Origin of the sequence: Maribacter sp. 2-571 (assembly GCF_050589625.1) — a bacterium.
GTDB lineage: Bacteria > Bacteroidota > Bacteroidia > Flavobacteriales > Flavobacteriaceae > Pelagihabitans.
The window spans coordinates 1-115,343 of record NZ_JBNGOP010000006.1 but is presented as its reverse complement, the minus strand read 5'-3'; the positions used below and the strand labels follow the sequence as shown (position 1 = coordinate 115,343).

Below are 115,343 nucleotides of genomic sequence, written 5' to 3'. Positions count from 1 at the left end.
TCGTTGTCTCCAATGGTGAATAAAATGGAGCCGGCGTCTTTTTGGCACGAGTCCAAATAAGCCTTGGCAGAGGAGTTTGCCGTGTAACGGTTGGAGCGGTCATGATCGTCCCAGTTTTGATAGGCCATTACCGACGGTACGGCCAACAAACAGATAGCAGTTATGGCAGGGGCCAATAGTTTTGGGGTCAAATAAGGTTTGAGCCCATCGAACAGGCCGTAAACGCCCAATCCGATCCACAGCGCAAAAACATAGAAAGAGCCCACTAGGGAATAATCCCTTTCCCGAGGCTGAAAAATATAGGGATTGGTGTAAAACTGTATGGCAAGCCCCGTAAACAGAAAGAACACAAAAAGCACCCAAAACTGTTTCGGATTTTTAGTGATCTGAAAAACAAGACCGATCAAGCCCAGTAAAAAGGGTAAAAAGTAATAGGTGTTCCTGGCCTTGTTCAACCGTACTTCATCCGGAAGGTTGTCCTGGTTGCCCAAACGAATGCTATCGATAAAACCGATGCCGCTCAACCAGTTGCCATCGCCATTATACCGACCTTGCACATCGTTCTGTTTTCCGGTAAAGTTCCACATAAAATACCGCCAGTACATATACCCAAATTGAAACTCGAGCATGTATTGGATGTTGTCCCAAACGGAAGGAGGTTCTACCTCCAAGTATTCTCCGAAGCGCCGTACAAAGCTGATGTACTGTTCCGCGTCGATCTCTCCATTGTCAAAACCACTCTTTACCTGGTTTACGGCTTTTCGGAGTTCTTCGTTATTCTGGGTCATTTTAAAATCAAGTCGCCCAAAATATTTCATGTAGTTCTCTGCATGCTGACCGCTCCACATTCGGGGCAATAAACCCACATGTTTTTCGCTAGGTCCGGGAAGGGCATCCTTGTAATAATTTACAATAACATATTTACCCGCTTTTTCGTCTTTTTCGTATTTGGGTTTTTCATCCCTGTCCTCTCCGGATCCTGCGAACATATCGGAGTAATAGGTGCCATATACCGGACTGTCTACCCCGGGGTATTGCTCCCTATTATAGTAGGCCAACAAGGCTCTGGCATCCTCCGGATTGTTCTCATTGATTACCACCTGTGCGTTTGCCCGTATCGGTAGCATGAGCCATGATGAAAAGCCCAGGAAAAGGAACATTAAACAGAGAATAATGGTGTTTGCCGTTCTGAACTCGTTTTTTCTTGTGTACCGTAATCCAAAATAGAAAGCGCCGATAAAAATTAGGCCCATAATTATGGTACCCGAGTTGAACGGCAGCCCTATGTTGTTGATGAAAAATACCTCGCTCCAACCAAATAGTTTTAGTACATAGGTCAACGAGAACTTATATACGAGCATCAAAATACCGATTACGGCAATATTGGCAATCAGAAAATTGGGTACGGTCGTGTGCTTGTAGCGTTTGAAATAATACAACAGCCCAATGGAAGGTATGGCCAAAAAGCCCATAAATTGGATACCGAAAGTAAGACCGACGACAAAGGAGATCAAAATGATCCATCGGTTTCCTCGTGGGTCGTCCAAAGTGTCCGTCCATTTAAGGCCCAGCCATAACAAGAGGGCCATAATAAAACTTGCCATGGAATAGACTTCGGTCTCTACGGCATTGAACCAAAAACTATCGGAAAAGGTAAAGGCCATACTGCCTACCAATGCGCTGCCCAATATGGCGATAGCCTTACTGTTGGTAATGGCTTCCGATTTTGCGATCAATTTTCGGGTAAGGTTGGTAATCGTCCAGAACATGAACAAAATGGTAAATGCACTGGAAACTCCGGAAACGTAATTGACCATTCGTGCGACCAATTGCTCATCGCCAAAAGCGAACATGGCAAAAAAGGCGCCTATCATTTGCAAAAGGGGTGCCCCTGGTGGGTGACCTACCTGCAACTTGGCCGAGGTGGCGATGTACTCCCCCGCATCCCAAAAACTATTGGTGGGCTCTACCGTAATCATATAAACGATAAGTGCCAAAAGAAAGGCGGACCAGCCGAGAATACGGTCCCATTTTTCGAAGTCTTTTGCAAACATGAAGTATCTTATTTTACCAATAGGGCGAATTTACTAATTATATAAGATACCCGACATGATTTTTGATAAAGCTTTAACAGCTTTTATTCTATACTTTTTCAAGGAATCTATCATAAAATATTTGTCCAAACCAAACTTTGTTTTAAATTTGCACGCTCTTAGGCTGACTTGCAGTTTAGGATAATCATGGTGGCCCATGGTGTAATTGGCAACACAGCTGGTTTTGGTCCAGTCGTTCTAGGTTCGAGTCCTAGTGGGCCAACGAAAAGTTTTGGAAAGTCCCGATGTTGGTAAAACATCGGGACTTTTGTTTTGAATCCCTTATGGGGCGAGTCCCGAAGCGTCGGGGTATCCTGAGCTCAGCCGAAGAGAGTCCTGGTAGCACGGCACAGTGGCCTTGAAAAGGTGCTGTTGTCATGGAGGGCGATGAAACAAGCCGTATTGGCCCGTTTAGCATAAAAAAACCACCGATTAAAAGTATCCGTAGGGGAGCGGCTCAATTATATCCTGGGCATAGCGGAACTTCAAAATTGCCATTGATCCGTAAGTCGTCTCCGGAAACCGCTACTATTTTTCCGTACATGATTTGTTTTTCCCGGTCCATTTCGATCAGTACCTTGCCCTCGGTGATGGTGTTGAGGCTTACCTCCGCCGTTCCTGCTTTCTGTTTCGGCCGAATGGTGAGGATGCAATCCGAAAAGGCCAAATCAAAAGCTCCGGGTTTTTTGATTTGTAATTGAAAAAAAGCGGCTTCGGTACCGGTTATTTCGCAAGTGTCTTCAGTGTCGAACGCCATGTCGGTCAATTGGATCAAGTACGAATAGTCTTCTACAAACGTTCCTGTATAGGCTACGCCGTCGACCAATCTCCAGTCCCTGCCCTCTAAACGTCCTTCCGCCGTATTGTTTGCATATTCCAAGGAGGTAGGTTTTACGGTATCGATGTACAACTGTCGCAACGCCTTTTTTTGTTCGGTAGTGTCCAATATTTTGGTGATGCCGGGCAGTCCCTTGATAATTTGGGCAGTGTAAAGGAGTGATCGGTCCTTTGGTATGCCCACGGGCCAAAAACGCCACCCTTCCTCGGATTCCTTGAATTCCAGTTCAAAAGGTGCCACGGAAAGACCGTTGTCCTGCTCCGGATAGCTAAAGCGCATGACGTGCTCCTCTTTCATATACGTTCCCGAGGTGGCGAAATCGGCAAAAGACGGTAAGGAGAAGAGGCTGAACAGAATGCCGTTGCTTTTGGTGGGGAACTCTAGTTGTAGCCTTTTCCAGAGCGGCTCATGGGCTTCCATGAAGGCCGTATATGCTCCTGACTTTATTTTGACAAGGAGTGCTGCCAAGGCAGACGCCATTTCGGGCGTGGTTTCCCTGTCCACATGCAGAAGTCTTGTCAATTTTTGAACATCACCGCTTATAATTGCTGCATTTGCAGCGGTTACCGCAGCTTTTGGGGATTCCTGTTTCGGCGTACTGTTTTGGTTGAAATTACAGGCCGTTGCTAGCCAAAGCAAGCAGAGCAATGGTAAACAGTTTCCAAATCTTGATGGTTGCGCCATGAGGTCCGTATTGTTGTTATGGGGGCCGATACCGCAGGTTTAGGAGGGTTTGGGAAAGGTTTCGTCCAAAGTAGTGTCGTCTTCCCCGTTTTCTTCTGGACCTTCTTTCGTTTCCGCGCCCTTTTCCGTTATGTCCGCCCTACTTTCAAGACTGGTTTCTTCTGCGGCATCTTCCTCCGACCGGTCCGCTTCATTGTTTTCGCGCAATGCATCCTCAGCCTGGTTTCGGGCCACGAGTTCCTCATCGATTTCGTCCAGCATCGTACCCATTTTTCGTTTATCCTTAATCATTGCCCAGGTCATTACCAAACTGGTGGCGATGATTACGAACAATAGGATCCCCGATTCGAAACCGGCAACTTGAGCTTCTTTTGGTATCGCATAGAACAATAGCACGGTGATCAATCCCCTTGGCGCTATAAAAAGTTGGGGTAGGATATCCTTCCCGATAAAAAGGCGGAGTACCACCCAGCGAATAAGATAGATCGATGCAATGATCAATAAGCTGATCAGGGCCACACTCGTACTAAAGAGCGACGAGATTACGATGGTCATCCCAAAAATGACGAAGAAAAAGGTCCGGACGATAAAGGCGGTTTCCAATGTAATGATATGCAGTTCGTGATAGATTTGCTTGATTTTGTCGTTTTCCAGAAAAATGGCCGTCTTCCCCGGGAAAAATAGTTTTACATTGGCGATTACCAATCCGAATATCAGTATGATGATGAGGGAAGAGAGGTGCATTTTCTTTCCTATCGCGTAGAGCAAGAGCAATACGGCAATCAGTAAAAATTGTTTTGCCTGGCTCTTTATCCGCTGAAAAATAAGGATGATGGCGTAGCTCGCAACCAGGGCTATGACCACGGTCAATACCAGGTTGCCGGCAAATCCCGCCACTCCCGCATCTTCTACGGGGTTGAGCCTTCCCACCAGAAAGTAGAACATCATAATTCCCATAATGTCGGAAAAAGTACTTTCGTAAATGTGAAATTCCTTTTTGTGCGCTGCGAGCGAACTAACACTGGGAATAATAATGGCCGACGACAATATGGATAAGGGCGTTGCGTACAGCAAGGCCGATTGCATGTCCATACCAGGAACGAACTGGTTTAGGATGAGGGCCGCCACCCATGCCGATGCTACCAGACCGATCAGGGCAATGGCCGTCGCCTTGAGGATGGGGACGAGCTTTTCCCGTTTAAGCTCCAGTTCCAGGGCGGCTTCGAGTACTATCATGATCAATCCTACGATACCGAGAATTTCCAATCCTCCCGAAAGGTCCAGTTTTTCGGGAACGAAATAGCCCAGAACGAACTGTAAAATGATTCCCAATGCGATGAGCATCAGTACCGATGGGATATTGGTCTTTTTTGAAAGCCCGTTGAACCAAAAGGATAGAATGACGATGACCGAGGCCTCGATGATCAAATTATAAGATGAAAGGATTTCCATAGAAGTAGTTAGCGATTGGTTGTAGGACTAAATTACCACTAAATAATGTTAGTTCGACTTAAAATATCCATGTTTTACGTTAACGGAAGTTTTTATTTTTCCAAAAGATAGTCACTATAAAGCTCCGCAATTCAGGCCGGGGGCTGTGGAGTTTGCAACTCGGTTTTCGGCCGAAGACTGAAAAACCCCTCCGAAAAAGTGTTTTTTTTCTTCCGTTCATTTCTTTTGGACAGGCAAAAGAAATGAACGGAATACCAAATGAAAAGATAGAGGGCTGATCAACCACCGTCTTTTTATGATGGAGACCCTTTTTTAGGTCGAACTCACATTAAAAACTGAATTGAAAGCGAAGCGGTACCGTTAATAATCCAGAAGGTGTTAGCCTACCGCCCTATGCCGGCCGATAAGGGATATCGACACTGTACTTTCTATGGGGTTAAAATCCGAGTGGCAAATACGGTTGAAATCCAAAAAATATGTATATTTGCACCACCGAAAAGGATATCTAAAGTATTCAAGAGGGGACATTAAGTCCTCTTTTTTATTTTAAGGTTTCCTTGGAGAACCATCGATCTGTTGTGATGGGAGTCGATTTTTCTCGACAAAAAAATGGGCTGAAGTCGTTTCCATAATGCGAATACCCAATACCGAATGACAATGTTCAAGAAGAAGGTTACGGAACTTTTAGAAGCGGCCTTACAAGAGGATCCCTCATTGTTTTTGGTCGATTTTACCATCGGCCTCGACAACAAGATCAATGTGGTTTTGGATGGGGATCAGGGTGTTACCCTGCAAGATTGTATAAAGGTAAGTAGGGCCATTGAGCACAATTTAGATCGCGAGGAAGAAGATTTTTCCTTGGAAGTGGCCTCTGCAGGGGCTACTACGCCTATGGTGTTGCCAAGGCAATATGCCAAAAACGTGGGGCGTAAACTTGCGGTGCGTACCACGGCCGGGGAAAGTGTAGAGGGAAACCTTACCGCCGTTACTGATGCCGGCATTGTGTTGGAGTGGAAAGCAAGGGAGCCAAAACCCATCGGTAAGGGAAAAGTGACCGTAAAGAAAAAGAAGGAAATTGATTTTTCCGATATTAAAGAAGCAAAAGTAATATTGAAATTTTAATAGAAGTACCATGGAAAATATTGCGTTGATCGAGTCTTTCTCGGAATTTAAAGACGACAAGTTTATTGATAGGGTAACCTTAATGGCCATTTTGGAGGACGTTTTTAGAAGCGCTCTTAAAAAGAAATTTGGTTCCGACGATAACTTCGATATCATTATCAATCCCGACAAAGGAGATTTGGAAATTTGGCGTAATCGTATCGTGGTGGAAAATGGGGAGGTAGAAGATCCCAATGAGGAAATTTCGTTATCGGAGGCCCGGAAAATAGAACCCGATTTTGAAGTTGGTGAAGATGTTTCTGAAGAAGTGAAATTGATCGATTTGGGGAGACGGGCCATTTTGGCCTTGCGCCAAAACCTGATTTCGAAAATACACGAGCACGACAATACTACCATTTACAAGCAGTTTAAAGACCTTGAAGGGGAAATTTATACGGCTGAAGTGCATCATATAAGACACAAGGCCATTATTTTGCTGGACGATGAGGGTAATGAAATTATCTTGCCCAAAGATCGCCAGATTCCGTCGGACTTTTTCAGAAAGGGCGATAACGTAAGAGGTATTATCGAAAGTGTAGAGTTGAAGGGCAGCAAGCCGGCGATCATTATGTCGCGTAGCTCGCCCAAATTCTTGGAGCAATTGTTTTTTCAGGAAATCCCCGAGGTTTTTGATGGCTTGATTACTGTCAAAAAAGTGGTACGCATACCGGGGGAAAAAGCCAAAGTTGCGGTAGATTCCTATGACGATCGTATCGATCCCGTGGGCGCCTGTGTGGGAATGAAAGGTTCCCGTATCCATGGTATCGTAAGGGAGTTGGGCAATGAGAACATCGATGTGATCAATTGGACTGGAAATCCCCAATTGATGGTCACTAGGGCGTTGAGCCCGGCGCGCGTGTCGTCGGTGAAGCTGAACGACGAAAAAATGACGGCGCAAGTATATTTGAAACCGGAGGAGGTTTCCAAGGCCATCGGTCGTGGCGGTCATAATATCCGTTTGGCCGGTCAACTTACCGGTTACGAGATCGATGTGTTCCGTGAAGGTGTTGAAGAAGATGTGGAGCTGACCGAATTTTCAGATGAAATCGATGCATGGATCATTGAGGAATTCAAGAAAATCGGTATGGATACCGCAAGAAGTATTCTAGAGCAAGATGTCAATGAATTGGTCAAACGTACCGATTTGGAAGAGGAAACCATCATTGAAGTTGTGCGCATACTTAAGGAAGAATTGGAAGATTAGCTATATTAGCGGCAATAAAAGAATTTTAGGGATTACAGTTTATGGCAGAAAATGCAAAAATAAGGCTTAACAAGGTCCTCAGGGAACTGAATATTTCGTTGGATCGGGCTGTGGATTACCTTGCCTCCAAAGGTCATACGATCGAGGCCAGGCCGACCACCAAGATATCCGATGAGGTATATCAGGTACTCCAAGACGAGTTCCAGACCGACATGAGCAAAAAAGTTGCATCGAAAGAGGTGGGCGAGGAAAAACGTAAGGAGAAGGAGGCCATACGTATTCGATTGGAGCAAGAGCAAGAGGACAAGCGCATACTGCGTGAAAAGAGAGCTGCCGCTTCCGAGAAGGTCATCAAGGCAAAAGCCGAGCTTGCGGGGCCCAAAACGGTCGGTAAGATCGATCTTGACAATACCCAAAAGCCAAAAGAGGAAACGGTTGCCGAAACCGAACCTGTGACAGAAGAGGAAACGCCGAAAGCGGAAGTTCCGGTAACGGAGCAGAAAGAAGCGCCGACCGAGGAGAAAAAGCCGGAGGCCGAAGCGGAAGCCAAGACAGAAGCCGAAGCCGAGACGGAAACACCTGCGACTACAGGGGCTCCCGAAAAGTTGACGACACAATATCAAAAGCTTTCTGGGCCAAAAATAATGGGTGCCAAAATCGATTTGGCAAAGTTCGAGCGTCCCAAAAAGAAAAAAGAAGACGCCAAATCGGATGGTAAAACCGGTCCGGACAGGAAAAAGAGAAGAAAACGTATCGTTAGCAATACCGGAAGTTCCGGAAACGATAGGGCCCGTGGAGGTAACCGAAAGGGAGGGCAGCGTTTTGGTGCTCCCAAGGTAGAGCCTACGGAGGAAGACGTACAAAAACAAGTACGCGAAACCTTGGAGAAACTCCAAGGGAAATCCAAAAAAGGAAAAGGGGCCAAGTACCGGCGCGATAAGCGGGACCAACACCGTCAGCAGACCGAGAAAGACCTTGAGAAACAAGAACTTGAAAACAAAATATTAAAGGTTACCGAGTTCGTTACGGCAAGTGAAGTAGCGACGATGATGAACGTTTCCACAACCGAAATCATATCGGCATGTATGTCCTTGGGGATGATGGTAACCATGAACCAGCGATTGGACGCGGAGACCCTTTCCATTGTAGCCGACGAATTTGGATACGAAGTGGAATTCGTAACGGCGGAAATCGATGAGTCTATCGTGGAAGTGGAAGACGCTCCCGAAGATTTGAAGGCAAGAGCGCCCATTGTAACGGTAATGGGACACGTCGATCATGGTAAAACCTCCTTCTTGGATTATGTAAGGGAGGCAAACGTTATTGCCGGAGAGAGCGGGGGAATTACCCAGCACATCGGCGCGTATGGCGTTACCTTGGATGATGGTCAGAAGATTACCTTTTTGGATACACCCGGTCACGAAGCGTTTACCGCAATGCGGGCCAGGGGTGCACAGGTGACCGATATTGCGGTCATCGTAATCGCTGCCGATGACGATATCATGCCACAGACCAAGGAGGCCATCAGCCATGCCCAAGCGGCAGGGGTGCCCATGGTATTTGCGATCAATAAGATCGATAGACCTACGGCAAACCCGGATAAAATTAAGGAAGGCCTTGCGCAAATGAACCTTTTGGTAGAGGATTGGGGCGGTAAGATACAGTCGCACGATATTTCTGCAAAAACTGGTGAAGGGATCAAGGAATTGCTCGAGAAGGTGCTTTTGGAGGCGGAATTGTTGGAGTTGAAATCGAATCCGGACAAATTGGCCCTCGGTACCGTTGTAGAAGCATTTTTAGATAAAGGTAGGGGGTATGTATCCACTATTCTGGTGCAGGGCGGAACCCTTGAAATTGGGGACTACGTACTTGCGGGTACCCATAGTGGAAAGGTAAAGGCCATGCAGGACGAGCGTGGAAAAGATATTAAAAAAGCAGGTCCGGCCACTCCGGTGTCCATTTTAGGTTTGGACGGCGCGCCACAAGCAGGTGATAAATTCAACGTATTGGCCGATGAACGCGAAGCGAAACAGATTGCCTCCAAACGGGCGCAGTTGTTCCGGGAGCAGTCCGTGCGTACACAGCGACATATTACGCTTGATGAAATTGGCAGACGTATCGCCCTGGGCGACTTTAAAGAGCTCAATATTATCTTGAAAGGGGATGTGGATGGTTCCGTGGAGGCATTGACCGACTCGTTCCAAAAACTTTCTACCGAAGAGATACAAGTGAACATCATCCACAAAGGAGTGGGTGCTATTACCGAATCGGACGTGTTGTTGGCTTCGGCCTCCGATGCGATTATTATCGGGTTTAACGTACGTCCTATGGGCAATGCCAGGGATATTGCCGATAAAGAGGAAATCGATATCCGTATGTACTCGATCATCTATGATGCCATCAACGACCTGAAAGATGCAATGGAAGGAATGCTCTCCCCAGAGATCAAGGAAGAGATTACCGGAAATGCCGAAATCAGGGAAACGTTCAAGATATCGAAGATCGGTACCATTGCGGGATGTATGGTCACCAGTGGTAAAATATTCCGGAACTCCAGCATTCGCTTAATTCGCGATGGCGTAGTGGTCTATACGGGAACATTAACCTCCCTGAAGCGATTTAAGGACGATGTGAAGGAAGTTTCGAAAGGATATGACTGTGGTCTGCAGATCAAGAATTACAACGACATACACGAGGGGGATATCGTAGAGGCCTTCCAGGAAGTCGCTGTGAAGAAGACCTTGTAAGTTTTACGGATAACGTCGCTTTTAAAATCCGACGGAAGAACAGATATAATAAAAAAAATCGACCTTAACGGGTCGATTTTTTTGGTTTCAATAACATGGCGTCCGGATACTTTTGGCGCACTTCCTTAAACTTCCGTTCCGCTTCCAAACGTGTTTTGAACCGTCCCAGCCGCACCCTGTAGGTGGGGGAGTCAAAATCGATTTTGGAGGGCATAAGGGGGAAGTCCGTCTCCACCTTTGTTTTAAGCCGGCTTGCCTTGGCGTACGAGCCAAATCCCACCTGTATTCGATAATACTCCGCGTTCGAATTAAAGGATTTGTATACTTTGAGCAACGCTTCTATCTTTTGGTCCTGTTGAATGTTTACCTGGCCCTTCTGTGCGGACAAGGTGAGGGTGGCAAATGCTGCAATGCTAAGGGATATCAGGCTTTTCATGGGATTGCTATGAAGATGTAAAACTAGTGGTAACAAAAGTAAATTTTTAAAGATCAAACAGAAACAAAAACACTTATTTAGAACAGTTATAAATTATGGATTATAGAACCGTTAACATTTTCCAAATAAAGTCTATGTCGTATTTTTGCAAGCAATTTGGGTGTTGATAAAACCAAGTTACAAGAACAACGTAATTACTGGGAAAATCGTGCCAAAAGTAGGTTGAAATATGCAATTTATGAGAAAGGTTCAGTACCTCCACAAAGTAGTAAAGCCATTCGGTCTTAGTGTTATCGTTTCTTTGTTTTTCTCTTTGGCCGTCAACGGTCAGGAAGAGGGTGCGGAGACTGCGGAAGCGGTTGTAGAAGAAGCTGCAGCGGCGCCGGAAGCCTATGCTGGTGGTGGCGATGCCGCAAAAGGCAAAACGTTGTTTAATCAAAATTGTGCCGCCTGTCACGCCCTCAACCGGAAAATGACCGGTCCTGCATTGGCGAACGTGGAAGCGCGATTGGCGGAAAATGAAGGCTTGGATCGAGAGTGGCTGTATGCGTGGATCAAGAACAGTCCGGGCATGATCAAGTCCGGCGACGCCTATGCCGTAAAAATTTACAACGAATACAACCAAGCGGCAATGACCGCTTTTCCAACCCTTTCCAACGCGGATATCGACAATATTTTGGCGTATACCGCCGAGGGGGATAAGAAGCCAGAAGGTGGCGGCGAGGTCGCTAATGTAGGGCCTGTGGTTTCTGCGGATCAAGGTGGGGGCGTTTCCAACAACTTGATTCTTGGTGCGCTTGCGTTAGTGTTCGCCATGTTGATCGTAATGTTGTACTCCGTTAACAAAACCCTTCGGAGGGTGATGGAGGCCAATGGCGTGGAGGTTGCCAAGGAGGAGACCAAGAAGCGTACTCCTATTTGGAAGGCCTTCGCGCAAAATCAGTTTTTGGTTTTGGTGTCGGTCATCTTTTTGTTGTTAGGTAGTGCGTATTTTGCCTACGGATGGATGATGCAGGTGGGTGTGGATCAAGGGTATGCCCCAATTCAACCAATACATTATTCCCATAAAATACATGCGGGTACCAATAAGATAGAGTGTAAATACTGTCACTCTTCCGCGCGGGTATCCAAACATTCCGGAATACCTTCCTTGAACGTTTGTATGAACTGTCACAAGTCCATCTACGAATACAAGGGTACCGCAGAGGGGCCGAGCCAGGAAGATTTGGCCAACGGGTATACCAACGAGTTTTACACCGGCGAGATCAAAAAATTGTACAAGGCCGTTGGTTGGGACGAGGAAAATCAAAAATATACCGGTAAGAGCCAGCCGGTAGAGTGGGTGCGTATCCATAACCTTCCCGACTTTGCCTATTTCAATCACTCGCAGCACGTGTCCGTTGCCGGTATCGAATGTCAGACCTGTCATGGTCCGGTGGAGGAAATGGAAATCATGTACCAATATTCCCCTTTGACCATGGGATGGTGTATCAATTGTCACCGCGAGACCAATGTTAAGGTCGAGGGCAATGAGTACTACACGAAAATACACGCGGAGCTCTCCAAGAAATATGGTGTGGAGAATTTGACGGCGGCCCAAATGGGTGGTCTGGAATGTGGAAAGTGTCACTATTAATCAGAACAAGTAGCTAAATACAGAACTAAACGTATGGCATCAAACAAAGTATATTGGAAAAACGAAGCGGAGCTCAATCCGAACGATTCCATTGTTGAGACGCTAAAGCAGAACGAATTTGTGGAGGAGATTCCCGTGGATGAATTCTTGGGTGATAAAGAAAATTTATCGGCTACGAATACCAATCGGAGGGATTTTTTGAAGTATGTAGGCTTTAGTACCGCGGCGGCTACGCTTGCGGCCTGTGAGGGACCTGTGGTAAAGTCCATTCCCTACGTGGTGCAACCGGATCGTATCGTTCCCGGTGTTGCGGATTATTACGCCACAACGATCGCCAATGGTTTCGACTTTGCCAGTATTCTGATAAAGACCAGGGAAGGTCGTCCGATCAAAGTAGAGAACAATGCCGATGCCAAGATCGGCGGAGGTGCCAATGCACGTGTTCAGGCGTCCGTTCTAGGCTTGTACGATAGTACGCGATTGCAAGGGCCGTTGGCCAATGGTGAGCCGGTGGAATGGGATGTGTTGGATGCTTCCGTACGTTCCAAACTAGGGTCGTTACAGGGCGGTGGAAAACAGATCGTGTTGTTGACACAGACCTATGCCAGTCCCTCAACGGAACGTTTGGTTGCCGAGTTTCGTGCCAAATATGGAAACGTAAGGCATGTTGTTTATGATGCAATATCCGAGGATGCGGCACTTACCGCATTTGAATCACGATATGGGGAACGCGCTTTGGCCGATTACGATTTTGAAAAAGCGGAATTGATCGTTTCTTTTAGTGCCGATTTTCTCAGTGATTGGCAAGGGGGCGGTTATGATAGTAGCTATGCCAAGGGAAGGGTTCCAAAAAATGGAAAAATGTCGCGCCACGTGCAGTTCGAGGCGAATATGTCATTGACCGGTGCCAACGCCGATAAGCGTGTGCCATTGTCCCCATCCATGCAGAAAATCGCCTTGGCAAAATTGTATGCCAAGCTGAACGGAACAAATGTAGGGGGCGAATTGAGTGCCGATGTAGAAAAAGCGTTGGACTCCGTAGTCGCTCAAATACGAAAAAATAAAAGCGGCGCCGTTGTCGTCAGTGGTATTGACGATGATAATGTGCAAGCCGTGGTTTTGGCCATTAACGAAATGTTGGGCAGTAAGGCATTTGATGCCGCCGCACCACGTTATGTGCGCCAGGGAAATGTCAAGCAGGTAAATACGCTTGTCGCCGATATGAAGGCGGGCAAAGTAGGAGCTTTGATTATGGACGGGGTCAACCCGATGTTCACCCTTCCGAACAGTGCCGATTTTGCCGAGGGCATTAAAAATGTTGGGCTATCCGTACTGTGTACGACCAATTATAACGAAACGGCCGAAGTAGTGCAATATGCCGCCGCTGGAAACCATTTCTTGGAATCATGGGGCGATGTCCAGATTAAAAAAGGACATTATAGCTTAGTACAGCCTACCATTCGGGAGCTTTTCGATACCCGTCAATTTCAAGGTTGCCTATTAAAATGGATGGGTAGTGAAGCTACTTATTACGACTACGTAAAACAGACCTGGACGACCTTTTTATTGAACGGTACCGATTGGAACGTAGCGTTGCACGATGGTGTGTTTGTTCCCGGGGAACAAGTGAATATAGTGGAGCAAAACATTGTAATCGTTCCTATTGAGGAAACGGAGATCGATGCTGCGGAAGTGTCCGATATCGAAACGGAATCAGTGGTCGAGGAAGTTGTTGCGGCTCCTAGGGTAAGTGCCGATAGTGCCGCAAGGGCATTGGCGAACACCAGTCCGGCGGATATGGAGCTTACTTTGTATTCCAAGGTGGGCATGGGAGATGGTCAACAGGCCGGTAATCCCTGGTTGCAAGAATTCCCTGATCCTATTACAAGGGTTTCTTGGGACAACTATATTACCGTTTCAAAAGCGGATGCCGTTGCAAAAGGTTTTGAGAACGAGAATGTGGCCAATGGCGGTTTGGACGGTAGTTATGCCAACGTTACCGTTAATGGTGTTACCGTAAACAATGTACCGGTAATCATACAGCCGGGTCAGGCAAAGGGAACCGTGGGGCTCTCTTTGGGATATGGCCGAAAAGTAGGGATGAAAACGGAAATGCAGACCGGTGTGAATGCATACCCTTTGTATCAGGATTTCAAATCCGTTCAGTCGGTAAGTATCGAAAAGGCTGCAGGAATGCATGAGTTTGCGTGCATCCAATTGCATAAAACGCTTATGGGGCGTGGCGATATCATCAAGGAAACGACCTTGGAGATATTCAATACCAAAGACCATGCAGAATGGAACGTTCAACCAGTGGTTTCACTGGATCATCAAGAAGTACCCGCTACGTCGGTAGACCTTTGGGACAGCTTCGACCGTTCCATAGGGCATCATTTTAACATGTCCATCGATTTAAATGCCTGTACAGGTTGTGGGGCATGCGTCATTGCCTGTCATGCAGAAAACAACGTACCCGTTGTCGGAAAGGCGGAAGTCCGTAAGTCGAGGGATATGCACTGGTTGCGCATCGATAGGTATTATTCGTCCGAGGAAAGTTTTGAGGCGGATAATATCAAAAAGGACGAGTTTAGCGGTCTGTCCGGAGATAACGGTTCCTTAGGCGGTTTTGGAGAGTTGGAGAATCCTTCCGCGAATCCTCAAGTGGCCTTTCAGCCGGTTATGTGCCAGCACTGTAACCACGCGCCTTGCGAAACCGTATGTCCCGTAGCGGCAACATCGCATAGCCGACAGGGACAGAACCATATGGCGTACAACCGTTGTGTCGGTACCCGATACTGCGCGAATAACTGCCCATACAAAGTGCGACGTTTTAACTGGTTCCTTTACAATAACAATGAGGAATTCGATTATCATATGAACAACGACCTTGGAAAGATGGTCGTCAATCCCGATGTCAACGTACGATCCAGAGGGGTCATCGAAAAATGTTCGATGTGTATCCAAAAAACACAGAAAACCATTTTGGATGCTAAAAGGGACGGGCGTGTTATTGAAGATGGGGAGTTCCAAACGGCCTGTTCATCGGCTTGTAGTACCGGGGCGATCATCTTTGGTGATGTGAACGATAAGGAAAGCAAGGTGTCCGAACTGGCCCAAAGCGACCGGATGTACCATTTGTTGGAGCATGTCGGTACGCAGCCGAACATATTCTATCATGTAAAGGTGAGGAATACCAACGAAGCTTAAAAGACAACCAATACAATAAAGTAAGTAACGTAATTATAATATACATCTATGGCGTCGCATTACGAAGCACCTATTAGAAGACCCTTAGTAGTCGGAGACAAAGGCTATCACGACGTAACGGTCGATATTGCCGCTCCGGTAGAAGGGAAGGCCAATAAGCACTGGTGGATAGTTTTTTCCATTGCCTTGGTGGCATTTCTTTGGGGTGTAGGCTGTATTATCTATACCATTTCAACAGGTATCGGTACCTGGGGACTGAATAAAACGGTCAACTGGGCTTGGGATATTACCAACTTTGTTTGGTGGGTAGGAATCGGGCACGCCGGTACGTTGATATCCGCGGTACTATTATTGTTCCGTCAGAAATGGAGAATGGCCATCAACAGATCGGCCGAGGCAATGACCATATTTTCGGTCGTACAGGCAGGACTGTTCCCTATCATCCACATGGGTCGGCCATGGTTGGCCTACTGGGTACTTCCGATACCCAACCAGTTCGGATCGTTATGGGTGAACTTTAACTCTCCCTTGTTATGGGACGTATTTGCGATATCGACCTATCTATCCGTATCCTTGGTGTTTTGGTGGACCGGTTTGCTCCCCGATTTTGCCATGATCCGGGATCGAGCGGTATTGCCTTTTCAGAAAAAAATCTACAGTCTTTTGAGCTTTGGATGGAGTGGGCGAGCCAAAGATTGGCAACGTTTTGAGGAAGTGTCCTTGGTATTGGCCGGTTTGGCGACACCCTTGGTGCTTTCGGTACATACCATCGTATCTTTTGACTTTGCTACCTCGGTAATACCGGGTTGGCATACGACCATTTTCCCACCGTACTTTGTTGCGGGTGCAATTTTCTCCGGATTTGCCATGGTGAACACGCTTTTGATCATCATGCGTAAAGTGTGCAGCTTGGAAGCCTATATTACGGTTCAGCATATAGAGTTGATGAATATCGTAATCATGATTACGGGATCTATAGTCGGTTGTGCCTACATTACGGAATTGTTCGTGGCTTGGTACTCCGGTGTCGAATACGAACAGTATGCGTTCCTAAACCGGGCTACCGGGCCTTACTGGTGGGCGTATTGGGCGATGATGACCTGTAACGTGTTCTCGCCACAGTTCATGTGGTTCAAAAAACTGCGTACGAGCATTATGTTCTCCTTCTTTATTTCGATTGTGGTAAACATTGGAATGTGGTTCGAACGTTTTGTGATCATCGTTACCTCGTTACACCGCGATTACTTGCCGTCTTCTTGGACAATGTTCTCGCCGACATTTGTGGATATCGGTATTTTCATCGGTACCATTGGTTTCTTCTTCGTATTGTTCCTCTTATATTCCAGAACGTTCCCTGTGATCGCTCAGGCGGAGGTGAAATCGATATTGAAATCATCCGGTGAACGTTATAAGAAATTAAGGGATTCCGGGAAACCGTTGTATACCATAGAAAAACAAAAACCGATCGCCAAAGAGGATTTGATTACCGATGATGTGCTGATGGGAGAGGTCGTGCCTACCGTAGGTGATAAGGTAGGGGTAAACGAACTGCTCGGAACGCTCGGTACCTTTGATGCGACCAAAGAGACGCCGGACGATTTGAAAAAAATCAAAGGGGTAGGTCCAAAGATGGAGGAAACCCTGAACGAAATTGGGATATATACCTATGTGCAAGTGGGCCGAATGACTTCAAAGGAGTACGATTTGTTGGATTCCTTGACCGGAGCTTTCCCCGGGCGCGCACAAAGGGACGATTGGGCCGGTCAGGCGAAACTATTAAATGCTAAAAAATAAGTATGTCAGCGAATAAAGTATTACACGCTTATTATACCGACGATGATGTATTGATGTTGGCCGTTAAAAAGGTCAAGGCGGCGAAACATCATATTGAGGAGGTATACTGTCCATTTCCGGTTCACGGACTCGACAAGGCAATGGGATTGGCCCCGACGCGGATAGCCATAACTGCTTTTCTATATGGTTGTGTAGGGTTAACGGTGGCCATCGTAATGATGAATTACATCATGATCCAGGATTGGCCACAGGATATCGGTGGAAAACCAAGCTTCAGTTATTTGGAGAACATGCCTGCCTTTGTACCGATCATGTTCGAGCTTACCGTGTTTTTTGCAGCGCATTTAATGGTAATCACATTTTACCTAAGAAGTAGGTTATGGCCATTTAAGGAAGCCGAAAACCCGGATGTAAGAACTACGGACGACCATTTTGTAATGGAAATAGAAGTTCACGATAATGAGCAAGAGCTACAGGATTTGTTGGCCGACACGGGAGCGGTAGAAATCAATATATCAGAAAAAAACAGTCATTGATTATGAACAGTTTTAAAAAAATAGGGGTCGTGACCATTTTGGTTGCCTTGTTCGCGTCTTGTAACGACAAAAGCAAGCCCAACTACCAATACATGCCGAATATGTATGAGGCGGTAGGCTATGAAACCTATCAAGAGGTTGATTTCCTTCCAAACGGACAGGAGGCAATGTTACCGGTCGAAGGAACGATTTCCAGGGGCTGGATGCCCTATGGTTTTGAGAATACCCCTGAAGGTAAGGAATTGGCACGGTTGAATGTCAGTCCGTTGGATTCGTTGCAGAGTGACGGGAATTTGGCCGCCGGAGGACAGCTATATACCATTTATTGTGCCATCTGTCACGGCGACAAAGGAAACGGTCAAGGTTGGTTGGTTAAACAAGAGAAGATTTTGGGAGTTCCCAGTTACGACGATGTTGCACGGAACATAACGGTAGGAACTACTTATCATACACTTCAGTATGGATTGAACTCCATGGGCTCTTACGCTTCCCAAATGAACAACCACGAAATGTGGCAGGTTTCGGAGTATGTGATGAAATTGAAACAAGACCTAACAAAATAAGATCTAGAACAACGATATGTACACGATTTCAAATAGATTAAAAATTGGTTCCTTTATTCTAATGGCCGTAGGGGCATTATGTATGGGAATAGGATTTATCGGTGCACCTAGTACGGAAGCCGAGGCCTTGGAGATGGTCGCCTCACATCATGACGGTCATGGAGATGGTCACGGAGCAGCTGCGGACCATGCTGCTGCTGCAGACCATGAAGCGGTAGGCCATGGTGAGGAACATGCGGCCGGCGGACATCAAATGTCGCACGGTGAACACGTATTGCACCAATTGCAAAATCGTCCTTGGGCCGCGTTGTATGTGGCCGCCTTCTTTTTCTTTATGATCGCGCTCGGGGTACTGGCCTTTTATGCCATACAGCGGGCCGCTCAGGCAGGATGGTCACCATTGCTCTTTAGGGTAATGGAGGGCATTACTTCCTATTTGGTTCCCGGAGGGATTATCATGTTCGTGATACTGGTAATGTCCGTATTGCACTGGAATCACCTGTTCGTATGGATGGATCCAGAGGTGGTGGAGCACGATGCGTTGATAAAAGGAAAATCCGGATATTTGAACGGATGGTTCTTTTTGCTTCGGGCCGCCATATTTTTAGGTGGTTGGATCTTGTACCGGGAGTACTCCAGAAAGTTATCGTTACGACAGGATGAAGCTTCCGATAATGCCAACTTTAAATTGAACTTTAGGATTTCCGCAGCCTTTTTGGTCTTTTATCTGATATCCGAATCCATGATGTCGTGGGATTGGATTATGAGTGTCGACCCACACTGGTTCAGTACGTTGTTCGGCTGGTATATTTTTGCCAGTATGTTCGTGTCCGGAATAACGGTAATCGCTATGGTGACTATCTATCTAAAGTCCAAAGGGCATTTGGAACACGTTAACGATAGTCATATCCACGATTTGGCAAAGTTCATGTTCGGGATCAGTATCTTTTGGACCTACCTATGGTTTTCCCAATTTATGTTGATATGGTATTCCAATATTCCGGAAGAGGTTACCTATTATGTAACCCGTATCGCGGATTATAAACTACCGTTCTTCGGAATGATCGCTATGAATTTCCTCTTCCCGATATTATTGCTGATGAACAGCGATTACAAACGTATCAACTGGTTCGTAATCATGGCCGGTATCGTAATTTTGGCCGGACATTATTTGGATATATTCAATGCCATCATGCCCGCTACGGTAGGTGACCAATGGTTTATTGGAATACCGGAAATCGGAGGGATATTGTTTTTTGCCGGGTTGTTCATTTTTTGGATTTTCAGGGCATTGGCAACGCAACCGTTGGAACCGAAACGGAATCCGTTTATTGAGGAAAGTAAGCATTTTCATTACTAATAAGATTAACGTACAATAGTTTAACATACGATGACGACATTAATGATATTTATTGTTCTGGTATTAGTGGGCATCGCCATTTGGCAAATGACCAAGATATTTGAGTTGACACAACTCAAAACAGAGAGCGGGGAGATTGCGAACGATACCGATAACAAGAACAACGGTTACATGTTGTTTGCCTTTTTGATATTCATTTACGGTATCACCATTTTTAGTTTTTGGAAGTATTCTAAGTTTTTACTTCCCGAAGCATCATCGGAGCACGGTGGGGAATATGATTACCTCATGTTGGTATCCTTTGTGATTATTTTTATCGTACAGACCATAACACAGGCACTACTGCATTATTTTGGATATAAATATCGTGGTAAGGAAGGGAACAAAGCGCTTTTTTATGCCGATAATGATCGTTTGGAATTTATCTGGACAATCATTCCCGTAATCGTTTTGGCGGGCTTGATCCTTTGGGGATTATACACCTGGACCAACATTATGGACGTGAACGATGAGGACGATCCGTTAATGGTGGAACTCTACGCACAACAGTTTAATTGGACCGCCCGTTACGGAGGTGAGGACAATGTACTGGGTAAGGCCAATGTTCGGATGATCGATATCGATCGGGCAAACGTAATGGGACTTGATGAGGGCGATAGCTACGCTACGGACGATGTCATTGTAAAAGAGCTGCACTTGCCCGTAGGCAGAAAGGTGAACTTTAAAATGCGATCGCAAGACGTTTTGCATTCTGCGTACATGCCGCATTTTAGGGCGCAGATGAACTGTGTGCCCGGAATGACAACCGAGTTTTCATTTACACCCATAAAAACAACAGAGGAAATCCGTAGGGATTCCGATGTTATTGAAAAGGTAAAGCGTACAAATGCCATTAGGGCGCAGCGAGCAGCCAAAGGGGAAGACAATTCGGACCCTTGGGAGTATGATTATATTTTGCTTTGCAATAAAATATGTGGTAAATCACATTACAACATGCAAATGCGCATTATTGTGGAAACGCAAGAGGAGTACGATGCCTGGATGGCATCACAAAAAACCTTCGGGGAAACCATGGCGGGAACCGCCCCTTCCTCCGAAGAAGAGACCGTGGCGGTGGCAGACTGAGTTCGCCAACCTACGGTATCAATTAAATAAGGCTATAAAGAGAAAATTATAAATTAAAAATCAAAGTTATGTCGGTAACAGCACATGCCCATGTAGACGATCACGCCCATGATGAACACCATCATCATAAGGAAACTTTTGTAACCAAGTACATCTTCAGCCAAGATCATAAGATGATCGCGAAGCAGTATTTGATTACAGGGTTGATTATGGGCTTTATCGGTATCGCAATGTCGTTATTGTTCCGAATGCAATTGGCTTGGCCTGGAGAGTCCTTTCCATTGTTCGAGGCGGTACTCGGCAAATGGGCACCCGAAGGTGTCATGGATGCCGATATTTATTTGGCACTGGTAACCATTCATGGTACCATAATGGTATTCTTTGTATTGACGGCTGGGTTGAGCGGTACGTTCAGTAACCTTTTGATTCCGTTACAAATCGGGGCACGGGATATGGCGTCCGGTTTCTTGAATATGCTTTCGTATTGGATGTTCTTCGTATCGTCCGTCATCATGGTACTCTCTCTTTTTGTAGAGGCGGGCCCTGCCGCTGCAGGTTGGACGATCTACCCACCTTTGAGCGCATTGCCCATGGCACAGCCCGGTTCCGGAATGGGAATGACCTTGTGGTTGGTGTCTATGGCCATCTTTATCGCTTCCTCACTTTTGGGATCGCTAAACTATATCGTAACGGTAATCAACCTTAGAACGAAAGGAATGTCGATGACGCGACTTCCTTTGACCATTTGGGCGTTTTTTGTTACGGCTATTATTGGTGTAATATCATTCCCGGTACTACTGTCAGCAGCATTGTTGTTGATTATGGACCGTAGTTTTGGAACGTCGTTCTTCCTTTCCGATATTTTTATACAGGGAGAAGTGTTGCATTACCAGGGAGGATCACCGGTTTTATATGAGCATTTGTTCTGGTTTTTGGGTCACCCCGAGGTATATATCGTATTGTTGCCCGCATTGGGTATTACTTCCGAAGTAATGTCTACCAATGCGCGTAAACCAATATTTGGGTACCGCGCAATGGTCGCCTCTATTTTGGCAATTGCATTTTTATCCACTATTGTTTGGGGGCACCATATGTTTATTTCCGGAATGAACCCGTTTTTGGGATCGGTGTTTACGTTTACCACCTTGTTGATAGCGATACCTTCGGCGGTAAAGGCATTTAACTATATTACTACCCTATGGAAAGGGAACTTGCAGCTGAATCCCGCGATGCTGTTTTCCATTGGTCTGGTGTCCACTTTCATTACGGGAGGACTTACCGGTATCATCCTTGGGGACAGTACGCTCGATATTAATGTACACGACACCTATTTTGTTGTTGCGCATTTTCACCTGGTAATGGGGATATCCGCACTATATGGATTGTTCGCCGGAGTATACCACTGGTTCCCTAAAATGTTCGAGGGTAAAATGTTGAATAAAAATTTGGGTTATGTACACTTCTGGGTAACCGCAATCTGTGCCTACGGGGTATTCTTCCCGATGCACTTTGTAGGTATGGCCGGCGTACCTAGGCGGTATTATCAGAACACTGCCTTCCCAATGTTTGACGAACTTACCGATGTACAGGTATTAATGACCGTATTTGCTATTATCGCAGGATTGGCACAGCTGGTGTTCGTCTACAATTTCATAAGTAGTATTTTTTACGGAAAGAAAGGACCTCAAAACCCTTGGAAGTCCAATACTTTGGAATGGACAACGCCACAGGAGCATATGCATGGCAACTGGCCAGGAGCGATTCCCGAGGTACACCGTTGGGCTTATGATTACAGTAAGGTAGACGAGAACGGGGAATACATTATACCCGGCCAGGATTTTGTGCCGCAAACGGTTCCTTTACAAGAGGATGAGGAAGAACTCAACCACTAACGTAAAGAAAATATAAAGTAAAAATGCCCAACTGAACAAGTTGGGCATTTTTATTGTTACCCCATGGTATAGGAACATTATGCCATTTCAAAGTTAAAATGGTATTATAATTTATAATATCTTTAAATGCCGTTAGCTATAGTTGTAATGTTAGGTAATCGAATGTTTTTCCCCATTTTGGGGATACTGTTACAGTTTTGCGTTGTACTGTCTCAAGAGGATTGGAGTTGAAACGGGACGGTTATAAAGATGCCTTATATGGTAGCGTGGCATAATCCAAAGTACATGTAAATGAAAAGATTGGTCGTCGTAATAATGGTGTTGCTGTGTTGTCAGACATATGCCCAGCGTAAGCCCAAAATTAAGGGTAATAGAAGTGTTGTTAGCGTTTCCGAAAGCCTCCCGCCATTTGAGGCGATAGTATTGAACGATGATTTAGATATCGTTTTACGCAAGGCAAATGAAGAAGGATACTCGATAACGGCCGACGATAATCTCATCGATGTGCTCAAGTTTAAAGTAAAGGACGGTACCTTGGAGGTAAGCTCTTTCTATAAGATTACGGGAAAGAAAAAACTGGAGATTTCGGTCGACTACGTTTCGCTGAACAGTATTGTCCTACGTGAAGGTAAAATGGAGACTACCGACATTGTTGCCGGTGATGTCGTGGAAGTGGCCATGTACGGATCTTCCAAGTTGGAGATGGGAATGGATGCGGGTCTGGTAAAAGTATTGATGGAGGGGAATAGTGCCGCCGACCTGAGCATTAAAGCCGATACCTTGGATGTAAAATTGAAAGATCGTGTGGATGTAGGAATGTATACCACTACACAAAGGAGTACCATAACAATGGAGAAGAACTCCGCCGCTACCTTGGACGGTACCACCCATATTCTTTCCGTATTGCTTTTTGACAATGCGAACCTCAAAGCCAGAAAACTGGACGCGGAAGGGGTAGAGGTTATTGCCGAGGGTTCGCCTAGTGCGAGGGTATACGCGGAGACCGATTTTGAACTGACTTCCAAAGGTTCATCAAAGACCTACCTGAGCGGGAATCCCGCAATTGAAATTTTGGAATTTATGGATACTTCACAACTGCATAAGGAAAAGTAATACTATTTCAAAGTTAAAATGGTATAAGACCGTTTCAAAGTAATAATGGTACAACCCTGCCGTTCAAGGGCTGCTCCCTACTTGTTTTATACCATTTACTTGGCAATAGGTGCGCTCATGCAATGGTCCGGAATGCCAAAACCGTCCACTAGAACCCCGATATGGGACCGTAGTTCCGTACACAACCGTTCTACGCGCTGGCGTACGGCCTTGGATTTGGTTCCGCCAATGTATCCCTGTTCCAAATACCACTCGGCATCTTTTCGAATTTCGGAAAGGGCGTACAAGGTTCCCAACTTTTGGAACAATTCCTTGTTTTTGCCATCTGAAATGTTCTCCGTGAAGTCGCAATACGTTTGGTAGGCCAGTTCAACACTGTACGCCTTTCCCAACATTAATAAATGGCTCTGTACCTTTAGGAAGGCTTGGTATGAGGGCATCCCTTTTTTGATGTAGTTACGAATACGCATGGCAAGTGTGTAGGTGAGCCTACGGGTACGGTAGTCAAAGGCATGTTTGTGAAATTTTGGATTGTACAAATGGTCCTTGTCCACTTTATTGGTATAGGCAGGGTTCATGGTATTGAACTTGTCGTTCAAACGGCTGCCCAACAATTTTAATACTGCCGTAAAACCGGCACTGTTGAATTCGGCCTTAAAATCGGAGAGCACCCCTTTGGCCGCCAGTTGCAGCAATACATTATTGTCCCCTTCAAAGGTGGTGAAAATATCGACATCGCCCTTCAGATCGGCAATTCGGTTCTCGATCAAGTATCCTTTTCCGCCACATGCCTCCCTACATTCCTGTATGGCATCGTTGGCATACCAGGTAATGATCGATTTTAGACCGGCTACCTGGGTCTCCACCTTTCGCTTGTCCGGTTGGGAATCGTCACAGTAGACCGCCATCATTTTATCGAGGGTAATCTGATACACGTAGGCACTTGCCACCAAGGGGGTCAATCGCAACTGATGTGATGGATAATCCATCAACAGATCTTCCTGTACCTTGATGCTGTCATTGAACTGCCTTCTTTTTAAGGCGTGTTTTACGGCAACGGCCAAGGCCATTTTAGCGCCACCCAAACCCGCTCGGGCCACGCAAATGCGTCCGCCGACTAAAGTGCCCAACATGGTGAAAAATCGTTTGTTCGGGTTTTTGATTTCCGAATAGTAGGTCCCCGCTTCGGTTATGTTACCATATTTGTTCAACAGGTTTTCTCGCGGTACCGAAACCTGATCGAACCATATTTTACCATTGTCCACTCCGTTAAGTCCGAGTTTGTATCCGTTGTCCTCGACCCTGACACCGGGGAGCAGTTGGTGATCGGCATCCCGCAAGGGTACCAATATGGCATGCACGCCTTCATTTTTTCCGTCAACGATCAATTGCGCAAATACCGATGCCATTTTGGAATGCAGCGCATTACCGATATACTCCTTGTTGTCATTTTTTCCTGGGGTATGGATAATGATACTGTCAGTGCCCTTATCGTAAACGGCGGTCGTTTTAATTCCGCGAACATTGGAACCGTGTCCCGTTTCGGTCATGGCAAAACAACCCAATAACTTGGCTTCCCCGGTTTTTTGTAAATACCGGTCGTGGTGTTTCTTGGTCCCCAACTTCTGTATACTGCCGCCAAACAGTCCGAACTGAACACCAAATTTGATGGTGAGGCTACCATCAACATACATCATATTTTCAAAAATGGTGGCATAACCTTCCATGTCCATGGCACCTCCGTAAGCTTCGGGGTAGGCCATGGCCCCGTATCCTTTGTAGGCCAAAAATTGCACCTGTTTTAATACGACTTCCCGAAACTCCTCCTTGGTCCGATGAATGTCCCATTTAAAAATAGGGTCGTCAAGCACGGCACGGAAGGTATCGATTACATTTGCATGCTTCCCTTTCAAGAGGATGTCGATTTCTTTTGCGTCATAGAAATTGGAAGTGACCTCATGGGTTACTGCCACATCGAACAAATGATTATAGTGATTGGGTTGTATGCCCAAGTTGACCTCTATATGTTTAAGCTGTTCGTTAAACGGGCACTGTGCTTCGTAATGGCAGACCACGTTTTGGCTAAAAGTGGCCAAGGGATAGGTATCACGCTCCACCAAATGCACTTTGGAATTGCTTATCAGTTGCTTCCATTGCTTTTGTTCCGTATCGGACGGTGGCCGGTTTACGTCCAGCAGTCCGTTCAAGGTTTTACGGTCCGCCGGGTCAAGGGAGCTGTCCTCGCCTATGGCTTTTTGAACTACGTTCAGTTCCGAGGCCGATACCAGGTTATCGGACCATATCACATAGAAAAAAGGGATGTATTGTAAAACGCCGGGAGAGTAAGTACTTTTTTTCATTCGTGTATTTTATGTGAATGGCAGGTTTCCGTTTTTCAGATGGGTTTACCGGTAAAATCAGTGTTGGTCTTGCCCTGTCTGAATTTACGAATTTTATGCGTAAGCAAGGTGCCCGTACTTTACAACGTTCGGCAGCGGAACTTGGTATACATTGCCCCTTTATAACTATCGCTATTTCCAGTATATTTGTAAGGATGAATGAACATTTAGACCCGACTACGGAAGGCTTTTCCAACGAAGAATTCGATATCGAAAGAGCGTTGAGACCAATAACGTTTGACGACTTTACCGGTCAAGAACAGGTGTTGGAAAACTTAAAGGTTTTTGTTCAGGCGGCCAACCAACGTGGTGAGGCCTTGGACCATACCTTGTTCCACGGACCTCCCGGCTTGGGAAAGACCACCTTGGCCCACATTTTGGCCAACGAACTGGGCGTGGGCATAAAAATCACTTCGGGTCCGGTGTTGGACAAGCCCGGTGATCTTGCCGGGCTGTTGACCAACCTTGACGAACGTGATGTATTGTTTATCGACGAGATCCACCGTTTGAGTCCGGTCGTAGAAGAGTATTTGTATTCGGCCATGGAGGACTATAAAATTGATATTATGATCGAAACGGGACCCAATGCGCGCTCCGTGCAGATCAACCTACATCCTTTTACGTTGATCGGGGCCACTACGCGCTCCGGGTTGCTTACGGCCCCCATGCGGGCCCGTTTTGGGATTCAAAGCCGTTTGCAGTACTATTCTACCGAATTGTTGTCCACCATTGTGGAACGTAGTGCCGAAATATTAAAAGTGCCCATTACCAATGAGGCGGCTATTGAAATCGCTGGGCGGAGCCGAGGTACACCGCGAATTTGCAACGCGTTGTTGCGAAGGGTACGCGATTTTGCACAGATTAAGGGAGATGGAAATATTGATATGGCTATTTCAAAATTTAGTCTGAAAGCGCTGAATGTTGATGCGCACGGTCTGGACGAAATGGACAATAAGATTTTGACCACCATCATCGACAAATTTAAAGGAGGCCCGGTCGGCATTACCACCTTGGCCACCGCCGTTTCGGAAAGTTCGGAAACCATAGAGGAAGTGTACGAACCCTTTTTGATCCAACAAGGGTTTATCATGCGCACCCCAAGGGGTCGGGAAGTGACCGAGTTGGCCTACAAACATTTGGGCAGGATCAAGGGAGGAACCCAACCTGGACTTTTTTAATACCGCTTCAATATATAAAGGTAGTTTATGAAAAAGTTGTCCACTTTTAAAACAACACCTACCAAAATATCCCCCACTATGCAAAAACCCTTGGTTTCGGTATCCCAATTAACGGTTTTCAAAAACCGGAAACGCATTTTATCCAATCCGTTGCCCTTTCACAATGAGAATTTTGAGAAGTACGGGGACACCTTTATGGTAAACATCGGGATGGGCAACAAGGTGGTTTTTACCCGCAACGCGACTACCATCAAACACATTTTGCAGAAAAACCAAAAGAACTATCATAAGTCTTCCTTGCAGACAAAAGACCTAGCCAAATATATCGGTAGGGGACTCTTGACCTCTAACGGAGAATTCTGGCGGGTACACCGCAGAATGGTACAACCCGCATTTCACAAAAAAAAGTTGGAAGGGCTGTTGGGAATGATGCTGGAAGCCATAACGGAAGAATTGTCCGAAGTGCCTACCGGAAAACCGATGAACGTATTTCCGCTTATGGGCGATTTGGCATTTCAAGTAGTGGCAAAATCGCTTTTTAGTGCCGGGGACATTCGGGCGCGAATGCGTAAACTACAGGACATTACCACCACCAATCAAAAAATGTTGATCAAGGAGATGCGGCAACCCTATCTGAAATGGTGGTTTCAACTTACGGGAGCGATCAATCATCATTTGGAACTTTCCAAGGATGCGCAGCACCTATTGAACGAGATCATACAGGAACGTGTCGATTCCGATACGGAGAAAGACGACCTGCTGGATATGTTGTTGCAAGCGCGATACGAAGATGGTACGCCCATGCCGCGAAAACAGTTGATCGATGAAGTATTGATCTTATTTACCGCGGGGCACGAAACCACTGCAAATACCTTAAGTTTTACCCTGTTTTTGTTGGCCAAACATCCCGAAATCCAAGAAAAACTGTACAACGAGGCCAAGGAAACGGATTTTGAAAATGGAGACCTGATGGCCAGTTTAGGGGCGTTGCCCTTTACCAAACAATGCATCGAGGAATCGATGCGACTGTATCCGCCGGTATATGTGATCGACAGGGTGAGTTTGGATGATGACACCATTGACGGACATCATTTTAAAAAACGGACCGTTTGGTTGATGAGTATTTACGAGCTGCACCGGCATACCGAATTTTGGGAAAATCCTGATGATTTTCGACCGGAGCGCTTCCACGTATCCAATAAAAAGGACTTTTCGGATTACTATTTTCCGTTCGGTGCCGGACCGCGCATGTGCGTGGGCAACAATTTTGCGATGTACGAAATGATCATGACCGTAGCTATTTTGGTGAAAAAGTTTCGGCTCTCCACCTCCTTGGACGAAGTGGTGCTAAATCCATTGATTTCCCTAAAGCCCGAAAGTGTACCGGTGAAATTTGAGCCTAGGGAATAGGGGAAGTTGAAGTGTCAAGTTCAAGCTCAAATATCAAATATCAAATTCAAAACTAGAATTGCCACTAACCACTTTTTACCAACTACTAACCACTAACCATTGTTAATTACTAATTGTTCATTGTTCATTGAAAAAAGACCGCTTCGCTGAAGGAACAAGGAGAAAAGACGAGTTCAAGTGTCAAATACAAATACAAAAATCAAATTCAAGCTCAAATATTAAATTCAAAACTAGAATTGCTCCTAACCACTTTTTACCAATTACTTTTTACTAACCACTAACCACTGTTAATTGCTAATTGTTCATTGTTAATTGAAAAATACCGCTACGCTGAAAGAGTACAGATGAAGAGACCATACCACCAAATAACAAACGTCCTGTCAGTCCGAGCCTGTCGAGGACCGGGCCAAGATGTTTTTAGAAGTGCTTGTAGGGACAAGTTCACTACGTTTTGTTTCACCTCCTGAGCATGTGCATTACTTCAAAATCGCATTTTCATCGGAAAACTTCCGATAACTAAAATAAATCGCGGCGATTGCAAAAGCGACCAGTGAGAGCAGAATGGCAACATACTGCAGCATGTCGATAGTGCCCGCCATGATATCTTTTACGCCTAGCCCGATATTCAATACCGGTATGGGTACGGTAGCCCAGGTAAGTTCGATGCCCGGCATCATGGCTAGCACCAATGGAATGATGATGAGCATGATGATGGGGGTCGCTTTACTTTGGGCCTCTTTAAACGTTGAGGCGCCCGCAACCAAAGCAATAATAAAACCGGCCAGAAACAAGGCGAACGGAATCAGCAACAGCATGATCATGGTTACGGATTGAAAAGAGAGCATCTCATTGAGGGCCGTCTTAAAAGTATCGGGAATGTCGGAAATCAGTTTGAGGCCGACAATAAGTCCAATAAGGTTCAACAGTGCAGGGACGAAACCTAGAATGGACGCCACAATGGCCTTGCCCAAGAGTACCTTAAATTTGGAAATGGGTAGGGATAGCGTGGTTTCTATGGTCTTGCGTTCTTTCTCTCCCGTAACCAGGTCTATGGCCGCCAACAAACAGCCACCCCACATGGTCAAGATAAAAAGGTAAGGGATAAAGCCACCGATACGTTTTCCGATAAGCTCTTTCTGTTCGCTCACCTCAATATAATTTTCTTTAAAGGGAGTCATTTTCGCAATGGGAATCTGCAATTGTGCAATACGCCCTTCCCTTAATCCGGCATTATAGGTTTCCAACATAGCGGTCACCCTTTGGTTAACGTTCTCTTTGGTTCCGTTACGGTATATGGCGACGGAAGCAGTGGCCAGACTATCCATTTGCCGTTTCCAATCCGCAGGAAAAACAACTGAGGTCTGTATGGAATCGTCGGCGATCAGGGTCTTAAAATCGATGGATTCGTCGTAGTGTGTAATGCGGTTCAACGTGTCTTTTTTAACAAGGGTCACAAAATCCTGTGGAGCGTTTACCAAACCAATTTTTACGGTCTTTCGGCTTTCGCTCTTGCTGATCATTTTGGTGACCTTGAACACCCCGAACAACAAAATGGGAACCAAGAGCGTAGGCAGCACAATGGAATTGATAATCGTCTTTTTGTCCCTTAACAGTTCCGAGAGTTCTTTTTTTATAATAAGTAGTAAATCGTTCATGGTCTAAGATCGGTTAATACGGTTAATGAACTCTTGGGTGAGATTGTCGGCCTGCATGTCATTTTTAAACGCGTCAAAAGAGTCGTTATAAATGATGGCTCCTTTATTGATAATTGCCAGATCGTCGCACAAGAGGTCCACCTCGCTCATAATGTGGGAGGAAAAGATCACGGTCTTGTTGTTGGCCTTGGATTCCCGGATCAAATCGATAATACTATCGGCGGTGATGACATCGAGTCCGGAAGTAGGTTCGTCGAATATGAGAACCTCGGGGTCGTGGATCAATGTTCTGGCAATGGACACTTTTTGTTTCATACCGGTACTCATCTGGCCCGCCCTTTTTTTACGGAAGGCGTTAATGCCCAGCTTTTCGAACAAATACTCTTTTCGTTCTTGCAGTTGTGCTGCGGGCAACTTATAAATTTTCCCAAAAAAATCGATGGTTTCGTCGGGGTTCAAACGTTCGTACAATCCGGTAGAACCTGTTAGAAAACCGATCCTTTTTTTGATTTCGTCCGCTCCATTGGAAAGGGACACACCATCGACCGTTGCGGTACCCGAAGTGGGGTCGATAATTCCGGCGATCATTCTTAAGGTGGTGGTTTTGCCCGCGCCGTTGGGCCCTAACAATGAAAAAATTCTTCCGGGACGACAGGTAAAGGAAATGTCGTCCACGGCATTTACCGTAACGGTCTCTTTTTTAAATCCCTTACCACTTTTTAGTTGGAAGGATTTGGTCAGGTTTTTAATTTCAATCATATATTATCGCTATTGGCTACCTTCCGTTAGTAGTCAAAAATGAGAATTGTTACAGCTTTCCGTTGTTTTTTAATGCATGAAAGAACTTTTCCAAAAGCCATAGGTGTATTTTTCAGGCAATAGAACTAGCTGTCAGTCGCTGGAAACTAGTATTCCGAAGTTCTAGGAGCGATCTTGGGTACTATGGATAAAAGGAGCGGACCGATATCAAGATCAAAAAGGTATCTTTGGGCAACGTTAAAATGGTATTACTTGGGTAGCCCTTGGCCCAGCTGTGGTACTGAATTGGTGATAGGTTTGGTGCCTACCTCCAACTTGGCTGGCGATGGGTTAAGAAAAAGTCCCTCAACGATAATTTGAGTTTAAAAGAAAAACATACGCAACTGATCAAAACCGAGGCAAAACGGCTTGGGTTTTTGTCCTGTGGTATTTCCAAAGCCGATTTTTTGGAGGAAGAGGCCCCGAGATTGGAAAAATGGCTGGAGAAAAATATGCATGGAGAAATGGGGTACATGGAAAACCATTTCGATAAAAGGCTCGATCCGCGCTTGCTGGTAGATGGCGCAAAATCCGTTATTTCGGTCTTGTTGAATTACTATCCGGAGGCATCACCGGAAACGGAGAATTACAAGATTTCCAAATATGCCTACGGGCAGGATTACCACCATGTGATCAAATCGAAACTGCGCCAATTACAGGAATTCATTAGCGAAGCCATCGGGGAAGTGAACGGGCGGGCTTTCGTGGATTCCGCACCGGTATTGGACAAGGCCTGGGCCGCCAAAAGCGGACTGGGTTGGGTCGGAAAACACAGTAACCTGCTAACGCAACAAGTAGGATCGTTCTATTTTATCGCCGAACTGATTGTGGATTTGGAGCTGGCGTACGATGCCCCTGTAACCGACCACTGTGGCACTTGTACCGCTTGTATCGATGCCTGCCCTACCGAGGCGATTACCGAACCCTACGTGGTGGATGGTAGCAAATGCATCTCCTATTTTACTATCGAACTGAAAAGTAGTATTCCTGGGGAATTTAAGGGAAGTTTTGACGATTGGATGTTCGGTTGCGATGTCTGCCAGGATGTTTGCCCTTGGAACCGTTTTTCAAAACCCCATCAAGAACCGCTTTTTGATCCCCACCCGGAATTGCTTTCCATGTCCAAAAAAGATTGGGAAGAAATCACCCGTGATGTCTTTCAGAAGGTCTTCAAAAAATCCGCGGTCAAGCGAACAAAGTTCGAAGGACTCCAAAGAAATATCGATTTTTTAAAAAAGTAATACCATTTTTACTTGGGTAATGTTACGTTAGAAATGGTATCATGTTTCCTTATGGCTTCAAAAAAGATTCCAACTACTGCGTTTTAGCGACCATTCTTTTGAGGATGGCTTCGATATGTGGTACGCCATATCCCTGTGGCACCAGTTTATCATTGATGATGATGGTGGGTACGCCAACGATGCCGTTCGATCGGAGCATTTCAATATTGGAATTGATGATGTTCACGACCGCATCACTTTCCGCGTCCATGTCAAAAATCTCCATATCGAGTCCTAGTTGTACGGCAAACCCACGGATCATAGTATCGTTGAGGACGTCTTGGTTTTTGAACAGCAGATCGTGCATTTCCCAGAACTTGCCCTGTTCCCCGGCGGCCATACTGGCACGTTCTGCAAATGTCATGCTCTCGGTGAACAGTACCGCATAAAATTCTACGGCATGCTCATATTTTGCATAGAGCGGTTCCAGTGCTTCATGGACCTTTCTGCAACTTTCGCAACGGTAGTCGGAAACGACCACAACTTTTATGGGGCTCGCTCGATTTCCCCTAGAGTAGCTCACCATTTCACGAAGGTCCACGGTTTCTGTAGATACCGGGTCTTTTAATAAAATTCGGATATCGGTTTTAGTGGCCACCAAGTCTTTTATGTACGCTGCCTGTGCTTTTTCGAATTGTTCGTTTTCCAAAAATTCTTTTGACTCGCGGTACAGTTTCGAGTTCGGATCTGCCGTTCCGCTAAAACCATAGCCTTCCTGCATATAACCTACAATGGACTGTTCGGAAATCGGCTGGAGCTTGGCCGTTATTTCATTGGCAATAAGTGCTTCATTGCTAATTCCCTTGGCTTTGGCCTCTTTGTTGAGAATCGTCTGTGTCACCTGATCGAACAATACTTCACTACGAACCTCGTACAATTCTTTTTTTGCCAGTTCATCTATGGTTTCCAAGAAAATAGTGTCCCCTTCCACAATAGCGGCCACGGTTCGTTGCGGCGCTACCGTACTACTGACAGTTTTGGGTCCCTTCTTTTCTTCGCCCTTTGGCGTACAGGCCGTAAAAAAGAAGACGACCGATAGTACAAATGCCGTTTTAAGCCATAAATTGTTATCGGATAAACGTTTAAATGTCTTTTTAAATGTGCGGTTTGCTCTGTGCTTTAGGGAGTTAATGGGGGCGTTGTTTTTTTTCAAAGCTGCTTATTTAATTTTAGGTATTTTTGAACAGATCAGTATTAAGTTGAGTTTAAAAACACCGCTATTTTTTCGAAATATAGGCATTCCGTTTAAATATTATATCGCATGAAAGAGTTAAAAATTCTAGTATCTTTTTGTTTTACGCTGTTGTTCATCTCCTGTGACGAAGATCAAAAACAGGCTGCCGCCATGGTTAACGGGGTCTCACAGGATAAACGTTTAAGCAATGTGCGGATGATCAACCTTATCGGGAATCCTATCCTTGCCGAAAAGAAGACCTATTTTGCCGATATGGATGAAAATGGAGCGTTTACATTTGATTTTTCGGTAGACACCTTAACTACCGGGGCGCTTATCCATGGCGACTTTTTTCACTACATCTGTTTGTTGCCCGATGATCAACTACAAATAACCCTCGATAAAGATTCCATATCGTTTTCCGGAGAAGGTGCGGAGAACAATCGGTATTTGTACGATCTTGAGTTGAAAGGGCTTTGGAACGAAGGGTTTGTGGCGCGTTCTAAGCGGGATCGGCCATCATTGCAGGAATTTATCGAAGGACTCGAGGTTACGTTGAACGAACGAAAACGAATGCGTACACAATACCGACTCTCCAAAGAATTTAAGCGTTATATTACGGTAGACGACGCTGTTTTTTATGATACCAGCCTACGCGACTATGCGACCTTGTTGGCCCGGGGCAATCAAGACAGTCTTTTGCAAACAGCGCTTCCTTCCAAAGTAAAAGACGCCTTTGACCCAAAAAAATTTATGTCGGACGAAAAGTTGCCGTCCCACCGGTATTTGCAGGATGTCATTGGGTATGTAAGAGGAAGATTGGCGTCGAAAGATACTGTTCAGGGATTTGATCTTGAAGAAGAAATGTGGCGGTTCACCCGCGATTCCCTTTCCGGAGATACCAGAGATCATGTACTGGCGAAGTTTTTAGCGAACCAGTTGCGTTTTTCCAAGAAGTATGATGAGGAAAAGCATAAAACGTTTCGGGATGTTGTAGCGAGTAGCAGTGCCAAACGCTCGGTCGAAAAAGCGATCAACGCCTACAACGAACAAAAAGAAACCCTGTTTCAGGTTTCCGGTAGCACCTTTGCCGGTCTACAATTGGAAACACCGGAAGCCCAAACGCTGTCTTTTAACGAGATGTTGGACACCTATAAGGGCGAGGTGGTCTATTTAGAGGTTTGGTTGGTGGATTGGTATCCCGATTATCCCTATCGCCCAAAGTTTTCGGTTAAAAAATTGAAGAGAAGGTTCGAAAAGGAACCGGTAAAAGTGGTCCAGGTGGCGCTTACTGATAAAACGGATGGATTGTGGGATCAGATAAGGGGTTTGAGCGAAATGAAAGAAGACCATTATTACATTAAGAATCCTGAAAAAGCTTCCTTTTTGAACTTCTATAAAATAAACACCTACCCGGCCTATTTTATTTTCGACAAGCAGGGTGCATTACGGGCATATCGTGCTCCCGCACCCCCAACAAGCCATTTTGATATGAAACTTTCCGATTTGGAAAGCGTACTTCTAGAGTTGTCGAAAGCATAATTTCTCAAATTTTTGTAATACCCTTTTTGGCAGTGGGTTATCCCGAATTCAAACATATTTTTATCATATTTTTTTCAGTGGTTTTTGTAGGGGTGAAAAAGTTAAATTGAAAATTTTTTAACAAAAATTTTGTAGTATTCATGCTTTATATGTAGTTTTAATAACTTTTTAATAGTACCGACCAATTTTTTTACAATCTAAATAACTCCTTAACCATTAAATCAATTTATCATGAAATTTAAACGTTTAAGCAATTTGTTTTTATGGGTGTTCCTAGGTTGTTTTGGCACTCAAATGTTCGCTGCGGGATGGTGCGGCCAATCAAAAAAAGAAGACTGTGGCGATTGGGTCGTTCAAATGGCCGTTTTTAACGGAGGGGCCATGGGGAGCAACGACTGCGTGTCGTACAACAACTGTGTTACCTGGGCACAATGGGACTGGTCGAATACCGGTGCCTGGTCACAATTACTTTTGGAAAAAGAAGGATTCTGCGATAAAAATTACAGACTTTCGAATACCAAGGATTTTAAGGTATCCTACAATGGAAGTTTTTCCAATGCATATGGCAATCATCGGTTGGCTATCGTTTCATGGGGAAAAACGACCGACGACTGTGATTGGCGTACCGACAACCTTTATGAATTGTATGTTCATGAAAAATCGTACGAGGAGAATAATTACGCAAGCTGGTGCAAATATATTGGTGAAACCCCTAATTGTTCTGGATCTACCTATAAAATGTACGATTGCGAGTACCAAATTTTAGGGCGTTCCATCCGATGCTGGAGAAATTCACCACGTACTTCCGGAACCACCGATATCGATTGTCTTTGGGAAGCATGGAGGAGCAAAGGTATAGCACCTGACGTGTATTATTATTTTACCGAGGTCGGCGCAGAAGTAGGACCTGATTCGGGAGGGCGCTTTACGTTGACCGGCAATGACATGCAACGGGTAGCGGAAAGTAGCAATCCTACTCCCCCTCCAAGTGGCGGTAATGACTTGATCGAGAATGGTATTTATCGGTTGAAATGTAGCTGGGGTGGTAAATATTTGCACGCTACCAATGATAAAGCTGGTTCGAATGTCGATTTGGCCAACAAAGACAACAGTCAATGGTCGCAACAGTGGGTGGCTAAAAAAGTTAGCAATGGTGTATATCGTTTTTACTGCCGATGGGGCGGAAAATACCTTCACGCGACAGGAGATAAAAATAATGCGAACGTGACATTGAACAACTTGAATACAGGGTGGTCGTCCCAAAAATGGAAATTGAAGAAAGATGGTGGTATCTACCGCTTGGAAGTACAGTGGGGGAAGAACAACCTAACGGCGGACACCGATAAAAATGGGGGTAATGCCAAGGTACATGCCGAGAACACGTCTTGGTCATCGCAGAAATGGACGCTCGAGTATACCGGTGAGACAAATGGAAGTAATCTTCAAGCAAGTTTGGCACCAGAGGGCGAATATGAATTTGCCTCCTTCCCCAACCCTAGCACTGACTTTATCAGCATAGAGGGGCTGGATGAGTTCTCCGTCAAAATCTTTAGCTTGGACGGTCGTTTATTAATGGAGCGTGACAATATGATCGCTGGTGAAAAAGTTGCTGTAGGCAACTTGCCAACGGGCGTTCATTTAATGCAGGTCAGTAGTGCCGGCACAAATGTGAGAACGGAAAAAATCGTGATCGAGTAAAGCCTATTTAAAAGTTTACCCAAGTACAATTGAAAACCCTTGTTCACTAATATGGACAGGGGTTTTCGCATTTCTAGACAGCTGAGAAGAAACGATAGATAGGCTTTTGCAATACGGATAATTCTTGAAGCGATACAGTTAAAAATTCGCAGGTTTTAATAACAATGGCGGTAAGGTCCAAACGATTTTTGAGGACGGTCGTGCGCACTGGTAAAACCGGTTCGGGTAGTTACGAAAACGTTTTAGTTCCCTAAAGCGTTCTTTTTAAAGGGGTATTTGGCAAATGGAGCGTTAAAAATACTATCTTGTTGGGCAGTTTTTTGTTCGACGATACCACACGCTTAGATTATGAAAATAAAAAAACCGAGGTTAAGTTTTTGGCAAATATGGAATATGAACGTTGGATTTTTCGGAATTCAATTCAGTTTTGGACTGCAGCAGACGGCGGTCAATCCCATTTTTTCATTTTTAGGGGCCCATCACGATGAGTTGCCATTGCTCAATCTCGCAGGACCGGTAACCGGTCTGCTCATCCAACCTATAATCGGGGCGATATCCGACAAAACCTGGTCTCCCAAATGGGGCGGTCGTAGAAAACCTTTTTTCTTGATAGGGGCCATTTTGGCCAGTTTGTGTCTGTTCGCCTTTCCTTTTAGTCCCGAATTATGGTTCGCCGTAGGGCTTTTGTGGATTTTGGATGCTGGGAACAATACCGCAATGGAACCCTACAGGGCTTTTGTAGGGGATAAACTGCCCGATGAACAGTTGACCTTTGGATACCAGATGCAAAGTTTGTTCGTAGGGGCGGGAATAACCCTCGCCAACTTCTCCCTTTTTCTTTTTCAAGATTGGTTCAGCGTTCCCTCTGAAGCGACCGAACTCTGCAGTAGCGGGGTCGAAGTGGTTTCTTCCATTCCGAAATGGGTATACTATTCCTTCTTTTTAGGAGCTTTTGCCTCCATAGGTACCGTATTATGGTCCATGTGGAAAACACCCGAAATACCACCTACGGAGGAAGAGTTCAAGGAAATTCAGGAATTCAATAAGGACAAGCCCAATCCGCTTATTCAAATAGTGAGCGTGTTGTTGGTCATATTTTCGGTACCCTTGGCATTGGGCTACCTTATTGCGGAAATCTCTCCGGAACTATATGCCGATATCAATCTTTGGGTAATCGTGGTGCTGGTCATTGCTTTCATCTGGTTGTTCGTGTTGTACCGAATGATCAAAAAGAACCCGAACAACAGCACATTGAAAAGGTTGGGGGATGTTCTTAGTCCCTTTATCGAGGCGGCCGACGCTATCGGTGGTATGCCGGGCTTTCTTTGGAAACTTGCCGCGGTCTACTTTTTTCAATGGTATGCCCTTTTTGTGTACTGGCAGTTTATCACCCCCATGCTGAGGAAAAGCTTGTATGGCATCAGTAATTCCGATACCGAAAAATTTGAAGGCTTAATGAAGGCCTGTAAGGATGGGGCACAGATCAGTGCGGAGGATATGGGCTTTGCCCAAAACATACAGGCCGTTTCCGAACAGGCATTGGCCCAAACTGGGCTGATGAACGGGACCTATAATTTTGTAACCATGATCGTCGCCCTGGCCTTGGTCCCGATAGCGGCAAAGCTAGGGTCGAAATTGGTATATGTGGGCTGTCTGTTTTTAACGGGAATCGCCATGCTGAGCATGCCCTATATTACGAATCAATGGTTGCTGCTCTTGCCCATGGTGTTGTTCGGGATCGGTTGGGCCGCAATGATGGGAATACCCTATGCCATGGTTTCGCGGGTAATACCCGAAGAACGCCGGGGCGTGTATATGGGTATCGTTAATATGATGATCGTGATACCCATGCTGATCCAAACGGTCAGTTTTGGGCCAATCATCAAAAATGTGTTGAACAACGAAGCGGTCAATGCCATCATCTTTGGTGGCGTATTCTTTATTATCGCCGGTGTCCTCGCTTTTCGCTTAAACCTGCCCAAGGATGACGATAGTATTGTCATATAAAACCTTTTGGAACGAAGGTGTTTTTATTGGAACAATACCCCTAAATTTGTTTTAGGATAAATAACGTTACATGAGCAAAAGGAAGCAGCGCAGGGAAGCTTTGGTCTACCACGCGAAACCCCAACCGGGAAAAATCAAGATCGTACCGACAAAACCCTATGCCACCCAGCGCGATTTGGCGTTGGCCTATTCCCCCGGAGTTGCCGAGCCATGTTTGGAAATTAGCAAGGACAAGGACAATGTTTATAAATATACCGCTAAAGGAAACCTTGTAGCGGTGATCAGCAATGGTACTGCCGTGTTGGGGCTAGGAGATATCGGCCCCGAAGCTTCCAAACCGGTTATGGAGGGAAAAAGTCTGTTGTTTAAGATTTTTGCCGATCTGGACAGTATGGATATCGAAGTGGATACCAAGGATGTCGATAAATTTGTTGAAACGGTGAAAATGATCGCGCCAACCTTTGGCGGCATCAACTTGGAGGATATCAAGGCGCCGGAAGCTTTCGAAATCGAACGTCGCCTAAAAGCGGAGCTCGATATTCCGGTAATGCATGATGATCAGCACGGTACGGCCATAATTTCTGCCGCTGCGCTGCTGAACGCCCTGGAACTCGCCGAAAAAAAGATCGAAGAAGTACAGATCGTCATCAGTGGGGCCGGAGCTGCTGCAGTTTCCTGTACCAAATTGTACAAAGCATTTGGAGCGCGGTCGGAAAATATTGTGATGTTGGACAGTAAGGGGGTCATTCGGAAAGATGCCCAAAACCTATCGCCTGCAAAATTGGAGTTCGCTACAGCACGCAAGATCGATACCCTTGCCGAGGCCATGCAAGACGCCGACGTGTTTATAGGGCTCTCCATCGCCAATATCGTGTCGTCCGAAATGTTATTGAGCATGGCCAAAAACCCAATTGTATTCGCCATGGCCAATCCCGATCCTGAAATACGGTATGATCTGGCGATTCAGACCAGAAAAGATATCATTATGGCCACGGGCCGCTCGGACCATCCGAACCAAGTGAACAATGTATTGGGTTTCCCGTTTATTTTTAGGGGAGCCTTGGATGTTAGGGCCACTACCATAAACGAAGCGATGAAAATGGCTGCCGTAAAGGCGTTGGCCGAGCTTACACGGCAACCCGTGCCGGAACAGGTGAACATTGCCTACGGCGAAACACGGTTGACCTTTGGCACCGATTACATTATTCCAAAACCCTTTGATCAGCGTTTGATTGCCGAAATACCGCCTGCAGTGGCAAAAGCGGCAATGGAAAGTGGCGTGGCCAAAGCCCCGATCGAAGACTGGGACCGTTACCGGGAAGAACTGTTACAACGTTCGGGGAACGATAATAAAGTAGTACGACTCCTTCATAATAGGGCAAAGGTAAACGCCAAAAGAATCGTTTTTGCGGAAGCTGATCAGATCGATGTGCTCAAGGCCGCGCAGATCGCTTATGATGAAGGCATCGCCATACCCATACTTCTCGGGAACAAAGCGACCATAAAGGAACTTAAAAAAGAACTCGAATTCGATGCCGATGTGACCATTGTAGACCCCAACGGCCATGATGCCGATGTGGCCCGATTGCGCTATGCGACCAAATTCTGGGAAAAGCGGCACCGAAGCGGCACCACGCTTTTTAGCGCAAAAATAAAAATGCGGGAACGAAACTATTTTGGTGCCATGATGGTTTTGGAGGGCGATGCCGATGGCATGATATCCGGTTATTCAAGGGCATATCCCACAGTAGTAAAACCGATTTTTGAAGTGATCGGAAGAGCGTCCAACGTGCGTAGAGTATCCACGGTCAATATCATGATTACTTCCAGAGGCCCGTTGTTCCTTGCCGATACCTCTATCAACATCGACCCCAATGCCGAGGAAATTGCTGAAATCGCGCAAATGACGGCCAATGTAGCATCGACCTTTGGATTTGAACCGGTTTTGGCCTTGCTGTCCTACGCCAATTTTGGGTCGTCTACACATCCACACGCGACCAAAGTTAGGGAGGCGTTGCGCATTTTGCACAACAGTAACCCCGATTTGGTGGTCGATGGTGAGATCCAGATCGATTTTGCATTGAACAAAGAGCTGCACCAAAGCCAGTTTCCGTTTTCCAAATTGGCGGGTAAAAAAGTGAATACGTTGATCTTTCCGAATTTGGAAGCGGCGAACATTACCTATAAGCTTTTAAAGGAACTGAATAAATCCGACTCCATCGGCCCGATAATGGTGGGGTTACGAAAATCGGTCCACATTCTACAACTTGGGGCAAGTGTGGACGAAATGGTCAATATGACGGCGGTGGCCGTTATCGATGCACAGGAGCGCGAAAAAAGGAAAAAAGCCAAAACGGGAAAATAAGGCTCCGCCCGGCCTACCGAACCAAACTAAAACCAGTACAAGGGAATGATCGAACATTTATCAGGGAAATTAGTGGAAAAAAATCCGACCTATCTCGTTATCGAGTGTGGGGGAGTCGGATATTTTGTAAACATATCGTTGCACACCTTTTCGAGAATAGAAGAACAGGAGGCCATTCGGGTATTTACCCACCTTCAGGTAAAGGAAGACTCCCATACACTGTTCGGGTTTTCCGAAAAGTCGGAACGTGAAATATTCCGGTTGCTATTGTCCGTATCGGGTATCGGTTCCAGTACGGCGCGCACCATGCTCTCCTCGTTGACCCCTGTTCAGGTGCGCGATGCCATTGCCGGGGGGGATGTGGCAACCATTCAAGGCGTAAAGGGAATCGGTGCGAAAACGGCCCAAAGGGTCATCCTGGATCTAAAGGATAAAATTCTAAAAATATACGATATTGACGAAGTTTCCCTTCCTTCGAACAATACAAATAAAGATGAAGCGTTATCAGCTTTAGAGGTCCTTGGATTTGTCCGGAAACAGTCTGAAAAGGTTGTCGACAAAGTACTTGCCCAAGACGCCTCTCTAAGCGTGGAAGACATCATAAAACGCACGCTTAAAAATTTGTAAATACATTGAAAACAGGGGCAAAAACAATACTTAAATCTTCATTTAAGGGTATTCTTCTATTCGTGCTATGTAGCATAGTCACGGGTATTTCGAACGCACAGGAAAATCCGGAAACGAACCCACAGGAGGTCGACTCCCTTGCGCAACAGCAAGATTCGGTCAAAACTGGTTTTGATCTGGGTAAAATGGTGATGGGCAACCCCCAGAGCATCGTTTCTAAATACGTGTATAATCCAAATTTGGACGCTTACGTCTATTCCGAAAAAGTAGGGGATTTCGATATCGGGTATCCAGTTATGTTGACACCGGAACAGTACTTCGAGTTGATGCGCGAAGAGGGCATCAAAGACTACTTTAAGGAAAAAGTGGATGCTTTTTCCGGTAAAAAAGAGGGTAGTGAGGAGGCACGAAAAAATCTGTTGCCCAACTTTTATGTAAACAACAATTTTTTCCAGTCCGTTTTTGGGGGAAATACCATTGAGGTCATTCCGCAAGGTTCGGTGGCAATGGACCTCGGTGTGATTTGGCAGAAAAATGACAATCCCGCACTCTCACCAAGAAACCGTACCAACCTATCGTTCGATTTCGATCAGCGCATTAGTTTGAGCATGCTCGGAAAAATTGGGGAGCGCTTGCAAGTGACGGCCAATTACGATACGGAGGCTACATTCGACTTTCAGAACATCGTTAAATTGGATTACACCCCAACGGAGGACGACATCATTCGAAAAATCGAGGTGGGTAATGTGAACATGCCATTGAACAGCTCCCTCATCCAGGGTGCCCAGAGTCTCTTTGGGGTAAAAACACAACTCCAATTCGGGAAAACTACCGTTACCGCGGTGTTCTCCGAACAACGTTCACAGAACAATACCGTGGTGGCCCAAGGCGGGGGGACGCTTACCGACTTTTCGCTTTCCGCCCTTGACTATGACGAGGACAAGCACTTTTTTCTATCCCAATACTTTAGGGACAATTACGATGAGGCATTAGAAAACTATCCATACATCAAAAGCCAGATACAGATCACGCGATTGGAGGTATGGGTGACCAACCGAAGCCAACAGACCTTGAACGTAAGAAACGTAGTGGCCATTCAGGATTTGGGGGAAGCATCCTCCGAACAGACCCGAATAGGGCGTTTGGGTGGGGCCGGCTTAACCTTTTTCAGTACCGATGTGACCACCGGAAATTTACCGCGAAACGAAGCAAATGCCTTTAACCCCCAGCTTGTAGGTTCTGCCAGCGGTGCGCTCACCGATGCCATTCGGGATATCGCTACCGTCGATAGTGGTTTTAATACGACGAATTTTAATGCGGGATATTCGGTAAGCCAAGGAACCGACTATGCCATTTTGGAAAACGCACGAAAATTGGAGCAGGGCAGGGACTATGATTTTAATACCCAGTTGGGATACATTTCTTTGAACCAACGTTTGAGTAACGACGAAGTACTTGGCGTAGCTTTTCAATATACCTTCAACGGCGATGTATACCAGGTAGGGGAATTTGCCAACGGCGGACTGGATGCGACCAGTATTACTCCTGGCGCTACCCCTGCAACCCCTATCATCAACAATAATACCTTGGTCTTAAAATTGCTGAAAAGTAATATTACCAACATCGAAGATCCGATTTGGGACCTGATGATGAAGAACATTTATGCGACCGGAGCTTTTCAATTGAGCCAGGAAGATTTTAGAATGAACATTCTCTTTTCCGATCCCACCCCCCGAAACTATATTACCCCTGTGGAGGAAGGTCCGGGTACGGGATGGCCGGAAGGGCTTCAAGAACGTATTTTGTTGGATGTTTTCAATTTGGATCGCCTGAACGTTTACAATGATATCCAACCCGGCGGGGACGGTTTTTTTGACTTTGTTCCCGGAATAACGGTGGATACCCGTGGCGGGCGCATTATTTTCTCCAAGGTAGAGCCTTTTGGGGAGTTTTTGTTCGATGTGCTGGCAAACAATAATGAGGACGGTTACGACGACGATACCGCTTACAATGAAAACCAGAACAGGTATGTGTTCCGCGACATGTATGCGTTGACCAAGGCTGCAGCCCTGCAGAACCCGGAACAGAATAAATTTTTGATGAAGGGGCAGTACAAATCCGAAGGTGCCAATGGTATTCCCATAGGGGCGTTCAACGTTCCAAGGGGTTCGGTAAGGGTAACCGCAGGTGGGCGACAGTTACAGGAAGGAATCGATTATACCGTCAATTATCAGGCAGGTACGGTCCAGATCTTGGACCCTACTTTGGAGGCATCCAATACCCCCATCAATATATCCGTAGAAAACAACGCTGTTTTCGGACAGCAGACCAGGCGTTTTACGGGAATCAATGTAGAACACCAGTTCAATGAAAATTTTGTTCTCGGCGGTACGCTGTTGAACCTGAACGAACGCCCTTTGACGCAGAAGTCCAATTTTGGGGTGGAGCCCGTGAACAATACCGTATTCGGATTGAACGGTAACTTTTCTACTGAAGTTCCGTTTTTGACGCGAATGGTCAATAAACTACCGAATATCGATACCGATGTGCCTTCCAATATTTCCCTGCGCGGGGAGGTGGCCGTCTTGCGGCCCAATTCCCCTAAAAATGCCGATTTTGAAGGGGAAACTACTACTTATTTAGATGATTTTGAAGGAGCGCAGGCGCTGATCGATATCCGTTCCTCCTTGGGTTGGGTATTGGCGAGTACCCCTTTGGCGGTCCAAAACGATAACGAGACCGGTTTGGAAAAAGGGTTTGAAAGGGCCCGTTTGGCATGGTATACCATTGATCCAATTTTTTACACCAATCAGCGTCCCGCAGGAATCAGTGATGGCGATATTTCCGTAAACCAGGCCCGTAGAATCTTTATCGATGAGGTGTTTCCAGAGCAGGAAGTGGCACAAGGGCAATCGCGGCAGCAAACGACCTTGGATTTGGCCTACTATCCAAATCAAAAAGGACCGTACAATGCGGATGATAATTTTGGGAACGACCCTTCCGAAAACTGGGGTGGGATCATGCGGTCTTTGAGCAGTACCAATTTTGAGCAGGCCAACGTGGAGTTCATCCAGTTTTGGGTAATGGACCCCTATGTAGATAATATTGGGTCGAGCCCGGGAAAGCTGGTAATCGATCTGGGGAACATTACCGAGGATATACTTCCCGATGGTCGTAAGCAATATGAAAATGGTTTGCCGGTCAACCCGGGAGATACCCAGGCAAGGGATACCGACTGGGGTAAAGTACCGCAGACCCAGGCCCTGGTCTACGCTTTTGATGTGGACGATGCCAGTAGGGCCGTACAAGACGTTGGTCTCGATGGGCTTACCGATGCCGAGGAGGCCGCGATTTACGGAAACGGCAACCCCGATGACCCTGCCAACGATAACTATGAGTACTTTTTACAGCGCGACGGGAGCATCTTGAACCGTTACCTGAACTTCAATAATACCGATGGCAACTCCCCTATAGACGTTACCAACGACAATCGTGGGAATACCACCCTTCCGGATGTAGAGGATATCGATCGTGACCTTACCATGAACACGGTGGATAGTTACTACAGTTATGAAATCGACATCGAACCCGGTGTAGAGATCGGTGACCGTTATATTACGGACATCCGGGAAGAAGAATACAGTGGGGATAGGATTCCTGATGGAAGTAGCACTCGCGTACGTTGGATCCAATATAAGATTCCTCTGAACGATTTTACCGATAGGGTAGGCGGTGTAAGCGATTTTCGATCCATCAGTACCATGCGGATGTACATGACCGGGTTTACCGATGACGTGGTGCTGCGTTTTGCCACCTTGGATCTGGTACGTGGCGATTGGCGAACCTATACCCGTTCCTTACGTGCGGAAAGCTTGGGGGCCGAACTACCGGCGGACGAGACCGGTAGCAGCCTAGATGTAAATGCCGTGAACATTTTGGAAAATGAGCAGCGGAACCCGATTAACTATGTGCTTCCACCGGGTATAGTACGGGAGCAGCTGAACAACAATAACACCATCATCGCCCAGAACGAACAGTCCTTATCGCTAGTAGTCGATAATTTAGGTGCCCGCGATTCCAGGGGGGTCTTTAAAAACCTGAACATCGATTTACGGCAATACGAAAATTTGAAGATGTTTGTCCATGCCGAAGAGATTGGTACCGAACTCAGTCCTTCGGATGCTACACTGGCCGGTTTTTTACGGATCGGGACGGACTTTTCCGAAAACTTTTATCAAATTGAACTGCCCTTGCAATTTACCCCTTGGGGCGCTACAACGGATACGGAGATTTGGCCGGATGCGAACCGTTTGGATGTTGCACTCGATGATCTGAAAAAAGTTAAATCGCTGCGTATCAACCTTAGGAGCGATAACGTACCCTTGAGTGAATTGCGTTACTATGAGATAGATAATGGCGAAGTGATTCCCGTTGGGGAAAACGACCCCAGAACACCGGGGCGTTTGCGTATCGGAATAAAGGGAAATCCATCCTTGGGTAACATCAGGAGCGTAATGGTGGGTGTTAAAAACAATACCGACCAGATTCAGGGAGGTGAAGTGTGGTTCAATGAACTCCGTTTGGCCGGTTTGGACAATGAAGGCGGATGGGCCTCTATTGTGGCCATGGATGCTAACGTTGCCGATTTTGCCAATGTAACGGCCACTGCCAGTACCAGCACCTCCGGTTTTGGGGGCATAGACCAAATGCCCAACGAAAGGGCCCGGGAAGATGCCATTACCTATGACGTGGTCACCAATTTAAACCTGGGGCAACTTCTACCCCCAAAATGGGGCATACAATTGCCGTTCAACTATGGTATTTCCGAACAGCTGATCACCCCGGAATTCGATCCCGAGTTCGATGATCTCAAATTGGACGATCTGATCGATACCGCAACGAGCGCGGAAGATGCCGAAAACATTCGCGAGCGGGCCGAGGATTATACCAAGCGCACCAGTATTAACCTGATCGGTGTACGTAAAAACAGGGGAGAAGAGGCCGATGCCAATTTTTATGATATCGAGAACTTTACCTTTAACTATTCCTATAACGAAACCGAACACCGCGACTTTGAAATAGAGGACCTGAGCGATCAGAGTGTTCAGGCAGGGTTTGTGTACAACCACAATTTTAAGCCTTTGGAAATCGCCCCTTTCGCTAAAAAGGATTCGCTGTTCAACGGTAGCTATTGGAAATGGTTAAAAGACCTGAACTTAAACCTATTGCCGACCACCGTATCGGTAAATTCGGATTTCAACCGACAGTTCAACCGGCAAACGTTCCGTAACGTAATTCCGGCAGGGGAAGACCCTGACGGCTTTTTGTCCCTGCCCGAGCTGCAGCAGCGCAATTACCTTTTCAATTGGCAATACGCGGTCAATTATAGCCTTACCAAATCGCTACGGGTAAACTTGACAGGGTCCAACAACCGAATTGTGCGTAACTATCTTGAAGATCCTAACAACCCGGAATCGGAAATCGATAAGGCGCTCGGGCTCTGGGACGGCTTTTGGGATCTGGGCGAGCCTAACAGGCACTCCCAGCAGATGCAGATCAACTATGAGGTGCCATTTGCTAAAATTCCTGCGCTCGACTTTATCAATGCACAGTACACCTATTCCAGTAATTTTGACTGGCAACGGGGAGGGGACGCCTTGAACTTGGCCGTTGCCGAAGAACAGAACCCACAACTCCAGCGGAACGAATTGAATATCGTTTCCATCAATAACGTACAGAACTCCAACACCCATAACCTTACCGCTTCCATGACCATGCAAAAGCTATACGATCTGGTAGGGCTTAAAAAGAACGATGGCAAGTCGGTTGCGGCGCGGGCGGCCATTCGTAAGGACAAATCGGGAAAACCGATAAAAGGAGATGAAAAGCCTCCTAAAAAAACGGGAGCGCTATGGAATACCGCGGTCGATATCGTTACCATGGTCAAGCGCTTGAACGTTAACTACAATGAAACTAACGGAACCGTACTTCCAGGGTACACCCAAAGCGTAGGCTTTATCGGTTCAACAAGACCATCGGTCGGTTTTGTTTTCGGTAGTCAGTCCGATATTCGTTTTGAAGCTGCAAGGAACGGTTGGCTTACCGGTTTTGATGGGTTTAACGAACAGTTCATCCAACGGACCAACAAACAGCTGAACATTACGGCAACGGCGCAGCCCATAAAAGACCTCACCATCGATCTGGTGGCCGATCGTCAGTTTTCCAATAGCAATCAGGAGAACTATCAGATCAACCTTTCTGAGGACAATGTTTTGGAGTACGAAAGCCTTACCCCAAATACCTTTGGTAACTTTAGTATCTCTACCATGATGATCGGTACGGCCTTTGGAAAAAGCGATGAGTTCGACTCCGCAACCTTTGAAGAGTTTAAGGAGAACCGGATTACCATTGCCAACCGTTTGGCAAGCGACCGTGGACAGGCGGTTACCGAACTGGACGAGGACGGTTTTCCGCAACAATATGGTAAAACCAATCAAGATGTGCTTTTACCGGCCTTCTTTGCCGCATACACGGGGCAAAATGTAGACCGGGTAAACCTTGATATTTTTAGGGACATTCCCATTCCCAATTGGAACATCAAGTACACCGGTCTGATGCGCAACAAATGGTTCAAGAAAAAATTCAAGCGGTTCTCCGTTCAGCATGGGTACCGTGCGGCCTATAGTATCAATTCGTTCCAAACGAACTTGGAAAGGCAGCAGCTGCTCAAGGATGTGGGCACAGCCATAGATCCCGAGACCCAAGACCTTATTCCCGAACTTATTTTGAACAATGTGGTGCTGACCGATGCCTTTAACCCGTTGGTACGGCTCGATTTTGAAATGCAGAATTCCGTAAGCGTGCTGGCTGAGGTGCGTACCGATAGGGCGCTATCCTTAAGTTTGGACAATAATTTAATGACCGAGATCAACGGAAGGGAATATACCGTCGGTTTGGGCTATCGTATAAAGGATGTAAAGTTCGTTACCAATATCGGTGGCGAGAAAACCCGTTTGAAAGGGGATTTGAACCTGAAGGCCGATGTCAGTATCCGCGATAACATTACCATTATCCGAAATTTGGATATCGATAACAACGAAATTACCTCGGGACAAAATTTACTGTCCATCAAATTTACGGCCGATTACGCCCTTAGTAAGAACCTGAACGCATTGTTCTTTTACGACCATTCGTTCTCACAGTTCGCGGTCTCTACGGCTTTTCCACAAACTACTATCAACACCGGGTTCACGCTGCGCTATAACTTTGGGAACTAATACCATTTCAAAATTAAAGTGATATAAATGTCGGTTCTGCGGTTCGGTATAGTGCGAATGAAGTTTTCGCTATGGCCGTTATCAACCAGCGGATTCACAAACGAAAGGTAAACGCTTCCCCACTGCTATTATTTTTTTGAATTCCTTAGGCCGATCCGTTACATTTGCCCGACGAATAAAATTTTAATAAAATGAACATACCTGCAGAGTTAAAATATACCAAGGACCACGAATGGGTGCGCATCGAAGGGGATGTCGCTACAGTGGGCATCACCGATTTTGCACAGGGCGAGTTGGGGGACATTGTATATGTCGAAGTAGAGACGCTGGATGAACTGTTGGAGAAAGAAGAGGTTTTTGGAACGGTAGAAGCCGTTAAAACGGTTTCAGACCTGTTTCTTCCCTTGAGCGGTGAAATTATTGAATTCAACGAGCAGTTGGAAGATGCACCCGAAAAAGTGAACGCCGACCCTTACGGGGACGGTTGGATGGTGAAGATAAAATTGAGCGAGGTTTCCGAAGTAGACGAGTTGCTGAGTGCCGAGGGGTACAAAGAACTGATCGGTGGCTAAAAAACCTTCTTTTGCCCTTTTGTTCTTCCTTTGGATGGCGTTGATTTCCTACTTGAGTTTGCGCCCTTTTTCAGAGGATGGACTTCCCGATTTTGAAATTCCGCATATCGACAAATTGGCACATGCCATATTTTATGCCGGTATGGTGGTTTTCGGTAGTCTTTTTATCCGGGAACGGACCAATGGCCACATGGCAATAAGAAGCGCATTGTCCATTATTTTTCTGGTAGCTTTTGGTTATGGCATATTAATTGAGGTTTTACAAGATGTATTGCCCGCGCAACGAACCGCCGATTTGTGGGACGTTTTTGCCAATACTACAGGGGCCGTTTTGGGCGTATGGGGAGTTTGGTGGTCCTTTTCACGTACGGGCCGACTAAAATGGAAACATTAAATTGCGTTTTTTAGGAATATTTATTTAAATTAGCAAACACTAAAAAGTAAAGGGATATGGAAGTTAAAAAAAATCCGAAGGCCGATGTAGGAAGAAATAGCAGTCTCTATTTCGTAATCGGTTTGGCTTTGGTCATGGGAATCACATTGGTAGCCTTAGAGTGGAAGACCTATGATGACGATGCCAACTATGATATTTCCATGAACGTAGATGACGAGTTGGATGAAGAGGTACCCATGACGGAACAGATCAAAACACCACCGCCGCCACCGCCACCGGCAGCACCCGAAATTATCGAGGTGGTAGAAGATGAGGAAGAGGTGGAAGAAACGGTAATCGAGTCCACGGAAACAAGTCAGGAAGAAGAAATCGTTGAAATCGACGATGTTGAGGTCGATGAAATGGAAGAGGATGTAGATGTTCCCTTTGCCGTAATCGAGGATGTACCCGTGTTTCCGGGCTGCGAAAACGAAGGAAACAAAAGGGCCTGTTTCCAAAAAATGATGCAGAAACACATTAGCAAAAACTTCCGTTATCCTGAAATTGCCCAAGAAATGGGTGTTCAAGGTAGGGTCAGTGTAATGTTCGTTATCCAAAAAGACGGTAGCATCGGAAATATCCGTATGCGAGGACCGGACAAAAACTTGGAGAAAGAAGCGGCACGTATTATCGGAAAGCTTCCTAAAATGACCCCAGGTAAGCAAAGGGGAAGGGCCGTAAGGGTTCCTTTTAGTATCCCGATTACCTTTAAGTTGCAATAGTATTCCGATTACTTTTAAAATATAGAAAAACCCTGGACCGACGGTCCAGGGTTTTTTAATGGTACCCGTCCAGTATCCTATCGACAATTGCGAGCTGTTTTACGCGAGGTCTTCATAATACGGATAAACCTTTTCATTTAATTGCAGGAATAGCGGTTGGGCGCTATCTTTGCAGCCGTTAAACGCTACAGATGAAAACCACGGTAGGCATGGTAAAAAGTACCACTTGGTCTTTAAGTTTTGCCGATTTCAAAGAAATCACAAAGGCCAGATTGGCCATTAGTGTGGTTTTTTCATCGATTGCCGGTTATTTTTTAGGGGCCGACCAGATCAGTGGCCTTTCCATCGCCCTGCTGGCGTTCGGGGGATACTGCATGGTGGGGGCCTCCAATGCATACAATCAGGTAATCGAGAAAGATTTGGATGCCTTGATGAACCGGACCAAAAACAGACCCATTCCTTCAGGAAGGATGTCCGTTGGAAAAGCAATGGCGATTGCCATTACGTTGACCATTATGGGAATCGTGGCACTGTACTACCTGAACCCCCAAACCGCTATGTTCGGGGCCATATCCATATTTTTATATACTAGCGTTTATACGCCCTTAAAAACGAAGACCCCGCTGGCCGTTTTTGTCGGGGCCTTTCCCGGAGCTATTCCGTTCATGTTAGGTTGGGTAGCCGCTACCAACGATTTTGGTATCGAGCCGGGCACATTGTTCATGATTCAGTTTTTTTGGCAGTTCCCACATTTTTGGGCACTTGGTTGGATGCTCGATGAAGATTACAAAAAGGGTGGTTTTAAAATGCTGCCAACGGGCAAGAAAGACCGGTCTACGGCCTTACAGATCATTATGTATACCATTTGGATGATCGTTATCTCCATCGTTCCCGTATGGGGGATTACCGGAGCCTTGCAACTTTCGGTGGTAGCGGCCGTAATCGTTTTTTTAATGGGAACGGTAATGTTGTTTTTTGCTTTTCGGTTATACGAGAAAAAAGATAACGTATCGGCCCGGAAATTAATGCTGGCTAGTGTGGCCTATATTACCTTAATGCAATTGGTTTATGTTGCCGATAAAATGGTGCGATTATGGATTTGACACAAGGAAATCAAAAGGAGAAGAACGACAGGGCCAAGAAAATGATGCTATGGTTCGGCATCGTTAGCTTGTTAATGGGGTTTGCGGGTTGGACGAGTGCTTACATAGTTAGTAGTTCTCGGGAAGATTGGATGTCAGATCTTAAACTACCGCAATCTTTTTTTGTAAGTACCGCGATCATTGTACTGAGCAGCCTTACTTATATCTTGGCAAAAAAGGCGATCCAAAACGGCAAGGCATCGTTGGGCACCTACCTTTTGGGGGCCACACTCTTGCTCGGTGTAGTGTTCATCGTATTACAATTTCGTGGTTTTGAAGAAATGTTGGCCAATGGGTATTACTTTACCGGACCGACGAGCAGTATCAAAATGTCCTATGTATTTCTGATTGCGGCCGTACATATCGTTCACGTAGTGGCCGGTTTGATCTCCCTAAGCGTTGTGCTGTTCAACCAACTAAAGGGGAAGTATAGTGCCCAAGAGTATTTGGGAGTATCCTTGGGAGCTACATTTTGGCATTTTTTGGATGTATTGTGGATTTATTTAATGCTCTTTATGAGCTTTGTAAAATAATAATTAAGAAGAAAGCCTGTTTTGGTATGTAATGGCTTTCGATTGCACGAAAAAAATGTATTTTTGCACAAACTTTAACCCTTTTTTATAATATATGGATTCTACGGTAACATCAGCTTCGGAAGAAAATGTTTGGGGAGGTGGAAACAAACCCTTAGGTGCCAGTTACGGCAAGTTAATGATGTGGTTCTTTTTGGTGTCGGATGCCTTGACGTTTTCGGGTTTTTTGGCGGCGTACGGTTTTTCGCGGTTCAAGTTTATCGAGACCTGGCCCATTGCCGACGAGGTGTTTACCCACGTGCCGTTCTTTCACGGTAATTTCCCCATGTACTACGTGGCGTTCATGACCTTTATTCTTATTATGTCCTCCGTTACCATGGTGCTTGCCGTGGATGCGGGCCATAACAATAAAAAGAATGCCGTTATCTGGTACATGTTCCTGACTATAATCGGAGGGGCGATATTCGTAGGTTCACAAGCTTGGGAATGGGCGACCTTTATCAAAGGGGATTATGGTGCGGTAGAAACCAAAGGAGGTAGGATTTTACAATTTGTTAATGCGGATACCGGGGAGCGCGTAGCCTTATCGGAGTTTGCAAAAACCTTACCTAGCGAACGAACGGGACATCAGCGTAAGAACGGGGTTTGGTTTTACGATGAGGGGTTTTTGCCCAGCTACACCGTCAACGAAGTTATGGCGGGGCTAAAGGTGAATTCCGATGTTGTCATCCGAACCGAGCAGATCAATGAGGAGGGAGAGAAAACGGTATTGGACCATGCCGCCTCACTTGAAAAATTAAAGGACGGGGTTTTGGTCGTAGAAGGAGCGAACTTGGTCCGTAACGAATACGGTAGCCGCTTGTTTGCCGATTTCTTTTTCTTTATCACAGGCTTTCACGGCTTTCACGTTTTCTCCGGAGTCGTAATCAATATCATCATTTTCTTTAACGTAATCCTCGGCACCTACGAAAGACGCGGACATTATGAAATGGTGGAGAAAGTTGGGCTTTACTGGCACTTTGTAGATTTGGTTTGGGTATTTGTATTTACTTTCTTCTACTTGGTATAAACAGTTTGGTAAGCGCTGGTCTTAAATAGTAATAAAGCAGAATAGTAACGATATTTAAAAATGGCACACGAACATAAATTAGAAATTTTCAGGGGATTGTTAAAGTTCAAATCCAATACCTCAAAAATTTGGGGAGTATTGGTGTTTTTATCCGTAGTGACCGCTATTGAAGTGGCTTTGGGTATTGCGAAGCCTGCAGTGCTCACTGGAAATAGTTTTCTTGGAATGAAATTGTTGAACTGGATATTCATCATTCTAACATTGGTGAAGGCCTATTATATCGCTTGGGATTTTATGCACTTGCGCGATGAAAAAACAAGCTTGCGCAGGGCCATTGTTTGGACCCCCATATTTTTGGTAGCCTACTTGGTGTTCATACTACTGTTCGAAGCGGATTATGTATACAATGTGTACAAGGACGGTTTTGTTAAATGGAACTTCTAAAAAGAACCGATTTCTCAATATATGAAGGGCGGCCGATAGGTTGCCCTTTTTTTATGCCCTTGACGAGGATTTCCTGTCAGAGCACAGGTTTGTATATGGAGTTTATAGCCTTGGGGTGACCATGGCCATTACCTAAAAAATGCTAATGTTGTTGGGATAATGTTAAGACTTTTCAATAGCTTGTTTTCCCTTTTGTGTCGTATTTTTGTTTAGAATTTGATGCCATGAAGAAGAACTTGGTCCTGATTACCCTATTTGTACTTCCAATAGTCGCGTATCTCTTCTTTTTATCGGGTACCACCAACTTTGGAAAGTTGCCCGCACTTACCGAAAATGTTATCGATATCGCTACGCTGGACAAGGAGACTACCTTTAAGGGTAAAATTACGGTCTTGGGCTTTTTAGGTAACGATGTCCTTTCCAAACAGGCAAACGTTTTTAACCTCAATCAAAAAATATACAAGCGGTTTTACGAGTTCACCGACTTCCAATTTGTAATGGTGGTCGGCGAGGGAACTGAAGATAAGGTGGAAGAAATGAAAGCGTCCATAGGTACCTTTACCGATACCCAAAAATGGCATTTCTTGTATGCCGATGGGGAAGCGACCAAAAGGCTGTTCGAAGGTCTTAAGACCGATCTGACGTTGGAAAAAGATGGCGCTACCCCTTATGTTTTTATTATCGATAAGGATGGAAACCTTCGCGGGCGTGACGACGATGAGGATGAAGGGACAAAGTACGGTTTCGACACGGCTTCGGTAGCGGAACTGAACAACAAAATGGAGGACGACGTAAAAATCATTTTGGCCGAATATCGGCTGGCCTTAAAAAAGAATAATGCCGACCGTAGTAAATAAGTAGCGGTCATTAAACACCAACTATGCAAAAAAGTAAGTACACCTATGTTTGGGTCTCTTTGGTCGTTTTGGTGTTCGGTATTTTTGCCATCCCTAAAATAGTGGATCGGGTACGGCAGGGAGCGGTGGTGGAGAACGACCGCATCAATAAAAAAACAAATGCCGATGCCCTAGCGTTCGTACTTCAAAACGGTAAAAAACGTAGGGTGCCGTCGTTTTTGTTCTTAAATCAAGATAGTCTGTTAGTGTCCGATAAGGACTACCATGGAAAAGTATATGTGGTCGAGTTTTTTTTCACCACCTGTCCATCCATCTGCCCCGTCATGAACAAAAATTTGGTGGCGGTCCAAAACGAATTTTCCGATCGCGACGATTTCGGTATCGCTTCCTTTTCCATTACCCCCGAATACGACACTCCTAAAGTACTGAAGGAGTATGCCGAACGCTATGGAATTACGGATATGGATTGGAATTTGATGACGGGCGAAACAAAGGAAATCTACGAATTGGCGAACTCTGGGTTCAATATCTATGCCGCTGAAGTGGAAGATGCCCCAGGAGGGTTCGAACATTCGGGCTATTTCGCCCTTATCGATAAAAATGGGTACATCCGTTCCCGTGTTGATGAACATGGAAATCCGATCGTCTATTATAAAGGCTCCATATCGGAGGCAGAGGGCGTCAACGAGGAAGGGGAGAAGCAGGAAATCACGATTTTAAAACAGGATATCAAAAAATTATTGGAAGAGTAAATGCAGACCGTTACGCCAAAAGAAAAGAAATTTAACAGGCTCATTACCATAGTGTCCATTATAGTGCCTGTGGTAGTGGCCCTGTTGTTCAATGTTAAAATCCCGAACGTAGAGCGCTTGGGCTTTTTACCGCCCATTTACGCCACCATCAACGGAATGACAGCGGTTTTTCTGGTGATTGCCGTTTGGGCCATCAAACAGGGTAAAAAAAAGCTGCACCGATTGTTAATGACCACCTGTATCGTACTCTCCGTGTTGTTTCTGTTGATGTATATCGGTTATCATATGACCTCCGAATCGACCAAATATGGAGGTGAAGGCCTATTGCGCTATGTCTATTTGATTATTTTAATATCCCATATCGTGTTGTCCATAGTAGTCATTCCCTTGGTTTTAAAAACCTATGCAAGGGCCTATTTGGAGCAGTATGAGGCGCATCGGAAATTGGCAAGGATCACCTTTCCCATATGGTTGTACGTGGCAGTAACCGGAGTGGTGGTATATGTAATGATTTCTCCCTATTACGTTAATTAAGGTTGTGATGATGAAAAAAAGCTGCATTTTGGTAATCGGTATCGTACTGCTGTTGTTTCCCGAGTGGGCCGAAGCCCAATGCGCCATGTGTCGCGCGGTTTTGCAGAGCGAGGGAAACGTGTCGGCTGCCGAAGGTGTAAATAACGGAATAGTATACCTTATGGCCATACCTTATATTTTGGTGGGTGGTCTTTTTTACGTTGTTTATCGTAAGATGAAAGGGTAATACCGTTTTAACTTTAAATAGCACGATTAAATGGTTTCTTTTTTAACCATTCTTGGTTAAAAAGCTTGTCTCCAGTTTGGCTAGAGATCTAACTGTAAATGGGGCTATGCTTAGATTTTGTGCTTTGAATAACTAAAAAATAATTCGATTTCCATACCCGCCATTTCAAAGTTAAAATGGATGATATTGAAATTTTAACATTTTTTTTAAGTGGTTGCTGTAACATTTCAATGGAAGCCTAGTCATATTAGCGTACGATTTCCCTCGTTGTACCATCAATCAAAAACAATCACATGTTCGACATCGAAAGGTGGCAGGAAATCTTTGATACTATCCGTAAAAATAAATTACGTACGTTTCTCACTGGTCTTTCCGTAGCTTCAGGTATTTTTATTTTGGTAATCTTGCTCGGTTTTGGGCAGGGCATGCAAAACGGTATCGATAAGGAGTTCTCCAGTGATGCCAGCAATATGATCGGGGTCTGGACACAAGTGACCACCAAAGAATACAAGGGATTGAACCCGGGCCGGGTCATCCAACTTCGAGATGAAAATTACGACTTTTTAGAGGAACGCCATGCGGGTGAATTGGAGTACAAATCACCGATGTACCGTGTTTTCAATACCTCCATACTGTACAAAAATGAATCAGGTTCCTATTCCATTTGGGGCAGTTCGCCCGATTTTCAGCAGTTGGAAAATGCCTTTATGTCCCAGGGACGTTTTTTGAATTTTAACGACGAGCGACAAAAGGCAAAGGTCGTTGTGATCAGCAATAAGATACACCGGGAACTTTTGGGTTCCATGGAAAACCCCATTGGGGAGTACCTGGAGATTTCAGGCCTCAGCTTTCAGATTATAGGGGTATATGGTGACGTCGGGGGAGATCGGGAGGAAGAAAAGATTTACATGCCCGTTTCTACCGCCCAAGGCGTGTTCAACGGGGCGGACCGCCTGAACAATATGTTCTTTACCTTAAAACCCGCGGCAACTTTTGAGGAATCGCTGGCCGAATCGGAACGCTTTACAGAGGAAATGACCACCTATTTAAAGCAGGCCCATATGGTGGCCCCGGACGATTTGAGTGCTATCAATACGTTCAATACCCTAGAAAATGTACAACGCTTTCATAACCTTAGCAGCGGTATTCGCATTTTCTTTTGGTTCGTGGGTATTTGTACCATTATCGCAGGTATTGTAGGGGTCAGCAATGTAATGCTGATCATCGTAAAGGAACGTACAAAAGAGATAGGCATACGAAAGGCGTTGGGTGCCAAACCCATTTCGGTCATCGGACTTATTTTACACGAAGCTATTTTTGTAACGGCGGTCTTTGGTTTTGGGGGACTCATTTTTAGTATGGGACTCCTAGAACTATTGGGCCCTATGGTGGAGGTGGATTATGTGGTGAACCCCTCCATTGATTTTAATGTGGCGCTGATTACGGTGTTCTTGCTCATTTTTGCTGGGGCCTTGGCCGGTTTTTTTCCGGCGTATCGGGCGGCACGCATACAGCCGATCATAGCGTTACGGGATGAGTGACCCTGAACACTTAAGGGAATAGCGAACAAAAAAAAGACAAGCATGTTCAATAGAGATCGTTGGAACGAGATTATACAGGTACTGACCGCGAATTGGTTCAGAACGGTATTGACGGCATTCGGAGTTTTCTGGGGTATCTTTATCCTCATCATTCTATTGGCGGCGGGCAAAGGTCTGGAAAATGGTATCCGGGCCGATTTTGGGAATATCGCCACCAATACCATGTTCATGTGGACCCAAAACGTGACCAAGGCGTACAAGGGGTTGCCCAAAGACCGGAATTTCAACTTTAAGGTGGACGATGTGGATGCCATTAAAAGGAGCGTGCCAGGCTTACGGTATATTTCTCCAAGAAACCAGTCCGGAGGGTTTCAAGGGGCCGGCAACGTTATCCGTGGCATGAAAAGCGGTTCGTTCCAAATATATGGGGACTATCCGGAAATCATAAGGCAGCAACCGATGGATATTACCTCGGGAAGGTTCATTAATTACTCCGATATTCGCGAAAAACGAAAAGTTGCCGTCATTGGCACCGATGTTCGCAAGAGCCTGTACGATTTTGGGGAAACCGTTTTGGGGAGTTATATCAAAATAAATGGTGTCAATTTCATGATCATCGGTACTTATCATAAGAGCAATACCGACGGTAACGCCGATGCCCAAAAAGACATCTACACTCCGTTTACCACGTTCTCCCAGGTGTTCAATAGGGCCGACAATGTTGGATGGATGGCCATTACCGCGGTCGACGGTACGCCGATAACCGGTATAAAGGAAGCTATTTTCAGTGTGCTAAAGGAGCGGCATTCCATTCATCCCGAAGATATTCGGGCCATAGGCCATTTCGATCTGTTCGAACAGTTCAGTAGGGTGGTCAGGCTTTTCGGAGCGCTGGAGTTTATAGCGTATTTCGTGGGAGTATTGGTATTGTTGTCGGGAATTATCGGGGTGAGCAATATAATGTTGATCGTAGTTAAGGAACGTACAAAGGAAATCGGTATCCGTCGTGCGCTGGGTGAAGGGCCTTGGTCCATTAAAAAACAAATTTTAATGGAATCGATATTTCTGACCATTATCTCCGGAATGGCCGGAATCGTTTTCGGGGCGCTTTTGATCTATGGAATCAATTACATTTTGGAAATGAACGGACCGGTGGACATGTTCGTGAACCCCAACGTGAACCTGGGTGTTGTAGTGGTGGCCTTGATCATTTTGATCGTGTCCGGGTTACTGGCAGGATTTATTCCCGCGAACAGCGCCATAAGGGTCAGGCCCATTGAAGCCCTACGAACAGAGTAAAAAACAAATAACACAGTAACAATAACGACATCAATCAAACAATCGAATAATGAAAAAAACGGTAACCATTATCATCTTACTCACTATAGTACTCACGTTTGGTGGGGCAATGTACTATCTCTATCAAAAAAATGCCGAGGACCCCGTGGTCTATGAGACCGAAACCCCGTCCGAACAGAACATCGTTAAAAAAACCGTGGCAACCGGTAGCATACTGCCGTTGGAAGAGGTGTTGATCAAACCGAATATTTCAGGAGTGATCGAAGAGGTCTTTGTAGAAGGGGGTGACTATGTAAAGTCCGGTGACCTCATTTGCAGGGTCAAGGTCGTTCCGAATTTAACTGCTTTAAACGATGCCCGGAATGCGATCGATGAGGCCAAAATAGGATTGAACGACCAAAAGCGCAATTTGGATCGCCAGAAAAATCTGTTTGAAAAAGGGGTGATATCAAAAGTGGATATGGAGCAGGCCGAAGTAGCTTTTGATCAGGCCAAACAGCGTTACGGAGCCGTAGTGAAAAGATATGATATTGTAAAAACTGGTACCGCAAAAGGATATGGAAATGCGGCCAATACCCAAATTCGTGCCACGGTCAGCGGTATGGTACTGGAAGTGCCCGTAGAGGTGGGTAACCAGGTCATCGAAAGCAATAACTTTAATGAAGGAACCACCATTGCGGCCATCGCCGATGTGGAGAAGATGATCTTTGAGGGTAAGGTGGACGAATCCGAAGTAGGTAAAATAAAGGAAGACCTGCCGTTGGAAATTACTGTAGGGGCCATTGAAAACCAAACTTTTGATGCGGTACTCGATTATATTGCCCCAAAGGGGAACGAGGAAAATGGTGCCATACAATTCGAGATCAAGGGGACTTTGACCAAGAGCGATACCACCTTCATTAGAGCGGGCTTGAGCGCAAACGCCTCCATAATCCTTGCGAAGGCCGATAGCGTGCTGGCCATTAAGGAAGCCTTGGTACAGTTCGATTCAACCTCTAAAAAACCGTTTGTAGAAATTGAACAGGGAGACCAAAAGTTCGAGCGTAAGGATATTGAACTGGGCATCAGCGACGGCATATTCGTAGAGGTGAAGTCCGGTATCGAAAAAACCGACAGAATTAAGGTTTGGAACAAGATCAAACCGCAAGAATTCGCCGGAAACAATTAATTAGCAATATTGGTCGGTATTTTTTGTAACAAATCATGGACTCGTTAGTCCTATGGTTGTTTGGAATCGACTAGCTTTAGTGAACCGTTAATCAACACTATTATGATCGAAATTAAAAACCTTCACAAATCCTATAAAATGGGAAGCAATTCCCTTCACGTTCTCAAAGGAATCGATTTTTCGGTGGCCGAGGGAGAGCTGGTGGCCATTATGGGATCCTCGGGTTCGGGCAAGTCCACCCTTTTAAACATATTGGGTATGCTGGATACCGCGGACAGTGGGGATTATGTGTTGGACGGAGTGCCCATAGAAAACCTGAACGAGACCAAGGCGGCGCAGTATCGGAACAAATTTTTGGGATTCATTTTTCAATCGTTCAACCTGATCAACTATAAGAGCGCCATGGAAAATGTGGCCTTGCCCTTGTACTACCAAAAGGTAAACCGTAAGGAGCGACAGGAAAAAGCGTTGAACTATTTGGAACGGGTGGGCTTAAAACAATGGGCGACCCATTTGCCCAGTGAATTGTCGGGCGGTCAAAAACAACGTGTGGCCATTGCTAGGGCCATGGCGGCGGAACCCAAGGTATTGCTCGCCGATGAGCCTACAGGGGCATTGGACAGTAAAACCTCCTATGAGGTAATGGACCTGATCCAAAAAATAAACGATGACGGCAATACTATTTTAGTGGTAACGCACGAAGAGGACATTGCCGAAATGTGCAAACGCATCGTACATTTAAAGGACGGTGTGATCGTTGAGGACAAAAAAGTAGAACAAGTAAGGGCGTCCGCTTATGTTTGATAGGGACATTTGGCAAGAAATTTTTCACAGCATCCGGAACAATAAGCTCCGAACGTTCCTTACGGGTTTTTCCGTGGGGTGGGGGATATTTATTTTGGTCATGTTATTGGGTTCCGTTAACGGAATGCAAAATGGTTTCACCAAACAGTTCAACGATGATGCCACCAATTCTATTTTTATACGCCCTGGAACTACCTCCAAAGCGTATGCGGGCTTTGAAAAGGACCGTCGTATCCAGCTGAAAAACGATGATGTCGCCTACATAAAAAAAAGCTTTCCTAACGATCATGAATTTATTAGTGGACGATTGTATAAAAACACATCGGCCCGTTACCGAAGTGAGACGGGAACGTACAATGTACAGGCGGTCCACCCCGATTTTCAGGCCATAGAGAAGACCATTGTAACAAAAGGAAGGTACATTAACGAAAATGATTTTAGGGCGGGTGCGAAGGTTGCCGTCATTGGAAGAAAAGTTGCCGAAGACTTATTTGATAAGGAAGAAGCTATTGGGAAATTTGTAGAATTCAACAACCTGCCCTTTAGGGTAATCGGGGTATTTATCGATGAGGGTGATGACAATGCCGAGCGGAATATTTATGCGCCTTTGACCACCTATCAGAAAATTTATGGGAATACCGACGAGATCAATCAGATCGCGTTAACCTATAACGCAAATTATGATTTGACCAAGGCATTGGAATTTTCAAGGCGTTTGGAAACAATATTGAAGCGTAGGCATCAGGTGGCACCAGAAGACCAGTCGGGCATACGGATTTTCAATTATGCCGAGGCTTTTTCCGATATCAGTACGTTTACCGGGGGATTGAGTTTTATGAGCGTCGTCGTGGGAATTTTGATTTTAATCGCCGGAATCGTGGGCATCGGTAACATCATGGTCTTTATCATAAAGGAACGTACCAAGGAAATAGGCGTAAGAAAAGCGCTTGGGGCAAAACCTTCACAGATTATAAAACTAGTATTGTTGGAATCGGTTTTTATTACCGCGATCTCAGGATTTGTAGGGTTGCTTTTTGCGACGGGATTACTGGCCCTGATAGGACCAAGCCTTGATTTTCCTGCATTTTCTAACCCTTCGGTCAGTTTTTCTACCGTCGTGATCGCCACGGTAATTTTGGTAGGGGCCGGTTTGATCGCGGGATTCATACCTGCGTTAAAAGCCGCTCGGGTAAAACCTATTGTAGCATTAAGTGATAAATAGTTATGTGGATATTCGATAGAGACTTATGGGGAGAGATTTTGGCCACTTTGGGCAAGAACATTACACGTACCTTTTTGACCATGATAGGTGTCATATTGGCCATGTTGATATTGATTTTATTGTTGGGAGGATCTAATGGTTTGAGCAATGGTTTTAATAAGATATTCGAGGGAACCGCCTCCAATAGTTTGTTCGTATGGAGCCAAAGGACGTCCGAGCCTTATAAAGGTTTTGAAAGGGGCAGGCGTATTCGGTTTAAAATAGAGGATGCCGCCATCATCAAAAAACAAATTCCCGAAATCGACGTGCTCGCTCCGCGTATCGAATTGGGAAGCCATAGGGACGTTGTCACCGTTTATCGCAAAGGACGTAAAAGTGGGTCGACCGTATACGGAGATTATCCTGAAATCGATAACATTACCAAAAAGAAGCTCGTGGAAGGGCGTTTTTTAAACCAGACCGACATCGAAAGCTCTAAAAAGGTATGTGTCATCGGGGAGGAGACTTTTAAACTGCTTTTCGATAAGGGGGAGACCGCCGTGGGCCAAGACATCCGGATTAATGGGGTTTTCTTTAAAGTGGTCGGAATTTACAAACCGAACAACAATATTAATATAGACGGTGAAAATGCGGTATTTATACCCTTCACCACCTTCCAAAAGGCGTTTAACTCCGGCGATCGGATGGGTTGGATGGCCATAGCGGTGAACGAAGATACCAAGGTTCCCGTTGTAGAAAGTAAGATTAAAAAAATACTAAAGGCAAAATATGACATCAGCCCGAAAGACGAGCGCGCCATCGGTAGTTTTGATATGTCGGAGGTTTTTAACGGTATTTCCGCTTTTACCACGGTACTTAAAGGGTTTTCGTTTTTTGTCGGGATTTTCACTTTGCTTGCGGGAGTGATCGCGATAAGCAATATTTTGCTGATAACGGTAAAGGAACGTACGAAGGAAATAGGGGTACGCCGAGCGCTCGGGGCCACACCAAAAGTAGTTAAAAGACAGATTGTGCTTGAAGCTATAGTACTAACGACTTTTGCAGGGCTAATAGGTTTTTCCATCTCGGTAGGTGCATTGGGGCTGATCGGAATTGCGTTGAACGGCGGTGATATACCTATAGAAAACCCCATGATCAACATTCCGCAGTTTACCGTATCCTTTTTACTAATGGTGGCCTTAAGTACGCTAATAGGACTGATTCCGGCCAATAGGGCCGTCAAAATAAAGCCGATCGAGGCATTGCGGGAAGAATAAATATCGAATCAAAAGAAATCATATAAAACTCAAAACCAATACGAATGAACAAATACGTCAAATACGGTTTAATAGGCCTCCTAATATTGGGGTTTTTGTGGGCGGTAACCTTTTTTATTAAAAAGAACACCACTCCTTTAAAACTATACGAAACGGAGGAATTGCAAAAAAGGGATATTGTGAACAAGGTCATCGTAACGGGAAAAGTGATTCCTGAAGATGAAATCAATATTAAACCGCAAATATCCGGTATCATCGATAAAATTTACTTGGAGGAAGGCGAGCAGGTAAAAGAAGGCGACCTTATAGCAACGATCAAAGTGGTTCCGAACGAACAGTCGTTGGCGAGCGCGCGCGGTAGGGTGCGAAATGCCGAAGTAAGCCTTTCGAACGCCAAGTTGGAGTTTGATCGTAACAAGGTCTTGTTTGATAAAGGCGTTGTCGCCAGTCAAGCTTTTAATACCATCAAATTAACATATGACCAGGCAAAGCTAGAGCTGCAAAATGCTCGAAACGATTACCGCATCATCAGGGTCGGGTCGGCCGGTGGTTCGGCAAGTGCCAATACCAACATAAGATCTACGGTTTCAGGGACCATCTTGGAAATCCCCGTAAAAGAGGGAGATCAGGTAATCCAGAGCAATAACTTTAACGACGGCACCACAATAGCTGCCATTGCCGATATGGCCAAAATGATTTTTGAAGGAGAGGTGGATGAGGCCGAGGTAGGCAAGCTACAGTTGGGAATGCCCTTGGAAATCAGCCTTGGTGCACTTGAAAAATCGAATTACTCGGCCAAATTGAAGTTTATTGCCCCCAAGGGAATAGAAGAGGAAGGGGCGGTGCAGTTTAAGATTGAGGGCGATTTGGTTGTCACCGATACCGCTTACGTAAGGGCTGGTTATAGTGCCAATGCCGCTATTGTGTTAGAAGAGAAAAAAGATGTTTTGGCCATTAAGGAGGCCCTTTTGCAGTTTGATAAGGAGACCGAAAAGCCTTATGTGGAGATCGAAGTCGGCGAAAACAAGTTTGAGAAAAGGGAATTGGAACTGGGCGTTAGCGATGGTATCGATGTAGAGGTGATTTCCGGACTTAAAGAAAATGAAAAGATAAAGGTCTGGAACGAACTGGAAAAGGAAGAAGATAACGGAGGGGACTCTTAATACACTTCTTTATGCAACAGAAAGGACATCAATCAAAAACAATCATAAATAGGATTATAATGAAGTACGGAATAGCATTAGCAACACTTCTGTTTTCGATCGGTACGATTACGGGACAGGTAAAAAAATGGACACTGCAGGAATGTGTGGAGTATGCGGTCGAAAATAATTTGACGATTGAACAGTTGGAACTGGATTTAAAAAATATCGAGATCGACAAAGCGGACGCATTGGGCAACTTCTTGCCCACCTTGAGCGCCAACAGCACATTTTCAAGTAATACCGGTTTCTCGATAAATCCCACGAACAACCTTCCTACCAATAGCACCCAGAACAACGTGAGCGCCGGTTTGAATACCAACGTCAATATTTTTAACGGCTTACGGAACCGTTACCAAATGCAAAGGGCAAAATTGAACGCCATAGCGGGCCAATATCGTTTGGACGATATTAAGGACGATATTCGTTTGAACGTGGCAAATGCTTATTTGGACGTGGTTTCGAACAAGGAGTCGTTAAAGGTATCCCAGGCGCAATACGCCGTAACGGAACAAGATTTACAGAGGACAAAGGAATTGGTAGATTCCGGGGTGGTGCCCCGCGGAGATCTTTTACAGATCGAGGCCACCGCTGCAGATCAGGAACAACAGGTCGTAAACGCGGAGGGTAGCGTTCAAATAGCAAAGATCGCTTTGGCGCAATTGCTACAGATTACCGATTATGCCAATTTTGATACCTCTGACCAAACCTTTGAAATACCGCTTTCGGATGTTTTGAACAACGCCCCGGAGACTATTTTTGCAAAAGCGATGGAATTCAGAAATGATATTAAAGTATCGGAATCGAACATCGCATTGGCCGAAAAAGATCTACAAATCTCCAAAGGGGCGTTGTTGCCCTCATTAGGGGCGTTCGCGAACTATGGAACCCGATACTCGGATGTAGCACAGATTCCCGTTGCCGGTTTAGACCCGAACAGTCCGCCACAGTTTTTCACTCCGAATTTTACAGATCAGCTATGGATTTTTGATGGGGTCGCTTACGGCGTGCAATTGAATGTTCCCATTTTTAACGGTTTTAGTACCAGGAACAATATAAAACGTGCCGAAATCGCCGTAGAGCGTGCGAAAGTTCAGTTGGAAGTCGATAAACTTGATTTGGAGGCGGTCATCAACCAAGCTTATGTAAATGTAAAAGCATTTTTTAAAGCTTATGAGGCTGCGGAGAAAACAGTGGAGGCCCGAAGATTGGCCTATAATTACTCCAAGGAACGTTTTGATGTAGGGCTCATGAACGCTTTTGAGTTTAGCCAGGAACAATCCAGACTCGACGATGCGGAAGCGCAGGTGGTCCGCACCAAGTACGACTATATTTTCAGATTAAAGATTTTGGAGTTCTATTTTGGTATTCCGATTAAATTGGACTAACCTATCTTTGTTGCCGATATGGCGTTACTATTGAATTTGGAAACGGCAACTACCAATTGCTCCATAAGCATTGCCGAAGACGGCAGGCTGCTCGCGTTACGCGAACAGAACAGTGCACAATACTCACATGCCGAACAGTTGCATCCGTTCATTGAGGCCGTGATGGATGAGTTAGGGCTTTCCCTTTCCAATTTGGATGCGGTGGCCGTTAGCAAGGGTCCCGGTTCCTACACTGGACTCCGGATAGGGGTTTCGGCGGCCAAAGGACTTTGTTTCGCTTTGGGGATTCCCCTAATATCCGTGGCCACATTGGAAAGTATGGTACAGGAACAAAAGGATGGGGATGCTTCTTTTTTGATCCCACTTTTAGATGCCCGTCGCATGGAAGTATACTCCGCGGTTTTTGATGCGCATGGAAATTGTGTACGCAATACGGAAGCCGAAATTATTACCGAAGCTTCCTTTGCGACCTTTAGTGCACAGGGAAAAGTACTGCTGCTCGGTAGCGGTGCCGAAAAATGTAGGGGAGTGGTTGCGCACGAAAACATCCACATCGATAGTTCCGTGGTGCCTTCCGCAAAAGAAATGGCGGCACTTTCCTACCATAAATGGATGGCGAACGACCTAGAGGACGTCGCTTATTTTGAGCCGTATTACCTAAAGGATTTTGTGCTTCAGGGCAAGGGCAAAAAGGGTTAAGCGGAGGGGGTTTTCATATGCACGTCACGCTGCGGAAACGGTATCTCGATGTCGTTTTCGTCGAAACGATACTTTAACTGTTCCATGACATAAAAATGGGCCGCCCAATAATCTTCGTTCTTTGCCCAAAACCGCAACGTCAGGTTTACGGAGCTATCGCCCAATGCGCCCACATATACTTCCGGCACGGGTTCTTTTAGGATACCCGAATGTGAGGCGCAGATATCCAAAAGCAGCTCTTTTGCCGTTTTAATATTGGAACCGTAGCCGATACCCACATCTATTTTGTTCCTGCGGGTACTTTCAAAGTTATAGTTGATAATGTTGTTATTGCTCAATTGACCATTGGGGATAATGGCGAGCTGGTTGCCGAAGGTGTTCAGCTTGGTGGTGAAAATCGTTATTTCCTTAACGGTACCATCAACACCCTGGGCCGAAATCCAATCCCCTACTTTAAACGGTTTGAACACTAAAATGAGCACACCACCGGCAAAGTTGGAAAGCGAACCTTGTAGGGCCAAACCTATTGCCAAGCCCGCTGCGCCGATAATGGCGACCAAGGAAGACGATTTTACCCCAAGTTGTGTTACCACCAATATAAAGAGAATTATCTTTAGCGCCGCTCCTATAAAACTTTGTAGGAAAGACTCTAAGGTAGGATCATAGTCTTTTTTTTCAAAAAACCGACGTACCATTCGATTGATGAAACGAACAATCCAAAGCCCTACTATAAAAATGACCATGGCCATGATGAGGTTCGGTAATGCCGCCCAAAGCCAATCGATGGCGTTATCGATATGTTCCCTATAATTCGTTATTTCCTCCATAAAACAAAAATTAAAACAACATTAACAACCAGCCTGTTTTTCAAGCTATCTAGTTTTTAGTTGCATATTCCGTGCGTGTAAAGGTAGCCTGCAATTTTGCTAGCGACAAGGGCTTTACCGTTTTGCGTCTTTTTTTTATCGGAAAACGAACATTCGTAAGGAAGAACGGGGGTAAGATCGGCGATTCGTAGGGAAGGGTAAAAATACGTTGTAGGTGCCCTTGCAATACTAGGAGGTCTTCACTCTAATGGAAAAAACTAGGAGGTGATAATCAAAAAACGGGCCCTTGAAAAAGGAACCCGTTTTGGTTTAAGGAACTAAAACAAAAAACAAACTACATTCAGTTCTTTACGATACGAACAATGGCTTCGCCTCTTCGGGCATCGCAACGCCACTCCCCTCCGGCGGTGGAAGGTGGTCTAAGATAGGTGCCTCTAGGCCTACTTTTTACGGCATATTCATCGCCCTGTAGATGTTCCAGAATAAAATAGGTGTCGGGATCGTTGATACTATGGCCTCCATACACCTGAGGTTGGTTTCGTATTGGACCGAAAAACCTGGTGTCCCCTATTGGAGCCCAATTAAATCGAACCGTTTTGGTAATCTTGTCATAAACCAGTTGCATTCGTTCACTTGTTCCGAACGACGTTCCTATGGTATAATAACTCCCCCTTTTTACCCAGGAAAAATTGCTGTTACCACCCAGTTTTATATTTATGGTTCCCGAATCTCGGATTCCATATCTGGTTTTTAAACTGCTTAAAGTAAGTGGGGAAACAGTTCCTTGACACTGCTGTGATCTATTCAGATTGTTTTCCACATAGGTTAATGCATTGTCGTAATTACCTTGAAAAAGCTGTGCGAGAACATCATTGTCCTGTGCCTTAAGCAAATCGTCTCGCAATTTCGCCCAACGATCAATATTGTTGAAACAGCGTTGTTCGTTTCGGAAAGCTTCGGACAGTCTCGGATTTTTACCAGGATATCGGTATGGTTCCAAAAATTGGTAAACCCCCGCAGCCTGATCCGGATTTCTGTTCAAATGAGTGCGTACCCGCTGCACCTCGGTGTTAAATTCAGCTTCACTTTTAATAAAGGCTGGGGCAAAATCGCCGATGTTGGTCCATGATTTAAAAATTTCGGTGGTGTTTTCCAATAAGGACTTTTCTTCCTGTGGGAACCCATACGTGCTTTCTAGATTAAAAAGTGTTTCTATACGATCAGCGGCCAGCTTATTGTATTTTCCTTTGGTCTCCTTTGTTATCGCCGAGCTTTCATAGGAATATAAAAAGTATATCTCGCCCCCAAAAACTTGTTTGGAAACGTAGGAAGCTCCATAAAGGTTGAAAAACTGTGAAAATTGCTCATTATCCAACAGTTGTTTGGCGCGATCATTGTACACTAACTTATCCGTATTACTGACATTGTATTGATAATCATTGAATGCCGCCCTGGCAATAATGTTTACCCTATTGTTTTTGGTTCTGATTTTTCCTCTGAGGTCTTTTATCGTTTTTTTGTACTTAAAAATACCAAGGAAACCGGCATTGACGCGAATTACGTCCCGCACAAAACTTTCAATATCGGAGTCCGACCGAATCACCTTGTAGGATACGGTAACGGGGGCCCTCCCATAGTTGTAACTTTCCCTTAACTCGATATTATCATAGGCAGGTTCGTGCAAACGGTCGATGGAAGGGGTGAAGCCAAAACCGGCCCTATATTTTACGCCGTCCGAACCTCTTACCGTGTAATTTACGGCGGACAGCTTTTCGGTTTCGGAGGTTACTTCCATATCCTCTTTAGTGCAGGAAAAAAATAGTAATAACAGCACCGGGATAATTAATTTATAGTATTTCATAATGGTATGCTTTAGTATTAATCTCTTCTGTTCAATTCATCTTGATACCGGTCCAAGATGGACTGGCCTTCATTGCTTGAGGGTGGTACGGAGTTTTGATGACAGTTGGTGGCATAGCCGATTTGACCATTGCACCTCGCGATTACCGTATTCGCATCATTCCTCAGAACATTGTCCGTGGTATTTTTTCTGATATAGAATAAGCTTGCTTTAACCGCTTTCCATTTTCCCAGATTTTCATAACAACCGAGTTCTTTGTTGAATTCGTTTCTCAAAGTGGTTTTTACATTTGTGCTTACCGACCGTAAACGCTCATCATATGCTGGTTTTAGCACCTTATCATAGGATTTTAAGTTTAACCCTATGGTTGCCGCCCTGCTCTGCCGTTGTCTGATGAACCTTAAAACGGCTTGCTTTTCGGCTTCAAAATCGTCAACATTGGTAATGTTGTTGTTTAGTGGATTATACCCTTTAAGATTGGTGTAAAAACTCCTGTTTATAAGGTTTGCTTTTATGACCTCTTGATCTTCGGGAGATAATCTGCTCTCGCTGTTGGGGTTGTTTATAAAACGTAACAAATCGTTACGTACTTTTGTCTCAAGAGCGGTTTCGCTATTACTGTTATAGTTCGCAACCCTGTAGGTGTAGAAAAAGTAGAGGTCACCACCGAGATCTTGTTTGTCGATGTACATTGGCCCATAGGTGTCAAGAAACTTGTCGGTGTCCCCATCTACCAAAATGGAGATCGCCTCCTCGGTAAACCTGGGAATGCGGCTCGATTGATATCCCTTTGTTTTAAAGCTGATTTTTGCATATACCGAAGCCGTGGTTTCCGTAAGTTTGATTCTTTGATCTACTACCGTTGGACTGATTCCGACAAAAAGCTTCTTAGGAGAATCGTTCTTGATGGTATAATCTTTGACCACGGCCTCAAACTCCCTATGGTTTTTAATAATCTGAATTTCGGAGAGAAATTGTGTTTCCCTACCGTTATCTATTTCGTAGTTAATATCTTCCCTAACGAAAGCCGGTTTGGAAAGGTTATCCGTATTGGGGTTATAACCGGTACCTGCATAAATCGGTTCACCTCTAAGGAAGAAAGACTTGTTGTTACGAAAAGCGGTTTTGGCATTGGCTACCGTGCTTATCGTATCCAAGCTTTGGTGGTCGGTCAAATCTTCAAAGTCCTGCTCTTTTGAACAAGCGGCAAACAGTATTAAGCAGAATGCCAACAGGGTTATTTTTTTCATGATTCTTTTTTTAATGATTTAACATCAAGCGGCATAACAACAATACGATCTTGCTTTCGAGATTCGCCTGAAGCAAGATCGTATGTGTTGTTTTCGCTATCTCTCAATAGCATAAAGCGTACTATGGAAGGCTATTTTATGGTAATTCCTATAAACCTGTTTTTGCGTGGTGCCCTACTTCTTCTACTGCATTCCCTCGCCGCACTTATCTGACTTCTAACCTCGACCAAAGCCTGCGTAGCGCGTCTTCGCATGTCGCTTCTTTTAGATTTTTTTTGTACAGTGGTAAGCCTAGCTTCCAAGGCGGTCCAATCGTCAAGATTTTTATTGCACCTTCCCATTTTGCTAAATTCCGCGCGAAATAGACGATTCAAACGACCTTGGTCCGGTTTGTCCGTAAAAGGGTCTGCGTGCGGTGCAAGGGTCTGTCTATAAGGTTTAAGGTCTAAAGGGTTGGCCCTGGCATGAGCCCTCATTTTGTCTATTTCGTCTTTATATTTACCGTTGAGGAATAGATTGTTGAAGTTGTTTTGAGTAACCAAAAGCGGTGTGTAATTTACGAGGTTTGTAAGTACATATGAATCGACATATGATTTTCTTATGCTGATCGATTCTTTTCTGGTAAGACTTCTTGAGGTGTTGAAGCCAAAGAAATTACGTACCGCAATACCTATACCGTTCTCGTCTATTTCCTCTTCGCCACTTTCATTAACGTCTGATATGAAGTTGAACACATGATATACTTCGATAGCCGATATTTCACTTGTAACCCATGCAGGACCATAATTATCCATAAAGGTATAGACACCGGTTTTGAGGTCTTCTCTGGCTTCTTGAGAAAACCGTGGTCGCTTTTTAAGAACTTCATCTTTTCGAATAGGAATCGTAACACGGCCTATAACGGAAATACTTCTTTGGTTACTTGAAATGTTTTTAGCAAAAAACTCTCGAGCCGAAACGGAAAAACTAACATCGGCAAAAGTTGGAAATTTGCGATTTCCATCTTCTCCAGGTGCGGGTTCCGCAGGGCCTGGTCCTGATGGTGGTTCGGGTAAAGTTGGTGGTGTTTGGGGAACGTCGTTTACGTCAGGTTCCCCAAAAATAATATCCGCTATTGCCCTGCCTTCTTCATAAGTAATGTTGTTGCCACCTCCGGGCACCGAAACAGGGCCTTCAACCGGCGGCCCTGGTCCCACGGGAGGTTCTGGCGATTCACCATTATCTATACCTCCTTCTTCACTCGGTACGTTCACACCGGGATTGGCATCTGCAGGTTGATTGAAACCAAATTCAAAACTATCTTCCCTCGACAGCACATTCTCAATAATTTTTTCGTCATCGACAATAGCGAATTCCAGTCGCGTTCCATTGGGAAAGTTATTTGTCTGAAAAACGCTGCCTAACGGTTTGTCGATTGGGGAATCGTAGGTTTTAAAGGTGAGTTGATTGAAACCATAACCGGCCCTTAAAATTTGGCCATTTGGACCATAACCGCCTATCGCCTTTACCGAATCGATATCTTTGGTGGGTATCATTTCTTCTTCGCTACAGGATGCAAAGCAACACAATGCGAGGAAGGCTACACTTATTCGTTTTCTCATAATGTAAAATTTATATTTAAATCAGTTAATTAATACTCATCTATTTCTTAGGTGTTTGCGTGCTTGCGCAATTGTTTATGGGAATTGCACTTTACGCCGGTACTAGTTTTGTTGTTCACATTAGCTTTAGCGGCAACCAAAATGGGTTTTGCCGACCATAGCACTTGGTTTTTATCTTAGCGGTATTGCTATAACCTTATGCCACCGTAAAGGTTAGCGGAGGGCGGTGTCGAGTTCCTACAATTCTCGGCTTTTCTAATGTTGCTGGCCACTTGCTGTAATGCCCTGGAGGCACGGGCTCTCATATTTTGGTCCTTGGATTTTTTATAAACAATCTCCAATCGTGACTTCAATGTTGACCACTTTTCCAAATTGGATTTGCATTCCAGCGCCTCTCGGTAAGCAGCCCTAAAAATGCGGTTTACCGGACCTTCCGTAGGATTGTCATAAGCTGGGTCGGGATCTACATAGGGTCTAAGGGTTCGTGTCAGCGGAGTCACGTCTTGAGGATATGTATTGGCGTGGTGGATCATGCGTTGTAATTCACGGCGATATCCCCCTTCTTCAAAAAATGAGTTGAACTTGGATAAATCAAATATTCGGGGAGCAAAACGCCTTAAGGAAGAAGTAACTTCTTGACTGGCGATACTTTTCCGCAACAATATTTTTTCATCTCTGGTAACCCTGCGTTCAACCTCCAAATTAAAGAACGGTTTAAAGGCAAAACCGAGAAGCGTTTCGGTTTCAAATCGTTCTTGGTCACTAAGATTGGATAAATCAAAATTGAAAACATGCAATACTTCGATGGCCCCTACTTCAGAGGATACCCAGGCGGCACCATACTTATTGGTAAAGTTTTCCGGTCCGGAAGCAAGAACCGCTTTAGCTTCATCCGATAAAATTGGTCGTGAACCTAGTATTTCATGTTTTTGAATAGGAATTGTTGCTCTTACGATTATTGTTTCACTGGAGCTGTTAGAAGCAATGCTACGGGTCAAGGTTTCCCGAGAGCTAAAATTAAAGGCGAAAGCTGTTGCAATCGGCCCAATGGTCGGGCCCGCAATTTCCAAGTTTACACCAAAACCTTCATTACGTGTAAGCACCCTTTCTATCACCTTCTCGTCCTTCACCCTTTCATAAACGATTTCGGTACCCTTCGGAAAGTTGTTGGTTCGAAAAATACGTTTTCTTGGATTTTTTAACGGGGTATCAAAATCCTCTCCAGTGAGCACATTAAAGCCGTAACCGGCCTTTAAAATTCCATTTCCGTAAGAAATTGCCTTTATGGCATCTTCGGAGGTAACCGTATCTTCCAATACTACTGCTTCTTCTTGTTTTTCACAGGAAAAAAGGAGAAAGAGTACTATAATCAATGTTATACTATTTTTCATCTTTAAGAGGAGTTTAACGTATTCCGGCCAAAGTTAAATGACGGTTGCCATCAGGGATTGCCGATTTGTACACTCCTTTATCCAAAGACGATTTTATTTTTTTTGAAATTGCCATATCGCCCTATATCAGTACAATACGGCTCTTACGGGGTGGATTATTATCTGTTATTTTTGGGAAATTTTGCCGATGTTTTTACCAAAAGGAAACTGTTTTTGATCAAAACCGGGCGTAATCTGGAATTTTGAAATATGAGGTTCAGCGCAGGAAGGAGGACTGTAGAAGCATGAAAAACAAAGATGGGTAAGGCCTCGTTGTGAAGTCTGGTGAAGAACCTAATAGTAGGTATAACAAAGCGCAAAAAAAAAGCGCCGTATTGCTACGGCGCCAAAACGTATCCTTAAGGTGGAATTACTTTACTTCAAAGGTAATCTTTACATTAACTCTGAATTCTTTTACCTCTCCATCGTCGACCATTGCGCTTTGTTCGTTTACATAGACCGAGCGAATGTTCTTTACCGATTTAGAAGCTTGTGAAACTGCTTTTTTTGTGGCGTCTTCCCAACTTTTGTCCGAATTTGCCAATACTTCTATTACTTTTAAAATTGCCATAATTAGTGTTTTATATTTCCTACAAGTTAGCAAATAAAATTTGAAACACCTCTTGAAATTAACGATGGGGCCACTAATGTTCGACTTCTCCGGCCTATCCGTTCAGCGCAACTACCTCGTTTACCTTATCGCCCATCATGTTTTTGAGCATGGTTTCAATGCCATTTTTAAGGGTAAAGGTCGAAGAGGGGCATCCGCTACAGGCACCTTGCAAGATGACATTTACCTTTTTGCTTTCCGCCTCATAGGATTTAAAAAGGATGTTGCCCCCATCACTGGCAACGGCGGGCTTTACGTATTCTTCCAAAATATCGATGATCTGTTTGGAGGTATCGTCCAGGTTTTCCTGTTGTTTTAGGGCGGCCGGGGCGTCTTTTGTCTTTTGTACAATACTTTGGGTAGATGCTACTTCTTTACCATCGGCAATAAAGTTGCGGATGTGTTCGCGAAGTTGCTGGGTGATCTCGTCCCATTCCGCTACTTCGAACTTCATTACCGAAACATAGTTTTCGTCAAAAAAGACCTCTTTTACAAAGGGGAAGTGGAACAGCTCCTTGGCCAAAAGGGAATTTTTGGCCTCATCAATGTTTTTATACTCCAGTGCCGTGGGCACGATACGTCGGCTTGCTACAAATTTCATCACCGATGGGTTCGGGGTTACCTCCGCATAAACGGTAACGGCAACTTTCGTGGTCGTTTTTACTTCTTCCACCACTATGGGTTCCCCAGAGTTCAGGTATTCCACTAACTGTTGGGCGACCTCGTCCTTTACATCGTCCCACGAAACAATATCGAAACGTTCCAATGCAATGAAATTCCCGGAAATATAGACCGTTTTAATAAAGGGAAGGTAGAAGAGTTGTTGGGCCAACGGGGCATTTTTGGCCTCGTCTATATTGTTGTACTCATAGCTTTGGTGCTCCGTTAAAAAGTGATTGGTCTCAAATTTTAAAATGGCCGGGTTGTTCGTTTCCTTTACGGTAATATTATAATCTTTCATTGCCAATAGTTTTGCCACAAAAATACAATCATTTTGCAAGGTAGTCTCTATATAATAATGTAACAATTCAGGCGTTATACTTTATATTTAGGCGACCTTTACTCCCAAAACGGTAAAATGAAAAAGCAGTTACTAGTATTGCTTTCTGTGTTAAGCTTTGGTTATCAGGCAACTGCTCAGGAAGGTATTCCCGTTTATTTTGATTATTTGGCGGACAATTACTATTTGGTATACCCCTCTATGGCAGGTATTAGCCCAGGTGGTAAAATCCGTGCTACCATACGACAGCAATGGTTCGACGTTCGGGACGCACCCAACCTACAGACACTCAATGCCAACTTCCGCCTTGGTGAAAGCAACAGCGGATTGGGAATGATCATTTTTAACGACGCCAACGGCTACCATGCCCAAACCGGTGTAAAATTGACCTATGCATACCATCTAAAAATGGGCGGGGACGGTCGTTACCTGAACCAACTTTCCTTTGGGCTAAGCCCCACGTATTTACAAAGTAGTTTGGATGAAAGCGAGTTTTTGTCTCCCGGTGGTGTGGATGATCCCGCAATCGTGGGTAGCAAAATAAGCGAGCCCTATTATAATGTGGATATTGGTATGTCCTACAGTCTAATGGAATTTTATGCCCATGTAGCGGCCTTGAACGTGTTGAGCGGTGCAGAGCGACAGCTTTACCGAACCGGCAGGCAAGATATTGGAAATATCAATTTTATCGATAATGTAAGACGGTTTCTTTTTTCCGTCGGTTATGTTTTCGGAAGAAATGCAGTTCAGATCGAACCTTCGGTACTTTTTCAATTGACCGATTTTACCAAAGAGAAAACCATCGACTTTAATGCGAAGGTATATAAGGATGTCGATTTTGGAAGAATTTGGGGCGGACTCTCTTACCGTCGTGGGTTTGATGCTGCGGTAGTGGTTCAAGGAGATAGCTTTACAGAACCCCAATTACAGTTGATTACACCGATTATAGGGGCCAATTTTAAAAACTTTATGGTGTCGTACAATTATTCTTATCAGTCCGGGGATTTTCGGGTATCGAACGGTGGCTTTCACCAGATTACCTTGGGATACGACTTTGGGCAGGCCGAGCGAAAGTATGATTGTTATTGTCCTGCGGCACAATAAACCAAATCCGTGCCGTTTCTATTTTAAACCCTCGCTTAGCGGGTGATAATCGTTAAAAAGACCGACAACCAAGTGTATGGGCAATAACGCATTTTTGTTCCGAGGTTATGAAAAAAAACACCAAAATATTCTGGACCGTAGTTAGTGCCTTGCTTCTGGTACTTGCCTGTACAAAAGAGGTGACCCTTTTCACAGAGGTAGAATTCTCTTTGCTGGAACAACGTACTTCCCAAGGCTTTGTAAACCAACAATTGCAAACGACACTAACTGTGGTACCCGAAGCCGAGCTGGAGGGCTATACCTATTCGTTTACGTATGAAATTCTGCAGGGCAACGGGCGCTTTGAAAACGCCAATGGGGCGGTTTTAAACAGTGGTAACGCCATACCATTTTCTCCTTTTTCCGCTTCGGTAAACTATGTAGGCCAAGAAGCGGGAATACATCGGGTCCGAATCGTGGGCTCGGACAATTTTGGGTTTACCGAAGAACTCGAAATTACATATGATCTTGAAGAGATTCCCGTCACCTGGGCGGCTACCAGTGCGTCTAATCAAATACAACTTGGGCAGGATGCGGTTATCAACCTGACCTTTGCTACACCGGAAAATAATACCGGTGCCACCTACGAAGCGGCATACCAACTTTCTGGGGGCAATGCCAGCATCACTGCGGTGCCGACGGATGGCTACGCGCCTACCACCAACTTTGAACCCATTGCACAGGGCACCTATCAACTTAACCTTTCCGACACAGAGTTGGGCACCTTGGAAATTGTGTTTTTGTTAAGGGATAACAATGGAGGTGATTTTGAAACCGCTTTGGTGTTCGAGATAGTCACCGTTGTGGAGGTCGTTTCCCTCAGTCTTGGGGAATGTGAAACGTTAACTATGATAGTAGGAGAAACCACTTCGTGTCCCGTAACGTTTACGCCTTCAAATACTACGGACCAAGGAGTCACCTGGAGTTCCGACAATCCCGGTATAGTAGCGGTGGATGGACAAGGAGTGTTTACGGCAATTGCTCCGGGATCGGCAACGGTAACCGTGACCGCGACTTCGAATCCGACAATAACGACATCGGTTACGATTACGGTAAGCGACGAAGCGGAAATACCGGTCACGGGCATTGCCGTAGCACAAGAAGACCCATCGGATAACGACGCTATACGGCAATTGATTGCCACGGTATTGCCCACCAATGCGTCAAATACAAACGTTACCTGGAGCTCGGAAGATACCAGTATCGCTACGGTGGATGCGAATGGGCTGTTAACAGGTGTAGCGGCAGGTACGGTGACCATTACGGCAACCTCGGTGTCCGATCCGGAAATTAGCGGCAGTATCGAGGTGGTCATCAGTGGTAGCCCGGAGCCCAACGGTACCGATATTACGGCCTTTAGTCTGCCCTCCCAGAACGATTCCGATATTGACGCGGTCAACCACGAAGTGACGGTCAGTGTACCTCAGGGGACCAATCTAAACGTAGCGCCGAATACCCTCTCCCTTTCCCCTGGTGCTTCTGTAGCCCCGGATGCCAGCGAAGTACGAAACTTTAACAATCCGATTACATATACGGTCACTGCGGCGAACGGAGATCAAGAGGTTTGGACGGTCAATGTGACAGAGGCCGCCAGTTCGGAGAAAACAATAACCTCTTTTGTTATAGACGGTGTAGCGGGAACCATTACCGGTTTTGATATCGCGATAACGTTACCTTCTGGTACCGATGTTACAGCGTTGTCGCCGAACGTTGTTCATACAGGAGTGTCCTTAAGTCCAGAATCCGGAACATCGCAGGATTTTTCAACCCCAAGGGCATATACCGTTACCGCCCAGGACGGTTCTACTAGAGGATATCTCGTTACCGTCACTCTTGAAGCCGCGACCAACCAGGCTCCGACTGCAATAGCCAGTTCGGATGTTACAAGCGGTCCCGCATCGCTGACTGTTGATTTCACCGGTGACCAGTCTTCGGACCCAGACGCAGGGGATACATTGAGCTACCTTTGGAACTTTGACGATAACGGAAATTCGAGTATTTCGGCCAACCCTCAATATACATTCAATACTCCAGGAACCTACAACGTAGTGCTGACGGTTACCGACAACGGTAATCCCCAGCTTAGTAATTCGCAACAATTAACTATTACCGTAAGTACTGGTGCCGCTTTAGATGCGATTAACGATGAATATACGTTTTTAACGGTCGACCAAGAGACTACTTTTGACCTTTTTGTCTTGAATAATGATATAGATCCTGGAGCTGATGGTACTCCTAGGGTTTACGTTACTTCGTATACGCAACCCAGTAGTGGGTCAGTATTGTTAGAGCCATCAACTCTAGGCTTGCTTAGGTATACTATAGATGCCGCTACTCCCGTGGGCATATATACATTTGAATACAGTATCGAGGATGTCGACGGTGGAACCGATACCGCAATGGTGACCATTACGCTTACGGCGGCCAACCAAAATCCGACTGCACGGCCCGAGAGCGTTCTGAGTATTACGGACGGCGCACCGGATACCTTGAATTTTACCGGAGTGAATTCGTTCGATGATGATCCTGGCGATACTATTGAAGAGTACCGATGGGACTTCGGCGATCCAGGCTCTGGCATCGATAATACTTTTGTGTCTGATTCGCCTACGGCATCACATGAGTATGTTACGGCCGGTAGTTATACGGTTACACTTACCGTAGTTGATAATAGAGGAGGTGTTAGCGATCCAGTAGCCTTAACAGTTACGGTATCCCCACCGAATACAGGGCCTACCGCGGTCAATGACGATTATGAGTTTAATACTGTTGGTGGTCAGGATACGTTTACGCTAAATGTCACCTCAAATGATAACGATCCAGATAATGACCCTCTGACGGTCACTACATTTACACAGCCCTCATCTGGTACGATTGCAAGACAATCACCGGGAAGTAATGTTTTGGAGTTTACTATTAACCCTAGTTTTGATAGTCCTGGCTTTTATAGTTTTTCCTACACCATAACGGATGGGAATGCAACTTCAACAGCAACGGTCGAGGTAACTTTGGTTACCGAATGTCCAACGGGGCAGCAATTGTGTTTTGGTCCTAATGGTCCGGAATGTAGGCCATTGACCGATCCTAATGGAAGTCCTTTAATCTGTCCGAATTAATGATAAAAACAGGCCTATTTCCTAAATTGCGGAAAATAGACCTGCTTACCAACATCGACCTGATACCTGCCTTACCCCTCCCAAGGAGGCAGGTAATACCATTTTGACTTTGAAATGGTACGTATAAAAATTGAATTATTTTTTAGTTGTTCAAGGCAAAAAATCTAAGCATAGCCATAGCTACGGTTCTATTTTTTAACGAAGAACAGCTAAAAAAGAAACGATTTATTAGTGCTATTTCAAAGTTAAAATGGTATAACAGGTTTCTATAAATATTATTGGTCGTCCTTGTCCCATTTGTAATTTTTACGTTCGGCCTGTTTTACTATGGCCCGTAGCATTGCATTCTCCAGTTCACCAGTGGAGGCTTCCTTTTGATTTTTGGCGATATAGGCATTACGCTTTTCGTTCATTTCCTGTATTTCTTCTTGGATTTTTATTCGTTCCGCTTTTTTGGCTGCGATATAGGCTTTTATCTCGGCTTCCGTTTTGTTTTGAAGTGCCTTGGGCAGTTTTTCTTCGGGTAGGTCGGAAAGCACCTCTTCATCATCCGATACGGCATCTACCAAATCCCACGAAGTATTTTTATAAAGCCCGGAGCTTTTGCTTACCGCTCTTTTAATGGCTACCGCATCTTCCATTTCCATGGCATTTTGATCTTGAACGGCCTGTTTTCTCATCCTTTCCTGTCCACTAGTACCATAGGAAACGTAAGTGCCGTTAAGCCTGGTGTTCAGTTTGATGATGATTTCGTCATAAGGCGTATCGATATGGACTACCTTTCTATTGTGGTCTATGGCCATATATTCGCCCCCGGTTAGGTTTGCCCCGCTTTTCCAATCGGTCTGTACGCCTTGTTCGTAATTCCCACAAAATATGGTGTTCACCACCACATCCTTTTCTTTGGCATTGGAAATGGCATCCCGATAATCCAGTTTTCCCTGACTGAATGGTTCGTTACCGGCAATAAATATCATTTTTAGATTGTCCGGATTTTTTCCCCATTCCAATTGTCTCAAAGACGTCTGTATCACTTCGCCGCAATACTCCTCACCGCCATTGGTGGTCAGGGAGAACAACTTTTCCGAAATCTCGTCCAAGTCGTTGCTGAAACCCAATACCTGTTGTATGTAGCCTTCTTTTGAAGAAAGATTGTCGTTTCCGTATTGGTACAAGGCTATTTCCAGTTTTGGTCGAACCTGATTTCCGCATTTGGCGTGGGTAAACTTGTTTACTACATCCCATAACTGGGCCTTCGCCTGGTTGATCAGGCCGTCCATGCTGTTACTGGTGTCCAATAACAGCGCTATTTTTACGGTGTTGTTATCCGCCTTATCGGTCTCTTCGGTGATTTTTGAGCTTTTGGCGATCAAAACAGGTTTTGTTTCTTTTTTTGCTATGGTTTCGCAGCCGTAAACGCTGGTAAGACCAAAGGACACTATGGCAAGTGCCAAAATGTAATGTGAATGTTTCATAGTTTTAAAATTTAATTTCGATGAAGTAATGTTCGTAGTTTTTGAATGGTCAAAAGACCGATATAAGCTGCCAATAGTATAAAAGTGAACAAAGCCATCAACATCAAATAAGTTTCAATGGTCCATTCCAATGCCACTTTTACACGTTGCAGTATTCCTATTTTAAGGGCCTTTGTTTCGTTAAGGGTGAACTTTACGGTGCAGAATTCGTTTTCATCGTCGAAATTTCCAAGACTCACCCCTAGTTCTTGCAACTGTTGTTCTATTTCAAGGATTCGATTTTCGAGCTGCATGTATTCATCTATCCGACCACCTTTTGCCTTTAGGCCGATGAGCGATGCACGTATTTTTTCGAGCGAAGCCTTTTTGGCATTGAGTTCCTTATATTCATTGGTTTTGTCCTTTTTTGTAATCTGTTTCGACTGTACGGTTCCTATGGTGGTCAGGGAAGCATACAATCGATCGAAATTTTCGGGCGGTACGCCGATAACAAGCTTCAGGTTCCGCCGTCCATCATTACCGTTCTTATTTTCGAACTGGATAAGCCCCTCGTATGTTTTGATACTTTCCCTTAGTTCGTTCTCATGATCCGTAAATTGGGACGAATGGGAAGCGATGTCCGCAATTTTCTCATATTTCTGGTCGATTTGACCGGACGTGGGGCTTTGATTTCCTTGGTACTTTATAGAAGCGTAGTTTTTGCGGTGCTCGGTACCAACGGCCTGGGGGATGCTGTTTTCCATAAAGGGACCGGGTACGGGAACCGATCGATATCCATATACCAGACGAAAGGTAAAAAGGGCCAAGAATCCCATAACGAATAAAAGAACTACTTTTTTAATATGTTTTTTTGATGGTGCGGGCATTGTTTTATTTGTTTTGATAATGAACTCATTTATACGGCTAAACTAGTGGTCAAAAAGTGGTTGGAAAACGAGAAATGAGGGAAGTGTACTTTTGGGTTAGGGAAATGGTCCATTGCGTTCCGGAAGTCGTCAAAAAGCCTAATTTTAGGACTGTCCATCCCTTAAACGTATTTTTTTGTACCATACAGATCCATTAAGTTTACAGCGTAGGAACCACATTATGCTCCAGTTAAAACATCTTAGTATTCTCTTTTTTTTATGTGCGGCCACTGGGTTTTCGCAGCGTTCCACAATAGCTAAAATAGAGATCAAAGGATCGGTGAAAGCCAAGGAAAGCGGTGTTCCCATCAGTGATGTTCAGGTGTCTACCACTTCCGGCACGTATGCCCGTACCGATTTTCTAGGGGCATTCAAGATTATGGCGGAAGTAGGGGACGAACTGCTGGTCGAAAGCCCAGAGTTCGATACGGTCCGCTACGTTATCAAGGACGGTCAGGAAATCACGATACTGGTGGCCGGCGGAAGCGAGACGGAACTTAGAAGTAGTTTTAAAAGAGGCGGTAATAAAGCGCGAGAGCAATTTCATCAAAACTATCTGGACTCCGCAAAACTGTACAAAAAGGACAACATTAAAAAAAGCATCGATTTTATCACCCGGTCCATTGCCGAACTTGGAAAAAGGGCCGATAAAAAACTGCTCGCCCGCTCGTTGACCACCTTGGGCGAAGTGTATCGCTACCATGGACAGCTCGACCTTGCCATTACCAATTTCGAAGACGCTTTGGAAGCCAATAAAACCATCAAAACGGCCCTTTTGTTGGCTAGTGCCTATATTCAGAACGGCGACTATGATTCCGCCAATGCAAGCCTACAGCCCTTAAGGGACATCAAAAACATGGTGCCCTACCAACAAATAGCTTTGTATGAAAGTTTGGGCGATGCCCAAAAGGGATTGGGCAAAACCGGAAAGTCCGTCGCTTTTTATGAAGAGGGTTTAAAAGTGGCGCGACAAAATCGTATTTCACCAAAAATGGCCGACCTCAATTCCAAAATTGCGGATGCCTATGCCAAGGGCGACCAAGAAGTGGAGGCGGAGGGTTTTTATCAAAATTCTCTGGAATTGGCGTCAAAACAGGCACCGAAACGGGCCATCCAAGAAAAGGAAAAGGTAGCCGATTTTTACAATTTAAGAAGTCGCTACCCCGAAGAAATACGCATGCGTAAAAAAAGTTTGGAAGAGTTGCGCCAGCTGCCCAGACCAAAAGTTGCCACGCAGTCGGCAGTTAGGGAGACCGATACGATCACCGCACAGCGTATCAACTATAAAATTGCGAACGCCTATATCGCCCAGGACAAATACGATGAGGCGATTCCGTATTTAAAGCGTAGCATTGTGGAGGCCGATGGCGATAACGATTTGATCGTTCAAAAGGATGCTACCCGAAAACTCTCCGAAGTGTATGAATATCGGGGCGATTATACCAAGGCCTTTGAAGCTTATCGCAACTATACGGCCTTGGTAGATACCCTTTACATAAGAAAGGAACAAGAGCTTTCCCGGGCCGCACGCTTCAATAGGGAAGTAGCCTCCAAACAAAGTAGGATCGCCGGTTTGGAACAGGAGCGTGAACTTTCCCAAAGTAAATATGCGTTGGCCGTTACCGAACAGCAATTGGTGGAGGAAAGTTTTAAACGCCAAAAATGGATCATTTATTCGCTATTGTTCGGTATTGTTTTTTTAGGCCTGGCGGCATTTTTTTTCTACCGAAGCAACCAGCAGCAAAAACTTGCCAATAACCTTTTGGCATTAAAATCGCTCCGTTCCCAAATGAATCCCCATTTTATTTTCAACGCCCTAAATTCGGTGAACAATTACATTGCGAAAAGTGACGAGCGTAGCGCAAATCGGTATCTCAGCGAGTTTTCTACCTTAATGAGGGCCGTTTTGGAGAACTCTGAGGAAGATTTTATTCCCTTATCAAAAGAATTGGAACTATTGCAGCTATACGTAAAATTGGAACATTCCCGTTTTCCGGAAAAGTTCGATTATGATATTGCAATAGACGACCATTTGGATGTTGCCGCTTTTCAAATTCCGCCCATGTTGTTACAACCGTATATCGAAAATGCCATTTGGCACGGTTTGCGTTACAAGGAAGAAAAAGGCTTTCTTGATATAGCGTTACGACAGAAAACAAAAGATACTATTGAAATTACCATTTCGGACGATGGAATCGGGAGAAAGCGCTCTGCGGCACTGAAAACGCAACATCAGAAAAAACAGAAGTCCAAGGGAATGGGCAATATTAAAAAGCGTATTGCCATTTTGAACGATATGTACAAAGATCGCGTAGAGGTCGCCATTTCCGATCTGAATGCGGACGGTTCGGGCACCAAGGTGGTTTTTATGTTGAATCGGAACTAAACGATTGTTGTGGAGGAGCGAGCATTTGTCGGCCCTTGTAACAAAATTGTGAGCGGTTCCTTTAAAAAAATACCATGAAGTTAAAAACGATTTTGGTCGAGGATGAGGCCAATAGTAGGGAAATACTACGCAATTATTTGAACAAATATTGCCCACAGGTAGATTTGGTCGGGGAGGCCCCGTCTATCGAAAAAGGCTTGGAGCTCATTTCGAAAAACGATTTGGACCTTGTTTTTCTGGATGTGGAGATGCCTTTCGGAAACGCCTTCGATTTATTGGATAAAGTGCCCGAGCGTACCTTTGAAACGGTTTTTGTAACGGCCTATAACCAATACGCCATGGATGCGCTTAACAGTCATGCCGCCTACTATCTTATGAAGCCGATCAATATTGACGAATTGATAAAGGCGGTGGAGTACGTTTTGGAGATTCGTTTAAAGGAAGATGCTTTGGAAGAGCGGGTATTGCAACCAAAGTTGAAGGCCATAGAGGGAAAGATCACCCTGCCGCAACAGGACGGATTTCAAGTGCTTAATGTAAAGGATATCCTTTACTGTAAGGCTGACGATAATTATACGGAAATCCATCTTGTCAACAAAAAAATATTGGTCAGTAAAACGCTAAAATATTTCGAGGGGGCGTTGGCTGATTTTGCTTTCGCCCGAATACATAAATCCTATTTGGTGAACGTTAACGAGGTGGTCAAATACCGAAAGGGAAAAGGAGGTAGCGTAGTCGTTTCTAGCGGAAAGGAACTTTTGGTTTCCGCCGCAAGAAAGAAGGAGCTATTATCCTATTTTTAAAAAACGGATCGGTTAAATGTACCCTTCCAACGAAGGGAAATATGGAAGAAACGGGTGTTTTGGCCCGCTAAAAACAAAAAAAATGATTAAAAAATCGATTCTTGGCAAATCGCCCCGGTTTGGGAAGGCCTGTTTTATCGCCGAAAATGCTACGGTCGTGGGGGATGTGGCCATGGGCGACCATTGCAGCATTTGGTTCAATGCCGTACTTCGGGGCGATGTGCATTACATTACAATGGGCGACAAGGTCAATGTTCAGGACGGAGCGGTGATCCATTGTACCTATAAGAAGGCACCAACTACGATCGGTAACAGGGTTTCCATAGGGCATAATGCCATAGTGCACGGGTGCACCATTAAAGATGATGTGCTCATAGGTATGGGAAGCATCGTTATGGACGATTGCATCGTGGAGCAGAACAGCATTATTGCCGCAGGGGCCGTGTTGCCCAAAGGGACACATGTGCCCAGTGGTAGTATCTATGCCGGGGTTCCCGCAAAAAAAATTAAGGACATCAGTCCCGAACTCAGTGCAGGGGAGGTGCGTCGTATTGCGGAGAGTTATGTATTATACGCAAGTTGGTACCAATAGTTTTGGCGAAGCTTACCGCGATGCTATGCCCCCTAAAGCGTATATAGGGCTAGTACTTGTCTTGGATTTTGTAGAAGGGAAACGTAACGCTATTTGAAAAATAGTACATTTGTCGCCGATTACCATTTTATACCATTTCTGATGTTAAATTACGCAAATAAAAACCAAGGATTTTTTGTGTAGGCGAAAAAGAAAATCCAAGCATAGCAGTAGCTATGGTTAGCTTTTATTTTGAAGCATACACGGAAAAGAACACTTTTCAAAGGGTAGTTTAACATCAGAAATGGTATGACACGTTAAAACGGTATAAAATAACAGCTTATGAATGCATTTATATTTCCCGGACAGGGCGCTCAGTTTGTGGGTATGGGACTCGACCTCTACGAAAAATATCCCTTGGCACAAGAACTTTTTGAAAACGCAAATGAAATTTTAGGGTTTCATATTACCGATATCATGTTCGAAGGGACCCCTGAGGACTTAAAACAAACCAATGTTACCCAACCGGCTATTTTTTTGCATTCGGTAGTATTGAACAAAGTGATGGGCGATGCGATTTCGCCCGACATGGTCGCAGGACATTCGCTGGGCGAGTTTTCGGCCTTGGTCGCCAACGGAACGCTCGGTTTTGAAGACGGTCTTCGGTTGGTCGCCCAAAGGGCGCAAGCCATGCAGGAAGCTTGTGAAGGGCGTGCGGGCACAATGGCCGCTGTTTTGGGTCTGGATGATGCTGTAGTCGAAAAAGTATGTGCCGAAACCCCAGGTACGGTCGTGGCCGCCAATTATAACTGTCCGGGGCAGTTGGTGATATCGGGAGAGGTCGAGGCGATTGAGCAGGCCTGTGAAACCTTGAAAGCGGCGGGAGCCAGACGGGCGTTGTTACTCCCCGTAGGCGGCGCTTTTCACTCGCCCCTCATGCAACCCGCCCGTGACGCCCTGTCCAAAGCAATAGAGGCCGTAACGTTCCATACGCCCACTTGCCCTATCTATCAAAATGTGAGTACGGTCGCGGTAAACGATCCGGTCGCCATTAAAGCGAATTTGATAGCGCAATTGACGGCACCCGTAAAGTGGACACAAAGCGTACAACAGATGGTGGCGGACGGCGCTACCAAATTTACCGAAGTTGGACCCGGAAAAGTACTTCAAGGCTTGGTACGGAAAATAGCCAAAGAGGTCGAAACCGCGGCAGGGGCTGTCCATTAGGCGAGGCGAAGGATTTTATCCGATATTCCGATATTTAAACCGGTAAATAAGGCCGTGGTATTTTTTTTTATTAATATTGTGCCCCATTTTAAGCGAGAGCATCCTACTAAGCTAGCGATTGAATTCATGATAATTCAATAGAATAGCAATGGAATTGAAAAGAAAAATGGATTTCCGGAATAGTGGAAATCGGTACATATTAAAATACACCCTGTTCCTATCCGTCCTTTTTATCGGGGTGGGTCTACGGGCACAGGTGGTGTCGATTTCGGTAGACACGAACACCGCACAGGAAACAAGCGTAGGCCCTACGGCTCCCGTAACCTTTACGGTTTCCAAAAGTGCTACACCCGTTTCCAACGGTCGTACCGTGACATACGAAGTGGTCGGCCAAACGACCAACGGCGACGACCATACGTTTTTAAGCGGTTTTGTTACATTACCTGCCGGAGGTGCTACTTCGGATGAAATTGTGGTCGACATTTTCGATGATGATTTGGTAGAGGCACGGGAGAATCTTACGATACGTTTACTGAACGGTTCCGGTTACTCGGTGGATCAATTCGCTTCCGAGGCCACCGTGGCCATCGAAGATAATGATGTGGGGACGCTTACCGTCGATACCGTTGATGCCGATGCGGAAGAGGAAAATTCGGACCAAGGGCGTTTTGTGATACGTTTGGATAAGGAAAACCAGACGGGCGCTACGGTATCGGTGGCGTACACACTTAGCGGTACGGCGACCAATGGCGGGGCACAATCCGATTATACCACTACGGGGCAGGCTACGTTGACCTTTCCGGCCGGTCAATTTTCAAGGGCCATTAATATTATCCCAGAGGACGATACCGTCGCGGAAAGTGATGAAACGGTAATTTTGACCCTGCAATCGGTGAGCAGTCCACAGTTTCTGTTGGGGACTCCCAATTCGGGAACGGTGACCATAGCGGATAACGACTGTTCTGCCGGAAGTGCACCACCTACCATCAATGATAATGAAACGGATTTTTGTGATGTCGCCCAGGTAAATCTAGATGGTTTTGTAGATGAGGTCACTCCCGTTGCATCCAGCTTACGATGGAGTTTGATTGCCGATCCAACGACGGTCGGTGATTTATTGGCTTCGCCCAATGTCAACCAGGGAAACACCTATTACGCAGTGTATTATTCCGCATCGGGCGCTTGCTTCAGTCCCACTTCCCCTGTAACGATTACCTTGGCGGAAACCGAAAATATAGGTACTGTAAATCCAGGGATTTTTAGTTGTAATACTACCGACTTTGGCGGTACTACGACCTTGAATCTCGATACTACCTTGTCCGGCGCCGCTCCCGGAGGTGTTTGGACCTTTGTTACCGGCCCGGAAAACCCAGGGAACATCAATGGGAACAATGTGGTCAATTTTGATGACGATGATGATGGGACTTATATTTTTAGATATACCTTGACCAATGATCCCTGCCCGGAACAAACGATTGAGGTTTCCGTTCCCGTTTCCAATTGCGAGCCTTGTGATGCCGGAAATGCGGCACCGGCCCTTGACGATGATGTACCGTTGATCTTTTGCGATGTGATCGATATCAGTCTGAACGATTATACCGATTCGGCGCCTCCGCCAGGAACGGTATTGCGGTGGAGCACGTCCAGACCTGACGAAGATGATATACCTCCGCCAATTCCCGATACGGAAGTGGAGGCCCCTAATGCGGGAACCTATTTTGGCTATTTTTATGATGCGGCCAATGAATGTGCAAGCCCGGCATTGCGCGTGCAACTGACCAGGAATACAACCCCGGAAGTAGAGGAGACCAGTGGCGATCAACGATGTGGTACCGGTTCGGTGACCCTGACCATTTCGGCAACAGGGAACCCTACCTATAATTGGTATACCTCGCCGACGAGTGATACGCCTATAGCGAACGGTAGCGTGTTTACCCCTAATCTTTCGCAGACCACCATTTACTATGTAGAAGCTACGGAAAATAATTGCGCCACGCCACGGATACCCGTTACGGCCACGATAATAGCGCAGCCTTCGGCAGGAACAGCTACTGATGCTTCTGCTTGTAGTATTGCCGCGAACGGACGCTTCTCTATTGATTTGGACGACCAATTGGTAGGTGAGGACGAGGGTGTTTGGACCATTACCGACGACCCTTCGTCAGGTGCTTTGCAGCTGTCAAATGAAAACGTCGTCGATTTTCAAGGGCTGGCCGATGGTACCTATGTGTTCACCTTTACCACAACTGGCGCTCAGGCCCCTTGTACCAATGAGTCGGTCGCCGTTTCCATTTCAGTGAACGATTGTGATATCGATACCGATTTGGACGGACTGTTCGATGGTCCCGAAGCGAGCTTGGGCACCGATCCCAATAATAGGGATACGGATGGTGATGGTATCGACGATGGCGAAGAAGTGGGTGACGATTTGAACAATCCTTTGGATGAAGATGGCGATTCGATTATTGATGCCCTAGAGTCGACCCTAACGGATGCCGATAGCGATGGCGTGCCCGATCAATCCGATCCCGCGAACAACAACCCCTGCATTCCCAACAATAACAACGGTCTGTGCGATACCGACGAGGACGGTATTGTCGACGGCGAAGAGATTACGAACGGCACGGATCCCAACGATGCCTGCGACCCCGATCCGGAAAATGAAAATTGCAATCGGGAAATCGATCTTGAAATCGTTAAGACCATAGATAACGAAGATGCCACCATTGGCGATACCGTGGTATTTAGGATAACGGTTACCAATTTGTCCGATATTAGGGCCAGGGGCATTCAGGTCGCCGAGGTTTTGGAAGGCGGTTTCCAGTACGTTTCCCACGAAGCCTCATTAGGCACTTACGACCCCGAATTGGGCCAGTGGGATATTTTTGAGATAGAACCGGTAGCCGACGCCTTATTGGAAATTACGGTTACGATCGTAACAGGAAGTAGTTACAACAACACAGCGGAGCTATTGCGTTCGGTGCCCAATGATGGGAACCCGGATAACGATTCCGCAACGGTCTCCTTGGCCATAGAACGGCCGGAAGGAATCAACCTTGTCCTTGAAAAATCGGCCAGAATAAAAGGGGCTTCTTTGGCGGCGCAAGCCAACCCATTGGTAGGTGAGGAAGTGGAGTTTGTGCTAAAGGTTACCAATGCATCCGCAAACAATTCGGTAGGCAATATCCGTGTTTCCGATGTGTTGACCAATATCGATGAGATCCAGTTTGAATTTGAGGGCTTTGAGGCGGCAGAAGGATCTTCCTATGATCCGGCCACCGGAATATGGCGTATTTCGGAAGAACTTTCGGTAGGAGAGGACATTACACTGGTATTATTGTACCGCTGTTTAGAAGCCGGTCTTGTAAGCAATACCGCAACTATTACCGCTTCCTCCCCTGCGGAAAGTGAGGGTCAGGAAGGGGATAACGAGGCATCGGCCACCGTTAACATATCCGAGCGTACACCGTTGGACGTTGGAATTCTATACAACCAATTTTCGCCCAATGGCGATGGGGTGAACGATGATTTGAAAATCAATCAAAGGTGTTTTGATGCTCCCGATACGGCGGATTGTAATGAACCTATAACCCTGTTATATTCAATAGAGATTTTTAACCGTTACGGCCGTCCGGTATTTATGGTACAGGACCAAACGACGGAGGAAATTTGGGACGGTACCTGGAAAGGGGAGCAAGTTCCTGATGGTACCTATTATTATGTGTTGGAGGTGCAGGTCAATGGGGGAGGCCCGGAGATTAAAAAAGGATGGATCCAGTTAATAAGATGATACGGTTCATGGGGTATAAAAAACATCGATTGGTGGGCGAAAAAGTATCGCTGATGCTCGTTTTTTTATTGGGTATGCTATCGGCCCATGGCCAAAAAGAACCGCAATACACCCAGTACATGTACAACATAGGGGGCTTTAACCCCGCTTATGTGGGCACTACGGAAACGCCCGAGCTTACCACAATGTACCGGGCGCAATGGCTGGATATTCCCGGTGCTCCGCGCACCATTCGTTTGGGGGCCAACATTCCCTTGTCCAACGAAAAAATGGGAATCGGTGTCAATGTCATTAACGATGCGTTGGGGCCTTTGAGCAATACCTTTTTAGATGTGGCCTTTAGTTATCAGATAAACTTGAGCGATGAAACCAAGTTATCTTTTGGTATGGATGCCGGTGGATCTCTGTTGAACGTCGATTTCTCCAAAGGTACTTTTGAAAACCCCGGAGAGCCTGTAGCAGCAATGGAGCCGATCAATAATTTTTATGCTACTATTGGGGCGGGGCTGTTTCTTTATCAGGAAAACTGGTATGTTGGGGTGTCCATCCCCAATTTTCTTACCGATGATATCTATAACCAGGAGGTAGCTGCGGTAGTCGAGGATAAAATACATTATAACGTAATAGGCGGATATGTTTTCGATCTCTCGGAAAACACCAAATTAAAACCTGCATTTTTACTGAATTACGTTGTGGGTGCCCCGGTAAATGTCAACGTGTCGGCCAATATGTTGTTTAACGACCGTTTTACCCTAGGCGCCGCCTATAGCATTGAGAACGCGGTGAGTGCCCTGGCGGGGTTTCAAATAACCGATCCGATCTTCTTTGGGGTTTCCTATGACTATAATACCAATGGATTGGGCCAATACAACAACGGTACCCCGGAGTTTGTGTTAAAGTACTTTATTGGAAGGTCCGGAGGAAGCAAGAATATCAATACGAAGAATATCAAGGGCAAGCCAAAGCAAATCGATACACCAAGATTTTTCTAAGCCGAAAGTTATGCGCATACAAATCAGTATACTGTTCATTCTATGTTCTGCGCTCCTAACGCGGGGACAGGAGTTCCGAAACAATGGGGACAAGTATTTTTATGCTTATGCCTATGAAGAGGCCATTAAGGAGTATCAAAAGCAAATGCAACGTGGGGCAATAATGACCAATCACCAATTTTTGAACTTGGCCGATTCCTACTTTATTACCAAAGACTATACAAAAGCGGTAAAACTCTATCTCGATATCTATAAGAACGATACCATCATGTCGGATAGTCGTTTTAATAAAATGCTACAGGGCCTGGCCAAGGTTTCGGAGCCCGAACGGGTAAAGGCCTTTTTAAAATCAAAGAGTGGAAGCTTGGCGAACGAGCTGATCGAAAACGCCGCCTTCAACTTTGAACTGCTGGAGTCGGAGGTTTCCGACCCCGATAGCTATACGGTTTTCGATATCGGTGGCAATAGTCCCCAAGCAGATTTTGCGCCCAGTTTTTATCGGGATAAACTGTTGTTCAGTAGCAGCAGAAAGGCGAAGTCCAAAAAAGTATACGGGCCAACCGGCGAATCCTATATCGATATTTATGTGTCCGCTATCGGAAACAGTGGAAGGGCATTGAACCCGAACCCTTTTGAAGGCGTTCCACCGTCCAAATTTCATAAGGCGACACCACATTATTCCGAGGAATTCGACCGTCTCTTTTATGTTCTTTCCAATGAGAAAGATGGCGAGCTCGCCTTTAACGAAAAAGGGAAAAACGCGTTGGCGATAGGGATGTCCTACGATAATGGTTTCTTCCGTTTTCTATTAAAAGATTTGGGTACCTCGTTTTACTACCCTTTCTATCATGAGTCGTCGGGAAGGTTGTACTTTGCTGCCGATTTCCCCGATGGTTATGGGGGTACGGACCTGTATTATGTAGAGACCAACAATTTACAGATCATGTCCGAGCCCATTAATCTGGGACCTAGGATCAATACGCCCGGAAATGAGATCGCCCCTTATTTTTTGGAGGATAGTTTTTATTTCTCTTCCGATATTTTCTATGGTCTCGGAGGTATGGATGTGTACAAATCTATTTTACAGTCCGACGGGAGCTATAGTACCCCGATCAATTTGGGTAAAGGAATCAACTCACCGGCGGACGATTTCGGCTTTATTCTACGGTCGACCGAATCGGGCGGATTTCGGGGATATTTTTCTTCGAATCGAAAAGGGGGTATGGGCAACGATGACATCTATGGTTTTCGAACGGAAAAAAGCCCCGGTCTTAAAACCTTGTTGTTCCGCGGGACCATTGTACAATCGAAAACCGACGATGGAATTCCCGACGTATCCGTACAATTGTTGGACGGCAAAGGGGCGTTAATAAAGGAAGTGTATAGCAGGGCCGATGGTAGCTATCAGTTGGAAGTGCCTTATCGTGACGGGGTTTCGCTCAAAATGACCAAACCCAAGCATTCCCGGTTTTATGAAACCTACACCGCGGAGTCGCTAGAAAAAATTCAGCAAGGACCCTTGAATATCGGTTTGGCGGTGCTAAGCGAATTGATCGAGGAAAAGGAAGGGAAGACCGTGCTGAAAATCGATAATTTTGTGTTCGCCAAAGGGAAGAGCCAAATTACGGGCACGATAGCAGGGGAATTGGATAAAGTGGCACAGACCATGAAGGCCTTTCCGAAATTGCAATTACGGATCGAAACACATACCGATAGCAGGGGCAGTACAACTACCAATAAACGCCTGTCCCAATCGAGGGCTACGGCAATACAGCAATACCTCAGATCACAAGGGGTAGCGGCACAAAATATCCTTCGGGCCACTGGCTACGGGGAGCAAAAAATATTGAACAATTGTACCAACGGAGTATATTGTCTCGACTTTTTACATGCTCAAAACGCCCGTACGCTTTTCGTTGTCGAAAATTTAGAGGTGCTGGAACAATAGCAGAACCCATTGGTCGTACCTTTTTCAATGCCATGCTTCACGACGCTCAAAAAAGGACCATATAGAAATACAGCAATGAAAATAGGGAAAGCACTACGATACCGGCGTAGGTGAGCATTTGCAACCATTTTTTGGGCCTGTTGGCTACGGGCAGCTCTTCGCTCATTACGTTTTTAAGGTTCATATAACCGATTATCGGCGCTACCACGAAAGATACAAAGGTCGCCAGGTCCACCAGTTGTTTCATGTTCGCGGCGAAGGCCGAGACCACCATAAAGTTGATCATTGCAAGAAGGAGCACCATAACGGCAAAGGCGTATTTTTTTGATGGGAGTTTGCTTTTCGGGAAAAGCAGGGCGATACTATCCAAACTCACCCTCGATATGGCATCGTGAGCGGTCATGCAGGTACTGAACATAGTGGCAAAGGCGGAAATAGCTATTAAAATATAGGCCCAAGAACCAATATGAACGGTAAAAAGGCTTACCAGTTGATCGGCGAAAACCACTGCCTTACCACTCAACTGCGTTTGGGTCCCGTAGAGGGTGAACCAGCCGATAATCATAAAAAAGACCGCCAGGATCCCGGTAAGGATGTAGCCCATATTGAATTCGCGGATCGACTGCCGTAAGGTCGGTTTTCCGGAACCGGTTTTCCATTTTTCGATACTCCATAAACTGACCCAACTGGAGGCTTCTACCGTGGTGGGCATCCACCCCATAAGGCCGATCAAAAAAAGAACGCCTACTTCATTGAACAATGGGGGCGGACTAAAATCGGGTTCGGCCATTACTTTTCCTTTTAGCACTACCAGGGCCGTAGTGGCCACCAGCGCCAAAAATAGTATGGATATGACGAACTTTAAGGATGTTTCCAGAAAGGTATAGCGTCCGATGATGAGCAAAAGACCGATAAAACCGAACAGCCCCAACGCTACGGTGGCGGTAAGATCCCCGGGCAATTTGAAGAGGTTGATAAAAAGACCGGCCGTAACCGTATAAAGGGCGGCCAATATGGTGAAGGTAGTGACCAAGGTAATGCCCGCGTAAAACCATAAATACCCCTTGCCGCGGTTGCGGTACCCCTCGATCAATGTTTTGTCGGTAATATGGGTATACCGTACGCCAAATTCGAAAAAGGGATATTTAAAAACGTTTGCGAGCACAATGGGTATGATCATGATCCAACCGTATTGTGCGCCGGCTTTGGTAGAGAGTACCAAATGAGAGGTGCCAATGGCCATACTGGCAAACAGTATTCCAGGTCCTAGACTTTTAAAAAACGATCTTAATTGAGACATAGGCCGTTTTTAACGGTAGCGTTACCCTTACGTTACTTGATGTCGATCTTATCCCCATAAAACTTGGGCTGGGTGTTGAACAACAGATCCAAAAACACCTTTACCCGTGCAAAATATTCCCTTACCTGTACTTTAAGTCCGTGATGGGTGCTAATGTCCTTTGCATTAAAACCGATTGCGGAAAGCCCCTTTTTTTCGGCCAAATAAATGGCCCGTTCGTTATGGAATTTTTGGGATATAATGGTCACTTCGGTCAAACCGAATACTTCCTTGGCCCTTACCATGGAATCCAACGTTCGAAAACCGGCATAGTCCAGATAAACCTTATCCGCTGGAATACCCCGCTTTACAAGGTCTTTTTTTATAGTGGTCGGTTCATTGTAATACACGGTGCCGTTATCCCCGCTTACCAATACAAAATTTATTTTTCCGGATTTATAAAGGGCTACGGTAGCGGTAATACGATTGGTATAATAGGCATTGGGCCTGCCGTTGGTCAATTTTTTTGATGTTCCCAAAACAAGTCCGACCCGGTTCTTTGGAATAGCTTCGATTTCAGAAAAGGTCTTTCCCTTGGCCGCGCGGTAGATGGTATAGTTGCATAACACCAAGAGCATTAGGAATGCCGCCAAAACCAGTGCCAATATTCGGAAATACTTTTTTCTCATTGCCCTAAAGATAATTCTTCCTGCTCAGGTTGGGAATACCTAATGGCTATTTTAGCGTTGTAGGATATCTTTTTAAAAAGTATAACGCCCGTTTTGATGTTAGGGCAACCACCTTTTTATTGATGAAAACGAATTCCTGCATTAACATAGGGGAGTTCTATGTCGGTACAAAAGGATACGGCCGTTAAATGTAAAACGGTTCCTGTTCAGGAACCGTTTTGCGAAATTTTAAACAAGGTCCGCCGTCGGTCATTTTTCGGCCTTTGCAATTTCAAAATGAAGGCTGAAGCTGTCTTTCCCTTGATCGTCGAATTCGAAGGCACGATAATCGAATTTCTTTCTTTCCAGATTAAAGGACACCAAGAAGTTTTCGGTTATAAAATACAGTTCGTCGCCCATACCAAAAATATTGGATAAGACCTTTTCCTTCGGGCTTTCTATTTTCCATTGTTCGCCATTTTTTGCATCTATGATGAAAAAACCGTTTTCGGCTGCGTCCGTGGAGCCTACTATGAGGTCGTTATAGGCATAAAAAGTGTCGATCTCCTCTCCATCATTTTCCAAAACGGTTTTCCATACCACTTGTCCGTCCGCAGTGTTCAGGGCGGTAACAGTGGCCGGGTCGTCACCGTTCTTTCGGGCGGCAAAGTAATAAACACCATTTTGTAATAAGGTGTTCTCCTTAATTCTGGGAGAATCGTGTTCGGTTTCATATTCCCAGTCAATGGCGGCATTGTTCGCAATGTCCAGCGCATAGATCTTGTTTCTTTCACTTGCGGTAAATGCCTTTTCAGCATCAATTTGTAGCTGCGCATACATGGGTACGTTTCCAAAACCTCTTTGCCAAATGGCCTGACCGGTTCTTGCATCAAAGCAATACACCCATGGCGCATTGGAGATCAACAGATAGTCATCGTTTATGACCGGGGAATAATTGTTGTACGGAAACTGTAGTTTGTAGTTCCAGACCAAACTTCCGTTGCGTTTGTCGAACGCGTACAGTTGGGTATTGTTCGAAGCGACGTAGATGAGCGACCCTTTAATCGGCAATCGTTGCCCGTCGGTCACATATCTTTTTGTAATTTCTTTCTGTTGGCCAATCTCGGTTTTCCAGTATTTTTCGCCGGTATTGACATCGACCGCCAAAAATTCCCTTTGGGTACTTAGGGTATATAAAATAGCATTTTCGATTCTGAAATGGTTGTCCATTTTATTGTAGGCACCATCATCGAAGCTTAAATCCCATTTATGGGATAGCGTTTCAAGCTCGTAAGCGGCCAACGAACCATCGTTTTTCAGAAGGATAAGGCAATCGGAGGCCACCTTTTCTTGGCCCGTTATCGGTTTGTAAGCGGTATTTTGTACAATTTCTTCAATGGAAGTGGGAACCTGGTCGTTGCTATATTCATTGGAGCTACCGTCGTCAATGGTACTTTCTATCTCTTGTCCCATTAGGGTAACGCTCGTGAACAACATTAGGATGTAGTAGGCAAAGTGGAATCTCGTTCTATTCATTTTTTTAACTATTGGGTCGGTCGTTTTTTACGCTTTGTGTGGCCGCTAGCAAAAAGGGGAAACGCCTTTTTGGGGTTCGAACTACTCAAGAAATAGGGTCAGTGTTATAACAGGCTTTTGTGCAGTAAATTGTTGAGGTCAAATTAAAAGTTAAGGTTGGTATCGCTTTTGTTGCCTTCGTCAGAATTTTGATTGGCCTACCGTTACGACAAACGTTCCCTGTTCGTTGATCAGTCCGTGTTTTTCTTTGTTGTTTTCGGTGGTGATAATGGCGAGCATCAAACCGTTGTTATAGTCTTTAAGGGACTTGTAATTAAAATCGAGGACCACGTTTCCCTTACTGTCCACCAAACCGCTTTTGTTCTTAAAAGTAAAAATGCCCTTTCCAAAATCGACCAATTGTTTGAGCACGGGATTGATGTGGGTAAAATACTCCGCGTTCAGGCCAAGGGTCTGATGGATATTGGCCTGTTCTTGAAAATCGATTTTTAGGTTTTTATCGAACGCATGAATTACGTTTCCGTCAGTGTCGATCAATAATATGGAGGAGAATTGATCTGTACGGACCAAGGCGTGGTTTTTATAAAAGTTGGTGGCAAATTTATAGGTAGCATCAATAACCAGTTGGTCCTTCCCATTGATAAAGCCCCAGTATCCGTCTTTGGAAAGTACCCGTGCCCGATCATTAAAAAAGGAGTAGGGCTGTTTGCTGTATTTGGCAGGTATTACGGTTTCTCCGTTGTTGTTGATAAAGCCGTATAGGTTTTCTTCGTTCCGAAAAAAGGCCAACCCTTCTGAAAAATCCCCTACCGCTTTATAGGCGTGAGGTATTACGGTTTCTCCTTTTGTGTTTATAAACCCGAACGTTTTGGTTGTGGGGTCATAGTGTTTGATGAAGCCTTCATTGGCACTTCCAAAAAGGCGCCTTTTTTGGTCTTCGGATGTTAAAATACTTCTACTTTTTTCTTGTATCGCTTTAATATGGGATTCCTTTATTTTGTAGATAACGTTCAGGTTTTCATCCAAATATAGGTGCTCGGACATCTTCCCAAATTGTTTGTCCAATTCCTTGATGGCAAAATAAGTACCGTTATCATAAGGGATAATGGTGGAATAGATATGATCCCCACCAAGTTGTTTTTTCTCTTTTAGCGATATAAATCGTTCCCCAAATTTGGAGGAGTCGTACGAAATCAGAATACCGTTTCGAACAGCAAATGTATTTTGGTAGTTTCGTACATCTATTTGATTTTTTACGGGAATCCCGCTTTGAATTTGCTGTCCGCTTTTATCATAGATGTCATACTTGCCATTGTGTTTGACCCAGAAATAGGTGCCATCGAAAGCGCTTACGACCTTTCCATAAAATTCATTTATCGATAGTAGTCCGTCTACCTTGGTCTGAGAGACCAAATTGCTACTGCAGCTCAGTACTAGTAAAAGTACAAACGTGTTCAATTTTTGTTTTACCATTTGGCTCATATAATACGATTTTAATGGGTTCAGCATGGCACATTGACTGTTTGTTGTTTTCCAGTTTTCAAACTTGGTTAGCCCATGCCGTTTTGATTCCGCTTCAAAAATAATGTTTTGCCGATTAACAAAGGTTTTTTTGACCTTGTTATGATATATCAACTGTGTTCGTTAGATCAACTTTTGGAGATGTTTTTGAAAATAGGCCGCGCTTTCCGCCGCGCTTGTTTTTGAGCTATGGGAAAAATTTCCGCCCTGTTCGATAAAGTAATGTTCCAAACCTGATTCTTGGGGGTCAGGAAGCAGTTCTCGGTAGTTTAGGGAACCATTGCCCAGCTCGGTATAGTCTCTGGAAACCTTATCCATGTCCTTTATGTGCCACATGGTATACCGACCGGGCTGTTTTTGTACGAGTTCCTTAGGGGTAAACTTTGAGGAGTGCATCACCCAATACATGTCTATCTGCAATTTCACCAGGTCAACGTCGGTATCATTGACAATAATGTCGAAACCATTTTCGCCATTTTGTTCCAAAAATTCAAACCCGTGGTTGTGGTAGGCAAAACCCAATCCCGCTTTGGTAACCCGCTCCCCAATATGGTTGAGTTTTTTCGCCATTACCTTAAAGTTATCTATGGTGCGTTGTTCGGGAGCGATCCAGGGCCAAACAATGTATTTGCTTCCCAATTTTTGAGCGGCGATAATACACTGGTCAACAAAGCGTTCGAGGGCTTCGTCAGACTTTTTCAAATAAGGGGAAAAACCGTAGTGTCCACTACTTATGGTAAGGCCAAGATCGTCCAAAATTTGTTTCAATTCGGTAGCGGGGTATCCATAGTAGGTGCCTTTTTCCTCGTCAAAGCCGTAAAGTTCGAAGTCTCGATACCCTAACCCTTTTAAATAGCGCAAGGTGTCCAACGGATTTTTTGCCATTTCGTCCCGTATGGAAAACAATTGATAGCCCATTTTGTAGTTAGAACGTTCGTGCATTGAAAAAGAGGTCAATGGGAGCATGCCCGCAACGGCCAACGCGCCACTTTTTTTTAAAAAGGTACTTCGCTTCATGATTGAAAGGTACAACGGAATTGTGGAATTTTAGCCACTGGTTTTCAAGAAGTACCGTTCGCGATTACCAACATGCGAACTCCCCTTATAGCCCTAAATGGAAAGCGCTCCGTATGGTTTCTAGTAAAAATAGCTTTGGGGTGAACTTGTGAATCCTCCTTTTGCATCGATTTTTGAAAAAGAGCTCAATTGTATCCAATTTACTTTTACAACGTATTTAAGATCCGGTCGGGATGTTCAAATCCTAATTTATGCGCTGTTTAAGGCCACCGCTCCAACCATTGGGGCCATACAATCTCTATTGTTGGACGCAGAAGGGAGAAATGTAAGCGGCCGTAGAAGATGAGAGTATGGTTTCGTTGGTATTGTTAAGGGTGTTAAAGACGTTTACGGTAAAATTAGAGGTTCCGATATAGATGCTATGATTGTAAATTTTATCGTCTTCGCCCCAATGTAATGGTCCCCCATGAATTCCATTGTCGTTAATCAATTCCGTTCTGTTGTTTCCCAAGACATCAATGCTGACCAAATCAGCATTTGTAAGGTCCGCATTACTTGCCGAAAATGCTATTTCGGAACCGTCGGGCGAAAAACAAGGGTCGTGGTTTCGGGTATCATCGGATGTTAACTGTATTATGGTGGAAACGCTATTTGCCTTGGCGTCATAGTTACAACTGAACACTTCAAAACTGGTAACGTCTATAAAACCTTCTTCAGCTATACCAATAAAGGCAATTTTGTCCCCTTCTTTGTTCCAATGGGCATCAATACTATATTGATTTATAATTTGTTGTGGATCGTTTCCATTGGTATCCACGGTATATGTGAAAAAGGGTGCCGTAGCATTTGATTCTTGTGCGATCATCAATATACGGTCCCCGTTTGGATGCCAGTACGGATTTCCAAATGCGAACCAATCGTATTGATTGTCGGCTATAATTACTTTTTGGTTCTTCCCATCCGAATCGCATTTTATCATCTCGCAATTTTCGTAATCAAATTGATCGATCAGGCTGGTAACAGGGCTTCTTAGTAGTAGTAATTGTCGGTTGTCGGGCGAGGCCGATACCCACCAATAGTTATGAAAAGGATCGTTGGTAACGGTGGATGTTTCGCCCGTTGTTAGGTTCTCTTTTGAAATTTGCCAAGGCGCATCGAACGTTTCTTTAGTACTGTAATACAGTATGGCTTCTTGCGGAGTAGCAGGCGTATCATCCTCTTTTTTACATGATATCGAACAAAAAATCAGTATTGAGAGTATAACTGTTTTATGCATGGCGCGCAATTTTAAAATTACCGACGAAGGTTCCGGGCCCGATAGACCTGCCTTGGAACTGTAGTAATGAAATTTTCTTAGGTGTAAAAGGCATTGTTCTTGTTACAGTTCCGTTCCCGGCAATGTTCAAGTATTTACAAAATTGGATTTTGCCCATTCCGCTATCGCCTACCTTCTTAACGCAATCAAACGCTTTACATTGTGACAGTTCCGCGTTACCTTATGACACATTTTTAATTCCGCTTCCGAAACTTTTGGTAATCGGTGGCCGTTTTCCAATCACTTCACATAAAGCCCTTTTTTCAAAATTCTTTCACTATAGCGCTGTTGTTATAAAGATGAAGGGCATTGTGTTCTTGCGGTGCTCCATGGAAATTTTAACTCAAAATAAATTTTGATTTTGGAATTCGGGATACTAAAAAAGGGTTGTTCGTTCTACAGATATTGGGTTTATGGGCCTTTCCATCCCAAAGTTCTTTCTAGGTAGTTTCCAAGGCTTACCCTGCGCTCTGCATGGTTGGGGCTTTGATTTTTAGGGGGGAATGGCTTATAATTATTTACGGTCAAAAAATTTCCAGACTTCATGGGCTATCTCTATATCGCCATTTTGCTCTTTTACCGCCAATTTGAACAGACTGCCATAGCGTTCTGCCTTGCTAGGTTCGGTATGCCCGCCGCCAAGCACCTCGTAAAAGGCTACCTCCGTGTTATTGGTGCCATTGTGGTACAGGTATTTGGTTATCGTACAATTATCAGTGGTATCGGTATCTTCAATGGCACTTGTTATTGGTGTTGTTTCGGTGCTATTTCTATTTATCCAATACTGGACTGTTTCCGCTGCGGAATGTACTTCACCGCGATTACCTAACATGGTCCCACCTTCATAGGGAAGAATAGGGTCTGCTGTTCCGTTTACAATAAGGGCGGAAATAGGAGTGGTCCCATTTGCACATTTTGTATTCAGTGGTTTTGCCGCGGCTATAGCCGCAAATGCCGTAAGTTTTTCGGGCAATTCCTGGGCCAGCCGAAAGGCCATCTGACCACCGTTCGATGTGCCCATGACGAAAACCCTATCTGGATTGGCTTGATATTCGGTTAAAACAAAATCAATTAAAGTGCTGGCAAAGAGCACGTCGTTGGAAGTGGGGTTGCCTTGCGAGTCGCTTCTACAATCATTCCAGCCGTTATCACCGGTGCTACCTTTGGAACCGTTGGGTACAACGAGTATGATGTTTTCTTGCTCCGCGATATTGAGCCAAATTTTGTAGGGCGCGGTAACGTTCGTCAGTCCTAGAATTTCATCATTGTTACTTTTGTTTCCATGCAAGAGCATAACGACAGGAGCGTTGAGCGGATTTTCTGGAAGGTACAAGTGATACGTTCTGGTTTCTCCGGAAATTGATATGGCCCTGTTTTCGAACAATCCTTGTTCGGAAGCGGAATCGGTCCCCGGGTCGAAGGTTTCGTTTGAGCTGCATCCTAAAGTGAGTAGCAGCAACACATAAACGACAGCTACTTTCATAGGTAGTGTTTTTGGTTATGATCACTATACCATAAAAACGCTGTTTGGACCTTTTTATTGGTCTGAGGCCCTGATACAACGACCAATGGCTCCGAGTTGCGGTTTTGCAATAGTTTTACGGGAAAAGTTTTAGATAGGGGGATATTAGGGGTTTTTTCTCGCTGGCGTTACACCAGCGCTAGTACATTCCTGCGGTCTTCATACCCGGTTTCTTCAAAATTGTTTAAGCGTAAGGCCCCAATACTTTCATTAGAATTTTATAGAGGTGTTTTTGAAGTTCTTTTTTGCGTGTACCTACCTTTCAGTGGCAAGCGTTCTTCAGACTTGAGGAAGCGATAATTTCAAGGATAGCGCAGTAATTGGTAAATATCGTCTTTCCAAAAACAATTTGGCAAGGGTTGCCAAGGGATATGGCAGACTAGGTTTTTTTAATACTTCCATTTACGAATAACAGCTTCTCCGAACAATTCGTTCAATATTTCCTCACACCATGCTTCAACCTTTTCCTGTCCTGTTTCTGGATGGAACAAATCGGATTGGCAGGAAATTAAACAACCTTTTAGATAATCGCTCGCGTTACTAAAAAGTTTGGAGATATAAGGTTTTGTATCGTGATCGAAATAATAGATTTCATGCGTTTTACTATGAAAACAAAACATATTTCCATTTCCTAAGTAGTCACTAAAAGAAACAAGAAATGGTAAAACCTCCTTATCCTCTTTGCTGAAATCAGGTCCATATTGTGGTGCGTCTTTCCAAATATCCCCGACCCAACCCATTTCATTTAAACCCTGTAACTGTTCCCCGATTTTAGCAATACCAAATTTTGCGTAAAATAATTTTAATGGGATGGGTAGCTCTGTTTGGAGTTTTTTTTCCAAAGCTTCGATCGCTTCTTGTGAAATGGGAACCTTGGGTTTGTTGTTCCAATTATCGGCAAATTCGGTTATGATATATTCTGTTTTTTCCGACCACTGTGCATCACCGATTTTTTGAAAAGGAACGATGATTTCTGATTTTTCTTTTATTTCTAGCATTTTGTCCGAATTATCGTCGTTAGTTTGGCGGCGATGAATATCCAAGTTAGGAAATTTTTGTTTCCAAGTTGGATCATGAGCGGTATGGGGCGATGATTTTTCTGTCTTCATAAAAATACACAAACCTTTGCATGCAGCCTACGGCCCGTATTGTTTTAGCTTGCGCCATCAGCAGAACTGTTTATTACAACCCTTTTTGCGGAGATTTCGTTTAGACTTTTTCCCCCGAACTGTCGGGAGGCTGAAAAATTGCCCCGTTACCCCTTTTTTATCTTTTCCCCTTGTAGCCCGCTGTGAAACTCATAAAAGTATTCAAAAATCCTAAAAATGACTTTCCGAAGCCATTAGGGTCGCTTCAGCCTAAAACGTCTAAATGCGTTCATCGTTAAGAACGATTGTTTTGGTTTAATTTGAAAAAACCTTTCAAATAGTATTTGTAAACATAACCCCAAGGAATTATCAATAGGTTTAGAACTATTCCGGCAATACAAACACGTAAAAATGATTCTAAGCTAGTATCCAAGGCGCTGTTTTTTAGAGCGGGTAAATAGGTTCCGATAATCCAGGCGCTTTTGTATAGCAGTTGTAATAAAAGTATTGGAATCATTTTTAAAGGAAACCTTACTCCCAATAAGTTCAATAATGAAAAAGCGGCCCAAAAACTTATGCTAACTCCCGTTAACGTATCCATTTGCTCTATTGGGAAAAGAATTGTTGCCCAATTGTCAAATGCTAAACTGATGAAGTTCAGAAAAAATAATCCTCGCATAATGTGCAATCTCCATTTAGGGGGATTTACAACTGCAACGGTATTATTCAACTCCTTTTTTCCAATATTCTGTAGTGATTCCATGGTTTGATCGACAATTAAAGTTTATCATTCTTATGGAAAGACGTTTGTTTTTGGATACAGGTTGCCTGAAATGTGTTTTTTTGGAATTTCAAATAGCGGTTCCACCGTATTTCGGATGGGAAATGGGCATTCAGAAGGTTTCCAATGATGCGATACTAGGGTGAAATTTACCTAACGGATAATTCCGTAATTGGGTTACTAGAGCTGTTATTGGCGATAGGTATTATGGGCAAGTGGTAACAGGATTTCCGCAAATTTGTTCTGATTTGACCCAGCCGACAAGGCTTTTACATTCTATTTTAATCCATTCGCAGTACGCTTCTTTTATTTTAAAGGTGTGCTGTTCCCCTATCAATTCACCTACCATGTTTTTACTATTGGGTTTGTCGTACACCCTTACATCGTGGGTTACCGTTGCCCCTACGATAGAGTTATGGATCCACCCTTCAAAATTGGATATGTCAATTCCGTCGACTCCCGTAACTGTATTGATTTTCATCCAACCGTCTTTCATGTCAATGACATTAAGCATATAGCCATAACTATGTTTGTTATTGAGTTTTAAAATGATAGTTCCTTGTGGGTCGGCCCTGATATTTGAAAAATCATCATTGTCCTCAGTGAACACCTCAAAGGGTTCAATGTTACACTTTTCCTTGTTTTCTTGTGAAAAAGAAACCTTGTAAAATGAAACAAACAGTAGTAATACAAATACCTTTGTCATATACATTCTTCTTGAATTACCATAAATGATATCGTTTGTATGGTATACGGATTGAATTTAGTGAACTTTCGATAAAACACCGTGCAAAACAGGTATTTCGTTTTCGTGAACGACCATAATAATGTAGGCAATGTTATTATAGTTTTGATCGTGAACAGTATGGGAGTACGCTTTACACAAAATGGGATTGAACGGAAAGAGAAAATACCGGTTGACTTCGAAAGACTGTATTTGCACTTTTGCAGGAGGCATTTCTGCCGCAGTTTTATCGTTCAAATTCGGTTGTGAACCCATCTGCGGCCAAATCATCGTCAATTTTTAAAGTAGTGCCATTCATTAGAACGATGACACCTCTTTCTACATCATCTATAAAAAGGATTTCGGTTTCGTTATTTTGGACAATTTGAATGTTATATGTTCCGCTGTCCAGCCCGGCGTAAACATCTTCTGGTCCGGTTGTAACAATAGTGTTCTCGACAACTAAAGTGGTATTTTCCAGATCAAAATTCCAAACAACATCACCTAAACTATAATCAATATTTATGCCTTGTAGGCCGCCACGTACATTTTTCAGGTTCCAAACCCCATTTAGCGTTTCAGTTTGATCTGAATCAGCATCGCTGTTACAGTTTGTGAAAAGGCACACGCTCAAAATCAGTAACAGCCCCATTTTTTTTACATCCATAATTTTCAAGTTATATAGCAATAGGTGAACAAATTCAAAAACGGTTGCGTAAAATTACCATAAACGATGGCGTCATTGGAATATAATAAATTTAAGAGAAAGGGATTACAATCTGTAAAATCCTTATTAGCCGTTTCATTTATTTATCAAATCAATCTTTTCATTGACCTTGTCTATGAAAGGGTGTAAATAAGTAGGTACATTACCTTTATCCAAGTCAATTCTCCAGCTTTTTGCATTTTCATTTTCCGAATATTGAACAAACAAACCACCACCATCCGTACAATCCGGACATCCAAACACGGTTTCCCTTTCAGTTAGAAGTTGATTCGGAAAAAAGGCGACTAAATTTTTGACTTGGTCAAACGTGTCATTTTCCAATTCGATGAATTCCAAATTTTGTCCCGAATAATCGTCAATGGTATCTTCAAACAATTTGCTATCGGTCAGCTTAAAAGTTTCCACACAATCCTCTCCAGAGCATTCACCGAAGAAATGTCCAAAAATCAAAAAATTCTGTTCGTTTAGGATGATGTTGTTATCCTCATTTGAACAAGAGGTGACAATTACGCTTAAGGACAATAGTAAAATAGCGTTTTTCATGATTTTGTTGTACCTGTCTGTACTTTAGATACAATTTATAGGAAATGGTTGTGTCAAAATATTTTGAAGGTCTTATGTAGGGGCGGTAGAGGATTGCTATCCATAGTACTTTATGTTTTGAAAGACATTTGTTTTCTGATGCTCTTTAATTTCTTTCATTAAAATCACCCATGTTTTTATACGTTTTTGGAAGTGGTTATTATCCTTTTCACTTCCATTAAGAGTGATTCTGGCGCATTGTATTCAGGGTTTGTGCGATATAATGATACTTCATTTTGAATTTTCTCGATCGCATCGATCAGGGAGGTGTTTTTAAGGTTTGTTGTGAAGAGCAAATGGTCCGGTAGTATCAACCCCTTTTTAATGGAACTGTCTACTTTTTTACGACACCGACATGGATTTTTGGCGTTTACGATTCCACAGTTTCTGTTTAGGAAATTGTGCAGGTTCTTTTTTGAACGGGATAGTCTTTTTCTAAAATTTTCCGGGGTGATTTCAAAAATTGCCGCTCCTTCGGCGCTATTGAACTCCAAAATCTCTCCGATAATATAGGTCAAACGACTCTCATGATTTAAACATTGCAACATTCCGTTGGAACAGCCAATTTTTGCTTCTTGAATCAATAAGTTCTGTTCTGCTTTGTTATTCGTGTAATCGATCGATTCGGAAAGCCCTTGCCTTAACTGTATTTCATATTCGTTGAAACGAACCGAATTCGTAATCTTTTTCTTTTTGAAATTGATCAGGGTGTTGGTCGAAAGACTATAGACCCAAGTGGTAAAAGCACTTTTATGGTTAAAACTACTCAAATTGGTAATTACCTTTATCAGAATATCCTGGGTAGCGTCTTTGGCATCATCGGGGTGCCAAAGCATTCTGACGGCCAAATTATAGATCAAGTCTTGGATCTGTACCACTACTTCTTCCAGGGCTTTTTTATCTCCCGTTACCGCCTTTTTTACAAGTGTTTCCACGTTATTCATTTCTATAAATATAGGCTATTGTTATTCCTGTTGCGACCGTGGCCAAGATGTCCAAAATTCCGGATATGAACATGGGCTTTGGTGGAATTGCCGCCCAACCCGCAATGATCAAATGACCTGCCAAAAAAGTAGCTCCACCGATCAAAAGCCCCCAACCGATCCCTTTTTTTATCCATCTGGCATCCAAAGCAAAGTACTTGTAACCAATTACCATCAACACCGTTAGCATAAAATATCCGCTTAAAAGGGAGGGCATTTCCAACCCATCTTCTGCGGTTCGGAGGGTGCCTTTGAACATCGGGTTTAAAAGCGGGTTTAGAACAAACAGGGCAACCAGGGTCGCGACCACATTGTTCACAATAAAACCAAGAATTACGCTTAAAGTAAATTTTTTCATGACTATTTTTCTTCTAGTATTCGTTTGAGTATGTTCAATTCGTCCTGCATGTCGGGTAAGGCTTTGTTTTTCCATACGTCATCGGGCATACCTTTTGGCCGGGCAAGCGTGAAATTATAGACATTCGTATTGCTGTCGATTTCGATCAGGCGGGTATGGATCGGTTTGCCTTCTCCTAGATGGATGTCTAAAATTCCGGTTTTATAATCTGATTTTATGTGCATGGGAAGCTTGCCGAAAGGTAAAACGGCAATAGTTTTTCCATCAATTTCTTCAATATCCCGGAAAAAATGAATTGCCCATTCTTTTTGGTTTATAGGCGTAGCCAAGTATTCAAATGCTCTGTCATATGGGCAGTGTAGCGTTACCGATAAGGTTATAATGTTTCGTAATACCGTTTCCATGAATTTTGTCTTTTTAAGTGTTTATGTTCTACTTGTTTAGACAGTATTGGAATTACCGGTGTGACGGAAATTTGCGTTTTTTTCTTTTGCGGACTGCTGGCGATGTGAAAAGAGGGGACGGCAAGACTTTTGATTTTCCCTGGATAATGGTCAACGTTTATTGTTCACAGTCGCGAAACCGATTTCGTAGCTATTCATATGCCTTTTCGGTCTTTTTATTAACGGTTAACGTGTTTTTCCATAGGTTTCTAAGCTGACACCTGAGGCGGCTAAATTGAACACGTGAAAGGGAAATTCGGAGAGTTTTCGAATTGGGATAGCCATCCGGTCAAATGAATTGCAACCCGCGTGTTCGCTAGTTTTTTGTCACTTGAAGGTTGAATTGTGACTCCATTAAAAGAAACAGCGTTTTTTCTTCCGTTTTCGAAATGGTTATGGGCCATTCCCAGGACGGTTTGTCCGCTTCTTTTTCTGTCCAGTCTACAACGGTAACTTTTAATTTCGAAGGGTCAAACCTCCAAAAAGCGTTCTTCATTTGCTGACTAATGTCCTCTAAGTCAATATCAATGTTGAAGTGTCCGTCCTTTTTAAATTCAAATGTAGCATCATTGAAGGCGGCTTTTAGCGTGTCAATGTATTGTTGCTGCTCTTTAGATACGTTTGAGAAGTTAGTTGTCACATCTTCAACTTTCCAAGTTCCCGTTAATTCAAGTTCGTTTATATTTTGGCTAAATGAAGTAGCACACATTACTAAAAAGAGCAAAGTGAATTTCAGTGTCATAATCATGATAATTAGGTGCTATAGTATAGGATATTAAAGGTAACTGCTTTCTGCATAATTTTTCGTTTTGTAACCGATTTTTATTTAGTGAACTTGTTTAGATTTTTTTAATTGGCTAGAAAATTACCCTTTACCGCCCTTTCTTTTCCTGTCGTTATCCTCCAAGAAACTTAAAAAAGTCTTCAACAGGGTTTTAAATGGCTTCTCGAAGCATCCTTGAGTATAAAAAGTCTAAATGGGTTCATTTTATAACCTCAATATCATTAAAAAATTCGATTAATTTTTCTGCGGTTACATGCTGTTGTTCGGTTAAATCGATTTCCGCGGTCCCATCTGTCAATAATTTACCCAAATAGCCAAATTGAGAGTGATTTCCGCCTTTTATTTCTGTTAAATAGGAGTTTTTTGGCAGCTTGTTTTTATTTTCCATAACTTCTGAAACACTGGCTAATCCGTCCAATTCCGCATAAAGTTTTATGGTCGGCAAAATTCTGTTCGATAAATCAAAATCTCTGGGATGTGAGGTGCCCAATAAGAAAAGCCCTTTCATCAATTCGGGATTTTCATAAACGAATTGAGATGCCATTTTTGCTCCCTGCGAATGTCCGCCAAGGATATAATTTCTATTTTTTAAATTGAACATAGTCTCAATTTTTTTATAGTCCCATTGCGGCATTCTCCAATCCATTTTGATGAGATGACAGGTAAATCCGTTTTCCGCTATCTTTCGGCAAAGCGGTGCATAGGCTTTAGGGTCCGTCAATCCACCCTGAAAAAAAATCACCTGATTTTTATAATTTGAATTTTTTGATAAAAACACTATTTCATCACCCGATTCTTCGATAGTAATTTCACCATTGTTATCGAAGGTATTTTCTGGTAAATTTCTGGACTGATAGGTAGTTCCCTGCCAAACAAAAAATAACGTAACAATACCAAACCATATCAGTCTAAAAATATTCCGTTTTTTCATAAATTCATATTCAAAGCGTGATTCCCATTCCAACTCTTGAAAATGAGGGATAGGTAGGATTTGCCAGTTTTTTAAAAGCTAAATCAATACTAAAATAGCCGCTTTATCGATTTCAATTTAACTCAAGGTGATACAACTGTTTGACCATGACTTCGGTTTGGGAAATTCGGTAGTCTAGACGCTTCGGGGTATCGCTTATCCAATAATGCAGGTAAAATATAGAATTTTTTTGTCGTAGATAGGAGCGCGCTAAAGTACAGCCATCTTTATTGTGTGCGGTTACTTTTTGGTTTCATTTTCTATAGCGATCAATTTCAATTCTTTATTGTAGGATTCAATTCTTGAATATGCAGTTCCGTCAACTAACAGAATAACGGTCAACAAAGCAATTGATGTAATACTAATTGCACGCCAAGTTGGTGTATTTATAAACAGGATCAATAATGCCGCCACAATAATTAGGCTTGGTACTACCTTAAATACAACAGTGTATTCTTTTAAAGTACTTTCCGAACGTTCAATTTCTGACGAAAAGAAACTGGTTGCATTGGTATGGTATGCTTTTTCAAATTGGGTGATTCTTGACTTGTTGGTGTAAAACAAACCTAGTCCAATTGACATAAGCAATAAACCTGCTACCAATGTTGGAATAATATATGCCTTGGCCAAATCTGTTTTGGCCAACTGCCAAAATCCGGTGCTTGCGATTAAAAACAATACGGCAAAAAAGATGAAGAAACGTGTTGAGAAGACTTCTGATTTTGCCCATTCCGTAGCTAACTTTAATACATCCATCGTTTATTTTTTATGTCACTTAACGGTTTGGTCGTGATTTGGGGCCAAGAAATCAAGCTAGCTTAAATATAATCAATTTCAGGAAAGAGCCGAGCCGTTAGAAGTCTGAACTATAGCGGATCTGCTTGGTCGTATCTAACGTTTAGGTTAAAATGCGCGGTGGGCTCACAAAGGTTTAGTTATGGTTCGGTTCAGAAAATCCCACAAAATTTTTCAATTATCGAATGAAGCTGGTTGATACTATAGATTTTTCTTTTCGGTAGTAAGGGGCACCGTGTTATAGCTATTAGGGGCAGATGACAACCTTTTTTGGAAATGAAAAAGCCGAGGTTTTACCTCGGCTATCTTCTTTGTACTCGAGGCGGGACTTGAACCCGCACGGCCCAAAGGCCATTGGATTTTAAGTCCAACGTGTCTACCAATTCCACCACTCGAGCCTTACTGCCAAAACGTTTCTAACACAAAGAGTGCATTAGCGGTTCCACGGCAATACAACGCGCAACTTGGTTACGGTATGAACGAAAAAAAACGCCGACATGCAGCGTTTTTTTGGAGCGAAAAAAGGGATTCGAACCCTCGACCCCCACCTTGGCAAGGTGATGCTCTACCCCTGAGCTACTTTCGCATAGGTACTGAAAATTTTAAAAGAACATCGTTCTTGTCGAACGCGGTGACAAATTTAATACATTTCTCTAAAAGGCAAAGCAATTTTCGCTAAAAAAGCGGCCTTAACAATTTCATGACGGTTTTGGGCGCGGCCGACCTTATACCATTTCTGATATTAGCTACTGGCCTTTTTGTTTTTGCTGAGCAAGCGTTTGATCTCGTTCAGCTTCATAAGCGCCTCCACCGGTGTTAAGGTATCGATATCCAAATGGGTGATGTCTTCCTTTATCCGTTCCAATAAGGGGTCGTCCAAATTAAAAAAGCTCAATTGCATTTCGTTCTGTGCCGATTGCAGTTTTTCGGTCAATTCTTCATTGGAATGCGATTGTTCCAGTTTTTGCAGCATTCTGTTGGCTTTTCGGATAACCTGTTGCGGCATACCCGCCATTTTCGCTACATGGATACCAAAACTGTGGGCACTGCCCCCTGGGGTGAGCTTTCGAAGAAAAAGAACATTGTCTTTCAGTTCCTTTACCGAAACATTGTAGTTTTTAATGCGCTCAAAAGTCCCTTCCATGTCATTGAGTTCATGGTAATGTGTGGCGAACAAGGTTTTGGCCCTGGCCGGGTGCTCGTGCAAGTATTCCGAAATGGCCCACGCAATGGAAATACCGTCATAGGTGCTGGTACCGCGCCCGATTTCGTCCAGCAATACCAAACTTCGTTCACTGAGGTTGTTCAAGATGGAAGCGGTCTCGTTCATTTCAACCATAAAGGTCGATTCCCCCATGGAAATATTATCACTGGCCCCGACACGAGTGAAAATTTTATCCACATAGCCGATATCCGCTGCATCGGCAGGAATAAAGCTCCCCATTTGCGCCAATAGCACGATCAATGCCGTTTGCCGTAAAATGGCCGATTTACCACTCATGTTGGGCCCCGTGATCATAATGATCTGCTGTTCGTCCCGATCGAGCAATACATCGTTGGCAATATAGGCCTCCCCGATAGGCAATTGCTTTTCGATTACCGGATGGCGACCGTTCTTGATATCTATTTTTGTAGAATCGTTCATGGTCGGTGCCACATAGTTGTTTTCGTTGGCCAATTGTGCGAATCCCGCCAAGCAATCGAGTTGGGCGATGACATGTGCATTTTTCTGTACCGGGGCGATATATTCTTGCATCCACACCACCAGTTGCGAAAAAAGCTGTTGTTCCAAACTTAAGATACGTTCTTCGGCACCCAAAATTTTAGCTTCGTACTCTTTTAGTTCTTCCGTAATGTAACGCTCCGCGTTTACCAGGGTCTGTTTGCGTATCCATTCCTCCGGAACCTTGTCCCTATGGGTGTTCCGTACCTCAATATAATATCCGAATACGTTGTTCGAGGCAATTTTAAGGGAACTTATGCCGGTGCGCTCGGTTTCCCGCTGTAGCATCTTGTCCAAATAATCCTTTCCGGAGAAGGCGAGCTGTCGCAACTCGTCCAGTTCGGCGGAGTAGCCTTCGGCAATCGTTTTTCCTTTGGGGATTTGTACAGGTGCCGCTTCATCCAACATTTCCGAAATCTTGGAACGCAAGGCCTCACAGGAATGGAGTTGGTCGGAAAGCAGTACCAATGAAGCGTTCCCTGTTGCTGCGGTATGTGTTTTTATGGGTGTTACGGCCTCTAGGGAATTTTTGAGCAGTACCGTTTCTTTAGGGTTGATCTTGCCCGTGGCCACTTTGGAAATGAGGCGTTCCAGGTCGCCCATCTGTCCGATTCCCTGAAATAATTTTTGAAGACTTTCCGGTGTTTCGGTCAAATAGGCTACCGCCTGATGTCGCAGTTTGATCTTGGCCGTTTTTTTAAGGGGTAGGGCCAACCATCGTTTTAAGAGCCGCCCTCCCATGGGGGAGCGTGTTTTATCGATAACATCCAAAAGCGTTACGGCGTTGGTATTGGTCGAATGATAGAGCTCCAGGTTTCGGATGGTAAAGCGGTCCATCCAAACATATTCCTCTTCCGCTATTCGTTGCACCCTTGCAATATGGTGCAATTGTCGGTGCTGCGTTTCGGAAAGGTAATGGAGTACAACCCCACAGGCGACAATTCCCAAATGTAAATGATCGATGCCAAACCCTTTTAAAGAGCCGGTCTTAAAATGGCTCATGAGCGTTTCCCGGGCATAGTCGTCCTGAAAGACCCAATCCTCCACAAAAAAGGTATGGAACTGGTGGCCGAACGTACTTAAAAAATCCTTTTTGTGGTGCTTGGATACCAGTACTTCGTTCGGTCCAAAATTTTGGAGCAATTTATCCAATTGCTCCGGACTTCCTTCAGCGGTAAGAAACTCGCCGGTTGAAATATCAACGAACGATATGCCCAAAATAGACCTTCCAAAATGTACCGCACATAGAAAGTTGTTCGATTTGGCCTGAAGAATGTCGTCGTTCAGGGCCACTCCGGGAGTAACGAGTTCCGTCACCCCTCTTTTTACGATCGTTTTGGTCATTTTGGGGTCTTCCAACTGGTCGCAAATGGCGACCCGTTGCCCGGCCTTTACCAATTTTGGTAAATAGGTGTTGAGCGAATGATGGGGAAAGCCTGCCAATTCGGTCCTGTCGCCACCGTTGTTCCGGTGGGTCAAAATGATGCCCAATATTTTGGCCGCCTTTACCGCATCCTCCCCGAAGGTTTCGTAAAAATCCCCGACCCGAAACAACAACAAGGCATCAGGATACTTTGTTTTGATGGTGTTGTACTGCTGCATCAAAGGGGTGACCTTCTTTTTTTTTGCTGATTTTCCCAAGGCGATTCAAAAACGATTTATACTGCAAGAAAAATAAAAACCGAAAATACCGTTTTTGACACCGAAACAACAACATTGTTGATACAATGGGGATAACTTTTGGAAGTTCAAGTGTCAAGTTCAAAAGCAAATACAAAAATCAAACACAAACACAAACACAAACACAAACACAAACACAAACACAAACACAAACGCAAACACCTACGTCGAATGCAAATACAAAATGGTATTGGTCAGTAACGCTTTCGAAAGCGCTTCGACAGCCTGACAGTTGGATTTCTTTTTGGCCGTACCGCCAAATGACGAACGTTCTGTCAGTCCGAGCCTGTCGAGGACCGTGGGGAAGGTTCAAGTGTCAAGTTAAAACTCAAATGTCAAACTCAAATCCAAATCCAAATCCAAAGTTAGAAGAATACACCACTAATTACTTTTACCAATCACTCATTGTTCATTGCTAATTGTTGATTGAAAAAGGACCGCTTTGCTGAAGGATGAAAGACCGCTGCGCTGAAAGAACAAAGACAAAAGACAAGTACAAGTGTCAAATTCAAATATCAAATTCAAACTTCGCCACCATATACTTTTTACTTACCACTACAAACTGCCATCCATTCACTGTTCATTGAAAAAGGACCGCTTCGCTGAAGGAGCAAGGAGAAAAGACAAATTCAAGTTCAAGTGTCAAGTTCAAGTGTCAAGTGTCAAGTTCAAATTCAAAAATCAAACACAAACGAACAACTGATTACTCATTACTTTGTACTCAATAGTGTCCGGTTAATGTAATAGTAATCTTTGTAAAGACCTTAAAAATATACAAGTTACGGCCGTTCTTTGATT

At 44.6% G+C, this 115,343-nt stretch carries 86 protein-coding genes and 3 tRNA genes (1 of these 89 running past the window's edge); 51 read left to right on the top strand and 38 right to left on the bottom strand.

Annotated features, from left to right (window positions below; translation table 11 throughout):
* Positions 1-2,054: the 5' portion of a DUF2723 domain-containing protein gene (locus ACRD7P_RS06445; protein WP_430906710.1), read on the bottom strand. The gene continues 1,333 nt to the left of window position 1, outside the view; 2,054 of the gene's 3,387 nt are visible here — the first part of the coding sequence; it begins with the start codon at positions 2,052-2,054; its stop codon lies off the left edge, out of view.
* Positions 2,055-2,244: 190 nt separating this feature from the next.
* Between ACRD7P_RS06445 and ACRD7P_RS06440 the strand changes: the two genes are divergently transcribed.
* A tRNA-Gln gene (locus ACRD7P_RS06440) sits at positions 2,245-2,316 on the top strand.
* 234 nt (positions 2,317-2,550) lie between these two features.
* Here ACRD7P_RS06440 and ACRD7P_RS06435 read toward each other — a convergent pair.
* Positions 2,551-3,615, bottom strand: coding sequence for a hypothetical protein (locus ACRD7P_RS06435; RefSeq protein ID WP_430906709.1), 1,065 nt, complete (start codon positions 3,613-3,615; stop codon positions 2,551-2,553).
* 39 nt (positions 3,616-3,654) lie between these two features.
* Positions 3,655-5,067, bottom strand: coding sequence for a cation:proton antiporter (locus ACRD7P_RS06430; RefSeq protein ID WP_430906708.1), 1,413 nt, complete (start codon positions 5,065-5,067; stop codon positions 3,655-3,657).
* A gap of 657 nt (positions 5,068-5,724) precedes the next feature.
* Between ACRD7P_RS06430 and rimP the strand changes: the two genes are divergently transcribed.
* The 3 genes from rimP to infB are packed head-to-tail and all read left to right on the top strand — an operon-like array spanning position 5,725 to position 10,179.
* Entirely contained in the window at positions 5,725-6,189 is a 465-nt protein-coding gene (gene rimP / locus ACRD7P_RS06425) for a ribosome assembly cofactor RimP (RefSeq protein ID WP_430906707.1), read from the top strand.
* Positions 6,190-6,199: 10 nt separating this feature from the next.
* Positions 6,200-7,432 (top strand): transcription termination factor NusA, encoded by a 1,233-nt coding sequence (gene nusA / locus ACRD7P_RS06420; RefSeq protein WP_430906706.1) that lies wholly within the window; start codon positions 6,200-6,202, stop codon positions 7,430-7,432.
* A 41-nt stretch (positions 7,433-7,473) separates the two neighbouring features.
* Positions 7,474-10,179, top strand: coding sequence for a translation initiation factor IF-2 (infB, locus tag ACRD7P_RS06415; protein ID WP_430906705.1), 2,706 nt, complete (start codon positions 7,474-7,476; stop codon positions 10,177-10,179).
* Between the two features lie 64 nt (positions 10,180-10,243).
* Here the strand turns inward: infB and ACRD7P_RS06410 are convergent, their stop codons facing one another.
* Positions 10,244-10,615, bottom strand: a complete 372-nt coding sequence (locus ACRD7P_RS06410) for an SPOR domain-containing protein (RefSeq protein ID WP_430906704.1) — start codon at positions 10,613-10,615, stop codon at positions 10,244-10,246.
* A 238-nt stretch (positions 10,616-10,853) separates the two neighbouring features.
* Here ACRD7P_RS06410 and ACRD7P_RS06405 point away from each other — a divergent pair, with 238 nt between their 5' ends.
* The 9 genes from ACRD7P_RS06405 (at position 10,854) to ACRD7P_RS06365 (ending at position 23,841) form a co-directional block, all read left to right on the top strand.
* Positions 10,854-12,251 (top strand): c-type cytochrome, encoded by a 1,398-nt coding sequence (locus ACRD7P_RS06405; protein ID WP_430906703.1) that lies wholly within the window; start codon positions 10,854-10,856, stop codon positions 12,249-12,251.
* A gap of 33 nt (positions 12,252-12,284) precedes the next feature.
* Positions 12,285-15,458: a TAT-variant-translocated molybdopterin oxidoreductase gene (locus ACRD7P_RS06400; RefSeq protein WP_430906702.1), complete on the top strand. Its 3,174-nt coding sequence runs from the start codon at positions 12,285-12,287 to the stop codon at positions 15,456-15,458.
* A gap of 48 nt (positions 15,459-15,506) precedes the next feature.
* Positions 15,507-17,252: an NrfD/PsrC family molybdoenzyme membrane anchor subunit gene (nrfD, locus tag ACRD7P_RS06395; RefSeq protein ID WP_430906701.1), complete on the top strand. Its 1,746-nt coding sequence runs from the start codon at positions 15,507-15,509 to the stop codon at positions 17,250-17,252.
* A 2-nt stretch (positions 17,253-17,254) separates the two neighbouring features.
* Positions 17,255-17,788: a DUF3341 domain-containing protein gene (locus tag ACRD7P_RS06390; RefSeq protein ID WP_430906700.1), complete on the top strand. Its 534-nt coding sequence runs from the start codon at positions 17,255-17,257 to the stop codon at positions 17,786-17,788.
* A gap of 2 nt (positions 17,789-17,790) precedes the next feature.
* Entirely contained in the window at positions 17,791-18,351 is a 561-nt protein-coding gene (locus ACRD7P_RS06385) for a c-type cytochrome (protein ID WP_430906699.1), read from the top strand.
* Positions 18,352-18,367: 16 nt separating this feature from the next.
* Complete coding sequence (locus ACRD7P_RS06380; protein WP_430906698.1) at positions 18,368-19,711, top strand: quinol:cytochrome C oxidoreductase; 1,344 nt, start codon at positions 18,368-18,370, stop codon at positions 19,709-19,711.
* A gap of 30 nt (positions 19,712-19,741) precedes the next feature.
* Positions 19,742-20,836 (top strand): cytochrome c oxidase subunit II, encoded by a 1,095-nt coding sequence (locus ACRD7P_RS06375; RefSeq protein ID WP_430906697.1) that lies wholly within the window; start codon positions 19,742-19,744, stop codon positions 20,834-20,836.
* Positions 20,837-20,904: 68 nt separating this feature from the next.
* The gene (locus tag ACRD7P_RS06370) at positions 20,905-22,728 is read left to right on the top strand and encodes a cytochrome c oxidase subunit I (protein ID WP_430906696.1); all 1,824 of its coding nucleotides are present in this window, start codon (positions 20,905-20,907) and stop codon (positions 22,726-22,728) included.
* A 291-nt stretch (positions 22,729-23,019) separates the two neighbouring features.
* Complete coding sequence (locus ACRD7P_RS06365; protein ID WP_430906695.1) at positions 23,020-23,841, top strand: GIN domain-containing protein; 822 nt, start codon at positions 23,020-23,022, stop codon at positions 23,839-23,841.
* Positions 23,842-23,936: 95 nt separating this feature from the next.
* Here ACRD7P_RS06365 and ACRD7P_RS06360 read toward each other — a convergent pair whose 3' ends face one another.
* On the bottom strand, positions 23,937-26,201 hold the full coding sequence (locus tag ACRD7P_RS06360; RefSeq protein WP_430906693.1) for an acyl-CoA dehydrogenase: 2,265 nt from the start codon (positions 26,199-26,201) through the stop codon (positions 23,937-23,939).
* A gap of 194 nt (positions 26,202-26,395) precedes the next feature.
* Here ACRD7P_RS06360 and ruvB point away from each other — a divergent pair, with 194 nt between their 5' ends.
* The gene (ruvB, locus tag ACRD7P_RS06355) at positions 26,396-27,418 is read left to right on the top strand and encodes a Holliday junction branch migration DNA helicase RuvB (protein ID WP_430906692.1); all 1,023 of its coding nucleotides are present in this window, start codon (positions 26,396-26,398) and stop codon (positions 27,416-27,418) included.
* Positions 27,419-27,496: 78 nt separating this feature from the next.
* Positions 27,497-28,828 (top strand): cytochrome P450, encoded by a 1,332-nt coding sequence (locus ACRD7P_RS06350; protein WP_430906691.1) that lies wholly within the window; start codon positions 27,497-27,499, stop codon positions 28,826-28,828.
* A gap of 476 nt (positions 28,829-29,304) precedes the next feature.
* Here the strand turns inward: ACRD7P_RS06350 and ACRD7P_RS06345 are convergent, their stop codons facing one another.
* Together ACRD7P_RS06345 and ACRD7P_RS06340 are read right to left on the bottom strand one after the other, a co-directional pair.
* Positions 29,305-30,483: an ABC transporter permease gene (locus tag ACRD7P_RS06345; protein ID WP_430906690.1), complete on the bottom strand. Its 1,179-nt coding sequence runs from the start codon at positions 30,481-30,483 to the stop codon at positions 29,305-29,307.
* 3 nt (positions 30,484-30,486) lie between these two features.
* A complete protein-coding gene (locus ACRD7P_RS06340) occupies positions 30,487-31,242 on the bottom strand; it encodes an ABC transporter ATP-binding protein (RefSeq protein ID WP_430906689.1) in 756 nt (251 codons plus the stop codon).
* A gap of 356 nt (positions 31,243-31,598) precedes the next feature.
* Here ACRD7P_RS06340 and queG point away from each other — a divergent pair, with 356 nt between their 5' ends.
* Positions 31,599-32,522: a tRNA epoxyqueuosine(34) reductase QueG gene (queG, locus tag ACRD7P_RS06335; protein ID WP_430906688.1), complete on the top strand. Its 924-nt coding sequence runs from the start codon at positions 31,599-31,601 to the stop codon at positions 32,520-32,522.
* Between the two features lie 73 nt (positions 32,523-32,595).
* Here the strand turns inward: queG and ACRD7P_RS06330 are convergent, their stop codons facing one another.
* Entirely contained in the window at positions 32,596-33,714 is a 1,119-nt protein-coding gene (locus ACRD7P_RS06330; RefSeq protein WP_430906686.1) for a DsbA family protein, read from the bottom strand.
* A gap of 108 nt (positions 33,715-33,822) precedes the next feature.
* On the opposite strand from ACRD7P_RS06330, the gene ACRD7P_RS06325 reads away from it, so the two are divergent.
* The 26 genes from ACRD7P_RS06325 (at position 33,823) to tsaB (ending at position 67,114) form a co-directional block, all read left to right on the top strand.
* Positions 33,823-35,277: a TlpA family protein disulfide reductase gene (locus tag ACRD7P_RS06325; protein WP_430906685.1), complete on the top strand. Its 1,455-nt coding sequence runs from the start codon at positions 33,823-33,825 to the stop codon at positions 35,275-35,277.
* 231 nt (positions 35,278-35,508) lie between these two features.
* Positions 35,509-36,975, top strand: coding sequence for a T9SS type A sorting domain-containing protein (locus tag ACRD7P_RS06320; protein ID WP_430906684.1), 1,467 nt, complete (start codon positions 35,509-35,511; stop codon positions 36,973-36,975).
* A 393-nt stretch (positions 36,976-37,368) separates the two neighbouring features.
* Entirely contained in the window at positions 37,369-38,982 is a 1,614-nt protein-coding gene (locus ACRD7P_RS06315; RefSeq protein ID WP_430906683.1) for an MFS transporter, read from the top strand.
* Positions 38,983-39,052: 70 nt separating this feature from the next.
* A complete protein-coding gene (locus tag ACRD7P_RS06310; protein ID WP_430906682.1) occupies positions 39,053-41,347 on the top strand; it encodes an NADP-dependent malic enzyme in 2,295 nt (764 codons plus the stop codon).
* Positions 41,348-41,392: 45 nt separating this feature from the next.
* A complete protein-coding gene (ruvA, locus tag ACRD7P_RS06305) occupies positions 41,393-41,974 on the top strand; it encodes a Holliday junction branch migration protein RuvA (RefSeq protein ID WP_430906681.1) in 582 nt (193 codons plus the stop codon).
* A 5-nt stretch (positions 41,975-41,979) separates the two neighbouring features.
* Positions 41,980-49,251 (top strand): cell surface protein SprA, encoded by a 7,272-nt coding sequence (gene sprA, locus ACRD7P_RS06300; RefSeq protein WP_430906680.1) that lies wholly within the window; start codon positions 41,980-41,982, stop codon positions 49,249-49,251.
* 191 nt (positions 49,252-49,442) lie between these two features.
* Positions 49,443-49,823 carry a glycine cleavage system protein GcvH gene (gcvH, locus tag ACRD7P_RS06295; protein WP_430906678.1) on the top strand — a complete coding sequence of 127 codons (381 nt, stop codon included), beginning with the start codon at positions 49,443-49,445 and terminating at the stop codon, positions 49,821-49,823.
* The gene (locus ACRD7P_RS06290) at positions 49,816-50,217 is read left to right on the top strand and encodes a VanZ family protein (protein WP_430906677.1); all 402 of its coding nucleotides are present in this window, start codon (positions 49,816-49,818) and stop codon (positions 50,215-50,217) included. Before gcvH ends, ACRD7P_RS06290 begins: the two co-directional genes overlap by 8 nt.
* Before the next feature lie 56 nt (positions 50,218-50,273).
* A complete protein-coding gene (locus tag ACRD7P_RS06285; protein WP_430906676.1) occupies positions 50,274-50,978 on the top strand; it encodes an energy transducer TonB in 705 nt (234 codons plus the stop codon).
* 191 nt (positions 50,979-51,169) lie between these two features.
* Positions 51,170-52,081 (top strand): heme o synthase, encoded by a 912-nt coding sequence (gene cyoE, locus ACRD7P_RS06280; protein ID WP_430906675.1) that lies wholly within the window; start codon positions 51,170-51,172, stop codon positions 52,079-52,081.
* The gene (locus ACRD7P_RS06275; protein ID WP_430906674.1) at positions 52,072-52,653 is read left to right on the top strand and encodes a cytochrome c oxidase subunit 3; all 582 of its coding nucleotides are present in this window, start codon (positions 52,072-52,074) and stop codon (positions 52,651-52,653) included. Before cyoE ends, ACRD7P_RS06275 begins: the two co-directional genes overlap by 10 nt.
* Positions 52,654-52,747: 94 nt before the next feature.
* Complete coding sequence (locus ACRD7P_RS06270) at positions 52,748-53,722, top strand: cytochrome c oxidase subunit 3 (protein WP_430906673.1); 975 nt, start codon at positions 52,748-52,750, stop codon at positions 53,720-53,722.
* 60 nt (positions 53,723-53,782) lie between these two features.
* On the top strand, positions 53,783-54,166 hold the full coding sequence (locus ACRD7P_RS06265) for a cytochrome C oxidase subunit IV family protein (RefSeq protein ID WP_430906672.1): 384 nt from the start codon (positions 53,783-53,785) through the stop codon (positions 54,164-54,166).
* 224 nt (positions 54,167-54,390) lie between these two features.
* Positions 54,391-55,023: a hypothetical protein gene (locus ACRD7P_RS06260; protein WP_430906671.1), complete on the top strand. Its 633-nt coding sequence runs from the start codon at positions 54,391-54,393 to the stop codon at positions 55,021-55,023.
* Positions 55,024-55,046: 23 nt separating this feature from the next.
* A complete protein-coding gene (locus tag ACRD7P_RS06255; protein WP_430906670.1) occupies positions 55,047-55,775 on the top strand; it encodes an SCO family protein in 729 nt (242 codons plus the stop codon).
* A complete protein-coding gene (locus ACRD7P_RS06250; RefSeq protein ID WP_430906669.1) occupies positions 55,776-56,309 on the top strand; it encodes a DUF420 domain-containing protein in 534 nt (177 codons plus the stop codon). It begins immediately after the preceding gene.
* Positions 56,310-56,319: 10 nt separating this feature from the next.
* Entirely contained in the window at positions 56,320-56,535 is a 216-nt protein-coding gene (locus ACRD7P_RS06245) for a hypothetical protein (protein WP_430906796.1), read from the top strand.
* Positions 56,536-56,828: 293 nt separating this feature from the next.
* The gene (locus ACRD7P_RS06240) at positions 56,829-58,076 is read left to right on the top strand and encodes an ABC transporter permease (protein ID WP_430906668.1); all 1,248 of its coding nucleotides are present in this window, start codon (positions 56,829-56,831) and stop codon (positions 58,074-58,076) included.
* A 42-nt stretch (positions 58,077-58,118) separates the two neighbouring features.
* Positions 58,119-59,375, top strand: a complete 1,257-nt coding sequence (locus ACRD7P_RS06235) for an ABC transporter permease (RefSeq protein ID WP_430906667.1) — start codon at positions 58,119-58,121, stop codon at positions 59,373-59,375.
* A 49-nt stretch (positions 59,376-59,424) separates the two neighbouring features.
* Positions 59,425-60,543, top strand: coding sequence for an efflux RND transporter periplasmic adaptor subunit (locus ACRD7P_RS06230; protein ID WP_430906666.1), 1,119 nt, complete (start codon positions 59,425-59,427; stop codon positions 60,541-60,543).
* A 102-nt stretch (positions 60,544-60,645) separates the two neighbouring features.
* A complete protein-coding gene (locus ACRD7P_RS06225) occupies positions 60,646-61,347 on the top strand; it encodes an ABC transporter ATP-binding protein (RefSeq protein WP_430906665.1) in 702 nt (233 codons plus the stop codon).
* A complete protein-coding gene (locus ACRD7P_RS06220) occupies positions 61,340-62,569 on the top strand; it encodes an ABC transporter permease (RefSeq protein ID WP_430906664.1) in 1,230 nt (409 codons plus the stop codon). The genes ACRD7P_RS06225 and ACRD7P_RS06220 overlap by 8 nt, the downstream gene beginning before the upstream one ends.
* A gap of 2 nt (positions 62,570-62,571) precedes the next feature.
* Positions 62,572-63,825: an ABC transporter permease gene (locus tag ACRD7P_RS06215; protein WP_430906663.1), complete on the top strand. Its 1,254-nt coding sequence runs from the start codon at positions 62,572-62,574 to the stop codon at positions 63,823-63,825.
* Positions 63,826-63,869: 44 nt separating this feature from the next.
* Positions 63,870-64,988 (top strand): efflux RND transporter periplasmic adaptor subunit, encoded by a 1,119-nt coding sequence (locus ACRD7P_RS06210; RefSeq protein WP_430906662.1) that lies wholly within the window; start codon positions 63,870-63,872, stop codon positions 64,986-64,988.
* A gap of 59 nt (positions 64,989-65,047) precedes the next feature.
* Positions 65,048-66,415: a TolC family protein gene (locus ACRD7P_RS06205; protein ID WP_430906661.1), complete on the top strand. Its 1,368-nt coding sequence runs from the start codon at positions 65,048-65,050 to the stop codon at positions 66,413-66,415.
* Positions 66,416-66,433: 18 nt separating this feature from the next.
* Positions 66,434-67,114, top strand: a complete 681-nt coding sequence (tsaB, locus tag ACRD7P_RS06200) for a tRNA (adenosine(37)-N6)-threonylcarbamoyltransferase complex dimerization subunit type 1 TsaB (protein ID WP_430906660.1) — start codon at positions 66,434-66,436, stop codon at positions 67,112-67,114.
* Here tsaB and ACRD7P_RS06195 read toward each other — a convergent pair.
* The 7 genes from ACRD7P_RS06195 to ACRD7P_RS06165 all read right to left on the bottom strand — a co-directional run bounded on the left by ACRD7P_RS06195 (position 67,111) and on the right by ACRD7P_RS06165 (position 75,654).
* Positions 67,111-67,941: a mechanosensitive ion channel family protein gene (locus ACRD7P_RS06195; protein ID WP_430906659.1), complete on the bottom strand. Its 831-nt coding sequence runs from the start codon at positions 67,939-67,941 to the stop codon at positions 67,111-67,113. The genes tsaB and ACRD7P_RS06195 overlap by 4 nt on opposite strands.
* Positions 67,942-68,281: 340 nt before the next feature.
* Positions 68,282-69,802 carry a hypothetical protein gene (locus ACRD7P_RS06190; RefSeq protein ID WP_430906658.1) on the bottom strand — a complete coding sequence of 507 codons (1,521 nt, stop codon included), beginning with the start codon at positions 69,800-69,802 and terminating at the stop codon, positions 68,282-68,284.
* A 17-nt stretch (positions 69,803-69,819) separates the two neighbouring features.
* Entirely contained in the window at positions 69,820-71,052 is a 1,233-nt protein-coding gene (locus tag ACRD7P_RS06185) for a hypothetical protein (protein WP_430906657.1), read from the bottom strand.
* A 131-nt stretch (positions 71,053-71,183) separates the two neighbouring features.
* Positions 71,184-72,653 carry a hypothetical protein gene (locus ACRD7P_RS06180; RefSeq protein ID WP_430906656.1) on the bottom strand — a complete coding sequence of 490 codons (1,470 nt, stop codon included), beginning with the start codon at positions 72,651-72,653 and terminating at the stop codon, positions 71,184-71,186.
* A 188-nt stretch (positions 72,654-72,841) separates the two neighbouring features.
* The gene (locus ACRD7P_RS06175) at positions 72,842-74,044 is read right to left on the bottom strand and encodes a hypothetical protein (RefSeq protein WP_430906655.1); all 1,203 of its coding nucleotides are present in this window, start codon (positions 74,042-74,044) and stop codon (positions 72,842-72,844) included.
* Between the two features lie 409 nt (positions 74,045-74,453).
* Complete coding sequence (locus ACRD7P_RS06170; RefSeq protein ID WP_430906654.1) at positions 74,454-74,654, bottom strand: dodecin family protein; 201 nt, start codon at positions 74,652-74,654, stop codon at positions 74,454-74,456.
* Between the two features lie 94 nt (positions 74,655-74,748).
* A complete protein-coding gene (locus ACRD7P_RS06165; protein ID WP_430906653.1) occupies positions 74,749-75,654 on the bottom strand; it encodes a NifU family protein in 906 nt (301 codons plus the stop codon).
* A gap of 117 nt (positions 75,655-75,771) precedes the next feature.
* On the opposite strand from ACRD7P_RS06165, the gene ACRD7P_RS06160 reads away from it, so the two are divergent.
* Together ACRD7P_RS06160 and ACRD7P_RS06155 are read left to right on the top strand one after the other, a co-directional pair.
* Complete coding sequence (locus tag ACRD7P_RS06160) at positions 75,772-76,797, top strand: PorP/SprF family type IX secretion system membrane protein (RefSeq protein ID WP_430906652.1); 1,026 nt, start codon at positions 75,772-75,774, stop codon at positions 76,795-76,797.
* A gap of 107 nt (positions 76,798-76,904) precedes the next feature.
* On the top strand, positions 76,905-79,952 hold the full coding sequence (locus tag ACRD7P_RS06155; protein WP_430906651.1) for an Ig-like domain-containing protein: 3,048 nt from the start codon (positions 76,905-76,907) through the stop codon (positions 79,950-79,952).
* A 275-nt stretch (positions 79,953-80,227) separates the two neighbouring features.
* On the opposite strand, the gene ACRD7P_RS06150 is transcribed toward ACRD7P_RS06155, so the two are convergent.
* Positions 80,228-81,427, bottom strand: a complete 1,200-nt coding sequence (locus ACRD7P_RS06150) for a vWA domain-containing protein (RefSeq protein ID WP_430906650.1) — start codon at positions 81,425-81,427, stop codon at positions 80,228-80,230.
* An 11-nt stretch (positions 81,428-81,438) separates the two neighbouring features.
* On the bottom strand, positions 81,439-82,293 hold the full coding sequence (locus ACRD7P_RS06145) for a DUF4349 domain-containing protein (protein WP_430906649.1): 855 nt from the start codon (positions 82,291-82,293) through the stop codon (positions 81,439-81,441).
* A 220-nt stretch (positions 82,294-82,513) separates the two neighbouring features.
* On the opposite strand from ACRD7P_RS06145, the gene ACRD7P_RS06140 reads away from it, so the two are divergent.
* The 7 genes from ACRD7P_RS06140 (at position 82,514) to ACRD7P_RS06110 (ending at position 94,049) form a co-directional block, all read left to right on the top strand.
* Entirely contained in the window at positions 82,514-84,718 is a 2,205-nt protein-coding gene (locus ACRD7P_RS06140; protein WP_430906648.1) for a tetratricopeptide repeat-containing sensor histidine kinase, read from the top strand.
* 74 nt (positions 84,719-84,792) lie between these two features.
* A complete protein-coding gene (locus ACRD7P_RS06135; RefSeq protein ID WP_430906647.1) occupies positions 84,793-85,521 on the top strand; it encodes a LytR/AlgR family response regulator transcription factor in 729 nt (242 codons plus the stop codon).
* A gap of 82 nt (positions 85,522-85,603) precedes the next feature.
* The gene (locus tag ACRD7P_RS06130; protein WP_430906646.1) at positions 85,604-86,113 is read left to right on the top strand and encodes a gamma carbonic anhydrase family protein; all 510 of its coding nucleotides are present in this window, start codon (positions 85,604-85,606) and stop codon (positions 86,111-86,113) included.
* A gap of 321 nt (positions 86,114-86,434) precedes the next feature.
* On the top strand, positions 86,435-87,319 hold the full coding sequence (gene fabD, locus ACRD7P_RS06125; protein ID WP_430906645.1) for an ACP S-malonyltransferase: 885 nt from the start codon (positions 86,435-86,437) through the stop codon (positions 87,317-87,319).
* A gap of 148 nt (positions 87,320-87,467) precedes the next feature.
* Complete coding sequence (locus tag ACRD7P_RS06120) at positions 87,468-91,109, top strand: gliding motility-associated C-terminal domain-containing protein (RefSeq protein ID WP_430906644.1); 3,642 nt, start codon at positions 87,468-87,470, stop codon at positions 91,107-91,109.
* On the top strand, positions 91,088-92,101 hold the full coding sequence (locus tag ACRD7P_RS06115; RefSeq protein ID WP_430906643.1) for a PorP/SprF family type IX secretion system membrane protein: 1,014 nt from the start codon (positions 91,088-91,090) through the stop codon (positions 92,099-92,101). The genes ACRD7P_RS06120 and ACRD7P_RS06115 overlap by 22 nt, the downstream gene beginning before the upstream one ends.
* A gap of 10 nt (positions 92,102-92,111) precedes the next feature.
* Entirely contained in the window at positions 92,112-94,049 is a 1,938-nt protein-coding gene (locus ACRD7P_RS06110; protein ID WP_430906642.1) for an OmpA family protein, read from the top strand.
* A gap of 46 nt (positions 94,050-94,095) precedes the next feature.
* Here the strand turns inward: ACRD7P_RS06110 and ACRD7P_RS06105 are convergent, their stop codons facing one another.
* The 21 genes from ACRD7P_RS06105 to mutS form a co-directional block, all read right to left on the bottom strand.
* Complete coding sequence (locus ACRD7P_RS06105) at positions 94,096-95,349, bottom strand: NRAMP family divalent metal transporter (protein ID WP_430906641.1); 1,254 nt, start codon at positions 95,347-95,349, stop codon at positions 94,096-94,098.
* Between the two features lie 32 nt (positions 95,350-95,381).
* Complete coding sequence (locus ACRD7P_RS06100) at positions 95,382-96,017, bottom strand: SanA/YdcF family protein (protein ID WP_430906639.1); 636 nt, start codon at positions 96,015-96,017, stop codon at positions 95,382-95,384.
* 249 nt (positions 96,018-96,266) lie between these two features.
* Positions 96,267-97,532 (bottom strand): PQQ-binding-like beta-propeller repeat protein, encoded by a 1,266-nt coding sequence (locus ACRD7P_RS06095; RefSeq protein WP_430906637.1) that lies wholly within the window; start codon positions 97,530-97,532, stop codon positions 96,267-96,269.
* 180 nt (positions 97,533-97,712) lie between these two features.
* On the bottom strand, positions 97,713-99,041 hold the full coding sequence (locus tag ACRD7P_RS06090; protein WP_430906636.1) for a WG repeat-containing protein: 1,329 nt from the start codon (positions 99,039-99,041) through the stop codon (positions 97,713-97,715).
* A gap of 135 nt (positions 99,042-99,176) precedes the next feature.
* The gene (locus ACRD7P_RS06085; protein ID WP_430906634.1) at positions 99,177-100,070 is read right to left on the bottom strand and encodes a sugar phosphate isomerase/epimerase family protein; all 894 of its coding nucleotides are present in this window, start codon (positions 100,068-100,070) and stop codon (positions 99,177-99,179) included.
* A 298-nt stretch (positions 100,071-100,368) separates the two neighbouring features.
* Positions 100,369-101,346 carry a TolB family protein gene (locus tag ACRD7P_RS06080; RefSeq protein WP_430906632.1) on the bottom strand — a complete coding sequence of 326 codons (978 nt, stop codon included), beginning with the start codon at positions 101,344-101,346 and terminating at the stop codon, positions 100,369-100,371.
* 553 nt (positions 101,347-101,899) lie between these two features.
* The gene (locus tag ACRD7P_RS06075) at positions 101,900-102,868 is read right to left on the bottom strand and encodes an alpha/beta hydrolase family esterase (RefSeq protein ID WP_430906631.1); all 969 of its coding nucleotides are present in this window, start codon (positions 102,866-102,868) and stop codon (positions 101,900-101,902) included.
* Positions 102,869-103,296: 428 nt separating this feature from the next.
* Positions 103,297-104,016, bottom strand: a complete 720-nt coding sequence (locus ACRD7P_RS06070) for an SMI1/KNR4 family protein (RefSeq protein ID WP_430906630.1) — start codon at positions 104,014-104,016, stop codon at positions 103,297-103,299.
* A gap of 274 nt (positions 104,017-104,290) precedes the next feature.
* Positions 104,291-104,758 (bottom strand): hypothetical protein, encoded by a 468-nt coding sequence (locus ACRD7P_RS06065; RefSeq protein WP_430906629.1) that lies wholly within the window; start codon positions 104,756-104,758, stop codon positions 104,291-104,293.
* 223 nt (positions 104,759-104,981) lie between these two features.
* Positions 104,982-105,482: a hypothetical protein gene (locus ACRD7P_RS06060; RefSeq protein ID WP_430906628.1), complete on the bottom strand. Its 501-nt coding sequence runs from the start codon at positions 105,480-105,482 to the stop codon at positions 104,982-104,984.
* A 265-nt stretch (positions 105,483-105,747) separates the two neighbouring features.
* Positions 105,748-106,167, bottom strand: coding sequence for a hypothetical protein (locus tag ACRD7P_RS06055; protein WP_430906626.1), 420 nt, complete (start codon positions 106,165-106,167; stop codon positions 105,748-105,750).
* Between the two features lie 135 nt (positions 106,168-106,302).
* Entirely contained in the window at positions 106,303-106,770 is a 468-nt protein-coding gene (locus tag ACRD7P_RS06050; RefSeq protein ID WP_430906624.1) for a hypothetical protein, read from the bottom strand.
* A gap of 176 nt (positions 106,771-106,946) precedes the next feature.
* Positions 106,947-107,744, bottom strand: a complete 798-nt coding sequence (locus ACRD7P_RS06045) for an RNA polymerase sigma factor (protein ID WP_430906623.1) — start codon at positions 107,742-107,744, stop codon at positions 106,947-106,949.
* Position 107,745: 1 nt separating this feature from the next.
* Positions 107,746-108,150 (bottom strand): hypothetical protein, encoded by a 405-nt coding sequence (locus ACRD7P_RS06040; RefSeq protein ID WP_430906621.1) that lies wholly within the window; start codon positions 108,148-108,150, stop codon positions 107,746-107,748.
* Between the two features lie 2 nt (positions 108,151-108,152).
* Positions 108,153-108,554, bottom strand: a complete 402-nt coding sequence (locus ACRD7P_RS06035) for a hypothetical protein (protein WP_430906620.1) — start codon at positions 108,552-108,554, stop codon at positions 108,153-108,155.
* Between the two features lie 355 nt (positions 108,555-108,909).
* Positions 108,910-109,341 carry a hypothetical protein gene (locus ACRD7P_RS06030; protein ID WP_430906619.1) on the bottom strand — a complete coding sequence of 144 codons (432 nt, stop codon included), beginning with the start codon at positions 109,339-109,341 and terminating at the stop codon, positions 108,910-108,912.
* 235 nt (positions 109,342-109,576) lie between these two features.
* Positions 109,577-110,308, bottom strand: a complete 732-nt coding sequence (locus ACRD7P_RS06025) for an alpha/beta hydrolase (protein ID WP_430906618.1) — start codon at positions 110,306-110,308, stop codon at positions 109,577-109,579.
* A gap of 279 nt (positions 110,309-110,587) precedes the next feature.
* On the bottom strand, positions 110,588-111,103 hold the full coding sequence (locus ACRD7P_RS06020) for a hypothetical protein (RefSeq protein WP_430906617.1): 516 nt from the start codon (positions 111,101-111,103) through the stop codon (positions 110,588-110,590).
* A gap of 353 nt (positions 111,104-111,456) precedes the next feature.
* A tRNA-Leu gene (locus ACRD7P_RS06015) sits at positions 111,457-111,540 on the bottom strand.
* A gap of 113 nt (positions 111,541-111,653) precedes the next feature.
* Positions 111,654-111,728, bottom strand: a tRNA-Gly gene (locus ACRD7P_RS06010).
* Between the two features lie 156 nt (positions 111,729-111,884).
* Entirely contained in the window at positions 111,885-114,467 is a 2,583-nt protein-coding gene (gene mutS, locus ACRD7P_RS06005; RefSeq protein WP_430906795.1) for a DNA mismatch repair protein MutS, read from the bottom strand.
* Positions 114,468-115,343: the final 876 nt, after the last annotated feature.

Excerpts from the sequence above, each read along its gene's own strand:
- nrfD (WP_430906701.1), top strand. The coding sequence starts at position 15,507 with ATGGCGTCGCATTACGAAGCACCTATTAGAAGACCCTTAGTAGTCGGA.
- ACRD7P_RS06065 (WP_430906629.1), bottom strand. The coding sequence starts at position 104,758 with ATGGAATCACTACAGAATATTGGAAAAAAGGAGTTGAATAATACCGTT.
- ACRD7P_RS06250 (WP_430906669.1), top strand. The coding sequence starts at position 55,776 with ATGCAGACCGTTACGCCAAAAGAAAAGAAATTTAACAGGCTCATTACC.
- ACRD7P_RS06235 (WP_430906667.1), top strand. The coding sequence starts at position 58,119 with ATGTTCAATAGAGATCGTTGGAACGAGATTATACAGGTACTGACCGCG.
- ACRD7P_RS06400 (WP_430906702.1), top strand. The coding sequence starts at position 12,285 with ATGGCATCAAACAAAGTATATTGGAAAAACGAAGCGGAGCTCAATCCG.
- ACRD7P_RS06360 (WP_430906693.1), bottom strand. The coding sequence starts at position 26,201 with ATGAAAAAAAGTACTTACTCTCCCGGCGTTTTACAATACATCCCTTTT.
- gcvH (WP_430906678.1), top strand. The coding sequence starts at position 49,443 with ATGAACATACCTGCAGAGTTAAAATATACCAAGGACCACGAATGGGTG.
- ACRD7P_RS06285 (WP_430906676.1), top strand. The coding sequence starts at position 50,274 with ATGGAAGTTAAAAAAAATCCGAAGGCCGATGTAGGAAGAAATAGCAGT.
- ACRD7P_RS06370 (WP_430906696.1), top strand. The coding sequence starts at position 20,905 with ATGTCGGTAACAGCACATGCCCATGTAGACGATCACGCCCATGATGAA.
- ACRD7P_RS06350 (WP_430906691.1), top strand. The coding sequence starts at position 27,497 with ATGCAAAAACCCTTGGTTTCGGTATCCCAATTAACGGTTTTCAAAAAC.
- ACRD7P_RS06040 (WP_430906621.1), bottom strand. The coding sequence starts at position 108,150 with ATGAAAAAATTTACTTTAAGCGTAATTCTTGGTTTTATTGTGAACAAT.
- ACRD7P_RS06110 (WP_430906642.1), top strand. The coding sequence starts at position 92,112 with ATGCGCATACAAATCAGTATACTGTTCATTCTATGTTCTGCGCTCCTA.
- ACRD7P_RS06270 (WP_430906673.1), top strand. The coding sequence starts at position 52,748 with ATGGATTCTACGGTAACATCAGCTTCGGAAGAAAATGTTTGGGGAGGT.
- ACRD7P_RS06030 (WP_430906619.1), bottom strand. The coding sequence starts at position 109,341 with ATGATTATGACACTGAAATTCACTTTGCTCTTTTTAGTAATGTGTGCT.
- ACRD7P_RS06070 (WP_430906630.1), bottom strand. The coding sequence starts at position 104,016 with ATGAAGACAGAAAAATCATCGCCCCATACCGCTCATGATCCAACTTGG.
- ACRD7P_RS06345 (WP_430906690.1), bottom strand. The coding sequence starts at position 30,483 with ATGAACGATTTACTACTTATTATAAAAAAAGAACTCTCGGAACTGTTA.
- ACRD7P_RS06320 (WP_430906684.1), top strand. The coding sequence starts at position 35,509 with ATGAAATTTAAACGTTTAAGCAATTTGTTTTTATGGGTGTTCCTAGGT.
- nusA (WP_430906706.1), top strand. The coding sequence starts at position 6,200 with ATGGAAAATATTGCGTTGATCGAGTCTTTCTCGGAATTTAAAGACGAC.
- ACRD7P_RS06115 (WP_430906643.1), top strand. The coding sequence starts at position 91,088 with ATGGATCCAGTTAATAAGATGATACGGTTCATGGGGTATAAAAAACAT.
- ACRD7P_RS06365 (WP_430906695.1), top strand. The coding sequence starts at position 23,020 with ATGAAAAGATTGGTCGTCGTAATAATGGTGTTGCTGTGTTGTCAGACA.
- ACRD7P_RS06145 (WP_430906649.1), bottom strand. The coding sequence starts at position 82,293 with ATGCCCGCACCATCAAAAAAACATATTAAAAAAGTAGTTCTTTTATTC.
- ACRD7P_RS06020 (WP_430906617.1), bottom strand. The coding sequence starts at position 111,103 with ATGGATGTATTAAAGTTAGCTACGGAATGGGCAAAATCAGAAGTCTTC.
- ACRD7P_RS06435 (WP_430906709.1), bottom strand. The coding sequence starts at position 3,615 with ATGGCGCAACCATCAAGATTTGGAAACTGTTTACCATTGCTCTGCTTG.
- ACRD7P_RS06245 (WP_430906796.1), top strand. The coding sequence starts at position 56,320 with ATGAAAAAAAGCTGCATTTTGGTAATCGGTATCGTACTGCTGTTGTTT.
- tsaB (WP_430906660.1), top strand. The coding sequence starts at position 66,434 with ATGGCGTTACTATTGAATTTGGAAACGGCAACTACCAATTGCTCCATA.
- ACRD7P_RS06175 (WP_430906655.1), bottom strand. The coding sequence starts at position 74,044 with ATGAAAAATAGTATAACATTGATTATAGTACTCTTTCTCCTTTTTTCC.
- ACRD7P_RS06140 (WP_430906648.1), top strand. The coding sequence starts at position 82,514 with ATGCTCCAGTTAAAACATCTTAGTATTCTCTTTTTTTTATGTGCGGCC.
- ACRD7P_RS06130 (WP_430906646.1), top strand. The coding sequence starts at position 85,604 with ATGATTAAAAAATCGATTCTTGGCAAATCGCCCCGGTTTGGGAAGGCC.
- ACRD7P_RS06135 (WP_430906647.1), top strand. The coding sequence starts at position 84,793 with ATGAAGTTAAAAACGATTTTGGTCGAGGATGAGGCCAATAGTAGGGAA.
- ACRD7P_RS06035 (WP_430906620.1), bottom strand. The coding sequence starts at position 108,554 with ATGGAAACGGTATTACGAAACATTATAACCTTATCGGTAACGCTACAC.
- ACRD7P_RS06240 (WP_430906668.1), top strand. The coding sequence starts at position 56,829 with ATGTTCGACATCGAAAGGTGGCAGGAAATCTTTGATACTATCCGTAAA.
- cyoE (WP_430906675.1), top strand. The coding sequence starts at position 51,170 with ATGAAAACCACGGTAGGCATGGTAAAAAGTACCACTTGGTCTTTAAGT.
- ACRD7P_RS06160 (WP_430906652.1), top strand. The coding sequence starts at position 75,772 with ATGAAAAAGCAGTTACTAGTATTGCTTTCTGTGTTAAGCTTTGGTTAT.
- mutS (WP_430906795.1), bottom strand. The coding sequence starts at position 114,467 with ATGCAGCAGTACAACACCATCAAAACAAAGTATCCTGATGCCTTGTTG.
- ACRD7P_RS06190 (WP_430906658.1), bottom strand. The coding sequence starts at position 69,802 with ATGAAATACTATAAATTAATTATCCCGGTGCTGTTATTACTATTTTTT.
- ACRD7P_RS06310 (WP_430906682.1), top strand. The coding sequence starts at position 39,053 with ATGAGCAAAAGGAAGCAGCGCAGGGAAGCTTTGGTCTACCACGCGAAA.
- ACRD7P_RS06275 (WP_430906674.1), top strand. The coding sequence starts at position 52,072 with ATGGATTTGACACAAGGAAATCAAAAGGAGAAGAACGACAGGGCCAAG.
- ACRD7P_RS06060 (WP_430906628.1), bottom strand. The coding sequence starts at position 105,482 with ATGACAAAGGTATTTGTATTACTACTGTTTGTTTCATTTTACAAGGTT.
- ACRD7P_RS06390 (WP_430906700.1), top strand. The coding sequence starts at position 17,255 with ATGTCAGCGAATAAAGTATTACACGCTTATTATACCGACGATGATGTA.
- ACRD7P_RS06430 (WP_430906708.1), bottom strand. The coding sequence starts at position 5,067 with ATGGAAATCCTTTCATCTTATAATTTGATCATCGAGGCCTCGGTCATC.
- ACRD7P_RS06100 (WP_430906639.1), bottom strand. The coding sequence starts at position 96,017 with ATGAGAAAAAAGTATTTCCGAATATTGGCACTGGTTTTGGCGGCATTC.
- ACRD7P_RS06080 (WP_430906632.1), bottom strand. The coding sequence starts at position 101,346 with ATGCATAAAACAGTTATACTCTCAATACTGATTTTTTGTTCGATATCA.
- ACRD7P_RS06225 (WP_430906665.1), top strand. The coding sequence starts at position 60,646 with ATGATCGAAATTAAAAACCTTCACAAATCCTATAAAATGGGAAGCAAT.
- ACRD7P_RS06170 (WP_430906654.1), bottom strand. The coding sequence starts at position 74,654 with ATGGCAATTTTAAAAGTAATAGAAGTATTGGCAAATTCGGACAAAAGT.
- ACRD7P_RS06380 (WP_430906698.1), top strand. The coding sequence starts at position 18,368 with ATGTACACGATTTCAAATAGATTAAAAATTGGTTCCTTTATTCTAATG.
- ACRD7P_RS06155 (WP_430906651.1), top strand. The coding sequence starts at position 76,905 with ATGAAAAAAAACACCAAAATATTCTGGACCGTAGTTAGTGCCTTGCTT.
- ACRD7P_RS06220 (WP_430906664.1), top strand. The coding sequence starts at position 61,340 with ATGTTTGATAGGGACATTTGGCAAGAAATTTTTCACAGCATCCGGAAC.
- ACRD7P_RS06165 (WP_430906653.1), bottom strand. The coding sequence starts at position 75,654 with ATGAAAGATTATAATATTACCGTAAAGGAAACGAACAACCCGGCCATT.
- ACRD7P_RS06025 (WP_430906618.1), bottom strand. The coding sequence starts at position 110,308 with ATGAAAAAACGGAATATTTTTAGACTGATATGGTTTGGTATTGTTACG.
- ACRD7P_RS06255 (WP_430906670.1), top strand. The coding sequence starts at position 55,047 with ATGCAAAAAAGTAAGTACACCTATGTTTGGGTCTCTTTGGTCGTTTTG.
- ruvB (WP_430906692.1), top strand. The coding sequence starts at position 26,396 with ATGAATGAACATTTAGACCCGACTACGGAAGGCTTTTCCAACGAAGAA.
- ACRD7P_RS06195 (WP_430906659.1), bottom strand. The coding sequence starts at position 67,941 with ATGGAGGAAATAACGAATTATAGGGAACATATCGATAACGCCATCGAT.
- ACRD7P_RS06085 (WP_430906634.1), bottom strand. The coding sequence starts at position 100,070 with ATGAAGCGAAGTACCTTTTTAAAAAAAAGTGGCGCGTTGGCCGTTGCG.
- ACRD7P_RS06105 (WP_430906641.1), bottom strand. The coding sequence starts at position 95,349 with ATGTCTCAATTAAGATCGTTTTTTAAAAGTCTAGGACCTGGAATACTG.
- ACRD7P_RS06185 (WP_430906657.1), bottom strand. The coding sequence starts at position 71,052 with ATGAAAAAAATAACCCTGTTGGCATTCTGCTTAATACTGTTTGCCGCT.
- ACRD7P_RS06090 (WP_430906636.1), bottom strand. The coding sequence starts at position 99,041 with ATGCTGAACCCATTAAAATCGTATTATATGAGCCAAATGGTAAAACAA.
- ACRD7P_RS06050 (WP_430906624.1), bottom strand. The coding sequence starts at position 106,770 with ATGAAAAACGCTATTTTACTATTGTCCTTAAGCGTAATTGTCACCTCT.
- ACRD7P_RS06150 (WP_430906650.1), bottom strand. The coding sequence starts at position 81,427 with ATGAAACATTCACATTACATTTTGGCACTTGCCATAGTGTCCTTTGGT.
- ACRD7P_RS06120 (WP_430906644.1), top strand. The coding sequence starts at position 87,468 with ATGGAATTGAAAAGAAAAATGGATTTCCGGAATAGTGGAAATCGGTAC.
- ACRD7P_RS06075 (WP_430906631.1), bottom strand. The coding sequence starts at position 102,868 with ATGAAAGTAGCTGTCGTTTATGTGTTGCTGCTACTCACTTTAGGATGC.
- ACRD7P_RS06375 (WP_430906697.1), top strand. The coding sequence starts at position 19,742 with ATGACGACATTAATGATATTTATTGTTCTGGTATTAGTGGGCATCGCC.
- ACRD7P_RS06260 (WP_430906671.1), top strand. The coding sequence starts at position 54,391 with ATGAAGAAGAACTTGGTCCTGATTACCCTATTTGTACTTCCAATAGTC.
- ACRD7P_RS06340 (WP_430906689.1), bottom strand. The coding sequence starts at position 31,242 with ATGATTGAAATTAAAAACCTGACCAAATCCTTCCAACTAAAAAGTGGT.
- ACRD7P_RS06325 (WP_430906685.1), top strand. The coding sequence starts at position 33,823 with ATGAAAGAGTTAAAAATTCTAGTATCTTTTTGTTTTACGCTGTTGTTC.
- ACRD7P_RS06205 (WP_430906661.1), top strand. The coding sequence starts at position 65,048 with ATGAAGTACGGAATAGCATTAGCAACACTTCTGTTTTCGATCGGTACG.
- ACRD7P_RS06215 (WP_430906663.1), top strand. The coding sequence starts at position 62,572 with ATGTGGATATTCGATAGAGACTTATGGGGAGAGATTTTGGCCACTTTG.
- ACRD7P_RS06180 (WP_430906656.1), bottom strand. The coding sequence starts at position 72,653 with ATGAGAAAACGAATAAGTGTAGCCTTCCTCGCATTGTGTTGCTTTGCA.
- ACRD7P_RS06385 (WP_430906699.1), top strand. The coding sequence starts at position 17,791 with ATGAACAGTTTTAAAAAAATAGGGGTCGTGACCATTTTGGTTGCCTTG.
- rimP (WP_430906707.1), top strand. The coding sequence starts at position 5,725 with ATGTTCAAGAAGAAGGTTACGGAACTTTTAGAAGCGGCCTTACAAGAG.
- ACRD7P_RS06315 (WP_430906683.1), top strand. The coding sequence starts at position 37,369 with ATGAACGTTGGATTTTTCGGAATTCAATTCAGTTTTGGACTGCAGCAG.
- ACRD7P_RS06405 (WP_430906703.1), top strand. The coding sequence starts at position 10,854 with ATGAGAAAGGTTCAGTACCTCCACAAAGTAGTAAAGCCATTCGGTCTT.
- fabD (WP_430906645.1), top strand. The coding sequence starts at position 86,435 with ATGAATGCATTTATATTTCCCGGACAGGGCGCTCAGTTTGTGGGTATG.
- ACRD7P_RS06210 (WP_430906662.1), top strand. The coding sequence starts at position 63,870 with ATGAACAAATACGTCAAATACGGTTTAATAGGCCTCCTAATATTGGGG.
- ACRD7P_RS06230 (WP_430906666.1), top strand. The coding sequence starts at position 59,425 with ATGAAAAAAACGGTAACCATTATCATCTTACTCACTATAGTACTCACG.
- ACRD7P_RS06055 (WP_430906626.1), bottom strand. The coding sequence starts at position 106,167 with ATGGATGTAAAAAAAATGGGGCTGTTACTGATTTTGAGCGTGTGCCTT.
- infB (WP_430906705.1), top strand. The coding sequence starts at position 7,474 with ATGGCAGAAAATGCAAAAATAAGGCTTAACAAGGTCCTCAGGGAACTG.
- ACRD7P_RS06265 (WP_430906672.1), top strand. The coding sequence starts at position 53,783 with ATGGCACACGAACATAAATTAGAAATTTTCAGGGGATTGTTAAAGTTC.
- ACRD7P_RS06410 (WP_430906704.1), bottom strand. The coding sequence starts at position 10,615 with ATGAAAAGCCTGATATCCCTTAGCATTGCAGCATTTGCCACCCTCACC.
- ruvA (WP_430906681.1), top strand. The coding sequence starts at position 41,393 with ATGATCGAACATTTATCAGGGAAATTAGTGGAAAAAAATCCGACCTAT.
- ACRD7P_RS06095 (WP_430906637.1), bottom strand. The coding sequence starts at position 97,532 with ATGAATAGAACGAGATTCCACTTTGCCTACTACATCCTAATGTTGTTC.